This is a genomic window from Aurantimicrobium minutum, from assembly GCF_002355535.1.
GTDB classification, from domain to species: Bacteria; Actinomycetota; Actinomycetes; order Actinomycetales; family Microbacteriaceae; genus Aurantimicrobium; species Aurantimicrobium minutum.
In genome coordinates, this window is the sequence record NZ_AP017457.1 from 1,378,070 (window position 1) to 1,491,202 (window position 113,133).

Here is a 113,133-nt window from a genome sequence, read left to right on the forward strand (position 1 = left end):
GACGGTTAGTGAGCTTCGCCAGTTGGCTGGTGATCTGGTCGAATGCGGGATACACAAATCCGTTGAACTGAATCTCAACAACAGGGCGGTAGCCACGCATGGCCAATCCAATTGCTGTGCCCACGATTCCGGATTCAGCGAGCGGGGTATCGAGGACGCGGTTTGCACCGAATTCCTGCTTGAGTCCTTCGGTGACACGGAAGACACCACCGAGGGTTCCAATGTCTTCACCCATCATGATGACCTTGGGGTCATTGAGCATGGCCTGACGCAGACCCAGGTTAATGGCCTTACCTAATGGAAGGTTTTCAATAGCCACTAGTGACCACCTCCCTGCTCGTCTAAGGATGCTTCATAGGCAGCCAGCCACGCGCTTTGCTCTGCAGTGACCGGGTGTGGGTCAGTGTAGACATGGGTGAACATGCTGGCAGGTTCAGGATTAGGAAGCTCGATGGTGCGGCGGCGAATATCGCTAGCGAAGTCAGCTGCCTCCTGGTGAACTTCATCAAAGAAGGACTGGGGTGCACCAGCGTTGCGCAGGAATGCTTCCAAACGGCTGATGGGGTCGCGGGCGATCCAAGAATCCAGCTCCGCATCGGTGCGGTATTTGGTGGGATCATCACTCGAGGTGTGTGCGCCAATGCGGTAGGTGTGTGCCTCAATCAGGCTTGGACCTTTACCGCTGCGGGCATCATCGAGCTGCTTGGCTGTTACCGCGTAGCTCGCAAAGACGTCATTACCGTCCACCTGAACGCCAGGGATGCCGAAGCCTTCACCGCGCTTGTACAGCGGAACACGTGCTTGAGTGCTGACCGGGACCGAGATAGCCCAGTGGTTGTTTTGCACAAAGAACACCTGAGGAGTTTGATAGCTGGCAGCGAAGACAAAGGCTTCGCTGACGTCACCCTGGCTTGTGGCGCCGTCACCAAAGTACACAATGACTGCCTGGTCGGTGTCGGGGTTTCCGGTGTTGGTGGTGCCATCAAAGTTGATGCCCATGCCGTATCCGGTGGCATGCAGTGCCTGAGAACCAATCACGAGGGTATAAATGTGGAAGTTCTTGTAGGCAGGGTTGGTGGGATCCCAGCCGCCGTGCGTCAATCCGCGAAGAACACGGATGATGTCTAAGACATCAATGCCACGAATCATGCCGATGGCATGCTCGCGGTAAGCAGGGAAAATGTGGTCTTGGTCTTTGGTGGCGTGAGCTGAACCAACCTGTGCACCCTCTTGACCGTGGCTTGGAACCCATAACGCGAGTTGTCCCTGTCGTTGCAGGTTGGTTGCTTCAGTATCGAAACGACGAATGACAACCATGTCGCGGTAGAACTTGCGGTGATCAGCCTCAGTCAGTCGCTGAAAGTAAGGCATGAACTCTTCAGCGCTCTCGCTGGGAGCAAAGTTACCTTCGGGCGTGAGGAACTGCACCATGGGATCTAAAGTCTCATCGGCCATGTACCCAATCTATCCCGTCTCAGGGGTCCTAACTGGTAGGTCTTCTACAATCTCTTGCCAAAACCCTAGGAGCTACTCACTAAATCGGAGAACTGAGAGAATAAGAGCATGAAGTCTTTTTCTCTTTCTGTCGTGATCAACGCGATTGCGCTCTGGCTGACCACTGTCTTGCTGCCCGAGAACCTCTGGATCATTCCCCGTGACCAACAGGCGATTGGTCATATTCTCACCTTGGCTTTTGTTGCCATTGTTTTCGGTTTTGTCAACGGAACTGTGGGTCGAGTACTTCGTTTCCTCGCATTCCCACTGTTTATCTTGACCCTCGGATTTATGGCCTTGGTTGTCAACGGTCTTCTTTTGATGTTTGTTGCTTGGTTGACTCAAGTCTTCGGATTTGGTTACGGCCTCGAGGTCGCTGGCTTCTGGGCTGGCTTCTGGGCTGCCCTAGTCCTCTCGATCATCAGCTGGCTTCTCGGACTTATTCTGCGTCCAGCAGCTAAGGCTTAATTTCTTTCACTGCACACGGTCACCACGAAATGTGGTGACCGTTGCTGTTCCACGCATGTGCTGGGATAGCCGGTGCTGTTGTGTAGATAGTTTGTTGTCGGTGCTTCGGTCCATGACCGCACCTGTCTCGATGTAGCGGGAAAGGTTGTGTGCTGGTAGCACTTGATCCCTGGGTGCACTCGTACCCGAATACAGAGAACGCCTCACAGTGAGATGTGTAGCCACTGCCACCGGCGCAGCAACGCCACTGAGGGATGGAATGACGTCTTCACTATGTTCGACTGACACAACATGAACATCTTCCGGAATCTCAATATGGTGCAGTGGTGCTCCCACCGTCACCACATCACTGACTCGATACTTCCCTGAGGCTGCCAGCTGTGCTGCAATCAATCCGCCCTGAGAGTGGCCTACAAGAATGACATTGTCGCTAGCGGTGATTCCGGCTTCTCGCATTGCTAAAACTGCGGCACGATAACTTCCCGAATCCAGCTGTGCAATCGAGTGCATATTGCTGGTCATGTCCCACGGTTCACTACCTGGTTCAACACCAGCATCAATGGTTCCGCCGAGATACACCACATAGCCGCTGTCATAGCGTTCGATGCGGATTTGTTCGGCGCCGTCCTCGGCTCGAGGTATTCGTGAAATAACGTCCTGATATCCCTGCGGTGCCGATACGGTGAATTGTGACACTTCGCGAACTCGCACTGGAGTCTCTTGCAAGGTCCCTGTCCCAATAAGACCTAACCCGGCAATGACTCCTGTGGCTACAGCATCTTCACCAGAAAAGATTCCATCTCGAGATGGTTTGGGCAACCCAACAACCCCTGCCACGAAATCATCGGTACCCGAGACAAGATGTGCAGTTGCTGTCACGACTAACGAAGCACTCAATACCTGCCCTGAGTCAGGCAATCTCTTCTCGAACTGAGTCAGAAATCCGTCATAGGCACTTACAGGTGCAATGCGTCGTGCTGCAGCCAATCCCAGCACGATAGCCACGCCACCAATAATGGCGGGGCCATAGGCAGCCACCAGAGCCGGCATTGCTCGGCCAAGGTTCCACAACAGCGTGGAACTGATTTCTTCCGTGACGCCGCGAAGATATAACTCCCGTTGGGCATACTGCCTAGAACCCTCAGCAGCTTTAGCTGCGAGATCTTTTACTCGGCGAGCGCACTGAGAAGTTCGATGAAAACAGCCTTGCAATGATGCAGAGGTGTAGGAGGAGGGAAGTACCCGGGAAAGGGCCTGCTCAAGTTCTGCTACCCGAGCGTGCAATCTGGCGGAGAGATCATCGAGGATGACGGTGTCTACTGCAGTGCTGGTGCTCGTTCGCATCATCCTGGATGCTCCAGTGCAGCAAGGATCTCCCACTTCGCCTGACGTAACTCAGAAATGATGTCCTCAACCTGAGCGTCATAGGCGACTCTGGCGCTTCCCCACCACAGTGGATCGGGAACACCGTTGTGGAGGGTATGAATACTGGCGTCAATGGTGGCTACGAGGTCCTGCCAGATCATGCGTGTCTGGGGTGGCAGGGTGAGCGGTATGAAGTCGTCGGGCACGGGAACTACTGTGCTGGAACAATGCTGTGGCACAACTGTCTCATGGTGTTTCTGTGGAAAGGATTGCCGCGCTCTGCCTGTGAAGGGATGTCCTAAATGTTTGGGAGAATAGAGGTATGACGCTTCCTCCTCAGGTTCTTAGCCCGCTCGATGGTCGATACCACGCAGTTGTTTCCCCATTGGGTGAATACCTCTCTGAGGCAGGGCTCAACCGTGCACGTGTAACCGTGGAAGTGGAATGGTTGATTTATCTCACCGACCACAGCATGTTTGGCACGAGCCCCTTGAGCGCAGCAAACATAGCCGCTCTGCGTGCACTTGTGACTGACTTTGGACAAGCAGAGATTGATGAGCTTGCTCGTCTCGAAGCCACAACTCGTCACGATGTTAAAGCAGTTGAATATTTGGTTCGTGCGAAGCTTTCCGAGCTTGGTTTAGATCACATTGCAGAGCTGACCCACTTTGCGTGCACGAGTGAAGACATCAACAACCTCTCTTATGCCCTCATTGTCCGCGACGCCACCAAGAACATTTGGCTTCCTGCGCTGAGCTCCGTCATCGCTCGCTTGCGGGAACTCTCAGTTGACTATCGCGACGAAGCGATGTTGGCGAAGACCCACGGTCAACCTGCAACCCCCACCACCATGGGTAAAGAACTTGCGGTGTTTGTGTACCGTCTTGAGCGTATTCAGAAGCAGATTGAGCACTCTGAATACTTGGGTAAGTTCTCTGGCGCAACCGGAACTTTCTCCGCTCACCTTGCAGCAGACCCTGCAGCAAACTGGCCACAGATCTCTGAAGAGTTCGTCACTGGATTGGGTCTGACCTGGAACCCGCTGACTACTCAGATTGAATCTCACGACTGGCAAGCTGAGCTGTACACCAAGATTTCACACGCAAACCGCGTCGTTCACAACCTGGCCACAGACATCTGGACCTATATCTCGATGGGCTACTTCCGCCAGATTCCTCAAGCAGGTGCGACCGGTTCATCAACCATGCCTCACAAAATCAACCCGATTCGTTTCGAGAACGCCGAAGCAAACCTCGAGCTCTCCTGCGCAATCTTGGATTCCCTCTCTGCCACCTTGGTGACCAGCCGTCTTCAGCGTGACCTCACCGACTCCACCACCCAGCGCAACGTGGGTGTGGGTTTCGGTCACTCCCTGTTGGCTCTGGATAACATCCGTCGTGGACTGAGCGAAATCGATCTTGATCCCCAAGCCCTGGCTTATGACCTCGACACCAACTGGGAAATCTTGGGCGAAGCTATCCAGACTGTGATTCGTGCAGAAGTTGCTGCAGGTCGCTCCACCATCTCTGACCCCTACGCTCTGCTCAAGGAACTCACTCGCGGCAAGCGCATTGGTCGTGACGACCTCATTGCGTTTGTTTCCGAGCTCGAGATTGGTGACGAAGCTAAGGCCCGCCTGCTGGAACTCACTCCTGCCGGATACGTTGGCTTAGCATCACAGCTGGTAGATCGCCTGAACTAATCCCGGCCGTGGGGCCGTGTGAGCTTGCCCCGTGGACCATAGGTCACACTGGCTATTGGTGACTCGAGTGCGCACATCTCCTTGCGTCCGAACCACGAAATTCGATGCCGTGCAACGTATCGATACAGCGCATCACGCCAGGGTCTCGGAATGATTCTTGCCATCGTGGCAAGCACGTGCCAGCGCTTGGGCAACACGTCGGCAAGCGCGAGAACAGCAGTGCTTTCTTGAAGAACGAGACCATCCCTGATCACCACAACCGAATCAAAGTCTGTGATTGCGGCCGCCTGAAGCAGCTCGGCGCCCCAGTCAGATTCGCCCGGAACAATGCTGATGTTCTCAGCTGTGAGTATGTCAGCGGGGATTCGTTTTCCCAACCATTCGATCAGTCCCACACACAGTGCGCAGTCACCATCGATGAGGACAATCATCACTATCCCTCGAGGGGCTGGCCGAGAGACTCGACCCGTCCCATAAACCGTTCAACATCAGGATCAACAATGACATCAGAAGGGCGCAAAGGCCGAGAGAGGTACAAACCCTCAAGAGAGGTGATTCGACTGAGGGCAACATACGTTTGTCCAGGTGCAAAAGCCCGAGAACCCATATCAATCAGTGCGCGGTCATAGGTTTGACCCTGTGCCTTGTGAATTGTGACCGCCCAGGCGAGCCGTAGCGGGAACTGTGTGAATTCTGCAACCACATCACGGCTGAGCTCATCGGTACTTTGCTTGTAGGAGTATTTGTATCTCTCCCAGGTCACGGGATGAACCTCATGTTCAACGCCGGCAACGGAGACAAAAACAGTATCTGTGATTTTGGTGACGGTACCAACCGTGCCATTCACCCAGCGGCCCTCACTGTCATTTTGCAAAAACATCACTTGAGCGCCGAGCTTGAGTTCCAAATCCTCATCGGCGGGGAATGCGTTCGCAGCAAAATCTCCATTGATGTCTGCAGCAGCAACTTTCTTTTTCCCTGGCAGCTTGGCTAACTGTTCTGCGTTGATGGCATTCACGCGGGCATTGGTGGTGGCCAAGATAATGATGTCTTCACCCTCTGGAACAGGTCTGTTTCCTGCGGCATTGAGTGCAGCTCCCAAAGAGGGTGTCACCGTTCCGTGACGGACGGCGTTCAACATTTCTTTGAACGCATCGTCACGCTGACGGTGAATCTCGGTGAGTTCAATAATGCGCAGTGGGGTGTCTTGCCACACAGCCGCATCAAAGAACCAGTTCGAGGCATAGCGGGCTTGAAGGTATTCCTTCTCTTCGGGGGTGCGCGGTGGAACGGGAGAAAGTTGGTAGGGGTCACCAAACATTATGACTTGCACGCCACCGAAGCTTTCCTTCTTGCGGTGACGAGCTTCACGCAGTGCACGATCTATCGCATCCATGATGTCGGCGTTGACCATCGATACTTCATCGATCACAAGGGTGTCGATGGCGTTCAAAATCTTGCGCTGGTCAGGACCGTGGTTCAGATCCAAAGAACCAATCAATCCTGTGGGCAGGCGAAAGAGGGAGTGAATTGTTTGGCCGCCGACATTCAGAGCGGCCACTCCTGTGGGAGCACACACAGCAATAGTTTTCTCTGTTGTGTATGCCAAATGATTAAGCAGAGTGGACTTGCCTGTTCCTGCTCGCCCCGTGATGAACACATGCTCTCGAGTTTCCTCGATGAGCTTAAACACCTCCTGCTGTTGCGGCGACAAGGAGACGGTGTTCACTCCCCAAGTTTACTCGCCGCTGCCGGGGCAGGACGTGGCCCCCAGCCGCGGTTTGTAGGATGAAGAAGTGAAATTGAGCAAACGCCAAGGCGTAATTTTAGGTGGTGCCACTGCCCTCTTGCTCATCCTCACTTTCTTCATTGGTGTAGGAATCAACAACGCTCTCTTTAGTGCTTCGGGTTTTGTGAACCAATACCTGTCCGCTCTTGCTCGACATGATGCTGCCTCGGCGCTTTCCATGCCCGGAGTTGCAGATTCTCTACCTGAAGACGTTGATAAGACCTTGTTGCGCGGCACTGCTTTAGGTCAACTCAGTGATATCTCCATCACCGATGTTCAAGGCAATGACGAGAAGACTACTGTCACCGCGAGCTACACCCTCGGGGGAAAGAAGACGTCGGGGACTTTTGTTCTCACCCGACTAGGAAACACGTTTGGTGTGTTCGAGTCCTGGGCATTTGCAGAACCGCCCCTTGCCAGAGCCAAAGTCTCTGTTTGGCATGATGCTGCCTTTAGTGTGGGGGATTCGGGACAGATTGATCTGCGTTCAACGCCTACAGGCAAGGACGCAACGGTGTGGGGTGGAACAGGAACCTTTGTTCTATTTGCTCCAGGCAACTATGTCTTTGATCACACCTCAACCTGGCTGACGGCGAAAAAGGTTGTGCTTGATGTGGCCAGCCCGGGAGAGACAGCTGAAGTTGTTGTCGACGTACAGGCAAATAAAGCATTCAATAAGCGCGTGCAAAAAGAAGTCAACGACTACCTCGACGAGTGTGTGAAACAGCAAGTGCTGCAGCCCACTGGTTGTCCTTTTGGATACCAAACAGGTAACCGCATCGTTGGGGAACCCAGCTGGGAAGTTGTGGAATACCCCGTGATTGATGTCCAGCCCGGTGAGACAACATGGCAGGTCACGAATGCCGTGGGAAAGATGCGCATCACTGGTGAAGTGCAGTCCCTTTATGACGGATCCATAACCCCGCTTGATCAAACAGTAGATGCGGTCATCAACATCAGCATCACTATTCGAAGCGATGGCAATCTTGCCATCGTGTTGACCTAGCTCTGCTGCGCATCCCGCTGTGCTTGGCGGGCGAGCATCTCATTGTAAGCCTTGAGTTCTGCATCGTCGGTGCGCTCAGCTTGACGGTCTTTCCGCTTAGCTTCTCTAGCATCTGAGCGGAACCACTGGTATCCGATGATGAGCGAGAGGATCATGTTTGGAATTTCACCGACGCTCCACGCAATTGCACCACCGGCTTGCTGGTCTTCTAGCGGTGTTGAGCCCCAGGTTCGACCCATGGCGCCATACCAATCGGCCAGGAGCAAGTTCTCGCTCGACATCACGCCCAAGCCAAAGAAGGCATGCACCGTCATGGCAGCAAGAAGCTGAATCAGGCGGAAGGGGTAGGGGAATCGCGTCTTGACCGGGTCAATACCGATCAGGGACTGCACGAACAGATATCCAGCTAGCAGGAAGTGAACAATCATCCACTCGTGGCCGATGTGGTCGCTGGTTGCCCAACGGAAGATGGGGGTGTAGTAGAACAGCCACAACGAGCCGACAAAATTCACGGTGGCAAACAGCGGGTGGGAGATTACGTTGGCATAACCGGAGTGCACTGCTTTGAGAATCCACTCACGGCCGCCTCGGGAATCGTCCTGACGTTTGTCAATGGCACGCATAGCCAGTGTGACCGGAGCACCTGGAACCAGCAATATGGGAACCATCATTCCCAATGCCATGTGTGCACCCATGTGAGCTGAGAAGAGATACATCTCGTAGGCGTTGATGCCACCACTGGTGATGTAGAACAACAGGAGCAAACCTGAAACCCACAACACTGCGCGATACCAAGGCCATTTGTCGCCTCGTTTGTGCAGGCGGTAGACCCCAACCAGATAGAAGAAGATGCCGAATCCACAGACCAACATCCAGATGAGGTCTATGCGCCATTCGGTGAAGAGTCGTTCAAAAGTGAATTCTGGTGGAAGCGGCTCTCCGGTCAGAATCTCTGCTGGTGTGGGGTTGGGGTTCAACACCTGATCAACTGGTGTGGGAGTACGTGCCAATCCGGCTGCTATTCCGGAGGCAATACCCATGACAACTAACTCGATGGCAATAAACCACCAGAACATTTTTTGAACAGCGGCCCCGGTCATGCGTTTGACTAAGAAGCCGCGCTGCCAGAATCCGAACACTCCCAAGGCAGTCATGGCGGCAACCTTGGCAAGGACGAGCTGCCCATAGGCGGTTCCAAAAAGGTTGTCGAGTGTTCCCACGCGCAGCATCGCATTGGCCACACCAGAGACGGCCACAACGATAAAGGCAATGATGGCCAGCGTGGAGAAGCGTGCAACGATGATCTGGAGTCGTTCGGGCTCAATGATTCCGCGCAACAACACAAGCGTGACCACGCCACCGAGCCAGACCGAGACAAACACGAGGTGGAGACCCATTGACGTAATGGCCATCGCGTGGCCTGAGACACCCGCTGCGTGACCTTGCAGCGCCATGGGAACCAAGGTTCCCACCGCTGCCAGTCCCACAAAGAAGAGAGCGGTCTGGTTTGTCACCGCAATACACAGCACCGCAACAAACGCCGCCACGATAGTGGTGATCAACCATGCTTGGCCTAAGGCAATCTCGGTGAGGAAGAACCCGAGTTGATTACCGAACTTGTCATCGAGTGAGAAGGGCATCGCGCTGACGTTGAGGAAGGTCAGGAATGCTGTAGCAGCTGAAGCAAGTGTCAAAACCAGCGCTGCAGCGGCAGCGATATCGATGCTGCGAAAGTAGGCCCGTTCCCGCGAGGCGAAAGCCCACAGCGCGAGGGCTAGAGAACCAATGAGTGTGGCCGCAGAAAGATTGACGGCAAGCTTGGCAATCGGCAACCCGATTCGAACAACATCACCGGGGTCCCCCAGCGCTTGTGTGCGGGAACCTCCCCCGAAAGACAGGGCAATCAAGAGTGCGATGAATGCAACCAGCAGCGCGAGTGCTGGTGCAGCAATCTTGAACAATCTAGACACAAGTCAAGCCTAGAGATTATTGCTGAAGGTTAAATGCATAGTGGGTGTGGACCCGAAGGCCCACACCCACCTAAGCGAGTAAAACTCGTGACTACTTGACAGCAGCCTTGAGCTTGCTACCAGCCGAGACCTTGACAGACTTGGAAGCTGCGATCTGGATGGTTGCGCCGGTCTGAGGGTTACGACCGGTGCGAGCTGCACGGTTGGTGCGCTCGAAGGAGATGAAGCCAGGGATGGTTACCTTTCCACCCTTAGCAACTTCAGCAGAAACAACTGCGAAGAGAGCGTCGATAACGCCGTTGACGTTTGCCTGTGAAAGGTTGGTGTGAGCGGCAACTGCTGCGACAACCTCAGACTTGTTGAGAGCCATTTGTGTCCTCCTGGACTTTGAGCTACCGAAGTAGCGCTTTGTTTGGAACGGTTGAGCCACAAGGGCCGTCTCGTTTGGTCTGTCTGACCATTCGAAAAAGTATCAGCACTTCCGCGTGTTTACGCGGAATTCGCTCCGGCGTGGCACGAGAACACTTGAAGTGATGGTTGAAGGTTTGAAATGGGCTTAAAACAGTGCTGGCCTCGAACTGTATGAAGTTCGAGGCCAGCAGAGTTAAGGCGTGGATTACCAGCTTGACTTGGTGATACCGGGCAGTTCGCCACGGTGAGCCATTTCGCGGAAACGCACACGAGAGATACCGAACTTGGTGAGAACACCACGGGGACGGCCATCGATAGCGTCACGGCTGCGAACACGGATTGGAGAAGCGTTACGAGGAAGCTTCTGCAGTCCGAGACGAGCTGCTTCGCGGGACTCAGGGGTACCGTTGGGGTCAACCAGAGCCTTCTTGAGTTCGAGACGCTTTGCAGCGTAACGCTCAACTACTACCTTGCGCTGCTCGTTACGAGCAATCTTGCTTTTCTTAGCCATTTAGCGCTCCTCACGGAATTCAACGTGCTGACGCACTACGGGGTCGTACTTCTTGAGTACAAGACGGTCGGGGGTGTTGCGGCGGTTCTTGCGAGTTACGTAGGTGTAACCAGTTCCCGCGGTAGAGCGCAGCTTGATAATGGGACGTACGTCCTGTGCTTTAGCCATTAGATCTTCTCCCCACGAGCGAGAAGGTCCTTGACCACGGACTCAATGCCACGTGCGTCAATAACCTTGATTCCCTTAGCCGACAGAGTCAGCGTTACATTACGACGAAGAGAAGGTACGTAGTACGTCTTCTTCTGAATGTTGGGATCGAAACGACGCTTGGTGCGTCGGTGCGAGTGTGAAATGTTGTGCCCAAAGCCGGGTACGGCTCCGGTCACCTGACAGGTCGCAGCCATGTCTATCCTCCTAATACCGCAAGACGGGATTGTCTTGCCCAAGATTCCTTGTCTGCACACGAACACCCCCCAACTCACGAAGGGAGAGAGAACGTGCACTGCATACGCGAGGAATTCCGCGCAGCCAATGGTCAAGTCTACGTTGAGGCTGGTTGTTAAAGCAAACTCACTGAGGTCAACTTCCGCGACACTAAGCCAAAGTTGGCCATAGTGGCGGCTCTAGGAACACTTCTGACAGAGCCCAAAAACATCCACCACGTGACGTGGCTGAGTAAATCCGTGGTCGGCAGCTACTTTCGCTGCCCACGACTCCACGGCTTCAGCTTCGATCTCTTCGGTGTGACCACACTGTCGGCAAATTAGGTGATGGTGATGTCCATCACTCGAGCATGCGCGATAGAGGTTTTCTCCATCGGGTGACTGGAGGGCATCTGCCTCATCGCTCGAGACGAGATCTGTCAGTGCACGGTAGACCGTAGCCAAACCAATCGGTGAGCCTTCTGCTTTGAGTTCCGAGTGGAGTTTCTGTGCGCTGATGAAATCTCCGCGTTCATTCAATGCGGTTCTGACGGCTTCACGTTGCCAGGTGTTGCGTTTCATGCTGCTGCTCCCACAATTGCAGGGCGACGCATGGTGAATGTTCCCCATGCGATAAAGAAGATGGCGGCAGAAACCAGGGCAATGCTGGCGCCGGCACTGACTCCAGCCCACCGAGAAATAAGAAGACCACTGACTCCAGCACACACTCCGAGTGTGGGCGAGAGCCACAGCATCACCACAATTTTGTCGGTGAAATACCTGGCCGCTGCGGCCGGAGCAGCAATGAGGGCGATAGCCAAGATTGCTCCGGCGGCGGGAATAGCAGCAACGACCGCAACTGTGGTGATCATGAGCAAAGCGGCGTCCATCAGCCACGGCTTTGCTCCCGTTGCTGCATAGCTTTCAGCGTCGAAGAGGTAGAAGAGTATCTGCTTCCCCCAAATCAGCAATGCCACAATCACCGCGAAGAGTGCTGCTGCCGCAACAATTGCGTCGAGCCACGTGGCCGAAAGAATTGATCCGAAAAGGAAGGTATCTATCTGGATAGGGATGCTGGGGTTCAGGGCTTGCAGGAGAACTCCCGCAGCGAAGCCGGCAGTGAGCATCACACCCGAGGCTGCTTGGGTTCCTTGACCACGAATACGACTGAGGAATGTCAAGATCACAGCCAAGCTCACGCAGGCGATTAGTGCACCGAGCTGCAAACTGGCACCCAAAATGGTCGCGATGACAGCGCCGGGGAACGTTGCGTGAGTGAGAGCTTGGGCAAAAAGCACACGCTTGCGCAAGACAACGAGTACTCCGGCGAGGCCCGCGAGCGCGCCAATCAGCACAATAACAATGAGGGCACGTTCAAAATAACTCATGCGTTGACCCCTCTTCGCAGGACGCGAGCAATCAATGCGATGGCATACAACCCAACAAAGCTCAGAGCCACCGTTGCTCCGGCAGGAACATCAACTCCACCAACGACAGAGATATTGAATCCGATGGACAGTCCTAGCCAGGAGGCAAGCAATGCTGAACCGATGGCGACGATGAAGATGCCACCAAGTTTGCTCGAGACCAATCGTGACAGTGCCCCGGGCACAATCAGCACGGCGAGGACGAGAAGGTTCCCCACAGCATTGGACGCCGCAACAATCACTAATGCAATGGCAACATTTAAGACCAGCTCGGTGCTGACCCGGCGATAGCCGGCTGCAGCGCTGCCTTCGGGGTCAAACGCGCGAAACACTTGCCTGCGAAAGGTGAGTAACACGAGCAGCAAGGCAAACGCTGCGACTGCAGCTGTGGTGAGTGCCTCGGTATCGGTGACCGTGAGCAGGTGACCAAACAGCAACTGTTCCAACCCACCTGCACGACCAGGCGATGCGGACACGATAATCACACCGATACTAAACATCGCGGTGAGCACGATGGCGGTGGTGGCATCTGAGGTCACTCGATTGTTGCTCATCAGGGTGAGCACAATCGTTGCGGCAGCTGCTGCGACGAGTGCACCAATGATGACTCCACCCTGACCGGCAAAGACAAAGCCCGCGGCAAGGCCAGGAAACACAGCATGTGTCAGTCCGTCACTGAGGAATTCCAGTCCGCGCAAGTTGATAAAGACACCAATGACACCTGCGGCAATACTCAACACCATAAGCACCAGCAAAGCCCTGCCCATGAAGGGCAAAGTGAATGCAGTGGTGAAGGAGTCGAGCAGGTTCACTGTTAGTGGCCTTCGTGTCCAGGGACGACCACGGTGTGCTCATCAATTTCAACCTGGAAGTCGGCGAAGACTTCTTGCAGGTTGGCCAAGGTGAGAACTTCTTCTTTGGGGCCAAAGGCTACCTGACGACCGTTGACAAACAGTACGGTGTCGCAAACTTCACGAGCGAGATCCAAATCGTGAGTGGTCACGATGATCGCTACACCCGCTGCCTTGAGTTGACGCAGAGTCTGCATCAACGCATCACGGTTGGGCTGATCAAGTCCATTAAAGGGTTCGTCCAACAGCAGCAGTCCTGGCTCTGACGCTAGGGCACGGGCGAGGAATCCACGTTGTTGCTGTCCGCCCGAGAGGGAACCAAAACGCTTGTTGGCCACATTGGTCAACCCCACGCTAGCGATAGCTTTGCGAACCGCTGCCCTGTCCGAACTGGAGGGAAAGCGAAACAATCCCAGCTTGCGATAGCGCCCCATCATGACAACCTGCTTGAGGGTCACCGGGAATTCAGGGTCAATGTGTTCTGTCTGTGGGAGGTATCCGATGCCTTCGGTTTTTCCCAAGCCCATCGTCCCTTCCACAAGTGGAATGAGTCCCAACACTCCTTTGAGCAGGGTTGACTTACCTGAACCATTGGGTCCAATCAGGGCCATGGCTTCACCGGGCTTGACCGTGATTGTGACATCTGTCAGCGCCGGGGTTGTGCCATAGCTGAAGGCACCTCCAGTGATGGTGAGTGCATCATTGGTGACGATAGGAATCGGGCGCGTTCGTGGACTCATGAGGTTAGCTCCGCGGGAACGGGAAGCACAGGGTATCCCCAAGCTTCCATCAGCTTGGTCACATTATGAATAGTGGCTTTGATGTAGGTTTCCCCTTCAGAACCGGCAACACCGAGAGAATCTGAATAGAGCGCATCTTCACCTGAATACACCTTCACGCCAGCTTCTGTGCCAATAGTTTCTGCCAGCTTGGGTGAGATAGAGCTTTCTGAAAAGACTGCCGTTGCCCCGGACTCTTTAATGAGAGCAATGAGAGCATCAAGTTCGGCAGCGCTTGGTTCAGCATTGTCGTCGAAGCTGGGGATGATGGAACCGAGGAAAGTAATCCCATATGCATCAACAAAGTAGGTAAATGCGTCGTGGTTGGTAACCAGCAGTCGTTGTGCCTCGGGAACCTGGGCAAAGTTCGCCACAATCCACTCATCCAAGATGGTCAGTTGTTGGTTATACGCAGTGGCATTTGCTTCAAAGGATGCCTTCATCTGGTCTGTCACCTCTGGCAGGGCAGTCAGTCCTGCTGCGATGTTCGAGACCATCACTTCCGCGTTGGCAGGGGACGTCCACACATGCGGATCGCCCTCTCCGTGGTTGTGCTCATCTTCAGCATGCCCCGCGTGATCTTCTTCAGATTCACCCGCAGCCAGCAGTTCGATTCCGGTTGAGGCGTCGATGATCTCGCCTTGGAAGTTAGCTGCATCTAGGGCGTCTTGCAACCAAGGCTCAAGGTCTGCGCCGTTCATCACAACAGCATCAGCTTGAGAGAGCTGCAACAGCTGTTTAGCCGATGGGTCAAAAGAGTGAGCGCTCTGATTGGGCTGGATTAGTCCGGTGACGGTTCCTTCAGAGCCAACTATGGTGCTGGTGAATTCAGTGACCTGCGTTGTTGTTGCAACAATGCTTAGCCCGTCAGTGTTCTCGGTGGGTGCACTGCAGGCACTCAAACTCAGGGCGCCGAGTGCGAGGGCAATAAGAGCGGCTACTTTTTTCACCTAACCAAGCTATGTCTTATTGAGAATGATTGTCAATATGAATAGTGCGATGTTCGCCGAGGGCGCGTACCCTTATATACATGGCAGTTCCCAAAGTTCTTCTCTACTACGCATTCACCCCCATTTCTGACCCAGATGCAATTCGCCTCTGGCAGCGTGACCTGTGTGAAAGCTTGAACTTGCGTGGGCGCATCCTAATCTCCAAGCACGGCATCAACGGAACCGTGGGCGGAGACCTCGACAACGTCAAGATGTACCTGCGCAAAACAAAGGAATACCCCGGCTTCAAGAAGATGGATGCCAAGTGGAGTGACGGCACGGGGCTTGACGAAAACGGCCTGAGCCTAGACTTCCCTAAGCTCAGCGTGAAGGCACGACCTGAGATTGTTGCCTTCGGAGTGCCCGACGAAATCGAAGTGAACAACCGCGGAATCGTTGGCGGCGGAAAGAAGCTCAAGCCTCACGAGCTCGACGCACTCGTTGCAGAACGTGGTGACGAAGTTCTGTTCTTTGACGGACGCAATGCGTGGGAAGCAGAGATTGGCCGTTTCAAGAACGCGATTGTTCCCGACGTGAAGACCACTCACGACTTTGTGCGTGAACTTGAAAGTGGCAAATACGACCACATCAAGGACAAGCCCATCGTCACCTACTGCACCGGCGGTATTCGCTGCGAAATCCTGACCCCCATCATGAAGGCCCGCGGTTTCAAGGAGATCTACCAAATCGATGGCGGCATCGTTCGCTATGGCGAAGCTCGCGGAAACCAGGGTCTGTGGGAAGGCTCGCTTTATGTCTTTGACAAGCGCATCACCATGGACTTCGCTCCTGACGTCAAACTCCTCGGCACCTGCACGAGCTGTGGAGCCAAGTCCAACCACATGGTCAACTGTGTCGACAAGTCCTGCCGCGAACAAATGGTTGTTTGCGAGGAATGTGCAGCCAAGCCCGTCTACTGTGACGAGCACGCCAACGTTAAGGCTTAGTTTTCAAGGCGTGGTCGACGAGAAGGTCGACCATTGATTCAATATTGATCTCATCAGCGATGGCATCAATACGCAACCCAAAAGAACGAGCATCCTTTGCTGTGCGAGGCCCAGTTGCAGCCGTGAAGGTCTTCTCCGGAATTTCGCCAATCTGAAGCGAGATTTGTTCTGCAACAGAACCCGACGTCACAAGAATGGCACTGAACTTTCCCTGGCGAACATCATTGATGACACCCTCGGACACATCAACACCGACTGAACGGTATGCCACCACAGAGTGAACGTCGTGGCCGATGCGAATCAGGCCTTCTGTCAAAACCGGAACTGCAATCTGAGAACGCAGAGTCAGAACACGAAGTGGAATCACGCCACCTGTTGCCGCAGTCCACTCTTCGAGCAAACCATGAGCGGTGTTCTCCTCACTGGGAGCTAGGTCCGCTTTGTAGCCAGCAGCCGCCAACGCGGTAGCCGTTGTTTCACCAACGCATGCCACCTTGGTGCTGGAAGGGATGACAGCCTGATGAGCTGAGAGAACATCGACTGTTGTTGCACTGGTTAACGTGACCCAGTCGAATTCACCGGCTGCTAATGACTTCAGCGCAGCTTCGAGAGCAGGAGCATCATCGGTTGGAGCAAAATTCACCATGGGTGCAATTACCGCTGATGCACCTTTAGCGCGGAGAGCTGATGCGACAGAGTCGCCCCAGGGTCCACCGCGAGGTACAAGGACGCGATGCCCATAAAGTGGGCGCGTCTCGATCGGAGAGGTAAATGACATCGCCTCTATTGTGCTCCTGTGTTGCTCCAGACGACAAACTGAAGAAACCGCTGACCGGCCATTAATGGCCAATCTGAAATCACATCGTTACTTGCGTGCTGAACGAATGACACCCGCGATGATGGCGCCGGCGAGAGCCACGGCGCCCACGCCAATACCCAGCAGCACAAGTGGCTGTTCTTCTCGCATGACCATGAAGCGTGCCTGGAGACGATCTTTCGCCTTACCCAGCTGCTTAGGAACATTGGCTTTGTCTTCCAACTCATCCAATGTTGTCGAGAGCTTGTCACGTGTGGCAGTGAGATGTTCTTGAAGTTCAGCGTTGTTCAAGGTTGAAACGTAGGAAGGCTCAGCAAAGAACTCTTCTTCAGAAACCTTTTTCAACTGAGGGTTAGACGCCATTGTTGTCATCTCCCTTGATAGCGTGAGCGTCTTTCACGACGCTGTCGAAAGTTTCGGTGGGCAGCGGAGGGCTGCCCTTCTTGAACTGCACGGCGGCAGCTCCCACCAAGATGGCGATGATCACCACAAGGATTCCGGCAACGGTCAGTGCTGCTGCCCAGGGTGGCATGACAAGCGCGAGCGCGAAAATGCCAGCTAACAGCAGAGTGAAGACAAGGAAACTCAGCAAGGTCAGGGCTATAAGAATGAGAACAGCTCCGACGCCCAAGTTCTTGAGCTTGCGTGCCATCTCACGCTTGAACTGTTCAAACTCTGCCTGCAGCAGATCCATCAAGATGCCGGGCAGTTCACGCAGCAGCGTGAACAGAGACTTCTCTGACGTTTCCTTATTTGACGGTTGAGACGCAGACATGGTTACTTCGCAGCAGGCTTAGGTTCAGTTTTTGGTGCAGCCATTTTGGCGGCGGGCTCGGTTGGAGCCTTCTTGGTAGCAGGCTTCTTGGCTGGTGCTTTCTTTGTTGCGGGCTTCTCGCCGGTGACCTGGTGAATGACACGCTTGGCAACGGTGAGCGCTTCTTCAGCGACGTCGCCGACGGCGTCTTGTGCTTGCTTGACCGACCATTGAACGGGCTCTGACTCCCAGATGTTTTGGGCGGCAGACTTAATCTGCTCGTAGCGTCGACGGCCCGCACGGGTGCCAAAGACGTAGCCAATTGCGAGACCTGCAATGAAAAGGAGCTTGCCCTTCATAATTTCTTCCGTTCAATATGTCGAAAATCGCATATGTTGAATCTCTAGCCTATCCCTCGAAGCTGAGAGTCCCAATTGGAGGTTTTTCAGGGTCGCTCAAAAGCACCCTTCTCATGCCCAGTGCGGCATGCTGTGAAGCCGGGATAGCGCTCTCTAAACCAGGAGATTTTGTGGAAATTCCTACCTCAGCGATGCGTTCGGGATCAATGTCCTCGGGAATGGAAACGTCACCGAAGTCAGCAAGAATAACTCCGGCTTTCTTCCACGAAGATGCCAGCTTTTTGGTTGGGTCCGCAACCCGCGTCACCTTTTCGGCAAAGTAGTCCATCTTGGCAATCACCGCATCAAGAATTGCTTGTTGACCACCTGGAACGTCCACGCGTTCAACGATTCTGTGATCGGCGAGCATGAGCTCCACCACTGCGTTGCTCAACGATCCACCACGGGTTAGCGCCTGAGCAAGACCCGGCGCAACTGCATCAACTGTAAGTTCTTGTGCCGGATAGCCATAACGCTGCGTAGTCACAGGGTTCACAAGTTTGGTCAGTGCCGCCTCGCCCAACCGCTGGGAAACAAGCGTGCCGAGATTAGTTTCATTGCCAATGGTGAGCACTGGCTTAATGCGGTCAAGATAGATTCTCCATGCGCCCGACCATCCCACTGCGGCACGAACGGCAGGGGAAAAAGGATTGGCGGGGATGCCACAGATCTCTTCCTCACCCTTGACGGGAATCACAATCTCGTAGTCAACGCCGAGGTCATCGAGAACCGCAGCAACAATTCCACCCCGGTGAGAGAACTCTGCTGGTCCAGAGAAATCTGCATCCTTGGGAATCCACAAATCAACCTTGAGCCCAATGCGGGCACAATCCAGTGCTGCGACGAAAGCAGCAAGGTCGCTGCCAATCGTCAACACATCACATCGTGATGAGGAAGCCTTCGCTGCTGCCATGAGACGAGGGTGAGCTATGCACCCTTGAGGGCAAGAGCGAGATACATGTGCAGGTCCTCAATGAGGATGCGCTCCTGCGACATGGTGTCACGGTGACGAACGGTCACTGACTTGTCCTCAAGAGATTCAAAGTCAACAGTGATGCAGAAAGGCGTACCGATTTCATCCTGGCGACGGTAGCGACGCCCGATGGCACCTGAGTCATCAAAGTCAACATTCCAGGACTGGCGCAGCTCAGAAGCAAGCTCTTTAGCCATGGGAGAAAGCTGTTCATTACGAGACAGCGGAAGCACAGCAGCCTTGATCGGTGCAAGACGAGGATCAAGTTTAAGCACGGTGCGCTTGTCAGTTCCACCCTTTGCGTTTTCCACTTCTTCCTCGACATAGGCATCAACAAGGAAGGCCATCAAGGACCTGGTCAAACCAGCCGCAGGCTCAATAACGTATGGGGTCCAACGCTCGTTCTTGGTCTGATCGAAGTAAGAGAGATCTTTGCCCGAGTGTTCGGTGTGGGTCTTGAGATCAAAATCGGTGCGGTTGGCAATACCTTCTAGCTCACCGAACTCACCGCTTTGGAAACCGAAGCGGTACTCAATGTCCACGGTGCGCTTGGAGTAGTGAGAAAGCTTCTCTTTGGCGTGTTCGTAGAGGCGCAAGTTATCGGGGTTGATCCCCAAGTCGACATACCAGGCGAAGCGGTGGTCAATCCAATACTGGTGCCACTCTTCGTCGGTTCCGGGCTCGACGAAGAATTCCATCTCCATCTGTTCAAACTCACGGGTGCGGAAAATGAAGTTTCCAGGAGTGATCTCGTTACGGAAACTCTTCCCAATCTGGCCAATACCGAAAGGAGGCTTCATACGTGCTGCTTGTAGCACGTTGGCGAAGTTCACAAAGATGCCCTGTGCCGTTTCGGGGCGCAGATAGTGCATACCTGCTTCTTCAGCGACGGGACCTAAGTACGTCTTCAGTAAACCAGAGAAAGGCTTTGGTTCAGTCCATGCACCACGGGTTCCACAGTCCGGGCAGGGAACTTCAGCGAGACCACCCTCAGGCGCGCGGCCCTTGCGCTCCTCGAAAGCTTCAATGAGGTGATCTTCACGATGACGTTTGTGACAGCTGGTGCACTCCACCAAAGGGTCAGAGAACACTTCAACGTGACCAGAGGCTTCCCACACCTTGCGGGGAAGAATGACCGAAGAGTCCAAGCCAACAACATCGTCGCGGCGCTGGACCATGTAGTTCCACCACTGCTTTTTAATGTTCTCTTTCAGAGCAACACCCAAGGGGCCGTAATCCCATGCAGAGCGGGAGCCGCCATAAATTTCACCAGCTTGGAAAACAAAGCCACGGTGTTGGGCGAGAGCAATGACAGCGTCAAGACGAGAGGTGGGGGCCATAAGGAGCAATCTTACTAAGGGCTACCAGATACTGACGCGCTCATCGGCATCAAGCCAGAGCTCATCAGCTGGATGAACATCAAATGCGTCATAGAACGCATCGATGTTGCGGACAATTTGGTTGCAACGGAATTCGTTCGGTGAGTGGGGATCGATGGCAAGCAGACGAATGACTTCTTCATCTCGTCCCTTCTGCTGCCAGGATTGTGCCCAGCTGAGGAAGAAGCGCTGCGCGCCGGTGAGACCATCAATGACCGGAGGCTCCTCACCATTGAGAGAGATGAGGTAAGCCTTCCACGCAATGGCCAGACCACCGAGGTCACCAATGTTTTCACCAATAGTGAGCTCACCATTGACGAAGTGTCCGGGAACCTGCTTGGGCGAAAGTGCGTTGTATTGATCAATGAGGCTCTTGGTGCGCTCTTCAAATGCAGCACGGTCCTCATCCGTCCACCAGTCCGTCAGTAGACCATCACCATCAAAGCGCGAGCCTTGGTCATCAAAACCGTGACCAATCTCGTGGCCAATCACGGCTCCGATAGAGCCATAGTTGGCTGCGTCATCCCAATCTGGGTGGAAGAAGGGTGGCTGCAAGATTGCTGCCGGGAACACAATCTCGTTAAAGCCGGGGTTGTAATAGGCGTTGACGGTTTGAGGAGTCATGAACCACTCGTCGCGGTCAATGGGCTTGCCAATCTTGCCCAGTTCACGTTGGAATTCAAACTCGGCCACTCGTCGCATGTTGCCTACCAGATCGGTGGGGCTCACGACGAGACTGGAGTAGTCACGCCACTTGACGGGGTATCCAACCTTCGGAGTGAACTTATCTAGTTTTTCTAGAGCACGCTTTCTGGTTGCTTCGCTCATCCAATCCAATTCAGTAATGGACTGGCGATAGGCCTCAATGAGATTAGAAACCAGAACATCCATTTCGGCTTTGGCTCGCTCAGGGAAGTGGCGTTCCACATACACCCGCCCGACTGCTTCACCCATGGATCCCTCAACGAGGGACACTCCGCGCTTCCAGCGCTCACGCTGTTCCGGGGTTCCAGTGAGGGTTCGTCCGTAGAAGTCGAAGTTTTCAGACACGAAGGCAGCTGGCAGGAATGGCGCTGCCGAGTGAATGATGTTCCAGCTGAGCCAATCACGCCACGCTTCGAGGTGCTCTTGGGTGAGCAGCGCACCGAGTCCTTCGAGGAAGCTTGGTTCGCGGACAACAACAGTGTCCAACGCTCCGGCAGGCGCATCGAGTGCAGTAAGCCACAAGTCGAGATCGGCAACATGCTCATTCGGGTTAGATCCCACAACCGCATCAAGATCTATCGCTTCGCGCGCACCGGATGCGACAAGTTCCTTAACCTCAGTCCAGGACATGGGGTTATAGGTTGCTACCGAATCACGGGTGCGAACGTTATCCCAGTGTGCGGCGGCGAGCGCAGTCTCTAAATCAAAGACGCGTTGTGCACGAACGGCAGCGTTATCGAGTCCCGCAGTAGTTGGCAGGTGTTCTGCTGTGAGTTCAAACATGCGTTGAATGTGGTTGAGGTATGCCTCGCGTGCAGAAGCAAACTTCTCATCGCGGAAATAGCTTTCATCTGGCAAATTGATTCCGCCTTGTTCCGCGAAAACCAGATAGCGTTCTGGGTTGCCGGGATCGTTGTCGACGAACAGTTCCAGGAATCCGCCAACGCCTTGACGTTCGAGTCGGGCAACAGTGTCTAAGAGCTGAGAAATCGTAGCGACGTTCGAAGCAACAGCAAGCTGTGATTCGATAGGAGCAACCCCTAAAGACTCGATGAGTTCGGTGTCCATGAAGCTGGTGTACAAATCACCCACGGTGCGCTGCTGGGTTCCTTCGGGAGCTTGCTGTCCCTCAATGATGATGTCGCGAACAGCCTTTTCTGCTTCCTCGGCAAGGATGTGAAATGAGCCATAACGTGCTTTGTCTGCAGGGATTGGGGTGCGCTCTTCCCACTTGCCGTTGACGTGACGATAAAGATCGTCTTGTGGGCGAACGTTCTCATCTAATTCGATGATGTCGATTCCCGAAAGGTCGCTGTTTTTGCTCATAGGTCAAGCCTAGAAGTTTGAACAGCGCTCCATCTGCGTGTTCGCTGTTAGGTAGCCTGAAGTTATGACTTTTCCTCATCTGCCCTCGTCCTTGAGCTTGGCAAACAGCACTGCATTAATCACGGGAGCGGGGAGCCCAACCGGTATTGGTTTTGCGTGTGCAGTTGCGTTGGGAGAACTGGGTGCCCGCGTCATTGTGACCGGCACCACCGAACGCATTCATCAGCGAGTGGCTGAGTTGGAAGCTCAAGGTATTGATGCACTCGGAATTGTCTGCACGCTCGAGAGTCAAGACGGGGCAGCTTCGCTGTCACAAGCTCTTGCTGATGTCTCTGCTCAACCAACCATCCTGGTCAATAACGCCGGGATGGTGACTGTGGGGGATGACACTATTACGCAGGGCGATATCGAGATGTCAACAAGTCAGTGGGATGCCACGTTGGCGATGAATCTCACCACGGCATTTCATGCAACCCGGGCGGTTGTTCCCTTCATGCGCTCAGCCAAGTGGGGACGCATCATTAACATCAGCTCCATTTCAGGTTCGTTGATGGCAACACGTGGCGATGTGGCTTATGCCGCAGCTAAAGCGGGAATGGTTGGCTTCACGCGTGCTCTTGCGGTGGATGAAGCTGCTCACGGTATCACCGCTAATGCGGTGGCACCGGGGTGGATTGCTACCGGATCTCAACTGGAATCCGAAGCCGCGGAGGGAAATATTGTTCCCGCGGGGCGCAGTGGTAGTCCAGAAGAGATTGCCTCTGCTGTTGCATGGCTGGCTTCCCCGGGCGCCAGTTACATCACCGGCCAGGTCATTCCCGTTGACGGCGGAAACACTATTGGTGAAGAACGGATACCTCAGGCGTGAGCGCAGCTAATCCCACTCCGCCAACCACCGTGGAGGTTGACTACACACCAGGCCCCGTGATTTCCACTGCTGGACCATGGACGCCATTGCTGTGGGATATGGATGGGACTTTGCTGGATTCAGCGGTGGCCATCGTGCGCAGGCTGACAGAGGTGCTCCTGCATTTTGGCGTGACCCCTCCACCGGCTGAACAGTTGAGATACCTCATTGGTCCCCCAACCGGCACTTCACTGCAACGATTTATTGCCCCGGAACATCTGGATGAGTCTCGTGCCTACTACCGCTCACTTGCAGAGCGAGATGGCCTGAAGGATCAGCATCTCTTTCCATGGATTTTCTCCACGCTCAAAACGCTGCATGAGGCCGGATTCCCCATGGCTGTTGCCACCAGCAAACCCCAGCATGAAGCAGAGCGTCTGTGTCAGGCATATGGCATGGCTGAATATTTCTCGGGCATCTTTGGCGGTAATGAGAAGCGTCACGACAAAGCTGCTGTTATTGCCGAAGCGCTTGAGCAGCTAGGAAAGAAAAACGCCCTCATGATTGGGGATCGTTTCTATGACACTGAGGGTGCCGCGCTCAACGGCATCCCCACTGTTCTGGTGCGTTGGGGCTATGCCCACGAAAAAGAATTCGCTGGAGCTATGGCAACCGTCGCGAACGCGGAGGAACTGCTCAACTTGCTCATGCAGAACAACGAAGTAGCCTAAAACTATGCGTCTTGTTGTAGCCAAATGCTCTGTTGACTATGCCGGTCGACTTAGTGCACACCTTCCTCTGGCAACACGAGTACTCATGCTCAAACAAGATGGATCTCTATTGATTCACTCAGATGGCGGCTCCTACAAACCGCTGAACTGGATGAGTCCACCCTGTTCACTCACCACACACGAGCCTGAAAAAGATCAGGCTGACGTGGGAGTGACCGAAATTTGGCGCGTCACTCATGCCAAGACAGCAGACATGCTCGTTGTCAGCATTTATGAGATTTACAACGATGTTGAACATGAACTCGGTGAAGACCCGGGTCTCATCAAAAACGGTGTTGAGGCCGAACTTCAGGAACTCTTAGCGGCACAAATTGAACTCCTCGGTGAGGGGTACACCCTCGTCCGCCGCGAATACATGACCGCCATCGGGCCCGTAGATATTCTTGCTCGCGACGAGAAGGGCAACAGCGTAGCTGTTGAAATTAAGCGTCGAGGCGAGATTGATGGCGTGGAGCAACTGACTCGATACCTGGAACTCATGAACCGTGACCCCCACCTGGCACCTGTGACGGGTGTGTTTGCTGCCCAGGAGATTAAGCCCCAGGCCAAAACGTTGGCTGAGGACCGCGGCATTCGCACCCTCATCTTGGATTATGACGAGATGCGCGGTGTTGAAGACAAGCACGGCCGCTTGTTCTAGAAGCTCGCAGGATGAAAACCCTGCTAGCTTCGTTCACGTTCGCAGGTTTGCGCCCTAAGCTTGCCAAGTTATGAATTCTGTAGTTTCCCGCACTTGGTCAGCTGTCCTCTTCGATCTGGACGGCACCATCCTCGACTCTGCTCCCGGCATCATCGATGCTCTCACCGATACGTTTGCACACCTGGGACTTCCCGTTCCAAGCCGTGAGGAGTTCATGGCGTACATCGGTCCTCCTTTGCTGTCCTCCTTGCAGGAACGAGCTGGATTGTCAGAAGAAAAGGCGCGGGAAGCGCTCGCGATTTATCGCAACGACTATCGCCGTGATGGCGCATTCGATTCAGCTATCTTCCCTGGAATTGTGGGTTTGCTGGACTCCCTGCGTGATGCGGGCATTCCTCTGGGCATTGCAACCAGCAAGCCACAGAATCAAGCCCAAGCAATCTTGGATCACTTTGAACTCAGCCCGTACTTCACCGTTATTTCTGGTGCTTCTGAAGATGATGCCCGCACCTCTAAAGCTCATGTGGTCGGTCACGCCTTGGCTGAGTTAGCCAAAGCAGGGGCAGACACCTCCCAGGCTGTATTAATTGGTGACCGCATCTATGACGTTGAAGGGGCAGCTGCACACAATGTGCCCACCATCATCGTGGAGTGGGGTTACGGTTCCCCTGCAGAAGCAGTCGGAGCAATAGCCACTGTGTATTCAGCAGATCGCTTGCGAGAGTTGCTTCTGGGTTAAGCCACGTGCTCTGCTGTGTGCTTTTTGGGAAGTGTCGCAACGAGAACGGCCACAAATATCAGCGCAGTTCCAGCAAAGGTGGATAGCCCCAAGGGGTGTCCGTGAGAATTCACAGAGTCAAAGACAATTGCCATAGTCAGCTGGCCGGCAATAGTACCTAGGCTCAGCAGCAGCACACCGATTGATCGAACAACGACAGCATTTGCTGCAATAAAGACGATGCCGATAGGTCCACCGGCATAGAGCAACCATTCACTGGGAAAGCTGGTGGGGAAACCTGTTTGGACGACACGAATGGCAGTGGCGATGAGGAGCACCCCTGTTCCAACGCCAAAGTTTATAAACGTGGAGCTCCACGGAGTTCCCGCCGAGACTGTTAGCCGACCGTTCGCTGCCTGCTGCCAGGCCACAGTTGCCCCAAAAATTAATGGCATGACAAGGAGGAACAGGCCTTCGGCTTGAATGGGTTGACCCATCACTCCCACCACGACTGCAACTAAACCGAGCGCTGCACCTAAGACTCTGTTGAGAGTGAGGGGTCGTTTTCCGGCAGGGCCGATACCCCACACATCCAACAGCAACGAGCCAATGGTGAGTCCCGCTACAAAGGCCACCGTGAAGAGGGCAACACCTGTGAAACCAATCACAATGGACTGTGAAAGAACATATCCAGCACCTGCGCATCCAGCCAGGGTGAACCACCAGGGAATGGTGCGTTGCTTGATGTCGGCAACAATACGTCCGTACCCTTGCCGACCACGCTTGAACACCAGCATGATGAGGCACAGCAGCACAAACCCTGACCCGAAGGAAATGCTGGCGGCAACAAAACCGTTGTCGAGATCAACGGCAAGTTCGCCGTTGAGGCGAGCTTGGGTTGTCATGAAGCACCCGGCAACAAATGCCACAACCAACGCCAACCAGGTCGGCAGTGCCGAAGAGTGCTGGTGACCGGTCATTGTTAATAGACTAACGGCCCCTCCCGTATTCGGGAGAGGCCGTCTGTCTTGGAGGCCGTGAGAGAAATTACTTCACGTTGACAGTGAAGGTAACTACCTCTCCGGTGGTCTTGTTGGTCAGTTCAACCTGGGTTGATCCAGCCTGTGTTCCCTGAAGTCCAGGGTTGAGAACTGCGTCACCGGACTTGCCGCCAGCGGTGAAGGCCACCACTGCAGGGTCCTTGACGACTGCGGTCCAGTCAGCAGGGTCGGTGTCACCGGTGGTGATGTCCACGAATGCACCATTGTTGATGTCAACGGTCTGTCCGTTGAGGGTTGCTACGTCAACGATGGTGGGTGCGACGACCTGGCTGGTTTCGCTCGACTCGTCTGCGCCCGATGAATCTTCATCTGCTGCACTCGAGCATGCTGCGAGGCTGAAGGTTGCTGCTGCTGCAAGAGCTGCGATAGCTCCTACCTTTGCGATTTTGTGGTTCTTGATCATGTTGTTTCTCCTTGGTGTAAAAGTCTTTGTGCTGTGTGAGCGGTTGTGCTCATAAGACAACGTTAGCTCTGTACCTTTGGTTTAAGTTGGGATTCAGCTGTGTGTAGTCTGGGAGTTTTCTGAGTGATAAATGGGTGGCGTTAACGAAGAAAGGGCGCCCCTTTCGGGGCGCCCTCATACTTCAGCAGAACTACTTGAGAAGAACCTGGATGTTCAGCTCGCGTGGGTCTTCACCGGCAAAGGTGAAGGTCACGGTTGACTCACCGCCAGAGAGTGCCAACAAGCCTGCAGAGAACTGAGTGTCGTTCTCATAAGCAGCTGCGGAGTACTCCACAACCTTGGGATCTGAGATAGCAACTTCAACTTCACCGTCGTTGATGCCGCCGTAGTTGATGTTAACAACCTGGCCAACAACCAACTCAAGAGTCTGGCCGTCGATGTCCTGGTAGTTGATCTCGATGGGTGCGACGATGTCGCCACCGATAGCGGTCTCAGTTGGCTCAGGTGCAGGGGTTGCACATGCAGAGAGACCGAAGCTTGCGGTTGCAGCAATAGCAACAACAGCTACAGCCTTACCAAAGGTGAATTTAGCCATGAAAATGACTCCTTAATAACGTGGGGGATGCGCATCAGTGCGCTCAAGATGATTCTTTCAGCTCACGCCCAGAAAATGAACCAATCTTCTCAAGAGAAATTCGTGTCTTAAGTGGCAAAACCCCCGGCATCACACCGGGGGTTTGTTCGTGCGCGAGGGGGGACTTGAACCCCCACGCCCTTGCGGGCACTGGCACCTGAAGCCAGCGCGTCTGCCATTTCGCCACTCGCGCGAACTGGACGAGGTTATCACGGAGCAATGCCCCTGCGCCATTTGAGCCTAGATATCGAGAACGAGCTTGCCGGCTTCTGCGCGGGAAACGCAGGGATACATCACACGCAACCGGTCTTTTTCTTCGTCATCAAGAACAGAATCTAGGTGGATTGGTGTGCCTTCGACGACCCTTACCTCGCAGCTTCCACACACACCCTTACGGCAAGAACCAATCAGAGGAAGTCCGTTTTCTTCAAGCGCATCGAGAATGCTTTCTTCCGCACCCACCACAAAACTCTTCTTGCTCTTGCGGCAGTGAACCTCAATCGGTTCGGCCGGAAGAGAGCTGTGTCGAACAAGAGGGACGAACCGCTCGAGGTGCATTCGTTCTGAAGGAACAAAGCTGGAGACCGAACTCATCAGAGACTCAGGACCACAGCAATACACCTCGGCAGTGCTGGATGCGACAGTGGCGTAAACGTCAAGCGCATCCGCGTTTTCATCCGAGGCATAGACTTCCACGTTTTCGGGATAGCGCTCGAGAAGTTCATCCACAAACGCCATGGTCTGTCTGCTTCGGCCGGCATAAATGAGCTTCCATTTCCTGCGCTCGGGCAATGATTCGATCATTGCCTTGATCGGGGTAATCCCGATTCCACCAGCGATGAACAAGTAGTCATTCGCGGGTTCCAACTCGAAGTGATTGAGCGGACCAGACACCTCTAACGTCATCCCGGGAGAAAGGTTCGCATGAATCCATTCACTGCCGCCTTCAGATTGTGTTGTCTTCAAGACAGCGATTTCAAAGTGGGTTCTCTCTGCTGGATCACCACACAAGGAATACTGACGCTGCAGACCGTTGGGCAGGTGAAGTGTGATGTGAGATCCCGGATACCACGCAGGCAGTTGGCCGCCGCCAAGTGGAAGAAGACGAATAAGTACAACGTCCTGCGTGATGGGAGTCAGGGAGCTCACGACCATCGTGCGGGTTTCAACTTTCTTAATCTCCGGAGCAGGTTCAGTTTTAGCTACAGCGTCGACCGACATGCGATGAGGGCGCGTTCCTGACGTCTTGGTTCCCACAATGATGCGAACCAAAACAGAGATCGTGGCCACGGCAATAAGAACAATCGCGAGGACCTTGTACCACCAGCTCCCAACATCGGTTCCGGTCCAGCCTGCATGTAATGAGACCAAAAGCAATGCAACATAACTGGAGTAGTGCAGACCTTTCCAAAATCCCCGAGGCAATATGTTCATCATGAGCGAGGAACCTTGAACGGCCACGAGGATATAGAACGCGATAATTCCAAGCGCAACGGCAAGAGGCTTAAAGTCCGTGGCGAAGGGCACCAGGGTTTCAGGGATAGAGAACTGAAGCCACCCATCAAGCATGAGAGAAACCATGTGCAGAACAACCATGATGAGGGTCATCCCGCCGAGATAGCGATGCAAATCTTGCAACCAGGCAGGGTTGTCTATGCGGCGCATGACACGGGTGGAGAGCAGGATTCCCCACACCACTGAGAGCGTCATCAGCACCCAGGCAATCAAGGCGCTTGCACGCGTGATGTACCACCAAATATGTGGGTCGTTCATGCGTACATACTCCAATTGGCAGAGGTCCGAATTGTTCTATCCGCGCGAACAATCAATCCCGCTGCTCCCACTGTAGGCAACCAGTCGAGAAAGGTCTTCTCGTCATCCACAAAGCCGCGCTTAGTGAGGACTTCGGCCCGGGCGCCTGTGGCCGCAATCACACTCACTGTTTGAGCTGCGCTAGTTGCACCGCGGTGAGTGGCTGGATCTATGAGGTGGTGTTGGTCATCACTAAAACGCTTCTTGAGTTGACTCGAGGTCGCAATCGCTCCTGCTTGAAGGCGAACAATCGAGACATGGCTATCTTCATCAAAGGGGTCTTCGACACCGAGAATCCAGGCATTTCCATCGGGCGCATCACCTTTGACGACAATGTCTCCACCCAGTTCAACCATGACACCGAATGCGCCCTTTTCCAGTGCAAAGTCTGCAATGGCATCCGCCGCACATCCTTTGCCAATTCCACCTGGATCCAGCGTTGTGCCTAAGGGCAGTGCAACTGTATTGTCAGAAAAAACTATCCCTTCCAGATGCCCTGGAGCTTGTGCACTACTGGGCAAGCTTGAGGTCTTTGTCGGATCCACAACCGAAGCTTGATACCCCGCGGAAATTACATCTAGCAGCAGTGTGGGGTCATAGGCGCCTTGAGTCAGCGTGTGGCCAGCAATCATGGAGGCAATGAGTTGTCTAGTGAGAGGCGCGACCTCCACAGGTTGACCCTCTGCCCAATTCAGACGAGAGATATCGCTCTCCGGTAAGAACCTGCTCCACAATTCCTCACAGGTTTGAGCAAGGTCCCAACATTGGTCCATGATGTCCTCGCCGCCCCCAACAAGGGTGATGTTTCCATGTCCACCCATAATCTTTGCGGGACGCGAAAGAACCCCGGGCAAGGATTTTGTCTGAGCAAAAACCGCGCGCAGGGCACTTTTCGTAATGTCCTCGGAAGTCATGACTCTAGCCAGAGCCACCAGTTGTTCCGTTAACAACGGGAGCCGCAGGCGCAGCAGGGGCAACAGCGACTGGTGCGGCCGGGGCAGGAGCTGCTGGAGCTGGGGCCTCGACGGGTGCAACCGCTACAGGCGCCTGCTGTTGCACAGGTGCGGAATTCTCAGCCGGTGCCGCAGGCGCTGCTGGTGCAGGCACTGCCTCAGGCGCCGCAGTAGGTGCAACGGGTTCAGTCGTTGACGACGAAGGGGAGCTTGTCTCTGTGGCGACCGGAGCTTGCTGAGGCTCCTGGGCGTTAGCGCCTAGCTGGAAGCCAGTCACAATTCCGACGAGTGCAACACCAGAGGCAACACCAACGAGTTTGCGTGCTGACTGAGCGGGGTGAACTCGTTTAGTCATCGTCTTCCTCGTGCTCTTCCTCGTGGTCCTCATCTTCATGATCTTCTTCGTCATCGTCGTTGTAGGTGCTTGCACCAGGAACAGCGGCTGCAGGTGCTACGCGAGAACCCGATCCGCCGGAGGTTCCATTGACGACGGGCGCTGTGGCAGGTTGTGCCGCAGGTGCACCACCGCCTGATGGGGCTTGTCCGTTTCCTGAGGTTGTTGATGAACTCGTACTTGGTGAAGGAGCAGGAGTCGCTGAAGGCTCTGTTGGGGCGGGGCTTGCTGTGGGGTCAGTTGCAACAGGCTCCGTTGTTGACGACGTGGCAGGCAACAGAACTTCCGTTGCAGAGCCGATCTCAGGCGAGTCAAGGCTGGCCAATACATCTGTGTTCGCCGCCATGGCGGTTGTCGCCGTGCCGAGAACTCCGACGATGGAGAGAGTGGTCAAGAGTTGTGACTTCATAGCTTCAACGCTACGAAATGTGCGTTAAAGGGACAGCCAGAGAAAATCCAAGATTCATCCAATTTTCCACAGCATGACTGCTCCAGATAGCAGGGATTTCAGTGGAGAGACAGAATGGAAACATGCGAGTTCTCGTGGTGGAAGACGACCAGTCCGTTGCCGACGGCATTCTGGACGGCCTTTCTGGAACCACTTTCGACACACGACACGTCACCACAGGTGAGAATGCGCTGAAAGAACTTTCTTCGTTTGAGCCTGAGATTGTGTTGCTTGATCTAGGTCTGCCAGATATGGATGGCACCGAGGTCTGCCGCAGAATGAGAGCCATGTCTGGCGTGCCCATCATCGTGGTCAGTGCCCGTGATGAAGAAATTGACCGCGTTGTTGCCCTAGAAATCGGAGCAGACGATTACGTCGTGAAGCCTTTTGGCATGCGGGAATTAGTCGCACGCATAGGTGCTGTCACCCGACGCACCCAACCGGAAGAAACACAACCTGCGCATGAAAACGACAGGGTCTTTGGTTCGTTGCGTATCGATCTGCGAGCGCAGCGAGTCTATTTGGACGGGGAAGAAATTCATCTCACACCCAAAGAATTTGAGCTCGTGGAGTATCTCACCAGTGACCCTGGCGCAGTTTTTAAGCGCTCAGATATTTTGCATGACGTGTGGGATACCAACTGGTATGGCACCAGTAAAACTCTCGATGCGCACATTGCCGCAATCCGAAAGAAGTTCGGTCACGCAGGCTGGATTGAATCAGTACGAGGTGTGGGGTTCAGATTTGAGCAACCCCAATGAAATGGCGCTTCATCACCGCGTTGATGTCGGTGACCCTGCTCGTGCTGTTGGCTCAAGATATCCCGCTGGGTTTCTATCTTCAGCAGGTTGAACATGACCGGATCATTACCTCCCTTGAACGTGATGCGTTCTTGTTAGCTGGCCGAAGTGAACAGGCTCTGGAAACTTTGGCAACGGAAGATGACAGCGAGCTGATTCAAACCGTTAAGAAGTATCGCGATGCCGGTGGCTCTCGCGTGGTGATTGTGAACAAAGAAGGAACCGCTGTCGTCGTCAGCGACGACGACCAAGCAGATCTGGGAACCTCCTATCTCAACAGGCCGGAAATTGCTGAGGCGCTGTCAGGAAAAATCAGCACCGGGCATCGCTTCTCTGCAACTTTGAATCAAGAACTGCTTTATGTGACGGTGCCGATTTTGAGTGGCTCTGAGATCCTTGGCGCTGTGAGGCTGACCTATCCCGATTATGTAGTGACGAACAAAGTCAATGAGCAAATTGGTCTGCTCAGTGCAGTGGCGCTGATTGCCCTTCTCCTTGCTGCGATTGTCGGATATATCGTTTCGGGTACCATCACGAGAAGACTTCGTCGTTTGCAAGAAGCTACAGAAGCATTGGCTTCTGGTGACCTCATGGCCCGCGCTGATGAAACAGCTGGAGCGAAAGAAATTCGCTCCCTCGCAGAGTCCTTCAACGGCATGGCAGAGCGTTTACAACTGCTCATTAACCAACAAAGAACTTTTGCAGCAGATGCCTCACATCAGCTGCGCACGCCATTAACGGCCTTGCGTCTTCGGCTGGAACGGGCCCACGACCTCTTAGAAACAGATCCTGCCGGAGCCGCCGAGCGCCTCGCGGCAGCTGAAGCAGAAGCAGACCGACTGAGCAACCTCATTGAGGGTCTGCTTTTGCTCAGCCGAACAGAAGCTGCCAATGTGCAGCGGGAAAGATTCGACCTTGCGGCAGTGACTCGGGATCGAGTTAATCACTGGAAAGCCCTGGCAGCAGAGTCTGGCGTGAAGCTGCGCTTTGAAGGCCCTCAGCAGTTGGGAGTGACAGCAGTTCCCAGCGCCATCGAACAGATTGCCGACAACTACATCGACAATGCCCTGTCCGTCAGCCCCAAGGGCTCGCGTTTAATTGTGCGAGTTGTCAGCGAAGGTTCCATTGCCCAGCTTCATGTTCTTGACCAAGGTCCGGGTCTGAGCGCTGCAGAATGTACACGAGCGTTTGACCGTTTCTGGCGGGCAAATTCTGACCGTCACGGAAGCGGACTCGGTTTAGCTATCGTTGCTCAACTTGCCAGAGCTTCAGGCGGAACAGCACAATTGACTCCCCGCCCGGAAGGCGGTTTGGATGCGTCGGCAACCTTCGACCTTGCGAAGGACTAAGTAGCCAAGCACCGGCGCGCATTCAGCTTGCTCACAGTGAGGCGAGTACGATTTGGGGAGGAGATTCATCCCCCCAAAGGAGACCTGTGGGCATTCTGGACAACCTTGAGCGCGGCCTCGAACGCGTTGTCAATGGCGCGTTCGCGAAGACGTTTCGCTCTGGCCTGCAGCCTGTAGAAATCACTGCCGCGCTTCGACGAGAGCTGGACACCAAAGCAGCAGTTCTCTCCCGCGACCGCATCATTGCGCCCAATCGTTTTGTTGTGCTCCTCTCCCCCTCAGACTTTGAACAGATGTCCAGCATGGGTGACACCCTCATTGACGAGCTCACCCGACTCGTTGCCAAGCACGCGGCAACGCAGCACTACCAGTTCGCTGGGGGCATCAAGATTGCGCTCAAACAGGACCCCGCTCTTGCTGTTGGTGTTGTTCAGGTCACCTCCGAAAACGTCAGTGGCTCTGTCACCTGGGTTGCCGTTTTGGAAATCGCCGGTAAGCGTTACCCCATCAACAAGTCACGCACGATTATCGGACGTGGAACTGAAGCAGATATCACCGTCGATGACTCAGGCATCTCGCGTAAGCACGTGGAAATCCTGTGGGATGGCACCCGTGCTCAAGCCAACGACTTAGGTTCGACCAACGGCTCCAAGCTCAATGGCCACAAGCTCGTCTCCTCTGCTTTAGAAGCCGACTCCATCATCACAATCGGACAGACATCGATCACTCTCCGCCTCCTGCCACAGGCAGCAGGTGAAGAAACTACTTCACCTGCTCAAGCACCAGCGCCTGGTGGATTCTGGGGTCCGCGTGAGTGAGCTCACACTTCTGATCCTGCGCATAGGTTTTCTGGTTGCGCTCTGGGTCTTCGTCTTCTTTGTTGTGTATGCGGTACGCAGCGATCTCTTTGGTCAACGTGTTCGTAAACTTCCCGCGCCACAACCGGCGAGCACTCCTGGAGCACAATCTTTCCTCACCTCTGCGCAGCCACGTCTGGCTCCTGAAGTTTCTCAAGACATTGCCCCTGCCGATGGAACCCCGCTGCGCCTCGTAATCACCTCAGGTGATCTCGCTGGGCAGGAACTTCCTTTGCAGGGTGACGTCATTACTATTGGTCGATCTCCTGACTCCAGTCTTGTGATTCAGGATGACTACACCTCCACTCACCATGCCCGTCTTGAGGTTCGTGGAGGGTCGTGGTTGCTAAGAGACTTGGACTCAACCAATGGAACAACGCTAGCTGGATCACGGGTGAGCTCGCCTGTTCCAATTCCCCTGAACACCCCCATTACTGTTGGCGCAACAACCTTTGAGGTTCGCCGCTAGGCCTGGCATATGTCTCAGTTCAGCGCAGCAGCCTCCAATGTGGGCAAGGTCAGGGCATCCAATCAGGATTCCGGCTACGCAGGAACCTATCTCAGTGTCGTTGCCGATGGCATGGGTGGTCACGCCGGTGGAGATGTTGCCTCACACCTGGTGATACGACACATGCTGCAGCTGGATAAAGAATATGACGATGTCAAAGCAGCACAGCAGGATTTGATCCAAACTCTGCTGCAAGCAAATGACATGCTTGCCGATGTTGTCTATGAACATCCTGAGCTTGCTGGTCTGGGCACCACGGTTAGTGCGATGCTTCGCGTGGGCAACCAGGTTGTGTTGGCACACATTGGTGACTCACGCATTTATCTTTTGCGCGAAGGAAACCTCAGCCAGGTCACCGTTGATCACACCTTTGTGCAGCGCTTGATTGATAGTGGCCGCATCACCGAAGAAGAAGCACACGACCACCCTCGTCGCTCAGTACTCATGCGTGTACTCGGTGATGTGGACGGGTCTCCAGAAATTGACACCGTGGTGTTGGAAGTCTCTGTTGGAGACCGCTGGATGCTCTGCTCGGATGGGCTTTCCGGTGTTGTGCATACCGACCGGTTACTTCCGTTCTTACAAGAAGCAGAAACGGCAGAAGATGCCGCCGATACACTCGTGCAGGCAAGTCTCTCCGGTGGTGCTCCCGATAACGTCACTGTTGTTGTGGTGGACATCACTTCTGATGGGCCAGAGAAGATTGCTGAACTTGTAGGTTCTGTTGCAGGCCCCATGCCCATCAAACAACCTGAGCCACGCCTCATTCCCTCGGGCACAAACAAGCCCCGGCCTAAGCCTAAGAAACTTCCCATTTCAACCGGCGGGATGACAGTTCCGCCACCACCTTTGACTGCTCAGCTGGATGCCGTGAAGGCAAGGCGCATTCGTCGACGTGCCATGCTCATTGGTTCTCTCATTCTGGTTATCGGCGCTCTCGTTATTGCAGGAATCTTGGGTTATCGGTGGAGCCAAACCCAGTTTTATGTCGGCAGTGACGCCGATTCTGTCGTGATTTATCAAGGCATCTCGCAGAACTTTGCCGGCATCAGTCTGTCTCATGTGTATGTGGACACCGATCTTCCTTTGGACAGTTTGACCGATTACCAAAAGGCACAAATAGAACAGACCATCCCCTTCGCTACCTATGGTGAGGCTCAGGCGTTGGTGGATTCTCTTGCCAGTGAGGCTCAGAAGTAATGAGCGTTACTCCTCCAGCAGATTTTGTGGCCACCGGATCCATCGGGCGGCTTAAACGCGTTCGTGTTTCTCAGCGGATGCGCAATGTTGAGCTTGTCCTCATAATTTTTGCCAGTGCTATCAATGTGGCCGCACTAGTGCTTGTGCAGTTAGGTGTTCTGGGCAAAGTTGATGCCGGACCCTTAGCAATTTGTGCCTTGCTCGCTGTGTTGGTTTTTGCCATACATATCGCCATGCGTTTTGTAGCACCCCAAGCTGATGCATTGATTCTGCCTATTGCCGCTCTTCTCAACGGGTTAGGTATTGCTGAGATTTATCGAATTGACCTTGCGGTAGGTGCCGAGGGTTGGGACGGTTTTGCAACTAAGCAAATTGCTTGGTCAGCACTGGCAATGGGTGCTGCCTTGGGAACAATTATTCTCATTCGACACCAGCGCATCCTTCAGCGTTACACCTACGTGGCAGGACTTGCCGCCGTTATCCTTATCCTCTTGCCCATGGTTCCCGGACTTGGGCTCACCGTCAACGGTGCGCGGGTATGGATTCAGATTGCAGGTCTGACCTTCCAACCGGGGGAAATAGCCAAGATAGCTTTAGCGATCTTCTTCGCCGGCTATTTGGTTCAGCGCAGAGAAAGCCTGTCGATGGTGGGGCGCACCTTCCTGGGTATGCGTTTTCCTCGAGGTCGCGACCTCGGCCCCATCCTGGTGGTCTGGGCGCTGTCGATGAGTGTGATTGTGCTTCAGCGTGACTTAGGAACTGGTTTGCTGTTCTTCGGCTTGTTCCTTGTCATGCTGTACACCGCTACAGGTCGAGGAAGTTGGGTCATCCTAGGTCTGAGCCTCGTGGGCTTGGGTGCCGTTGTAGCCAACCAAACGTTGGATTACGTCAACAGTCGTTTTGCTAACTGGTATGACGCGTTCAACAACGACAACTTCAATGCCGCCGGTGGAAGTTTCCAGCTGGTCCAGGGGCTGTTTGGCCTGGCCCACGGCGGCATTATCGGAACCGGTTTGGGTGAAGGAATGCCGGAAATCACCCCGGTTTCCCAAAGCGACTACATCATTGCCAGCCTGGGAGAAGAACTAGGCTTGGCCGGTATTTTTGCCATTCTGTGTCTCTACCTTTTGCTGGTTGGTCGCGGCCTGCGCATCGGTTTTGCCGGTCACGATGACTTCAGCAAACTGCTCGCAGTGGGACTGTCCTTCACGATTGCCTTGCAATGCTTCATCGTGATCGGTGGTGTGCTGCGTGTAATTCCCCTGACGGGTCTGACCACACCCTTCTTGGCAGCAGGTGGTAGCTCGCTGGTTGCGAACTGGATGATTGCGGCATTGTTGTTGCGCTTATCTGACTCCATCAGAAACGAACCGCGGTTGGTGGTCTGATGAACAGAGAGCTCAAACGCGTCACTCTCGCGGTGATTGGAATGTTTACCGCGCTGTTTATTGCCGCCAGCGTGGTCCAGGTCGTTACCGCTGATCAGCTTTCTGCTGACAGCAGGAACACCCGAACAATGTATGAAAGCTATCGCTATAAGCGTGGACCCATTCTTGTTGCAGGAACTCCTATTGCTGAATCTGTTCCTGTCGATAATAAATACCGCTTCCAACGCACCTACCCAAACCCTTTCGTGTACTCGAATGTGACCGGTTACTTCACCCTGACCCAAGGTTTGACAGGTATTGAAGGCGCGATGAACTCCTACCTCAGTGGAAAGACAGGGTCACAGTTCCTCAACCAGCTCAACGCCATCCTCACAGGACAAGAACCTCAAGGTGCCAGTGTTGAACTGACGCTCGACCCCGTATTGCAGCAAGCCTCCTGGGATGCACTCGGTGATTACCAGGGCGCAATCATTGTCACGGAACCCAGCACCGGAAAAATTCTGGCCATGGTTTCCAAGCCGGGTTACGACCCCAACCTTTTGGCCTCTCACAACACAAACGAAGTCATTGCGGCATACACCGCACTGAATGAAGATCCGCTCGAGCCGCTTGTCGACAAGACCATTGCAGGAGATTTGAACCCACCGGGTTCAGTGTTCAAACTGGTCATGGTCGCTGCTGCGTTGGAGTCCGGTAAATACACCCCGGAGAGCACCTTCCCCAACCCGGCCAGTTTCCAACTGCCTGGAACAGATGTCTTCATCAAGAACTGGAACCGTGGACCCTGCCCCGGCGCCGGCCCTGAAGTAACCCTGGAACAAGCGCTCAAGCAAAGCTGCAATATCCCCTTTGCCGAGCTCGGACTTGAACTTGGTCGCAAGGCCATCTTGGATCAAGCAAAGAAGTTCGGTTTCAACACAAGCTTTGAAATTCCAATGAAGACTGCAGCAAGTGAATTCCCTGTCGTCATGGATGATCCACAAACAGCATTGGCATCCTTTGGGCAATATGACGTCCGAGCAACACCCCTCCAGGTGGCTCTCGTTTCAGCGGGAATCGCTAACGGTGGCATGGTGATGTATCCAAATACGGTCAACCAAGTGCTGGAGCCTAGCCTCAAGCCAATTTCCCAGTTTTCTGCGAAAGAATTCTCACAAGCGATGTCGCCTGAAAATGCGGCAACCCTCAGGGACATGATGGTGGCTTCTGTTCGCTCAGGACTGGCAACTAATGCGAGAATTAGCGGAGTTGATGTTGCGGGTAAAACTGGTACAGCAGAAAACGGTGATGGCGAGCCATTCACCTTCTGGTTTACCGGATTTGCCCCAGCAGACAGCCCGCGATACGCAGTCACTGTTTTAGTTGAAAACGGTGGCGGCCTCGGACAGTCCGGGGATTCCAACGAAATAACAGCAACAATCGCGAGAAAAGTACTAGAGGCGGGGTTAAACAAATGAGGCCAACAGCTGGAATGACCTTTGGTGGTCGTTATGAACTCCAGTCACGCATTGCCATAGGTGGCATGGGTGAGGTCTGGCAGGCAACTGACCTCGTGATCGGTCGACTCGTCGCCATCAAGATTTTGAAGGACGAATACCTGGGTGACCCCGGGTTCCTTGAGCGTTTTCGCGCTGAAGCTCGTCACGCTGCTCTGGTCAACCACGAAGGCATTGCCAATGTCTACGACTATGGCGAGGAAGAAGGCTCTGCCTACCTCGTGATGGAACTTGTTCCCGGCGAACCTCTCTCGACGGTGATTGAGCGTGAGAAGACATTGTCGATCGACAAGGTTCTCGACATCATGGCTCAAACTGCTGCTGCCTTGCAGGCAGCACACAGTGCTGGCCTAGTTCACCGCGATATCAAGCCTGGAAACATGCTGATTACCCCCGAGGGTCGCGTCAAAATCACCGACTTTGGTATTGCTCGTATTGCAGACCAGGTTCCTTTGACTGCTACCGGTCAGGTAATGGGAACTGTTCAATACCTTTCTCCCGAGCAGGCCAGTGGTCACCCCGCTTCCCCCTCCACAGACATTTACTCTCTGGGTATTGTCGCCTACGAGTGCTTGGCAGGTAAGCGCCCCTTCACCGGCGAATCGCAGGTTGCCATCGCCATGGCACAGATTAACGAAGAGCCTCCACCACTTCCAGACACCATTGCTGAACCTGTTCGCAACCTGGTCTATTCCTGCATTGCAAAGAAGCAAGCAGATCGTCCTGCGTCGGCAGCAAACCTAGCTCGCGCTGCACAGGCTCTACGCCGCGGAGACCTTCAGGGTGCTGCAGCGGCTGTTCCTGGTGTTCTCGGAACCTCCACCGCTCCACTCGATGCCACCACTGTGATGCCTCGCACCGCAGCAACTGGTGCAACGACCGTGTTAACCATTCCTGATGCTCCAGAACCTGTTGACCAGGAAGAAAAGAAGAAGCGCAGCCCCTGGTTGTGGCCTCTCATTGCGCTTGGTGGCGTCCTCCTTCTCGTTCTCGTGGGTGGAATCATTGCGTTGACTTCCGGTGGTAACTCTCCAGAACCAACGCCAACGAACTCCACCCAGAGCGCGAAGCCCACAAAGACTCCAACTAAAACTCCCACGGGAACCCCAACGCCAACAACAGCAGCAATTAACAAAGCTGACTATGTTGGCAAGCCTTTGGCTGAAGCAACAGCGGCTCTGGAGAAGCTCAACATGACTGTCAACGCGGTCAAGGGTACTGCGGCACCGAGCGCTGACAAGGTTGGTGTTGTTTATGACGTCAACCCCACCGGACCTCAGGTTCCAAACGGCACCACGATCAACGTGACCTACTACGACGCGTTGCCCACTGCGCCAGCACCAAGCTCTTCGCCACAGCTTGATGCGACCGACTACACCCCCGGTCAGGCCATTAATGTGACCTGGTCTGGATACAGCTCGTGCCCATCTGGCCACGCGTTGAGTGGATACAACATTCTTGTTGATGGTGCTTTCGTTGCTTCCGTCACGACTAACTCGGGTGCAATTACTGCACCGACGTCGACCGGAAGCCACACCGTGAGCTACCAGGCTCTGTGTTCAGGACTGGAACCATCTCCTGCGTCGCCCACGAAGTCTTTCACTGTTACATCAGTGAACTAGATTAGACATGAAGTCTTTTCGGGGGAGTACGTGTCAGAAAATAAGCAGGTAATTGCCGGGCGTTACGAGCTGGGCAAACTTGTTGGCAGCGGTGGTATGGCCGAGGTCTATATCGCCCAGGATGCTGTCTTGGGTAGAAAAGTTGCCATCAAAGTTCTCAACGAGGACTTAGCGAACAACAAGAAGTTTCTCTCACGATTCCAGCAAGAAGCACGTTCCGCTTCTTCGCTAACTCATCCCAACATTGTCAAAGTTCTTGATGCGGGTGAAGAATCCGTCACAGATGCTGACGGAACCGAACATGTTCGTGCCTACATGGTCATGGAATATGTTGAGGGCCTCGAACTTTCCAAGCTGGTTGCTCGCGGACCCCTCAAAGTTCCCGAGGCAGTTCGTGTTGCCGGAGAGATTCTGAGCGCCGTTGAGTTTGCCCACAGCGCTGGAATTGTTCACTGCGATATCAAGCCCGACAACATCATGATTACCCGTCAGGGGAACGTGAAAGTACTTGACTTTGGAATTGCTCGAGCTGCAGCCGCTGCGTTTGACGACCTTGCCCAAACAACTTCTGTGTTGGGAACAGCCGCCTATTTCTCCCCCGAGCAGGCTCAGGGCAAGAAAGTTGACGCACGCACCGACATTTATGCAATTGGCGTGGTGCTCTTTGAAATGCTCACCGGCAAGGTTCCTTTTGAAGGGGACACTGCTGTTGCTTTGGCTCACCAACACATTCACGCGCAGCCGGTTGCCCCCAGCACGTTCAATACAAAGGTGACTCCAGCTCTAGATGCGGTTGTCCTGAAAGCACTTTCTAAAGCACCTAAGGATCGGTACCAGTCCACTCAGGCATTTGGCACAGCACTGCAAGATGCCGCCTCTGGCAAGGTTGTCGTTCCTGAGGCGAAGCCGGAGCCCATTGAAGAGCTTCTTGGCCCGATCTCCGAGCCAGCTCTTGAAAAGACTGACACGTCGAGCAATGAATTGCCTGCCGAGTTTGCATTCCTGTTTGGTGACGACCCACAAACGGCGCCAACACTGGTCCAGCCTGAAGAATTCAGGCCAGAACCCAAGCGCGTAGTGGCTATCGTGGGAATTGTTGCCTTAGTCTTCGGTGCGATTGCAGGTATGGGTCTATGGGTGGCAACCCTCAAACCTGTCAACCTGTTCCCCACCAGCACGGTGACTGTTCCTGAGCTCAAGGGTGAAACCTATGAGGCGGCAGAAAAAGAGTTGAAAGATCTCGGTCTCTACCCCACGAAAGTGGAAGAAAGTAGTGGCCTGGTCAAGACAGGTAAGGTCATCCGCACCGAACCTGGCAAAGAAACAGTGATCGAGCCTGGTGCGTTGGTTCAAGTCTTTGTGTCGACGGGAAAAACCAAAGTTGCTATTCCTGATGTTTCCGGTCTTCCTCTGGAAGAAGCAAAAACAACCATCACCGACGCAGGCTTTAAGGTGGGGCTCGTCACCGAATCAACAAGCCCCACAGTTGCTGCGGGTGCGGTGATTGCAACCAATCCTGTCTTAGGAACAATGCGTTTCCAAGGAGCCAAGGTTGATATTTCTGTTTCCAACGGAAAGATTGACATTCCTGACGTGCGCGGCAAGAGTGTGGCGGAAGCAAGTAACTTGCTTGGCGATCTCAACCTCTTCCCTGTTGTTCAAGCAGATATGGGCTGCACGAAAGCTGCAGAACCTACTGTTCGATCACAATCCGTGCCTCCTGGACTGTCGAACCAGGGTGTTCCAATTACTCTCAGCTACTGCGCTGGCTAATTAGCTAATCAGTGGGCTCTTTGTCAGAGCCAGTTGAGCGGCGCCCTTGAGCCCGCATACTTCCAGCCAGTTGCCGAGCATGGTGTAGCCACCTTCAGTGAGCACAGACTCGGGGTGGAATTGCACACCATAGATTGGTGCAGAAACGTGTTGCAAGCCCATGATCACGCCGCCGGCAGTCTGACTTGTGACGGTCAGTTCCGCTGGGACAGTGTCGTTGACCACAGCAAGTGAGTGATATCTCGTTGCGGTAAAGGGCTGCGGAACATTCTGATAGAACTGCCCCGCGTCATGAGTAATGAGTGACGTTTTTCCGTGCATGAGCTCTTCAGCATTGGTCACTGTCGCTCCGAAAGCTTCACCGATGGCCTGGTGTCCTAAGCACACACCCAGAAGTGGAATGCCCTGTTTGTGTGCACTGTGCACTGCTGCGATGGAAACTCCCGCATCAGAAGGCTTGCCCGGGCCGGGTGAAACAAGAACTCCGTCGTATTTTGCCAACGTCTCGTCAAGTTCTTCGAGAGGAATCTGGTCGTTGCGCACCACGACGGTTTCAGCGCCAAGTTCTCGGAGGTAGCCGTTGAGGGTGTAGACGAAACTGTCGTAGTTATCAATAACGAGAATGGTGGTCATTGCGTTACCGTCACCTCTCGTACAGAAATTGCCGCGTTAACGGCAGGGAAAACAAACATCATCAGAACTGTGATGACCACAATTGCTGCTGCCGCCAGAATAGCAATCTTTACCCACAGGGTTCCCGGCAGGATTCTCCACAGTACTGCGTACATCAGCTCACTCCGCTCTGACTTTTCACCATTTCTGGTGGTGGACCGGCAGATTGTGGTCGCCACGATTCCAGCACGCCATACACAATCATGCGTTCAGCGTCCCCAAGAAGAGGGTTACAGGTTGTGATCGTGATGATGTTTTCTCCGTTGGCAGGATTATTTGACCCCGGCACAGGAAGTAACACATCCACACTGGTGGGCAGCACGTATTCGTAGTTACGCACCGCGTAAGTGTAGAAACCTTCCTGAGTTTCCACATAAATCTTGTCCCCTGGCTGGAGTTGAGGCGCATCAGCAAACGGGCTGCCGTTACCAGTGCGGTGCACAGCTACCGCAAAGTTTCCAGGTTGACCCGGCCACTGCGTATCTGGATAGTGCCCGTAGTAGCCCTTGTCCAAAATGGTGCTGAGGTCGATACCGTTAGCAACAACGCGTGTGGAGTCTGGACCTAAACGTGGAATGTATAAAGTGGCAAACTTGGCCCCTTCGGCCACACCGCCAAAGGCCGGTGCCGGGCCGAAGTCTTCATTAGCCGGTGCAGACGCAGATTTGTCTTTGTCAGTAGACCACTCTTTGCTGAGTTCTTGAGACGCGGCTTGCTGCTGGTTCGCCACAACAGCATTGTTGATCCACAGCTGCCATGCCAAAAACAACAGAACAATCACACCAAATGTGATGAGGAGTTCACCAACAATGCCCATGACACGAGAGAGGTTTGCTGGCTTGAACACTCTTCCAACTTTACCCGGGTCATCGAGGAGTTCCTGTGGGGTTGCTGAATTCGGTAGACTTCTGAACACTATGGCTGCAGAAAAGAAGAAGCGCACAAAGGCTCCCCGCAACCCCGAGACCTCGGCTCACGAATCGCCGAATCCTGTCTGGTTCAAGCCCGTCATGTTTGGCTTCATGCTCATCGGCCTGGTGTGGATCATTGTGTTCTACATCAGTCAGGGAACTCTGCCCATCATGGCACTTGGTTCCTGGAACATCTTGGTCGGTTTTGGTATCGCCTTCATCGGTTTCTTGATGACCACCAGGTGGCGATAACTCTAATTACACGCGTGTAATTCTCCCCATGTGGATAAGCATGTGGATAACTCTGCTTGTTAACCCGCCACAAACATTGGGGCGTGTGAGAGGGCAAGTCCGACAAAAACGGCCACCGTCAGACTAATCAGAGCAAGTTGAAGCTTCTGTTGTGAGGGCTTCCTGGTCTGTACAAAGATCAACCCCAGCAGTGCACCGCCGAGCAAACCACCCAGGTGTGCTTGCCACGAGATGCTCATGCCTGGCAAGAAGCCAATGACCAAGTTAATGCCCACAAGCACTAATAGCTGGGTTGTTTCGCCGCCAAGCTTGCGTTGAATAACCAAGAAAGCTCCGAGCAAACCAAATATGGCACCGGATGCGCCCACCACAAAGGTGTTGTGAGGAGCCCAGAACATCACGCCCAACGATCCGGCTAATCCGGAAGCAAGATAGAGCGTGAGAAAACGACCGCGGCCGAGCAAACGCTCCAACATTTGGCCAAAAATCCACAGCGTATACATGTTCAAGAGGATGTGGAAAATAAAGCCCGTTGAATGCGCAAAAACAGAGGTAATCATGCGCCACGGCTCATACGGAGCGCCAATGGCACTGTATTCGCCGTAGCTATACAGCGGCGCATATGCCAAAAAGCTAGTGGCATCAATTCCTGGCAAAATCTGCAGGACATAGAAGAAGAACGTGATCCCGATCAGGGAGTAGGTGACAACGGGTTTCTGATTAGCCTGACCCCCGAGAGCCTGTCGTCCTACTCGAGGTGCACGAGCTTGGGCCTGGCCTAAACATTCCGGGCAGATAACACCCACCGGTGCCGGAGTTTGGCACTGGTAACACACTGGCCGATCACAACGCTGGCACCGAACAAAGGTTGCCGCGTCTGGATGGCGATAACAGGAAGGGGCTACCTCCTCGGTAGCCCCCCAACCTGCTTCGTTGGTCACGAAAAGTTAGACCTGTTCGACAGTGATCGACTCGATCACAACGTCATCGAGTGGACGGTCACGGCCATCGGTCGAGACATTACCCAACTGGTCAACAATTGCGCGGCTTGCGTCATCTGCAACCTCACCAAAGATGGTGTGCTTGCCCTGCAACCAGGTGGTGGGTGCAGTGGTGATGAAGAACTGAGAACCATTGGTTCCCTTGCCTCCGTAGGTACCTGCATTAGCCATGGCAAGAATGTAAGGCTGAGTGAAGTCGAGTTCAGGGTGAATCTCGTCATCGAACTGGTAGCCAGGGCCACCAGTACCGGTACCCAGAGGGTCACCGCCTTGAATCATGAAGTCTGGAATGATGCGGTGGAAGATGACGCCGTTGTAGAGAGGGTCATTACGCTTTGCACCGGTCTTGGGGTCGATCCACTCGATTTCTCCAGTGGCCAAACCAACAAAGTTCTTCACGGTCTTAGGAGCGTGGTTTCCATAGAGGTTGATCTTGATAGGGCCAAGAGAAGTGTTCATCGTGGCAACTGCGGTGTGTTTTGACATGCCTCAATCTTTCCACACAGACACTGTCAATTCTCTGCGCGTTCGCTGAACGAGGAACCGCTCTGGTGTCTTTCCCAGACAACAGTGGCAAGATGGGAATATGGCACGCAAAAAGATGACAGAAGCAGAAGCACTCAAAGCGCAAGCTGAAGCACTGCTGCACGAACAGCAGCAGGTTCTCGCACACGCAGGAAGTGTCGTTCGACAGGCCAGTCGTGAACTCGGTCGCGTCACAAGTGAAGAAGTAGTGCCCCGCGTTGTTCGTGGCACCCGCACTGCTGCCACGACAACGCGCGACAAGATCGTGGACGACGTACTTCCCTCTATTGCTTCCGCAATCGGAAGCACTCTCTCTGTCATCGATGCTGCTCGCGACAAGCGCGCAAGCGAACTGACTAAGCAGGTTGCAAAACTTGCTGCTGGTAAGGCCGCTGTATCAAAAGCTGCACCTGCTTCCTCCTCTGCGAGCGCTGGAAAGTACATCGCGATTGGTATCGGTGTTGCCGCACTTCTTGGTGTTGGTTACGTTGTCTGGCAGACTTTCCGCGCAGATGACGAACTCTGGGTCTCTGAAGACGAATAGTCCTCATGGCGTTGATTCTGCCCCAATTCCCCGTGGGGTCAGTCTTGATGCCATACATGCCGTTGGCATTACGAGTATTTGAGCCCCGTTACCTCAAACTCATGGGGGACCTGGTTGGTTCCGATAACCCCGCCTTTGGTATTCCTCTGTATCCACAACGTGTTGCGGCAGGCCAACAGCCAGAGCGCCTCACAATTGGCACGGTTGCCAAAGTAGAAGACTTTGGCATGACTGATGAGAACCTGGGCATCACCGCCACAGGAACCAAACGTTTCGTCATCACGAAATGGCTAGAACCAGACCCCTATCCCCGAGCAGAGGTGGAGTATCTTCCCGAACTGGTTTGGGATTACAAGTTTGATTCTCAGCGCATGAGTCTTGAATTAGAGGTTCGTAACCTGCTCACTCGTGCGAGTAAGTATGGCGAGATGCTCTGGGAGGCGGACACTGAAGTCTCTGATGAACCTATCGCTTCCATTTGGCAGCTTTCTGGAATGCTGCCCGTTCCTGGTCCCGAACTTCACACCCTTCTGGAATCAGAGGATGTTGAGACACTCATCGAAAATGCACTCGCGATCTGCGCTGGCGGGAATAGATATCTTGACGCACTCGATGCGGGTCAATCTCCTCAGGATTGATTTACTTCTTTGAGGCTGGGTGATCCATTCTCATATAGACGCCACCCTTTTCTAATTCGTCCAGCATTTGATTCTATCTCTTTTGTCGAATCTCGGGGCGAACTGCTCGAGTAATCCAGGCAAGGTAATCGTTGCGTTGATAGGCAGGGCGGTGGTCGTAGTCGGCGCGAAGTCCGCGGTGTTCCAATGCCTGCTTCACATCTGCAGGCATCTCAACAAGCTTGCGGCGTAGATTGCCTTTCTTATCGCGAACTTCTCGAGAACTCATGTGGTCAGCGTAGTCTGAACACATGAGTGATGTGGTGAAGTACAACGAGGCAGTGGCCGGAGAGAACAAACCAGTCATTGATTTCCTGTTCCAGGAATTCCTTCAAGCTCTGCCCACCGCGACATACAAGGTATGGCATGGTGCTCCAGTGTGGTTTTTAGATGACATTCCTGTCGCGGGATACCAAGACCACAAGCACGGCGTGAAAGTGTTGTTTTGGAGTGGGAAAGATTTCTCAGAACCTGGGCTTCTCGGTATTGGTAAGCACCGAGCTGCTGGCATCACCTACACGGATGTTGCGTCGATCAATGTGGACGATCTCCGGAGATATTTACGCCTGAGTACTGAGATTATTTGGGATTACAGATCCTTGAGGCCCAAGAAGTAAAACAAAACACCCGCCATTTCTGGCGGGTGTTTTTTTGCTGTGGAGCCTAGGAGAATCGAACTCCTGACCTCCTGCTTGCAAAGCAGGCGCTCTACCAATTGAGCTAAGGCCCCGATTGCTTTTACTACTTTACATCAATTTATAAAGTGCAATTGCGTGGGGCTACCAGGACTTGAACCTGGGACCTCTTCATTATCAGTGAAGCGCTCTAACCACCTGAGCTATAGCCCCGCTTAGGCAGATTCGAGACTACCGGAATCTCGGCAAATCTCTAAATCGAGCCTGGGTTTGTTTACTGCTGGTTGGTGAATCCGACGGAAAGACCGCCAGTGATCTTTGCAGCTGCGTTGTAGAGAACTGCGCAGATGGCACCCAAAACAGTAATCACGATGAGGTTAACCAAGCCAACAGCTGCTGCTGCACCGACGGTCTTACCAATGGATGCGACAGAGTTCAGATCAAAACCACTGCCACTACCAAGGACTTCTCCAGCAACACTGTTGGCGGTTTCGAAAATTCCGGTCTGAACAAAGACGAGGTAAATCAGGAAGGTGCCAATAACGACAACGATGAACTGAGCTAGCCCGAGAAGGAAAGACAGCTTGAGCGCTGACATGAAATCAACGTAAACAAGCTTGAGTCGAACCTGCTTGGCCTCAGGGCCTTTGGGTGCTTTTTCTCCCTTTTGGGGGAGTTTGCTCTTGAGCTTGTCTGCCATGGAGCTACTCATTTGGTGCCTCTTCCACTACAGCGTCTCCGCTGGTTACTTCTTCTTCGTTCTGCTCTTCCGCAGAATCAAGATTACGCTCTGAATTGCGTGCCACGGCAAGAATCTTGTCGCCTTCTTCAAATCGGGCAAAGACAACACCCATGGTGTCGCGGCCCTTGGCGGGAACTTCGTTCACTGCGGAACGAACAACCTTGCCCGATTCAAGAACGACAAGAACCTCATCATCTTCACCCACAATGAGTGATCCCACCAAGTCTCCGCGGTCTTCGCTGAGCTTGGCTACCTTGATTCCTAGACCACCACGGTTTTGTGTGCGGTATTGGTCTGCGTCAGTTCGCTTGGCGTAGCCACCTTCGGTCACGACAAAAACGAATCCGGAGTCAGATACCAAAGAGGCAGACAACAGGCTGTCTCCGCCGCGGAACTTCATACCGGTCACACCCGAGGTTGAGCGTCCCATGGGGCGCAGTGCCTCATCGGTTGCTGTGAAGCGAATGCTCATACCCTTGCGCGAGACGAGTAGAACATCGGAGTCTTCTTCAAGTAGGAGTGCCGAGACGAGTTCGTCTCCTTCGCGCAGCTTGATAGCAATGATTCCACCGGTGCGGTTGGTGTCGTATTCGGTCAGCGCCGTCTTCTTGATCAAACCATCGCGCGTTGCCAAGGCTAAATACTTAGCTGCTTGGTAGTCGCGAATGTCCAGAATCTGCGTGACTTGCTCATCTGGTCCCAGTGCAAGCAAGTTAGCGATGTGCTGACCCTTAGCGTCGCGACCTGCTTCTTGAACTTCGTACGCCTTGGCGCGGTAGACGCGTCCGGTGTTGGTGAAGAACAACAACCAGTGGTGGGTTGTGGTCACGAAGAAGTGTTCTACGACGTCATCTGCGCGAAGCTGCGCACCCTTCACGCCTCGACCGCCGCGGTGCTGACTACGGTAGTTGTCGCTGCGTGTGCGCTTGACGTAACCACCACGAGTCACGGTGATGACCATTTCCTCTTCAGGAATAAGGTCTTCTACGTTCATGTCGCCATCGAAACCAGGCATGATTTCTGAACGGCGGTCGTCGCCGTAGCGGGCAACGATGTCGGTGAGTTCTTCAGACACAATTTCACGCTGACGTGCTGGGCTAGCCAGAATTGCGTTGAATTCTTTGATTTGTGCTTCGAGCTCAGTGGCTTCATCGATAATCTTCTGGCGTTCGAGAGCTGCCAGACGACGAAGCTGCATTTCCAAGATTGCGCGAGCTTGCAGCTCATCAATCTTGAGGAAGGACATCAGTCCATCACGCGCATCTTCAACGGTGGGGCTCTTGCGAATCAGTGCAATCACTTCATCGAGAGCATCCAATGCTGCAAGGTATCCCTTGAGGATGTGCATGCGCTCTTCTGCCTTACGCAGACGGAACTGCGTGCGGCGAACAATGACATCAATTTGGTGCTCTACCCAGTTGGAGATGAAACCATCGATAGAGAGGGTGCGAGGAATGCCATCCACGATGGCGAGCATGTTCGCGCCAAAGTTTTCCTGCAACTGTGTCTGCTTGTAGAGGTTGTTGAGAACAACCTTTGCTACCGCATCACGCTTGAGAACAATAACCAGGCGTTGACCGGTACGACCCGAGGTCTCATCACGGATATCTGCGATACCAGTGATCTTGCCGTCTTTGACAAGCTCAGCAATCTTGATGGCAAGGTTGTCGGGGTTGACCTGGTAGGGAAGTTCGGTCACAACTAAGCAGGTGCGGCCCTGCAGTTCTTCCACGTTGACCACGGCACGCATCGTGATGGATCCACGACCAGTGCGGTAAGCATCCTGGATTCCCTTGACGCCCAAAATCTGAGCACCCGTGGGGAAGTCAGGTCCCTTAATGCGAGCAATGAGCGCTTCAAGAAGTTCTTCACGGGTTGCATCGGGGTTAGCAAGAGCCCACAGTGCACCTTCGGCTACTTCACGCAGGTTGTGGGGAGGAATGTTGGTGGCCATACCCACCGCAATACCCACCGAACCGTTGACCAGCAGGTTGGGGAAGCGCGAAGGCAGAATCGAAGGCTCTTGGGTGCGACCGTCGTAGTTGTCCTGGAAGTCGACGGTTTCTTCGTCGATGTCGCGAACCATTTCCAGTGCCAAGGGAGCCATCTTGGTTTCGGTGTAACGAGGTGCAGCTGCAGAGTCGTTACCGGCGGAACCGAAGTTTCCCTGACCAAGAGCCAGTGGGTAGCGCAGCGACCAGGGCTGAACCAGACGAACAAGTGCGTCATAGATAGCCGAGTCACCGTGTGGGTGGAACTGACCCATGACGTCACCAACAACACGAGCACACTTGGAGAAAGCCTTGTCGGGACGGTAGCCACCGTCATACATCGCGTAAATCACACGGCGGTGAACAGGCTTGAGCCCGTCACGAACGTCGGGAAGTGCGCGGCCCACGATCACACTCATGGCGTAATCCAGGTACGAACGCTGCATTTCCAGTTGCAGGTCTACCTGCTGGATGCGGTTTTCTCCGTTTTCGTCAGTGGTGACGAGGTTGTCGTTAGATGTCAAGGAAACGCACATCCTTTGCATTCTTCTGGATGAAGTTTCGACGTGATTCCACGTCTTCACCCATCAGGGTTGAAAAAATTTCGTCGGCAGCTACGGCATCATCCAGTGTGACCTGAAGCAGTGTGCGGGTTTCTGGGTTCATAGTGGTGTCCCACAACTCGCGATAGTCCATTTCACCCAAACCCTTGTAGCGCTGGATTCCGTTGTCCTTGGGGATTTTCTTGCCAGCAGCTAGGCCAGCTTCAAGTTGGCGGTCTCGCTGTTCATCCGAGTACACATATTCGTGATCTGCGTTCGACCACTTCAATCGATACAGCGGCGGTTGTGCAAGGTAGACATATCCGAGCTCAATCAGTGGCTTCATGTAGCGGAAGAGAAGAGTCAGGAGCAAGGTGGTGATGTGCTGACCGTCAACGTCCGCATCCGCCATAAGCACGATCTTGTGGTACCTGGCTTTTTCTGGGTTGAAGTCTTCACCGATACCTGCACCAAAAGCCGTGATCATGGCTTGGACTTCGTTGTTTGCCAATGCCTTGTCGAGACGAGCTTTTTCAACGTTGAGAATCTTGCCTCGCAGAGGAAGGATTGCTTGAGTTTCAGGGTTGCGGCCTTGGACTGCGGAACCACCTGCGGAGTCACCCTCCACCATGAAGATTTCTGAAATCGACGGGTCTTTGCTCGCGCAGTCCTTGAGCTTGCCGGGCATGCCCCCGCCCTCAAGCAAGCCCTTACGCCTGGCAGTTTCACGTGCTTTGCGCGCAGCCATACGTGCTGTTGCAGCTTGCAAAGCCTTGCGAATAATTTCTTTGGCCTGGTTGGGGTTGCGTTCGAACCAGTCACCGAGGAAGTCACCGGTGATGCGCTGAACGAACGCTTTCGCTTCGGTGTTACCGAGCTTGGTCTTTGTTTGACCTTCGAACTGGGGTTCACCGAGCTTGATCGAGACAACGGCAGTCAAGCCTTCGCGGACATCGTCACCTGAAAGGTTTTCATCCTTTTCTTTGAGGATGCCTTTTTCGCGTGCATATTTGTTGACCAGTGTGGTCATTGCTGCACGGAAACCTTCTTCGTGTGTTCCACCCTCGTGTGTGTTGATGGTGTTGGCGTAGGTGTGAACACTCTCGCTGTAAGCAGTGGTCCACTGCATGGCGATTTCACAAGAAATCTTCTTCTCGGCATCTTCGGATTCGAAGTAAATGATCTCGTCGTGAACGATGTCGTTCTTCTTGATGGTGTTCAAGTATTGGACGTAATCCATCAACCCGTTTTCAAACATGTAGGAAACGGTCAGTGGGTTGCCTTCGCCATCTTCTTGATTTTCGTCAATCAGCGTGATGCGCAGGCCCTTGTTGAGGAAGGCCATCTGCTGGAAGCGTGCACGCAGGGTTTCGTAATCAAACTCGACGGTTTCAAAAATGTCGGCGTTTGGCCAGAAGGTGATGGTGGTTCCAGTTTCATCGGTTGGTCCCTGCTTGGCGAGGGGCGCCTCGGGAACACCAATGTTGTAGCTCTGGGTGTAGGAGAAGCCTTGACGCTTGACTTCAACTTCGAGGTGAGATGACAGTGCGTTAACCACGGAGCTACCCACGCCGTGGAGACCACCGGATACGGCGTATCCGCCGCCGCCGAACTTTCCACCGGCGTGCAGAACTGTCAAAACAACTTCTACCGTGGACTTACCTTCAGTGGGGTGGATATCCACCGGAATTCCACGACCATTGTCAATAACGCGGATACTGCCGTCTTTGCGCATGAAGACTTTAATGTCATCGCAGTATCCTGCGAGCGCCTCGTCGACGGAGTTGTCTACGATCTCATAGACCAGGTGGTGCAGACCTCGGGGCCCGGTTGAACCGATGTACATACCGGGACGTTTACGAACTGCTTCTAGTCCTTCTAGAACCTGAATGTTACTGGCGCCATATTCGCCATCTGGTGTTGGCTTTTCAGATTCTTCAGACATTCGTTGCGTAACTCCCTTTTGCACGTTTCGTGACAGCTCTAATTCTATCTTTTTCGAGCTGAGAAAATCGGGAGAAACGGGCTCTGGCGCGTTTTTATTTAGCGCTTGACCAGAAACCTATTCTTAGCCGTAAGTATCGCGAGGACCACGCCCTGGAATTGATTTGGGGCCACGTTTCCAGCTTGGGGCGTTGGGTCCTTGAAAGCGAATAGCGGTAATGCCGGATTCTGGGTGGGAATTCAACAACTTTGTGAGCACTTCAGAACTCATTAATCTGAGCTGTGTAGCCCAGGCTGTTGACTCGCATAAAACAGAGAGTGTGGAGTCTGTAATTCCCAAAACTTTAGTGCGAGCAGCGATGTCCGGGCCAACGATCTCTGGCCAATCTGTCAGCACATCAGATTGGGCTAAAGGCGCCTTCCATCCCAGTTCTTGAGTGAGGTTTGCTAGGACGTCATCGAGTCCTTTGGGGTCTCGCCCGGGAGAAAAGGGCATTTCGCTGGCATGCTCTTGCGCATTTCGACGTCTAGCTTTGGCATCTCGGGAAAGCTGTGACCGGGGAGTTCCGGTTGCTTGGGACTTTAATCGTGCATACAGCGCCATGGATTCTGTCTCTTCGGGCCCCGCCGCGTCAGCGGCGCCAGGCCCGTTCGCTTCAGAGCTCATCATGCGAGATCACCTGTGTGGGCTTGAATTGTTCCCCGTTGCACGTGAAACACCTGTGTCATCAAAGCTTCTGGCACGTCTTCTGCGACGGCGGCAGTGATAAATGTTTGTTCAAAATCGGCAACGGCTTCGGCTAAACGTTGGCGTCGTGCTGAATCAAGTTCGGCAAAAACATCGTCCAAGATCAAGATGGGGTCGCCCAACACTGATTCACTGCGAAGCAGCCGCGCTGCGGCTAGTTTCAAGGAGAGTGCATAAGACCAGGTTTCTCCATGACTGGCATAGCCTTTTGCTGGTAATCCATTGAGGGTGAATTCCACATCATCTCGGTGTGGGCCAACAAGGGTTATTCCACGTTCAATTTCTTGAATGCGGCCGGTTTCCAGACTGTGTGTAAACGCAGCGAAATACTCTTCAGCGCTGTCAGCTCCTGCAATGGAGGGCTTAATTTCCAATGAAACCTCATGCTCTGCACCGGCAATAGCGTGATATGCCGCGGTCAGTGGTGCTGAAAGATCAGCAAGGAGCCGGCGGCGCTCGCTCATGATTTCAGTTCCTAGAGAAACCAGCCGTTCATCCCAAATATCGAGAGTTCCTAAGTTTCCAGCCTCAACATCTTTGACCTTCGCTGTTTTCAGTAAGGTATTGCGCTGTTTGAGTACCCGGTCATAATCAGAAACAACACCTTCCAGTCGCGGTGTTCGCTGGATTATCAGGTCATCCATGAACTTGCGGCGCCCGGAGGGTTCGCCACGAATTAACATCAAATCTTCCGGAGCAAAAATGACCGTAGAGATATATCGCGGAAAATCACGCAATTTGGCATTTGCCCTGTTCACCTGGGCTTTATTTGCGCCATTTCGATTCAATTGCGCTTCAAGAAGGATCGTGCGGCCATCGTGTGCGAGGTTTACTCGCACGATGGCGGCATCTGATCCTTGGCGAATGAGCGCAGAATCGATACTTGTTCGGTGAGAACCCAAGGTTGCCAAAAAATTGATGGCTTCGACAATATTTGTTTTGCCTTGGCCGTTAGATCCGACAAGAACAACAGAACCAACCGAGGGTTCAATATCTGCAGTGGCGTAATTTCTAAAGTCTCGAAGACTGAGTGAGCTTACGTGCATCGCTCAGGATCCTTGGGCCTTAGCGAAGAAGCAGGTTGGGCTGCAATAAGTAGCGGTAAGCGTCTTCGGAAGGAGTGTCTTTAGAAGTTTGGCTTGTAATTAAAACAGGTCCAGGCTTTGCAGGGTTCTCAACAGAGGTAAATCCAATGCGCGTAAATTCTGAATGAACGGCGCCTAATCCATCAAGGAGGAAGTCTGGCTTGAGTGAAACAACTACTTCTGGACCGGAGATAACTGCATCGATAGTTTCAGAAGCCTGAGCTTGTTCTCCACCAATGGCTTCTAGAGTCAGTGAGTTGTTTGCAAAGGTAAATCGCAATGCTGCTTCACGTTCAACAACCAGTTTGACGCGACGCGTTGCTTCAATGAGATCAGCAGTGTTTATTACGGCGTAGTTTTCAACTTTTTCGGGAAACAAACGCTTCACGGGAGGGAAGTTACCCTTAATCAGCAGCGAGGTAACAGTCTTGTTGTCTGCTGTGAAGGCAATCAGTTCACGATCGTCTTTATTGGTGATGGAAATGGAAATATTTCCGCTGTGACCAAAGGTCTTACCGATTTCTTGCATGGTACGAGCAGGGACTAGAGCAGTAAGTTCAGAAACTGTTCCCGTGGATTCCCAAGGAATGTCCCGGATTGCGACACGGTAGCGGTCTGTAGCAACCAAACTCAAGGAATTTCCGGTTATTTCTAGCTGTACACCAGTAATCACTGGAGTGACATCATCACGTGATGCAGCAACAGCAACCTGTGCAACAGCCGAGGAGAATTCTTCCGCCGGAAGAACACCAGTTTCTCCCTCAACCTGAGGAATGGTGGGGTATTCCTCTACAGGCATAGAAAGAAGAGTGAAGTTTGCAGATCCACAGCTCACTTGAATACGCGACTCAACGCTTTCAAAAGTAACTGGGGCATTGGGTAGACGGTTAGCAATTTCTGCTAACAACCGCCCTGACACCAAAACTCGTCCCGGTGTTTCCACTGTTGCAGCAACTTTGGTTTGGGTTGAAACTTCGTAATCAAAAGAAGAGAAAACGAGACCTTCAGAGGTCGCTTCAATGAGTACACCTGAGAGAATCGGCAAAGTTGTACGAGCCGGGAGCATCTTGACGGCAAAAGAAACTGCTTCACTGAGCACATCTCTGTTTACTTGAAACTTCACCGTGCGGCGCCTTTCCTTCAAACCCAACCTGGGTCTTTCATGCTATCGCGGTTTTTGTAGGCGAAATAAGCCTGGGTCTTAAAGGTTATTGAACCTCAATGAATATTTAAATAACTCTTTAATCTTCTTAACGCCTGTGGATACTGTGTATAACTCAACAAATTCCATATATCTCCTAGAAACTACATTCGCGTAAGTTGTGTTTGGCGTGTGGGTACTTCACACAAGGAGCCGGATCCAGAAGATCCAAAGGACTTCCTTATTCACAAGAATAAATTTTTCATACACAGGACCGCCCGGCGATTTCCCCACATATTCACATGGTTATCCACAGGGGGAAAACCCTAGTTGTTTCGTGAATACGAGCTTCGTTGCTTGATACGTGTGGTGAGCTCGGTGACCTGGTTGTAAATAGAACGACGTTCTTTCATTAATTCAGCAATTTTTTTACACGCGTGCATCACTGTTGTGTGGTCGCGGCCACCAAAAAGCTGACCAATCTTTGGCAAAGAAAGGTTTGTCATTTCACGACAGAGATACATAGCAATTTGGCGGGCAGTAGCAATCGCCTGGGCTCGAGAAGTGCCAGTTAGTTCGTCAATGCCGAGGCGGAAGTAATCTGCCGTGTTGTTGATGATGTCAATCGGCGCAATGATGTCATCTTCGTCAAGCGTGATGAGGTCTTTGAGAACGGTTTGTACCAGAGGAAGATCTACAGCCTGCTTGTTGAGGTTGGCAAACGCGGTTACACGAATGAGTGTTCCTTCAAGCTCACGAATATTGCTGGTTACCTTGGTAGCAATAAATTCCATGATGTCGTCTGGAACACTGAGCTTTTCGCGTTCTGCTTTCTTACGAAGAATGGCAATACGGGTTTCTAAGTCAGGTGTTTGAACATCTGTAATCAGGCCCCATTCAAAACGGGTGCGCATGCGGTCTTCGAAACCAGTGAGATGTTTGGGCTGAACATCGCTCGTAATAACAACTTGTTTGTTGTGATCATGCAACGTATTGAAGGTGTGGAAGAACGCTTCTTGCGTTTCTGCTTTACCTTGCAAGAACTGAATGTCATCAATCAACAAAATATCGATATTGCGGTAACGAGACTGAAAAGCCGCACCACGGTTGTTGGCAATGGAGTTGATGAAATCGTTGGTGAACTCTTCGCTACTGACATAACGAACACGAATGGTGGGATACAAACTCTGGGCATAGTGACCAATGGCGTGCAACAAGTGGGTTTTACCCAAACCTGATTCACCATAGATAAACAAGGGGTTATAGGCCTTGGCCGGTGCTTCAGCAACAGCAACGGCTGCCGCATGAGCGAAACGGTTTGAACCACCAATAACAAAACTGTCGAAGTTATATCGAGGGTTGAGCCGTGATTCCAGTTCGCTTTCCGTCGCCATAATGGTTGGCGCAGTGACAGGGTTGCGATCCTCTTTGACTTCCTCGACCTCAACAGCCGGAGCTGGTTCGTCTAACGCAACCAAATCTGGGTTGACAACAACGGCGAATGTAGAAATCTCACTCAATTCACCCAGGCTTCCGATGGCGGAAAGCAACGGCCCACGCAAGCGTTGTTCAACCATGCTGCGGGTGAAATCGTTGGGAACTTCAAGATAGAAAGTCCCGGCCATAATTCCCTTGGGTTCAATCAGGGAAGCAAAACCGTACAGAGGTGGAGTTACACCGGGATCTGATGCAAGAGCTTCGAGGATGGAGTTCCACGTATCGCGCATGCCGTCATCAGCCACGGAAATCCCCTCTCAAAATCAATGCGAGTTATCCACCGAAGTATGAGTGTTTCACGTGGACCCAGAGCCTCACGGGTGAAAAGCTGGGGATAACTCTCTCGACCGTATCGAAAACCTGTGGATTAAGGCAACTCCAGTTTTTCAAAAAGAGTGTGTCGTTGCGAAATGTTTCTCCCCCTGGCATTCATAATCTTGAGTTTGTGTGTCCTCTGGTTTGACGCAGACGCTTCTAACCTTTAGATTTAATCGGTTGATGCCTTTTGTGCATCCCACTGTTTTGCGCCGCGCAGATATGGCGCGCGACATCACCGTCATGGAGATTGACTTATGAGCAAGAGAACGTTCCAACCTAACAACCGTCGTCGTGCGAAGGTCCACGGCTTCCGTTTGCGTATGCGTACCCGTGCCGGCCGCGCCATCTTGGCTGCTCGCCGCCGTAAGGGCCGCTCCGAACTTTCCGCTTAGTATCGGCCGTGCTCGATCGGGCACACCGATTGGCTTTGCCAACGGACTTCCGTCGAATCATTCGTCGCGGAACGAAACAGACCTCGTCTTTGGTGGTTGCGTATGCAGCCCCGTCTGATCGAGGTCTTTCTCGTTTCGGGATGGTCACCTCTAAGGCTGTAGGTAACGCACCTACGAGAAATCGTGTTCGTCGCCAGCTTCGCGCCATTGCCTGGGAAGTCAAAGATAACTACAGCGCAGATTTTGTCATACGCGCGTTACCAGCCGCCGCCCAGTCTTCCTGGGAAGAATTACACACCGATGTACTTCGGGCAATTCGCACATTAGGAGAACAACTTCAGTGAAACAACTGCTTGCGTTTCTTTACTTGCTGCCTCGAAACATCATGATTGTGTTGGCTTTGGCCTACCGAAAACTCATCTCGCCACTGTATGGAGACGTCTGTCGGTACTACCCAACGTGCTCACATTATGGTCTTCAGGCACTTCAACAACGGGGTCTCATTGTGGGTTCTGGCCTAACCCTGCGTAGGCTAGGGAGGTGCAACCCGTGGGCACTCGGTGGCGTCGATGACGTGCCGCCCGCGAAGCACAAGTTTTTTCGTGTCACAGCACACGGTTTTGTTGTGATGAATGAAGGAAGGGCGTAACGCTCCTATGGATATTATCGGCGCGATTCTGTGGCCAATTAAGTGGGCCATTGAACTTATCTTGGTGTCCTTCCACTGGTTATTCACCAGCATCGGAATGGACCCCAATGCAGGTGCTACCTGGGTTCTTGCAATTGCGGGCCTTGTGGTGGTCGTTCGCGCCGCGCTGATTCCCGTGTTCGTTAAGCAAATCAAGAGCCAGCGAAAGATGCTCGAGATTGCTCCTGATCTGAAGAAAATCCAGGACAAATACAAGGGGAAGAAGGATCAATTCTCTCGCGAAGCTATGTCTCGCGAAACCATGGAGCTCTACCGCCGCACGGGAAGCAACCCACTGAGCTCCTGCCTGCCACTTCTCTTGCAGATGCCCATCTTCTTTGGTCTTTTCTCCGTGCTGAACGACGTCGCAGTCAAGAAGGGTGCAGCCGGTGTTGGGCCCATGAACGAAGAGCTTGCCCAGTCCTTCTATAACGCAAGCCTCTTCGGCATCGCTCCCTTACACACGACGTTCATGGAAGCGATGAACGCAACTCCTCCTGAGGTAACTGTCATGGTCATCGCTATGACCATGGTGGTTCTGATGACGGCATCGCAGTTCATTACTCAGTTGCAGATTGTTTCTAAGAACATGTCCGAGGAGACCAAGGCAAGCCCTGCTTTCCGCCAACAGCGCATCTTGCTCTACATCCTCCCCCTCGTCTTTGCCTTCTCTGGCTTCGCGTTCCCCCTCGGTGTGATGTTCTACTGGCTCGTGTCCAACTTCTGGACCATGGGTCAGCAGTTCATTGTGATCCGCAACATGCCAACTCCTGGTAGCCAGGCAGCCAAAGACCGTGAAGAGCGCCTTGCTCGTCGCGGCAAGCTACCCAAGGGAACCCCTGAAGTTATCGAGATCGAAGAACCTAAACCAGCACAGCGCGTACAGCCCGTGAGCAAGAACCGCGCTAAGAAGTCCGGAAAGAAGAAATAACCGTGTCTGAAACCGAAGCAAAAGCAGCACCAAGCCTCAAAGACCTCGAAAACGAGGGCGACGTCGCAGCTGATTACATTGAAGAACTTCTCGACATCGCCGATTTGGATGGAGATCTCGACATCGACGCCCGTAACGGCCGCGCCTATGTCTCTGTAACCGCTTCAGAGCAGGGTAACGTTCGCGTACTTTCCCGCCCCGAAACCGTAGCGGCACTTCAAGAGCTCACTCGTCTTGCCGTTCAAAACAAGACCGGCCAGTTCTCTCGCCTCATCCTGGACGTGGGCGGCTCACGCCAAACTCGCGAACAGGAACTCGCAGCACTTGTTGACGCCGCAGCGGCACGTCTGGAAAACGGCGCTTCAGCAGCCGCACTTCCTCCCATGAGCTCCTACGAACGCAAGCTTGTGCACGATCTTGTGAGCGAACGAGGCCTGGTGTCTCACTCTGACGGCGAGGGCAAAGACCGCCACACCGTCATCACTGCCGGCAAATAGTTTCACGTGAAACATTGACTCCGGAATATGAAGCGGAGCCAGCTCAAGCGGCTCAGATATTTGGCGAACAGATTGATGTAGCGCGTCAATTTACAGCCAACCTTGCGCAATATGGTGAGGAACTGGGCCTTATAGGCCCTCTTGAGCTTCCTCGGCTGTGGACTCGTCACATCCTCAACTGCGCCGTTGTTGCGCCACTTCTCCGCGGACGCGTCGGCGACGTGGGAAGTGGAGCGGGCCTGCCTGGCCTCGTTCTTGCTATTGCTCGCCCAGATGTGGACTTTACTCTCATCGAGCCCATGGAGCGCCGTACTGCTTGGCTGAATGATCAGGTAGCCGAACTGGGTCTCACCAACGTCACTGTTGTTCGTGATCGCGCCGAAGACGTCCGCCGCGACGTGTTGCTTGACCAGGTCACAGCACGGGCTGTCAGCGCGTTGAAGAAACTGATCCCCATGACAGCACCGCTGGTTCGCCCTGGCGGAGAACTTGTGTTGATGAAGGGCGCTGGCGCCCAGGCCGAAATTGAGGCGGCTGCCAAGCAAATCAAAGCATTCAAACTGCATAACGTCGAGGTCCTGACGCTGGGCGAGGGGCTTCTCGATGACGTAACGAGGGTGGTTCGGGCTACAGTTGAGTAGGTCCGCAATCTCCACACCACTGAGGTAAAGGTTTCACGTGAAACATCCTGAAGAAACGAGCACAACGTCCCCCGTTGACGTTGATTCGCCGTTGGCTAAGGAGCTCAGCGACCTGACGGCACGGCGTCGAATTCTGGACCAAACGCCGCCGCCACTGCCCCAGCGTCCTCGCGTTTTTACGGTCTCCAACCAAAAGGGTGGAGTGGGTAAAACCACAACCACGGTCAATATTGCAGCGGCCCTGGCTCGCTTTGGCGCCAAAGTACTCGTTATTGACCTCGATCCCCAGGGAAATGCCTCTACGGCGCTGGGAATTGAACACCATGGTGAGATCCCCAGCATTTATGACGTACTCGTCGAGGGAAAACCACTCGTAGACGTTATTCAAAAGAGCACAGAAGAAGGCGAGCTGTATTGCGCACCCTCCAACCTGGACCTCGCTGGCGCAGAACTGCAGATGTATGGTCGTGACCGCCGCGAATATTTGCTTCGTGACGCACTGGAACAGCTTTTTGCTAGCCCTGGCAACGACTACAACTACGTTTTTATCGACTGCCCACCCTCACTGGGTTTGCTCACCATTAATGCGTTTACCTGCGCACGCGAAGTATTAATCCCCATTCAGTGCGAGTATTACGCTCTCGAGGGGCTGTCCCAGCTGCTCAACACCATTGAGATGATCAACCAGGGCCTCAATCCCTACCTTCAGGTGTCCACAATCTTGCTCACGATGTTCGATAGCAGAACCAGATTGGCTCACGAAGTGGCAGAGGATGTGCGCACCCACTTCCCACAGCAAGTGCTCAACGCAGTCATTCCGCGTGCAGTGCGCGTTTCTGAAGCCCCCAGCTACAGTCAGACCGTCGTGAGCTACGACACGATGTCTGTCGGCTCTATTTCTTATATTGAAGCTGCCCACGAGATTGCTCTGCGCGGCGCACCACCTTCACACCGTTCCCCAGCACAGGAGGCCACACATGGCAACGAATAAGCGCACAGGCTTAGGCCGAGGCATTGGTTCGCTCATTCCTACTGCACCCAATGCTGAGCGTCCGGTAGATGTCTTTTTCCCTGACCAAACGGCAACAGGCTCCATCCCTGTTGCCTCAGAGCAACAGCCAGACTTGGTTGAGGTTCCCGGCGCACGCCTGGCTTACATCTCCCCCAACCTGGTGGTTCCCAACCCACACCAGCCCCGTAAGGTATTCAACCCTGAAGATCTTGCTGAACTGGTGCACAGCATTCGTGAAATAGGCATCTTGCAGCCCATTGTGGTTCGTAGCATTCCCGGGTCTGACAATTACGAACTCATCATGGGTGAGCGACGTTTGCGCGCCTCGAAAGAAGTGGGCCTCGAGCAGATTCCTGTCATCATTCGCGAGACCGCTGATGAAGACATGCTTCGTGACGCACTGCTGGAGAACCTGCACCGGTCACAACTGAACCCGCTGGAAGAAGCTTCTGCTTACCAGCAGCTCATGGCTGACTTTGGAATTACTCAGGAGCAACTCGCTGAGCGCATTGGCCGCTCTCGTCCTCAGATTTCAAACACCATCCGTTTGCTTCGCCTGCCACCGCTTGTTCAAAAGCGTGTGGCAGCCGGTGTTTTGAGTGCAGGCCACGCTCGTGCCATCTTGTCTGTTTCAGACCCCGAGGCCATGCAGCGCCTCGCCGACAAGATTGTCAATGAGGATCTCTCTGTTCGCGCCGCCGAAGCGCTCGCGGGTGAGGCCCCCACGGCCAAGAAGCCTAAGCCCGTAGCGGGAACACGTCGCGGCCACCTCGATGAGATTGCTGAGCGACTCGGAGATCGCCTGGACACACGTGTGAAAATATCCTTGAGCGCAAAAAAAGGCCTGATCAGCATCGAATTTGCAACCATCGGCGACCTCAACAGAATTCTCACCGAGCTCGGCGAGACTCCGTTCGGTAGCAACTAGTTTCCACGTGAAACGTGGGGCCAAGTGCCCTAGTTTTGTGCTGCGCGAGCGAGTGCTTCGTAGAGTGCGCCCACGTCCACACCGGATGCTTCAATCGCGAGTGGAGCACTTGATGTCTCGGTAAGCCCGGGCAGGGAGTTCGCTTCTAGGAACCAGGGAACACCGGAGTCATCCACGATGAGGTCAATGCGCGAAATCTGAGAGAGCCCCAGAGTTTCGTGCACCGTCACGGCAGCTGAGGCAATCGCTGCTGAAACCTGATCTGACAAGCGTGCAGGGACAAAGAACGTGGTCTCCCCGGCGTTGTAGCGGGCCTCAAAGCTATATACGCCCTCCAGTGGGACGATTTCCACTGCAGGGAGGGCTTGTGCCCCAGAAGGGCCATCAGTGACAGTCACGGCGACTTCCGTGCCTGAGGTGTATTTTTCAATCAGGGCAACGTCGTGATACGTAAAGGCATCCACCATCGCGCGCGGCAGGTCTTCTGTCTGAGTAACGATCGAAACGCCCTGCGCTGAACCACCCGAAGCAGGCTTAACAACTACATGATTTCCCAGTTCAGAGCCAATTAATTCCAAAACAGAACCGGCACCAAGTTCACGGAAAGCTTCACGCGCAATAGTCAGCGAAGGGGCCGTGGCCACTCCAGCCCGCGACACCAGAGTTTTGGCAACAGGCTTGGACCAGGCCAAACGAGCTGCCTGCGCGGAGGGACCAACATAGGAATACCCAGCAGCTCTGAGTAGATCAAGAATGGCACCGTCTTCACCGCTTGCTCCGTGCAATGCGGGCCACACCACATCAGGTTTGAGGCTGGCAAGCGTGGCAAACAAAGAAGCATCGGGGTCAATGATGGTCACTTTGTGACCGCGAGCAATCAGCGCATCGGCAACACGTCGACCAGAGCGCAACGACACTTCACGCTCGTGAGAGATTCCACCGGAAAGAACCGCAATGGTGAGAGAAGACATAGGGGCCTCGTTTCCTAGCTGAGATCTGGTGGAGGAGCGATGACATTATCGTCACCGTGAGCAGCAATGAGAGAACCTGTGCCGGCAAAATCGGCGAGCAGGTCAAGTTCACCGCGAATGACCGTGGCAAGACGTCGAATACCGATCCTGATGTTCTCAGGTGTGGGGTAGCAGAAAGACAGGCGAATGTTTTGACGGCCTGTTCCATCGGCAAAGAATGCTGTGCCTGGTGTGTAGGCAACGAGTTCTGAGACTGCACGAGGCAGCATCGCCTTCGAATCAAGGTTTTCTGGCAGTGTGCACCAGATGTAAAACCCACCGTTGGGAACATTCCAGTTCAAATCAGGCAAATACTCATTCAGCGCATCCAACATTGCATCGCGGCGTTCTTTATAGACACCCCGGAATGTTTCAATCTGGCCTTTCCAGTCTGCTTGGCTCAAATATTCACTAATCACCATTTGGCTAAACGAGCTGGGGCACAAAATTGCTGATTCTGCAGCTAAAACAAGCTTTTCTCGGATGGCGTGGGGAGCTAAAGCCCACCCCACGCGAAAACCGGGAGCTAAGGTCTTGGAGAACGATCCCAGATAAATCACTCCGTCCTCGTTCAAGGAACGAATGGCGGGTGGAACATCTTCTTCGAAAGAGAGCAGACCGTAGGGGTTGTCTTCCAGGATGAGAATGCCGTTGTCCTGACAAATCTGCAGAATTTCCGGACGACGCTCTGCAGAGAGGGTTACCCCCGCGGGGTTGTGAAAGTTCGGGATGGTGTACAAAAACTTGATGGTGCGCCCAGATGCCTGAACCTGCGCAATAGCCTCACGCAATTTCTCCGGTATCAGGCCGTGCTCGTCCATAAGGACGTGCACGACATCGGCTTGGTAACTGCGAAAAACACCGATAGCGCCAACATAACTGGGTGCTTCAGCAAGAATCACGTCACCGGGATCAATGAAAAGCTTGGTGACCAAATCCAGAGCCTGCTGGCTACCCGTGGTGACGACCACGTCGTCAACAGAGGCGTTAATTCCTTCGAGGGCCATGATTTCAAGGATTTGCTCACGCAGCGCTGGAACGCCTTGGCCAGAGCCATATTGCATGGCCATCGGGCCGTTCTCGCTCATGACCTTTTCGAGAGCACCGTTGACTAAAGACTCGGGAAGTGCCCGAACATAGGGCATTCCACCGGCGAGGGAGACAACTTCGGGGCGTGAGGCAACCGCGAAAAGCGCGCGCACTTCAGAGGCGCTCAGACCGGAGGTTCGGCTGGCGTAATGATTGAACCAGGGGTCAAGGTTGATTTCTTGACCCGTCTCGTTAGTCTCGGCCACAAAACAATCGTAGTTGGGAAAAACAGGGGCTAAATGCAGGAGGCCGCCGGGATCAACCCCGACGGCCACCTGATGAGAAGCAAATTAGCCGATGAAGTCGGCGAGATCGTGCTCAAGAGCAGGCTTGGGCTTCGCGCCAATGATGGTCTTTGCGACCTCACCGTTGACGAAAACTTTCATCGCGGGAATCGAGGTGATTTGGTAGGCCATCGCGGTCTGTGGGTTCTCATCCACGTTAAGCTTGACGATTTCAAGCTTGTCACCGTGCTCAGCACGAAGCTGGTCGAGGATGGGTCCTACGGCGCGGCAGGGGCCACACCATTCTGCCCAGAAGTCCACGAGAACAGGCTTAGTGCTCTTGAGGACGTCTGCGTCAAAGCTTGCGTCAGTTACTGCGGGTGCTGCAGACATGATTTCTCCTTAGTCGTAAAACGTTGCTTAGTTGTTTGCGGCCTGTGCGAGGGTTTCGACAGGAAGTGATTGGAGGTAGTGCTCGGCGTCTAACGCTGCGACAGTTCCACTGGCGGCAGCAGTAACGGCTTGGCGATATGTGGGGTCAATGACGTCACCTGCGGCAAAAACACCGGTCAGGTTGGTCTTGGAAGTGCGACCCTTGACGGCAATGGTGCCTTCCGGGGTCAGATCAAGCTGACCATGAATGAGCTGGGTACGAGGGTCATTACCAATGGCGATGAAGAGCCCGTCGAGGGGGAGTTCGCTGAGGTCACCAGTGACCGTGTTCTTCAGTGTCACTGAAGTCAGGTTGCTCTCACCGTTGATGGAATCAATCGTCGAGTTCCACAGGAATTCAATCTTGGGGTTCGCGTGTGCACGGTCTTGCATGATCTTGGATGCACGCAGTGTCTCTGAGCGGTGAATAACATAGACCTTGTCAGCAAAACGCGTGAGGAAGTTAGCTTCTTCCATAGCGGAGTCGCCACCGCCAACAATGGCAACGGTCTTCTGGCGGAAGAAGAAGCCATCGCAGGTTGCACACCAGGAAACACCGTGACCGGAGAGGCGGTCTTCGCCCTCCAAGCCAAGCTTGCGGTAAGCAGATCCGGTAGCAAAAATCACAGAAAGCGCTTCAAAAGTCTGACCGCCACCGGTTACTACGCGCTTGATGTCCCCGGAGAGCTCAACACTGACAACATCATCGAGAAGAACTTCAGCACCAAACTTTTCTGCCTGTTCCTGCATCTTCATCATCAGGTCAGGACCCATGATTCCCTCAGGGAACCCGGGGAAGTTCTCAACCTCGGTGGTGTTCATCAGTTCACCGCCGGCTTCGACGGAGCTGGCAATAACGAGGGGCTTAAAGTTCGCGCGTGCAGCATAAATCGCAGCGGTGTATCCGGCAGGGCCGGAACCAATAATGATGACTTGACGCACGAGGCACTCCTAGAAAGCGGCAATTTCAGCCGAAAGTAAGGCAATGAATAGAACCCAGTCTACTGGCGGAATATTCCCGAAACGGGGTTATCGGCTCAGGCGAGACCGTAATTGACCAAACAATTGGTGAACTTCTTTCACCCGCATGATCCACAACAGGAGCACGAAGACTCCGGTCACGACCAGACCAATTCCAACCATGGCCACAATCGCGTTAAGAATGCTTTCTTGGGCGTATCCGGTTGCCGTGAGTGACCCGAACTGGTTACTGACAATCAGCCCAATAAATCCAGCTATGGCAGCGGCAATGTAGCCGCGTACGGCAGTGCTGGCCACGCCACTTCGACGAACCTCAGGAAGTGTTTTGCGCAACACTGCCCAGGTCACGATGGCTTGAATAATGACGGATATGGCGAGCGAGGCACACACTGCCAAGGTAATCACGGTGACGTAAATCTGAGAGCTGAGCAAAATAAGCACCACATAGACCCCGACCTGTAACACCGTGAGCCAAAACATCAAAGGCGCTTTGCCTTGAACCAAGAAAATGCGGAACATGACATAGACCGCACTAAAGGCCGGCAAGCCAAGCACCAGAACCATGATCAGCCAGCCCAGGTTGATCACCGAGAGGAAGTTTTCGCTGAAAATGCGGGACAGAGGAAACGCCACAGCCAATAATCCGGCAGCAGCCCAACAGATGAACAAGCCAATCTGACGCAGCGCAGTGGAAGCATCACGAGCCATGCCCTCACGATTACCACCTGCGTGGTCTTTACTCATCCGGGTGAAGTAGACCGTGCCCATTGAGACAGCAATGATCGAGTGCGGCAGCAGGAAAATCAGCCACGCAGTGGTCATGGTGAACACCGACGCACCTTGGCCTGAAGCAAGTGCGACCACGTTGGTTTGAACAATGATGCTCAGTTGAGTCAGCAGTACAACACCAAAGGTCCAGCCGACCATCTTGCCGGTTTCTCGAAGGCCAACACCGCGCCAGACAAAATCTGGCGCAAAGCTCAGCCCATTCTTCTTCCAGAAGACCGTCAGAATCAGCGCTTGAGCAGCCACGCCCGCCGTCGCACTTCCCGCCAACACCGCAACCATGGCAGGGGTCCAATCCACAACACTGCGCTCGCCAGCGGTATCAACACCGAACAACAGCATGAAAGCGACGATGCCCAGAATTCCAACAACGTTGTTCAGGGCGGGTGCCCAGGTGAATGGCCCAAAAGAGCCACGAGCATTGAGAACCTCACCGAGGATGGTGTAGAGCCCATAGAAGAAAATTTGTGGCAAACACCAGTAGGCGAATGCGGTTGCCAACGCAAGCTGGTCTGCTGACCACTGGGTTGCATAGAGCGTGATGAGAAGCGGCGCAGCGAACATTGCTACCGCGGTGACCCCCAGCAAAACCAGGATGGTCATCGTCATGAGCTTGTTGACGTAGCCGGCACCACCATCAGAGTGGCTGGCAGATTTCACGATGGCCGGAACCAAAGTGGCGGTGAGCACACCGCCGGAAACCAACACATAGATGCTGTTGGGCATCTGGTTCGCTACCGCGAACGCATCGGCTCCAGCACTGGCAACAACGCCCAAAGCTTGGGCCAAAATAATGGCCTTGAAGAATCCCAATGCACGAGAGACAACCGTGCCGGAGCCGAGGAGGACGCTTGCACGACCAACCGAGGCCTGAGGATTAGACATCTTCTGATTGTCCCTGCTTACGGCGGCGAAGTGTGCGAATCACACCGGCAGTAATCAAACCCACGAAAGCAATTCCCACGGCGGTGAGCCCCCAGGTTTCCCAGTCGGCACGCACATTCACAGGAATTCCAACGGGTTGCCCCACGGGAACACCCTCAATCGAGCGCAACGTGACTGTCAAAATGGCGCTGCCATTTCCCACCTGTGCTTGCACAGGGATCCGGGCTTTAGCTTGGGATTCAGGCTGAATGGTGACGGTTTCTTCACCGTTGACCAACAGGCGGCCATTGTTGGGGTCAGCGTTGACGACAACGGTTACCGCCTGAGTCAAGGCGTTGTTGACCGAGATCGGAATATTGGCCTGCCCACCCACCATGTTGATGGTGCTGCTGGTGACCACACTGACAGAGTTGAGCAGTTTCTCCGTCGATTCAGTGTGGGCAGCGACTGCGCTACCCCAGTCGGGGTCTCCTAACCAAGAAACCGAAAGCACGGCAGCCAAATCTCGAGCCGCAGGGCTGGTAATCAAGCTGGGATCTTCAGCAATTGTCGAAAACGACGAAACCTGAGCATTTTGCCCCAAAAGTGTTCGAACTGCGCCAACACGTTCCTCAGACTCGGGGGAGTCCACAAGCGCAAGTTCCTTTGAGGCAGAACCCAATCCAGCAGCGAGAGAACCTGAGGTCACCCAGGGCAAACCAGTAAGAGCATCGAGCATTTGACCGGTTTTACTCAAACCTGTGATGGAGAAGCTGCGAGGAAGCCCGGCGTACAGAGCACTCTCAGCAGCTGGGTCGAGTGCAGCTGCAGCAAGGTAGGAAGCTCCACGTGAAACATCGTCATGTGAAAGCGCAGAACTCAACCCAGCGTTAGTCACCACAGCAGGCATTCCAGAAACAATTCCCGTAGAGGCTGTCTCAGCGAGGTTCTGCGAGGAAAGAATCACCTGGGAGAACCCATTTGCTGAGAAAATTCCCAGATCAGAGCCAGAAACAGTGCCACCAGCTGGCCACGCTAGAGAACTGAACCTGGGAGTGAAAGAAACCGTAGTGACCTCTGGAACGCCAGGAGTGGGTGTGGGAGTGGCGCTCGCCGTGGATGCAGCAGGAGTAGCCACAATATCTGTCGTGATTGGCGCGAGCAGCGTAGTTGCTCCGGCTTGAGCCTGGGCAGAAATATCTGCATTGGCATAAGGCAACAGGAACGATTCGTTCGGCAGCGCCCTGAGCTGATTTAGCCACAACTGAACACTTTCAGGAATCGCGTCACCCAAAGCAGCAATCGAGCTGATGATGCGGGGGTCAACCCCGAGGGCAACGGTGCGACCTTGAGCCAGTTGAAGCTGGCGTGTGAGAACTCCGCTGGGGCCGGTGAGCTCAACGAGCTTCTGTGAGCTGAGCACTCCGGCGGAATCTGCCGGAGGAACAATGGCCACGATCGTGGTCATCGCCGCAGGGGAGGGAGCTGTTCCTGCCGTCCAGACAAATGAAGAACGAGCACTCGCTGTGCTTACGCCGGAAACCTGAAAGTCAGCGGCCAGACCACGTGGTCCCCACAATGAACCAAAGCGACCTGATGCCAGAGGTAGTTCAGCACTAAGCGTCACCGTTTCCCCAGCAGCAATGGCGGGCACGTCAATAGAAGCGAGGAAACGGCCAGTTTGTTGAGTGTCACTAGAGGAGTACCACTGATCTAGATCGGCGAGCGAATTCAGCACACCTGAAGGTGCAGTTAGTATGACCTCTCCCGCGGGAATGTCCTCGGTGCCCTCGTTAGTAACAGTGACACTTGTTACCAAGGTTTCACCCGGTCCCGGACTGAGAGCGGACGGCGTCAGCGCGAGCGAAACATCGTCTGCTGCCTGCGCACCAGGCTGGAACCCCGTCACCATGAGTGCCGCCACAAGAAGAGCCCCGCACCAGCGCACCAGCAGTGCACTCGGTGATGCACGGTTGGCTCGTGAAATCACTGCAGAGGGCATCCTGCCATTGTAGGCGTCGCAACCGTGATAGCGCCCGATGCTCCCCGTAGAATGACGGGAAATGCACAGCGCCGCCTCAGCAATCGAATCAATTACTCGTTTGAGTACTTCGCCCAGCGTTTCACGCCTGGCGAAAGCCTTTGCCGATGCCGGATATGAGCTGGCGCTAGTGGGCGGCCCCGTCCGCGACGCTTTTCTCGGTCACGACGTGCATGACCTCGACTTCACGACGAATGCCCGCCCCGATGACATCTTGCGCATCGTGGAACCCATCTCCGAAGCACAGTGGGATATCGGCCGCGACTTTGGCACCATCGGTGCCCAGATAGCCGGCGAGAAGGTGGAAATCACCACTTATCGAGCAGATCACTATGACGGAAAGACGCGTAAACCAGAGGTTGCTTTTGGTGACAGCCTTGAAGAAGACCTGATTAGGCGAGATTTCCGTGTCAACGCGATGGCCGTCCGTTTACCCCAGCTCATTCTTGTTGACCCCTCCGGCGGGGTGGAGGACCTCCAAGCAAAGATTCTTCGCGCACCAAAATCGGCAGAACTTTCGTTCACCGAAGACCCCCTGCGCATGATGCGCGCAGCACGGTTTGCCTCTCAACTCGGATTCCACCCCGACGAGGAAACTGAGTGGGCAATGACAGAGTTCGCCGGCGCCATTGAGAATATTTCTGCTGAACGTGTAAACGAAGAACTGTGCAAACTCCTGCAAACAGATCACCCTCGTGCAGGCATTGAGCTCCTAGTCAGTACAGGCATTGCAGCGATTGTGCTACCTGAGATTCCCGCACTTCGCCTCGAAGTGGACGAACACCATCACCACAAGGATGTGTATGAGCACAGCCTGACAGTACTCGAACAAGCCATCGACTTGGAGAAGGAACGGAACCCAGGCGAACCCGCTGATGTGACATTGCGGCTTGCAGCTCTCCTGCACGACATCGGCAAGCCAGCCACCAGACAGCTGGAACCCGGTGGCGCTGTGAGCTTCCACCACCATGACCTTGTGGGTGCCAAGCTGGCAACCAAGCGCATGAAGGCCCTGCGTTTTGATAAGGAAACCACCCAGAATGTGGCCAGGCTCATTGAATTGCACCTGCGTTTCTTTGGTTATTCAGATGCTGCCTGGAGCGATTCGGCTGTGCGCAGATATGCCCGCGACGCCGGGGATTTGTTGGACCGTCTGCACATTCTCACCCGAGCAGACGTCACCACACGCAATAAACGCAAGGCAGACCGGCTCGCCTTTGCCTATGACGATTTAGAACAGCGCATCGCTGAACTTTCCGAGGCAGAAGAGCTTGCGGCCATCCGCCCCGACCTCAACGGTGAAGAAATCATGGAAATCCTCGGCATTCCAGCTGGGCGTGAGGTTGGCGAGGCCTATAACTATCTGCTCAATTTGCGACTAGATGAGGGACCCCTTGGTGCCGAGGTCGCTCGCGAACGCCTTCTCCAGTGGTGGGCAAACCGCTAGATAGCGCGGAAGTTGTACCAGCTCAGATTGGCTTAAAGCTTCGGGCCGGTCTAGACTGGGGAAGTTGTCTGTGCGCCGGAAGTATCCGGCCTCCTCAGATGGCACATGCACAACCCTCCTGATACAGACCGTCTGTATCCGTTTTAGTCCGAAGGAGGTGGGTTAGTCATGCATCAGTATGAGTTGATGGTTATCCTCGATCCAGAGATCGACGAGCGCACCGTAGCTCCCAGCCTTGACAAGTTCCTCAACGTCATTCGTAACGATGGTGGAACCATCGAGAACGTTGACATCTGGGGCAAGCGTCGCTTGGCTTACGAAATCAACAAGAAGTCCGAGGGCATCTACGCCGTCGTCAACTTCACCTCAAGCGCCGACGCAACTGTCGAGCTTGACCGCCAGCTGAAGCTTTCTGAAGCTGTTATGCGTACCAAAGTTCTGCGTGCAGAGGAAGCCATCGCGATGGTTGCCGCTGCGGCAAAGCTCGCTGACGAGAAGGCTGCCCGCAAGGCCGCTGCTCCCGCCAAGGCTTCGAAGGACGCGTAAGTAACATGGCCGGCGAAACAGTCATCACCGTGGTGGGGAACCTCACGAGTGACCCCGAACTGCGTTACACGCAGAACGGACTCGCAGTCGCCAACTTCACCATCGCCTCTACTCCGCGCAACTTCGATCGCGCATCAAACGAGTGGAAAGATGGCGAGGCTCTCTTCCTTCGTGCCAGCGTATGGCGCGAGTTTGCCGAGCATGTCGCAGGAAGCCTGACCAAGGGTTCTCGCGTTATTGCAACTGGTCGACTCAAGCAGCGCTCGTACGAGACCAAGGAAGGCGAAAAGCGAACCACAATCGAACTCGAAGTAGATGAGATCGGTCCTTCGCTTCGCTACGCCACGGCAACTGTGAGCCGCGCGGCTTCCGCAGGTCGTCCCGGTGTCCCTGCAGGCAATGACGAACCCTGGGGTTCGCCGACTGCGCCTGCAGCAGACCCTTGGAACACCCCCGGTATCCCCGCAGACGATACGCCGTTCTAAACGACCCCTTGAGCTTCAGCTCACGCTGAGCTCATCAACATAAATTTACGAAAGTTAGGTAATCATGGCTGGAAAAGCTAGCGGCGGAGCCCGCAAGCCACTCCGCGGTGGCAAGGGCGCAAAGGCTCTCGCACCTGCGAAGGCAATCCGCGTTGGTGTGATCGACTACAAGGACGTCGCAACCCTTCGCAAGTTCGTTTCTGAGCGTGGAAAGATCCGCGCTCGCCGTATCACCGGTGTTTCTGTCCAGGAGCAGCGCCTCATCGCCAAGGCAGTTAAGAACGCCCGCGAGATGGCTCTTCTTCCCTACGCAGGCGCTGGCCGCTAAGGAGTCCCCACATGTCTAAGTTAATTCTGACGAATGAAGTCTCCGGTGTTGGTTCTGCTGGTGACGTTGTCGAGGTAAAGAACGGTTACGCACGTAACTACCTCATCCCTCAGGGACTTGCTGTTGCATGGTCTCGTGGTGGCGAGAAGCAGGTTGAGCAGATTCGTGCTGCTCGCACCGCACGCGAACTCGCAACCCTCGAAGAGGCGCAGGCACTCAAGGCAAAGATCGAAGGCAACAAGGTCAAGCTTGCTGTCAAGGTTGGCCGTGACGGTCGTCTCTTTGGTTCGGTCAAGACCGATCACATTGCTGCTGCAGTAGAAAGCGCCGGTGTTGGCGTTATCGACAAGCGCAAGATCGAAATTGCGAACCCCATCAAGTTCACTGGTGAGCACGAAGCAACCGTTCGTCTGCGTGACGACATCGTTGCAACCATCACCATTCAGGTTGTTGCTGCAAAGTAACTGCTGACAAGAACAACTCAGGGCGGGAAGCGTAAAGCTTCCCGCCCTTCTTGTTTGCCTGGGGAGGTCCTTCAGGTCTCATTTTTTGCCTTAACGGGGTACAAAAACGACTGCGTAATTATGCACAGAATAGATAATTTTCCCCAAGCTTAAACACATGCTTGAAGGAAGTTAATGTTCACACCCGTGTATAACTAAAAACGCAGTTCAGAATGAATTTTTTGGGTAAACTTTTTCATTTTCCCACAGCATTATCCCCAGCTTATGAACAGACTCACCGGCGTTTCACAGGTCTCATACACAGAGTTATCCACAGGCATATTTGGTTGCTACTTGCGCTGTTCATACTCTTAGTACACACCCCTTAAAAGGCTTCAATGTCAAGCCAATGTCGGTGGATAGAGATAGAACTGAACTATCCCCTCAAGTAACAACAGGAAGGACCGTGATTATGTCGATTGCGCACCTCGGTTCTCCATCCGACTCTCGCGAAAACTGGCAGGGTGAACGGACTCCTCCGCATGATCTTCTTGCGGAGCAAAGCGCTCTCGGCGGCATGCTGCTCAGCAAAGACGCTGTTGCAGACGTCGTCGAGATACTTCGTGGAAATGACTTCTACATTCCTAAGCATGAAGTCATTTTTGATGCCATTCTCTCCCTGTATTCGCATGGAGAGCCAACTGATGTCATCACAGTTACAGACGAACTGACAAAAACAGGTGAACTTGGTCGCGCAGGTGGTGCGGAGTACCTGCACACACTCACCTCACTCGTTCCCACCGCAGCCAACGCTGGCTACTACGCCAACATCGTTTCGGAACGAGCGCTTCTACGCCGTCTCGTTGAAGCAGGAACTCGAATCGTTCAGATGGGATACGCCGGTGAAGGTGAAGCTGTTGATCTGGTCAACACCGCCCAGGCCGAGATTTACCAGGTCACCGGATCAGTTGAAGCTGAAGACTACGTGCCTCTGACCGAGGCAGTGGACACTGCCATCGAAGAAATTGAAGCCGCCAAGGGCCGCGACGGTCAGATGACCGGTGTTCCCACAGGCTTCGCCGATCTTGACGAACTGACCAACGGTTTCCACCCCGGCCAGCTCATCATCGTTGCAGCACGTCCTGCACTGGGTAAGTCAACACTGGCACTGGACTTCTGCCGTGCAGCATCAATCAAGAACAACCTCCCCGCAATCTTCTTCTCCCTCGAAATGGGTAAGTCGGAAATCGCAATGCGTCTGCTCTCGGCAGAAGCGTCCGTTCCACTGCAAAACATGCGAAAAGGAACCGTTGATAATCGCGACTGGACCACAATTGCCAGCACGCGTGGCCGCATCAATGATGCCCCGTTCTATATCGACGACAGCCCCAACCTCACCCTGGTTGAGATTCGTGCGAAATGCCGCCGTCTCAAGCAGAAGGTTGGCTTGAAGATGGTTGTTATTGACTACCTGCAGCTGATGACCTCAGGCAAGAAGGTAGAAAACCGTCAGCAGGAAGTTTCGGAATTCTCTCGTGCGCTCAAGCTCATGGCTAAAGAGCTCCAAGTTCCTGTGATTGCACTGTCTCAGCTCAACCGTGGACCGGAACAACGTGCCGATAAGAAGCCAGCAATTAGCGACCTGCGTGAATCTGGATCGTTGGAGCAGGACGCCGACATGGTAATTCTTCTGCACCGTGAAAGTGCATACGAAAAAGAAAACCCCCGTGCAGGTGAGGCAGATTTCATCGTTGCCAAGCACCGTAACGGCCCAACCGCGACAATCACGGTTGGATTTCAGGGTCACCTTTCTCGCTTTGCCGATATGCCCAAGGTTTAGCCGAAAAATACTTCCACAATTCGCCCGTAGAATTGACGCGTGGCTATCGCTGAGACTTCTCTGCCCCGCTTGGGCAATGCACTGATTCTGCGCGCCATCCCCACGCTGATTGCCGCCCTGGTGATCACCTTCTCGCGCAACCACGCGCCGGTAGTTGGTCTTGCTGTTTTTGTTGGCTTTGGTTTCCTTCTCGCCGCAGTGATGTTGTTCACAGTCATGAGCGTTCCCCTTGACGGTCTCAACAGAAAGCTCTTTGGGGCGCACGCGATTGTTACTGCCGTGTCTGCAGCCATTGCTGCTGCCAGCCTTAGTGGTGGACTTCCCGCACTCATCTTGGTTATCAGCATCTGGGCCGCACTTACTGCAGCACTCGAACTGTATGCCGGATATCGTGAGCAGAACAAAACAATTGCTAAGGAGTGGCTCACTATCGGCGCCTTCACAGCTGTCTTAGCCATTATTGAAGCAGCAGTTCCACTCAACGATGTCTATGCCGTAGGTCTCTTTGGTGCCTATGCAGCCATGGTTGGGGTGTTCCAAGTTATTGCAGGTATTTCTCTGCGCACCGATTCCCCACTCAAGAACGAGGTTGCCTCATGACCACCCCCACACTCCGTGACCGACTCAAGCCCCTTGAGCTGATTGTTGTGTCTGCAGCACTGGGGCTGTTTACGGGCCTTGTTGTCATGATGGTTTCCCGTGATTGGATCTTGAGCGCGGTGAGCTTTGGTATCGCATTTATTGTCGCGCTGGTGGCAATGGCGATGTTTGTTTTAGCTATCAAGCCCAACAAGCGTGAGCTATTGGACATCGAAGAACTCGATAGTTCTGCTGAGAAATCAGCCCACTAACTGCATTTCAGAACTCTGCATTCAGGGCCGGGTGCCTGCCCAAAACCCAGAGTTTCCCTCAGCTAGACTGAACTTATGCTTCTTTCTGATCGCGATATTCGTGCTGAACTCGAGTCTGGTCGTATTGGTTTAGACCCCTCAGCTGACGACATGATTCAGCCTTCGAGCGTTGATGTTCGAATCGACCGATACTTCCGCTTGTTTGATAACCACAAGTATCCCTACATCGACCCAGCAGAAGATCAGCCGGACCTCACTCGTTTGATCGAAGTTGACCCCAACGAACCGTTCATCCTGCACCCAGGAGAGTTTGTTCTTGGTGCAACCTATGAACAGGTCACGTTGCCCGATGACATCGCAGCGCGCTTAGAGGGCAAGAGTTCTTTAGGTCGCCTTGGCCTGGTCACTCACTCCACTGCCGGTTTTATTGACCCTGGTTTCTCCGGTCACATCACATTGGAACTGTCAAACATGGCAACGCTTCCCATTAAGTTGTGGCCTGGAATGAAGATTGGCCAGCTCTGCTTCTTCAAGCTGACCTCCCCAGCTGAAAAGCCATATGGTTCTGCCGAGTACAAGTCTCGCTACCACGGTCAGCGCGGCCCTACAGCCTCACGCTCCTTCTTGAACTTCCACCGCACCGACGTCAGCGCAACTGACGCAGGAGCAATTGGCGGATAAGTTTCTTTAGTGAAAAGAGGAGCCATGCGCTCCTCTTTTCATTTAAGCCCCGGGCGAGAGAAAACCGGCAGAAGCCAGTCGTGGCAACTGCAGTGTCAGCCAGGGGCTGAAAGCAAAACCTGACTTTTCCACCGACTCGAGCAGAGCTTGAGGGTCTGCCCAGGCGTATTCCTCCACTTCATCTGGATTTGGGTTCGGCTCGCCCTGGGCAAGAGCAACATAAACAGGACAAATTTCATTTTCGACGATGCCAGAAGCATCGACCGCGCGATAGCGAAAATCAGGCAGTGCACTTGTTACCGTGGCGAGACGGAGTCCCAGTTCTTCTTCGGCACGGCGGTGAATAGCCTCGACAAAGTCCTCACCAGGACCTGGGTGGCCGCAGAAAGAGTTAGTCCACACGCCAGGCCAGGTCTTTTTCGCCAGCGCGCGTCGTGTGACAAGAATCTTGCCCTCCGAGTTGAAGACGTGGCAGGAGAAAGCTAGGTGGAGGTGAGTGTCTTCTGTGTGCACGTCTGCCTTATCGGCTGTTCCGATGGCAGTTCCATCCTCCGACAGGAGAACTACAAGTTCACGGGGTTCACCCATGTTTTGCTCCTGTTCGGTCAGTTAGTCTGGAGTAGTGAGCATTCCCAGCCAAGAAGCCGAGATGACGCGCCACCTTGCGCTCGTTGAAGAGGTTCTCGATCGCTTCTTTAGCCTATCCACTCAACGGGCTGCCACACTCGCACCTGCCTATGAGGCGTTGTGGAAGACACTACGTTCCAATGCGTCAGGTGGAAAGCGTTTCCGCCCACAAATGGTCATGACGGCCTACACCGCACTGGGCGGATCTGATCTACGTTCGGCTGCCCACGTGGGCGCTTCTTTCGAATTGCTTCATACCGCGCTCATTGTTCACGATGATGTGGTCGACCGCGACTTTGTTCGCCGTGGAATTCCCAATGTCTCCGGAAGCTACCGTGATGTGGCACAGACCGCTGGTCTGTCGCTGCCCACGGCAGAACACCGAGGAATGTCAGTCGCGGTCATCGCAGGAGACCTTGCTCTGACCGGATCGTTCCGACTTATGGAAAGAGCGAGTTCAAACCCACAGGTTCGTGACGCTCTTGTCGAATTGCTTGACCGGGCCGTTTTTGATTCGGCAGCTGGTGAACTCATTGACGTGGACTTCTCGCTTTATTCCGGAATGCCCAGCATTGAAGAGATTGTTCACATGGAGCGTCTCAAGACCGCGGTGTATTCCTTCGAGGCCCCGTTACAAGGAGGAGCCCTTCTTGCCGGCGCCACTCATGACGTTATTGCTGCTCTCGGAGAGTTTGGCCGCAATATCGGTATTGCCTACCAAGTCGTTGATGACCTGTTGGGAGTCTTCGGTAATGAAGCTTCGACTGGTAAAACAACGCTCGGCGATCTGCGCGAAGGAAAGCGCACGGCACTGATCGCTTTCGCCTCACAAACGGCCGAGTGGAAAAACATTTCCCACCTCGTTGGTGACAGCACCCTCTCTGATGAGGAAGCTGCAACAGTGCGTGAGGTCTTGGAGCGAACCGGAGCAAAACAATTTACGCAGCGCCTAGCTTCGGACTATGCAGACGAAGCCGTCGCTGCACTGCATGGTGCAGGTATTCCTCAGGCACTGATTGACCAGCTCACTCCACTGGTCACCGCGGTTGTGGAGCGCGTGCGATGAGCCACGACAAGCTAGTCCAGGACGCCTCTGTGCCCGTAAGCGAACAACCAACCAGGCAAAGCGCATTGTATGACCGCGTTGCGGAGCAAACCGCGAGCATGATTATTCGGGAATACTCCACCTCCTTTGGTCTTGCGGCCAGGCTGCTGGGCAAAGGGGTTCGCCAAGACGTTGAGAACATCTATGGCTTGGTTCGCCTAGCCGATGAGATTGTCGACGGCGTTGCAGCGTATGCCGGTGTCAGCGAGAAAGACATACGTCGCCTCCTCGACGAGCTCGAAACAGAAACTGAAGCGGCCATACGACGCGGCTACAGCACCAACCTCGTGGTGCACGCTTTTGCCTTGACAGCTCGCAGGACAGGAATTGAACCTGATCTCACCCGACCCTTCTTCACCTCGATGCGGGTCGACATCACGCGGGTCACCCACACCCCCGAAAGTTTCGATGAGTATGTCTATGGCTCTGCAGAAGTTGTGGGCCTGATGTGTTTGAAAGCTTTCCTGCGCGGCCAGGACATCACAGACGAACAAAACGACACTTTTGTCGTGGGGGCACGCAAACTCGGTGCCGCATTCCAGAAAGTGAACTTCCTGCGTGACCTCAGTGCGGACGTGGACGCTCTTGGTCGGAGCTATTTCCCGGGAATCAACATTGCGACCTTCACCGAAGAAGACAAAGTTCGCTTGGTTGCAGACATTGATTCTGATCTTGCTATCTCGGGAGCTATCGTCCCGTTCTTGCCTTCAACAAGTCGCAAGGCTGTTGCGTTGGCTCAAAATCTTTTTGCTGAACTCAACCGCAGGATTGCTCGCACTCCTGCCTCTGAACTCAAGCACACCCGCGTGAGCGTGCCGACACTCGTCAAGGCCCGCCTCGCACTTGCAGCACTGTTAGGAAAAACCTCATGACCAAATCCGTAGTGATCATTGGTGGCGGTATCGCCGGCCTGGCCTCGGCAGCTCTTCTTGCCCGAGACGGGTATCGGGTAACCCTGCTTGAGAAGCACAAAAACGTCGGTGGCCGTGCAGGAAACTGGGAAAAGGACGGCTTCCGCTTTGATACAGGCCCTTCCTGGTATCTCATGCCAGAAGTCTTTGATCACTTCTACAAGCTCATGGGCACCTCGAGTGAGGAACAGCTCACGCTCACCAAACTAAATCCTGGATACCGCGTGCTGTGTGAAGACGACGGCGTCTATCCCGCTCGCCCCATTGACGTTCTCGACAATCGTGAAGACAACCTCGCGCTCTTTGAAGAGATCGAGCCAGGCTCACGTCCTGCGATGGAGCGCTACCTCGACTCCGCCAAAGACACCTACGAGATCGCCAAGAAGCGTTTCCTCTACACCAGCTTTGAGAAGTACAGCCCACTGCTGCGTTCGGATGTTCTGAGCCGCACGCCCAAACTCGCCAAGCTGTTGAACGAGTCCCTGTACAAGTTTGCTGCCCGTCACGTGAGCGACCCCAGACTGCAACAGATTCTCGGATACCCTGCTGTGTTTCTCGGCTCCAGCCCCTACATCACCCCTTCGATGTATCACCTGATGAGCTACCTCGACCTCGAAGACGGTGTGCTCTATGCACAGGGTGGCTTCAATCGTGTCATTGAGAGTATTCGTGACATCGCGCTCGCCGAAGGCGTGAACCTCATCACTGAAGCTAATGTGAGCAAGATTCTCACCACCGTCAACCCTGCCGGGCACAAAACAAAGGCCAAGGCCGTTGGCGTCGAATACACCAAAGGTAAATCAAAGAGCGTCACGACTATCCCAGCCGACATCGTTGTCTCTGCTGCTGACCTCCACTTCACGGAAACTCAGCTTCTTCCTGAAGCGTTGCAAACCTATGGAGAAAGCTACTGGGAGAAGAAAGTTTCAGGCCCCAGTGCTGTGCTCGTCTACTTAGGAGTCAAGGGTGATGTTCCTGAGTTGGAACATCACACCCTTTTCTTCACTAATGACTGGGAGGGGGACTTTGCCAAAATCTTTGACCAGCCCACCTCTGTTCCCGACCCAGCCAACATCTATGTGTGTAAGCCCAGCGCAACAGATAACGGTGTAGCGCCTAAGGGCGACACGAACCTCTTCATCCTTGTTCCCATTCCTGCTGATGTTTCCATTGGTAAGGGTGGCATTGACGGCAAGGGAAGCAAGCAGGTCGAAGCAGTTGCCGACAAGGTTATCGAGCAAATCTCTGTCTGGGCAGGAATTCCAGATCTCGCTGGACGCATCATTGTTCGCAAAACGGTGGGACCAGCAGACTTCGCCAACGACCTCAACTCCTGGATGGGTGGAGCACTTGGCCCCAGCCACATCCTTTCCCAGAGTGCGTTCTTCCGTTCGGGCAATATCTCCAAGAAAGTTCAAGACCTCTACTACACAGGGGGAACAACCATTCCTGGCATCGGGTTGCCTATGTGTTTGATCAGTGCAGAAATTCTGGTCAAGCGCCTGCGCGGAGACACCTCCACCGAACCGCTGCCAGAACCCCTGTTTCCCACGGTCGATAAAACCGCTTAATACCCATGGGTTTTCTCTATCTCGCCGCATTGCTGGTGTCTATCACCGGCATGATTTTGCTGGATAGACGTCACACGTTGTTCTTTTGGCAGGATGCCAGACGCGCAACTGTCGTGCTGGCCACCGGGCTGGTGTTCTTCCTCAGCTGGGACCTCGTCGGGATTGATGCTGGAGTCTTCTTCCGAGGTGAAGGGCCCTGGATGACAGGAATCCTGCTGGCCCCGGAGCTCCCTCTTGAAGAAGTGTTCTTCCTGACCCTGCTGTGTTACATGACCATGAACGTTTTCTCCGCCTTTACCAAGGTGGTGAAAAAGTGACCTACGCTCTGCTCAATACCGTCTTTCTTGGCCTCGCCCTGTGGTTCATGGTTATCGCCTATGTTGTCAGCGCTCGCCGAGGTGTTGAGGTTGGCCGCAAGCTTTATAAGGTTCTGGGGCTCACTCTCGCCATCATGCTCGTGACGACCGCCATCTTCGATAACGTCATTATTGGGGTTGGCCTCGTTGCCTATGACCCCAGCACGTTACTAGGGGTTTATATCGGTATTGCTCCGATTGAAGACTTCGCTTACACAGTCGCCGGGGTCATGATTTTGCCAGCGCTGTGGATTTTGTTGGGAACAGGGAAGAAGAGATGAACACCCTCAAACAACTCTTCGTTTCCTCGCGCCCACTGTCCTGGGTGAACACGGCTTTCCCTTTTGCCGCTGCGTACTTCTTCACCACTGGACGCGTTGACGCCGTATTAATCGTGGGAACAATCTTCTTCCTCATCCCTTACAACCTCGCGATGTATGGCATCAACGATGTCTTCGATTACGAATCAGACTTGCGCAACCCTCGCAAAGGAGGAGTTGAGGGAGCTGTTCTCGATCGCAGTCTTCATAAGGTGACGTTGTGGGCTGTTGTCATCACGAATGTCCCCTTCCTCATCTATCTCGTGTCGATCGGTAACCTCGAAGCAAACATCACGTTGGCCATCAGCATCTTTGCTGTTGTGGCATATTCCATTAAGGGCTTGCGCTTCAAAGAGATTCCCGTCCTGGACTCCGTCACCAGCGCGACCCACTTTGTGAGCCCTGCTGTGTATGGCGTGATTGTGGCTGGCGCCGTCTTCACTCCCTCGCTCTGGCTGATTATGATCGCCTTCTTTTTATGGGGCATGGCCTCACATGCTTTCGGGGCTATTCAAGACATTCAAGCAGACCGCGAAGCACAGCTTTCCTCTATTGCAACCGTCTTTGGCGCAGCCAACACAACACGGTTCGCGCTGGGGTGTTATGCGCTCGCTGGTGTGCTGATTCTTACCGGAGCTTTCTTCTCCGACCCTTCTTGGTATTTCTGGGTCGCTGCCGCAACTGCGGTTCCATATGTCTTAATGGTGTGGCCATTTAGGAATTTGAAGGATGCCGACTGTGAGCAGGCTAACCGAGGTTGGAAGAAGTTTTTGGGTATTAACTTCTTTGCCGGGTTTGTTATCTGCATGCTGTTGATCACTGCTCTGCAGCAGGGGTAATCCTGTTCCCCCGGTAGCGTGGAGTTATGACTACACCCACTCTGTTCACCCCGATCACACTTCGTCATCTCACAATCCGTAACCGGTTATGGGTTCCACCGATGTGCATGTACAGCGCAATGGGTAAAGACGGTGTTCCCACAGACTTCCACCGTGCTCACTACGGCGCACTTTCTCTCGGTGGTGCCGGGCTCATCATCGTTGAAGCTACGGCAGTAAATCCTGAAGGTCGTATTTCTTTCCACGACTTAGGTATCTGGAACGATGACCAGGTCGCAGCATTTACCCCGATTGTGTCTTTCATGAAGGCAAACGGTGTTGTCCCCGGAATTCAGCTGGCACACGCAGGCCGCAAAGCATCCACGTATCCTGGGTGGGGATATCCCGGTGTTGATGGCACAGTACCTGTGGAAGAGGGTGGCTGGATTCCACTTGGCCCTTCAGCTAATGCTTTTGAGGGTTACGCCCAAGCTGAAGCAATGACGTTGGAGCAGATCACGCAGGTTGTTGCTGATTTTGCTTCAGCAGCTCGCCGTGCAGTGGAAGCTGGGTTCCAGGTTCTGGAGATTCACGCCGCACACGGATACCTCATTCACGAATTCCTCTCCCCACTCACGAATGAGCGCACCGATGACTTCGGTGGCCCGCTCAAGAACCGCGCGCGCCTGCTGCTCGATATTGTTCGAGCTGTGCGCACAGAAGTGGGCGAAGAGATCGTGTTGTTTGTTCGATTCTCAGCAACTGACTGGGTTGAAGGCGGCTGGAATGAAGAAGAGACCAGCATCGTCACCGACTGGGTGAAGGACTTAGGAGCTGACACGGTTGATATTTCAACCGGCGGTCTTGTCGCTGGTGCCAAGATTCCTGTTGGCCCGGGATACCAAGTGCCTCTTGCTCACTATGTGAAAGAGCATGCTCACCTTCCCACCAGTGCCGTAGGAATGATTACGACTGCCGAGCAGGCAAACGACATTATTGCCTCAGGTCGCGCTGACGCCGTCATGCTCGGTCGGGAACACTTGCGTGATCCACACTTTGCTCTTCGGGCTGCTGCGCAGCTCGGGGTTGATGTTGACTATGCCCCACAGCAATATGTGCGAGCTCCTTATTCGCGTTAGCGAATGAACTTTGCCCGAAGAGGCAACATGAGCAACAGTCCAGCAAGAAGTACAACCACGATGCCGAGGATGCCGAAGTAGGTGGCACCACCAAGCAGGACGAACAGTGCAAAGAGCGAGGGAGCAAGGAAGCTCACCGCACGACCTGTTGTGGCATACAGGCCAAAGATTTCACCTTCTTGTCCTTCTGGCGCGAGGTGTCCCAGGTAGGCACGAGCTGAAGCTTGCGCGGGCCCCACGAAGAACGTCAGCATCAGACCACCGATCCAGAAGGCGGTTGCCCCGCCGTCGTGGAAGAAGAACAAGGCAATACCGGTAACGACCAAGCCAGCAAGCGCAATCACAATGACACGCTTGGAGCCGATCTTGTCGTCGATCCAACCAGAGAACAGAACACCAATACCTGCTACCAGGTTGCCGCCGATGGCAAAGAGAATCACTTCGGTAAAGCTGAGCCCAAAGACTGTTCCTGCCAGGATGCCGCCAAATGCAAATACGGCGGCAAGGCCGTCGCGAAATACGGCGCTAGCGAGAAGGAAGTAGAAGGTGGGACGAGCGTTCTTATACAGGTCTGCAATTTTGCGGAACAAGATGTTGTAGGACTCGATGATTCCCGCTTTGTGGCCTGGAGTCGTGGCGGTGTTCTCTGGAACATTGAACAAAACCGGGAGCGAAAAAACTAAAGCCCACACTGCAGCCAGTACCGTGACGGCGCGAATGTTCATGCCGGCCTCTGTCGTGATTCCAAACCAATAGGGAGGGTCGCCGAGCACGAAGCCGATGAGGGCTATCAGTAGAACAAAGATTCCACCGAAATATCCCATTCCCCAGCCGAAGCCCGAGACACGACCCATGGTTTTTGGAGTGGACACCTGCAGAAGCATGGCGTTGTAGTTCACATTCGCCATTTCATAGAACACGTTACCCACGGTCAGCAAGACGATGCCCATGACGAAGAACTGCGGGGTGCCTTCAACAAAGAACATGCCAAAAGTTGCCGCAATGACAATACCTGTATTGATTCCCAGCCAGAGCTTACGCTTACCGCCGGCGTCAGTTCGCTGACCCACGATCGGAGCAACAAGGGCTACTGCAACACCGCCTATGGCCAACGCCCATCCCACCCAGCTGGTGAGGTTGGCCTCAGCTGCCTGGAAGTTTTCGAGCGCGGGCCCGGTTGCAACCCCTTCGCCCCCGGCTGCCTCATAAGCCTGAACAATCTCCGGATCAATGAAGTAGCTGGAGACGATGTACCGCGCAAAGACGAAAGTGGTGATCAGCACACTGAAGGCGGAGGTGCCCCAGTCCCATAAAGCCCACGAAATAACTTGTTTGCGGGGAATCTTGACTTCAACAGCACCGGTGCTCGACATGAGTTCAGGGTACCCCTCCCACATCTCCACGGGAAGAACCTGCGGTAAACACCCCGAAAACAAAAACTTGAGTCGAGAAAGCTCAAGATTTGCTGTGAACGCTTGACGATGTGTATTCCCCGTGGCAAACTTGATATATCACGACTCAAGTCTTGAACAAGCTTCGGTGAAAACCGCATAAAAACAAGGAATTTCCAGCTCACACTGGAATGAAGAAGGAGAACACATATATGTCACGTGCAGTAGGCATTGACCTCGGAACCACCAACTCGGTTGTTTCCGTACTTGAAGGTGGAGAACCCACCGTTATCGCCAACGCTGAAGGATTCCGTACTACCCCCTCGGTAGTCGCTTTCACCAAGGATGGCGAAGTACTCGTTGGAGAGCCAGCAAAGCGCCAGGCAGTTACCAACGTGGACCGCACCATTGCTTCCGTCAAGCGTCACATCGGTACCGACTGGACCGTATCTATTGACGACAAGAAGTACACCCCACAAGAAATCTCTGCCCGTATCCTGGGCAAGCTCAAGCGCGACGCAGAGACCTACCTCGGTGACACCGTCACCGACGCAGTTATCACTGTCCCCGCTTACTTCAACGACGCTGAGCGTCAGGCAACCAAGGATGCCGGTGAGATCGCAGGTCTGAACGTTCTGCGTATTATCAACGAGCCCACCGCAGCTGCTTTGGCCTACGGCCTCGACAAGGGTAAAGAAGACGAACTCATCCTCGTATTCGACCTCGGTGGTGGAACGTTCGACGTTTCCCTGCTCGAAGTGGGCAAGGACGACGACTTCTCAACCATCCAGGTTCGTGCAACCTCCGGTGACAACCGCCTCGGTGGTGACGACTGGGACCAGCGCATCGTGGATCACCTGATCAAGAAGTTCAAGGAGACCACTGGTGTTGACGTGTCCAAGGACAAGATTGCACTCCAGCGCTTGAAGGAAGCTGCAGAGCAGGCAAAGAAGGAGCTGAGCTCATCCATGAGCACCAGCATCCAGCTGCCGTACCTCTCTCTGACCGAGAATGGCCCAGCCAACCTCGACGAGACCCTCACCCGTGCTCAGTTCGAAGCAATGACCGAAGACCTTATTGCTCGCACCAAGAAGCCATTCGAGGATGTCATCAAGGAAGCCGGCGTCAAGGTCAGCGACATTGCTCACGTTGTCCTCGTGGGTGGTTCGACCCGTATGCCTGCAGTGGCAGAACTGGTCAAGAGCCTCACTGGCGGCAAGGAAGCAAACAAGACCGTGAACCCTGACGAAGTTGTTGCCGTTGGTGCAGCACTGCAGGCAGGTGTTCTGCGTGGAGAGCGCAAGGATGTTCTGCTTATCGACGTCACCCCCCTCAGCCTCGGTATCGAGACCAAGGGTGGAATCATGACCAAGCTGATCGAGCGCAACACTGCGATCCCCACCAAGCGATCTGAAACCTTCACCACAGCTGATGACAACCAGCCTTCGGTATCCATCCAGGTGTTCCAGGGTGAGCGTGAGTTCACTCGCGACAACAAGTCGCTCGGAAACTTCGAGTTGACCGGTATCGCACCAGCACCTCGTGGAGTTCCTCAGGTTGAGGTCACCTTCGACATCGACGCAAACGGTATCGTGCACGTGTCCGCTAAGGACAAGGGCACCGGTAAGGAGCAGTCGATGACGATTACCGGTGGATCGTCTCTTCCCAAGGAAGACATCGAGCGTATGGTTCGCGAAGCTGAAGAGCACGCAGCTGAAGACAAGGCACGTCGCGAGTCTGCAGAGACACGCAACGGTGCTGAGCAGATGGTCTACTCCATCGAGAAGCTGATCAAGGAGAACGAAGACAAACTCCCTGAAGACGTGAAGAACGAAGTTCAGGGCGATGTCGACGCACTCAAGACAGCGCTCGCCGGAGACGACGATGCCGCAGTAAAGACTGCATACGACAAGCTCGTCGAAAGCCAGGGCAAGCTCGGTGAAGCAATCTACGCTGCAGGTCAGGCAGAAGCTTCTGCGGAAAGTGCACCTGAAGGCGAAGCTGCTTCTGACGAAGATGTTGTCGACGCTGAAGTTGTCGAAGACGACGAGGCTGACGGATCGTCTGAGAAAGACGCTAAGTAAGAATGTCTGACCAGAATTCGAACCCAGTAGAGGAGCCCCTGAACGGGGGCTCCTCCGCAGGGGACACCAGTGAGGTTGGCGAGAACGCCGGCTTTGCTGAAGACCCTGGATATGACGGACCTACTGAAGACGCTTCCTTTGAAGACGCTGATGTAGAAACCTCGCTGACAGATGCCGACCTTTCTTTCCTCGAGCAGGCAGAAAGTGATCTGGCAGCAGAGCGTTTGGCTGACCTTCAGCGCGTAACCGCTGAATACGCCAACTACCGCAAGCGCACCGAAGCAAACAGAGAAATTGAGCGCGAGCGCATCATCGGAGACACTGTGAAGATCCTTCTTCCTGTCCTCGATGACATCGACCGTGCAGAAAAGCACGGCGACCTGGCGGAGGGCTCTGCCCTCGCCGCCATCGCCGGCAAACTACGCGGTGCAACCGAGCGCCTCGGTCTTGTTGCCTATGGTGCAGCTGGTGACCTTTTTGATCCGAACCTGCACGAAGCGATTCTGCAGCAGCCTTCACCAGATGTCACAGCAGAAACTGTGTTGGATGTTGTGGAGACCGGGTACATGATCGGCACCACACAGGTTCGCGCAGCAAAGGTTGTTGTTGCAGTTCCTGCAAACTAGTATCCGAAACGACGTAAAGAAAGGAGGCGCATATGGCCAGTCAAGATTGGTTCGATAAAGACTTTTACAAAGTCCTCGGCGTCTCCAAAGACGCTTCGGAAGCTGAACTGAAGAAGGTCTATCGCAAGCTTGCTCGCGAATATCACCCTGACTCCAATCAGGGAAACGCCAAGGCAGAAGCCAAGTTCAAGGAAATCTCTGAAGCCTACTCTGTGCTCTCCGATAAGGAGCAGCGTGCGGAGTATGACCAGATTCGCGCCATGGGTTCCGGTGCACGCTTTAGTGCAGGCGGACCACAAGGCGGATTCGAGGATGCCTTCAGCGGTTTTGGCCGTGGCGGCCAGCAGTACACCTTCCAACAGGGAGGTGGCTTTGAAGATATCTTCGGCGGAATGTTTGGCGGCGGAGGTGGCCGATTCGGCCAGTCCTCCGGCGGTTTCCGTGGATTTGGTGGCCCGCAGAAGGGGCAAGACATTGTCTCCTCTGTCACTATCGATTTCTTCGAAGCATTCCACGGCGACACCATGAGCTTGCAGACCAGTGAGGGCCGAACCGTCAAGGTGAAAATCCCTGCCGGTGTTGCTGATGGACAGAAGATCCGTCTTCGCGGCAAGGGATATCCCAGCCCTGACGGTGGCGAAGCAGGAGACATTGTTCTCACCGTCAAGGTGAAGAAGCATCCTGTCTTCGAGCGTGACGGACTCAACATCAAAGTGAATGTTCCTGTCACCTTCACGGAGGCAGCGCTGGGGGCAACCATCGAGGTTCCCACCCCTGAGGGTGAGACCGTCAAGCTTAAAGTTGCTCCGGGCACCCCGAGTGGACGTTCACTGCGCGTTAAGGGTCGCGGCATTAAGACAGCCAAGGGAACAGGCGACCTCCTCGCTGTTGTTCAAATTGCTGTCCCGAGCCACCTCGATGACACTGCAAAAGAAGCCCTCGAAAAGTTCGCATCTGTTGCGCCAAGTGAGAACCCTCGCGCAGACTTGCTTGCAGAAGCAAAGCGATAAGCAACACCTCTCAAGAGATAAGGAAAAGAATGGACGAGAACCAGCCCATCTTTACTATCTCGATGGCTGCAGAGCTTGCGGGAATGCACCCGCAGACCCTGCGGCAGTATGACCGCATCGGCCTGGTTCAACCAGGCCGAACAGCGGGTCAATCCAGACGCTATTCCATGCGTAACGTTGCTCAGCTTCGCGAAGTCGCCAGACTTAGCGCGGAAGGTCTCTCCCTAGAGGGCATCCGTCGCGTTCTGGATTTAGAGAATCAAAATGACGCACTGCGTGCGCGAGTTCGAGAACTCGAAGCCGCCCTTGCGGACGCTCTGCTCAACCAGCCAGGCCGTCGCGTCTTCGCTGCAGGACCTGCAGGTGACGTGGAAAGCCTGCGGGCTGGAACTCGCGCTCGCCGCCGCACAGATGTTGTGGTTTGGCGTCCCTTCGGGCGTAACTAGTCCTTCACAGTTCACATTTTCCAGAATTACTCACTGCCAGAGCGGTATCGCCTATCGCTCAATTGCCAGATGCGATTCTTATCAAAACCAGTAACAATAGGGATGTGATCTATTTGGATAACCCACAGGTATGGACTCTCATCGGAGTTTTCAGTGCAGCGATTTTTGCCCTTATTGGTGTTGTTTTTGCAAGTTTCAGGATGATTGGGACAGGGCTTCGCGCAGAAATGGCGAGCATGCGAAATGAACTTGGGGCTCGCATGGACGCCAGGTTTGATCACTTAGACCGTGATGTCCAGTTGCTCATGACTAAAGAATTTGGTGATCGCTGAAGTTAGTCTTGTTCCATGACTGACGCAGGAATCCAAACATTGCTCGATGATTACTTTGAGCTCATGCACTCGCAAGACATGTCCCTCTTTGACAAGGTCTTTCACAAAGACAGCAACCTCTACTCGTCTGAGAACGATGAGATCGTGATTCGTCCTCGCGATTTTTATCGCGAACAAATGGAAGCGCGTACCTCTCCACAAGATTTGGGCAATGTCCGTCGTGACAAGGTCCTCCTCGTCGACCAGATTTCACCAGAGGTTGCACTCGCAAAAGTCCAGCTCGAGATGTTCGGCGGAGTAATGCAGGACTATCTCAGCTTGCTTCGTGTTGATGGTTCCTGGTTTGTTATCTCCAAGTTGTACAAGCAGGTTGGCAAGTCCGAATAGTCTCAAAGGGTGAGTTCATTTCCTTTCGAATCCCTCAGGCGTTGGCCTGATCTGGAGTCCCCCGAACTCGTTGCCGTTGATGCAGCCGACCGTCTCCTGTTAACTGAACTTCAGCGCGCTGTTGAGATTGATCCAACCCTGCTTGCAAGCCCGCTATCCATCATCGGAGACACTCACGGAGCATTGACATTAGGCGCCCTAGCTGAGGCTGGGTTTACTGAGGTTCTTGTTCACCAAGATGCTCGTTCAGGTGAACTAGCGTTGGTGAATAACGCGCAGGAACTTTCGGATTTCTTTCCGCCTTCATCAACCTTTCAAAATCTTCAACTATCTCGTGAGCTGGTTGTTTCCTCGAGGATTGTTGTGTTGCGTTTACCGCGCTCGCTGGAGCAATTAGAGCAATGGGCGGCACTAATTGCGGCCCACTCCGCTGACGATGTTCTCGTGTTGGCCGGCGGCCGCATCAAACACATGACCCTGAGCATGAATGAGACCTTGGGGAAGTTTTTCACTCAGGTTGAAGCAAGTCTTGCAGAGCAAAAGTCACGTGTCATTCGCGCACGTGGACCAAAGAAACAAGCAGCACTCGATGCCCTCACCTCATGGCCCAAGAGTGAATACCACGCGGATGTTGATCTGATGGTGTGTGCTCAAGGTGGTGCTTTTGCAGGAATCTCTATCGACATAGGCACCTACGACCTGCTTGCGGTGTTAGACAGAGTTTCGGGTCAGCAGGGTATGCGCATTATTGACTTTGGTTGTGGAACGGGTGTTCTCGCTGCCCAGATATCAAAGCTTCGACCAACAGCGACAGTGATCGCCAGCGATCAGTCCGCCGCCGCTGTCGAATCAGCGAAAGCAACTATGGAGGCAAACAACCTCAGTGATCGCGTCACTGTGGTACGTGACGACGGACTGTCTTCACAAGAAGACAGATCAGCCGACCTCATTCTGTTCAACCCTCCTTTTCATTCAGGCGCTGCCGTTCATGCGGGCACGAGCTTGAGGCTTTTTGCCGAGGCAGGAAGAGTTCTCAAACCGGGTGGGGAATTGTGGGTGGTGGCTAATCGTCACCTGAGTTACAAGCCCGCATTGCGCAAACTTGTAGGAGAAACTCGTGAGGTTCGCAGGACTCCAAAGTTCACGGTGACTAAATCAGTCAAACTGTAAATCAGCGCCCAACCGCCCGGTTGACTTAGTTTGTACCATGTGTTGTACTTGGTAAAGGTTGGGGGAATCGGCCTGTAACCCTTTTGTTTACTGGGCTGTACCCCTTTTGGGGGATAAAGATGATTGACAAAATTCGCGAACTTCAGGGATTTGACTCTTTTGCGCTGAGAGACCAAAACAAGAAGCAGAAACTTAAGAGCTTCTTTTCAACAATCGTCTCTCTTGCGCTTGTCAGCGCGACACTTGTTTTTTCCCCGTCCCTTGCGTCTGCTGCGAATAACGCCTCAATATCAGGCGCATTTGAGGGTGTACCCGCAAATACGTCAGTGACTGTTGATTACTACCTTTCAAATAATTTTCAACAACCAGTTACCGGAACTGTCACTTCTACTTCTGGAACCTTCACGATTCCTGGATTGAATGCGGCTACCTATGGAAGTCTCACTGCGACCGCAGTTGTTGGAAACCTCAATTACAAAAGTGCAACAGTCTCCCTAAACCAAGGCCTCGCAGATGGTGAAACACTGTCGGGTATAGATCTGGTTTTAGAGCCCCTTTACGTAGTGACAGGAACTCTAACGAATGTTCCACAAAATGCAACTTCTGCATCCGTGCAATTTTCTAGCAATGAAAGCGGCTACCCGCAAGTCAGCTCGGCGACAGTTAATCTTGGGACTGGCCCAAACTTAGGCACAGCTACATTTAGCTTCAACGGCGGTTTACCTGTAGGAACCTATTTCTTGGAAGCTTCGGCGTTTGTACCGGGGGAACAACAGTGGCAAACAGTAAAAATCGCAGGCGGTCTTGCTGAAGTCACTACCTCTTCTAACACCCCACCGGTGAATATTCCACTTGATCCAAAAGGAAGTGTTTCGGGCACAATTTCAGGAATTCCATCAGGAATTAACAATGTAAACATTAGTGTTTACAGTCAAAACGCCCTCACAACATCGGCTTATTCAAACGTCACTATTCCTAGCGGACAGTCAAGCGCCAACTTCTTAATTCCTGTATTGGCAGAGGGTGACTACCAATATTATGTCTCCGGTGGGAACAACGAAATACGCGCTGAGGGCCAATTCTCCTTGAGTACAAATCAAAATCTAAGTGGCCTAAATATCCAAGTCACCTCTATTTCAAACAATCTTTCTATTACAGGTCGAATTTTAGATTCCACAGGACAAGCTAACGAGGGTGTTGATATCAACGCTTACGGTAATGGTCAAGCAACGTCTGGAAGCGGCGGATTATTTGAAATTAATGGCCTAACTTCTCCAACGATTTCTGGCTTCAACTTCTCAAAGAACTCAGTTGCCAGCTATAACTCAAGAAGCTTTTCCACGTCTTTAACGGGGTCAATGTGGATATACCCACAAATAGATGTTGCATCTAATCAATTTCAAGAAGTTGTTTTTTCCAGCGGTACTGGAATTCTTCAGGGAAGAGTTACAGAGGTTGTCAACGGAGTTCTTACAGGTATTTCCGGAGTCAAAGTTACCGGCAGTGCTTATTTACAAAGAGGATCAATTGAAGCTTGGGTAAACACTGATGCCCAGGGGTATTATGCTCTTTCGGGTCTTCCCTTAAACGCAGGATCTATAAGGGTCAAACTAACCAAACCAGGGTATGTGTCTGTTTCTGGAAGCTACTCACTGCGTGAAAACAATTCACCCAGAACCAAGCCCTTCAGTCTTGAAAGAACTGCTGCAAGTTCAGGCGCCATCTCTGGAACTGTTTATGATTCATTCACGAATGCCCCATTACGTGGAGCCAATGTATACATCTATGGCCCCGATTTCAACGCCAACGTAACCACAGATGCAGCCGGAAAGTACAAGTTCAAAAATGTTCCTAATGGCGAGTATTCACTTGGTGTTTCGAAGTGGGCGCAACGGGTGCAGTATCGATACTCAAATCAGCGAGTTACTGTTTCAGGCGCTTCTGTAACTGTTCCCCAGGTCAATTTGGATCGGTTCAGCACAGGTTCAGGCCGCGTGGAAGGTGTGGTAATTGACCAAACCACTGGCAGGACTGTTGGTGGAGCAAACGTAAGTTTGTACTCACCGGGCGGAATGGGTAAATCCACCAAAGCTAACGCACGAGGAGAATGGGCCATTTCAGGTCTTGCTGACGGCAGTTACTCGGTAAATATTAGCCCTCAATCTAGTTCAACGTACGAATGGCGTGAATTCGACCAGCTTGTTATTGATCAAGGTGCAACAGTTCAGCGAACTGACTACCTTCGCTCAATTGTGCAGGGAACTTCTTCATTGACCGGTGTTATCAGAAATTCACTAACTTATGAGCCCATCGTGGGGGCAAAAGTTACTGTTTCTCGAAACCAGGGCGGCTTTGAAGATAAAGATGCAGTAACAGACTCTTCAGGTCGTTATCGAATCTCCAATCTCCCATCGGGCGCGTACATGATTCGAGCCGAGGCAACCGGATTTGAGATTGCAGCACAAACCAACGTTTCAAACTTCGGAGCAGGAATGGGTTATGGCGGACCCGCAAGTCTTGGTTCAGTCGACCTTGATGAGGGCGAAGCTGGCTATTTCAATGGAAGAATGACCCCGGCTCCAGAAGGTCAAGCCACTATCTCGGGCATTGTAAAAACCTCCACTGATCAAGTTGTTGAGGGGGCTTATATCTATGCGATTAGTCCCACAACGGGAGCTTATTTAGGGTCTGCCCAGAGCGATGAAAACGGATTCTACGAACTGCAACAAATCCCTTCGGGTCAGGTTCAAATTAACGTTTCTTCGCCATCAATGTATGGAAATGGATCACAAAAGTTCGCCGAAACAAGATCGAACACAAACGTGTCCAGTGGTCAACAACTTACGCTTGACGTTATAGTGCAAGCCGCGGGATTGATAACAGGAACTGTTTTGACAACAAACGACACCGTTCCTGAGTGCGCTTCAGTTATTGCAATTGAGCGAAAATCAGATGGATCATTAGGCAACGCGGTTGGCTGGGCATCTGTCGACCCAAACACTGGCGCATACAAGATGGACTATCTTGCCGCTGGTAACTACTTCGTTTCTGTGAAGCAAGAATGCTGGCAAGATGCACCTAAGTTTGTCTTTGGAGACAAATTTTGGAGCTCAACTTCAACTAATGGAAGCGATTCCCCGAGCAGTTATGTAACTGTGGCTGCAGGAGCAACGCGTAATTCGACGGATGTAGTTGTTTCAGAGGGAAGCATTCTCAAGGGGCAAGTTAAAATTCAGACAGCAACTGGTGTAACTGGCCTTCCAACTGGAAAAAATCTTCAAATCAATGTTTACAGACAATCTGGTGGCACATACAAACTCCTTCCACAATTTTATGGGTGGGTTTCAGCACGAGAAGCTGGAAAATACGAACTCAGCGGTTTAGCGCCAGGAAATTACAAACTTGAGTTCGTTGATACGTGGCAAGGAAACAGAGGTCTGCAAACAGCTTTTAGTGGAGGAGCTTCAACGCTTACTACTGCTTCAGTAATCACGCTCTCAGCAGGACAAAAATCACTCAATAATGATGTGATTATGAGCGTTAGACAGCCTATTGCAGATCCGGAAGCTGTTTCTACGAGCAGTCTTACGACTGCTATGCAAGATCAAGTTTCAGCGCCTGACTTGGTAAGCGCAAATCAAGTAATCACTGTTGACGTTGGTCAGGACATGGCCGGCGAATGGGTTTCAGTTTGGGCGCATTCAACTCCAACGTCACTTGGTGACTGGGTTCAAGTTGGGGTTGATGGAACTGTCAGAGCGACCGTTTCAGAAGCACTCCCTGTTGGTCAGCACAGAATTGTTGTACAAGACATTGACAATAAGGTTGTGGGTTGGACAGGAACAACTGTTGCTGCCTCTGTTCAAGGCTCTCCATCTACTGGTGGCCTTGCTCGCAAATCAGTATCCTCGGTGAGCAACATCGGAACAGCAGCTCCAGGGTTGGAATCACCTGTTTTGGTTTCGCCAAAGCGGCCCACAAACACTAAGAGTTCTGTCGGACAAGAAGCTGAGTCTTCTGAACTGCTTCAATCTGACCAACCTAATCTGTGGATATTCGGCGGGCTTGCCGCACTGCTAGCTGCAGGCTTAGCCGGCGGAGTCTGGCTCATTCGTTCAAGAAAGAGCTAACCTAACTCAACCGATAAACCAGGCCCGGCTATTGCCAGGCCTGGTTTGATTTTCAGCTTTCTTTCAGCTTCAGGCCTAGAGAAAATAGGGCCAGGAGAGTAAACTTGAGTCATCATCACTCAACTTTGTTTGGTGGTGAAATCCACACAAGGAGAAAGAAAACATGCAACAAGAGCCGCAAGAAAACAAGAGCGCGCTCGAACAATTCGGCGTTAACCTCACTGAAATTGCAAAGAGCGGCAAGCTCGACCCCGTCATCGGCCGTGATGCCGAAATCCGTCGAGTCAGCCAAGTGCTTACTCGTCGTACCAAGAACAACCCCGTCCTGATCGGTGAACCAGGCGTTGGAAAAACTGCTGTCGTCGAAGGACTCGCTCAGCGTATTGTCGCTGGTGACGTCGCCGATAGCTTAAAAGATAAGCAGCTTGTCTCACTTGATATCTCAGCCCTGATTGCAGGTGCAAAGTATCGAGGTGAATTCGAAGAACGCCTCAAGGCGGTCCTCAAAGAAATCAATGACTCAGATGGCCAGATCATCACCTTCATCGACGAACTCCACACTCTGATGGGTGCTGGCGGAGGCGAAGGCTCCGTGGCAGCAGCCAACATGCTCAAACCCATGCTTGCTCGTGGTGAATTGCGCCTGATCGGTGCCACCACACTGGATGAGTACCGTGAGTTCATTGAAAAAGATGCCGCTCTGGAACGTCGTTTCCAGCAGGTGTTTGTGGGAGAACCCAGTGTTGAAGACACCGTGGCAATCCTTCGTGGGCTCAAAGAGCGTTACGAAGCACACCACAAGGTAGCTATCGCAGACAACGCACTCGTTGCTGCCGCAGCACTATCCAACCGGTACATCACCAGCCGGCAGCTTCCTGACAAGGCCATTGACCTTATCGATGAAGCGGCAAGCCGCCTGCGTATGGAAATTGACTCGGCTCCTGTCGAGATCGATGAGCTGCGCCGCAGTGTTGACCGACTCAAGCTCGAAGAGCTTGCTCTGAAGAAAGAGAAGGACGACGCCTCCAAGGAACGTCTTGCAAAATTGCGTGAAGACATGTCTGAACGTAACGCTCGTCTCGAAGACCTTGAACGTCGCTGGGAACAAGAGCGCAGCGCACTCAACCGCGTCGGTGATCTCAAGACCAAACTTGATGCCGCTCGTATTCAGGCAGAACGTGCACAACGTGAAGGCCAGCTCGAACAAGCCAGCCGTTTGCTCTATGCAGAGATTCCTCAGCTGGAACGTGAGTTAGCTGAAGCCGAATCAGCAGAACAAACAGACACCGAACGCATGGTCAATGACCAGGTCACCAGCGAAGACATCGCGTCGGTGATTGCCGCATGGACCGGGATTCCTGTTGATCGTCTGACCAAGGGTGAGACAGAGAAACTGCTCAACCTAGAAAACGAAATTGGCAAGCGCCTCATTGGACAGAAGAAAGCAGTGCAAGCTGTTTCCGAATCTGTTCGTCGTTCGCGCGCTGGAATTTCTGACCCCGATCGCCCAACCGGATCCTTCCTGTTCCTGGGCCCCACTGGTGTTGGAAAGACAGAGCTCGCTAAGGCGCTCGCCGAGTATCTCTTCGACGACGAAAAGGCCATGATTCGTATCGACATGAGTGAATACGGAGAGAAGCACTCCGTCTCGCGTCTGGTTGGTGCTCCTCCCGGATACATCGGGTATGAAGCAGGTGGACAACTCACTGAGGCAGTGCGCCGTCGCCCCTACTCGGTTGTATTGCTCGACGAAGTAGAGAAAGCACACCCTGAAGTCTTCGACGTCTTGCTCCAGGTTCTTGACGACGGACGCCTGACTGACGGCCAGGGTCGCACCGTGGACTTCCGAAACGTCATCCTGATTCTCACCTCGAACCTCGGTTCACAGTTCTTGATTGATCCCGACCTGAGCTGGGACGAGAAGGAACGTGCTGTCAACGAGACCGTGCGCCAGGCATTCAAGCCTGAGTTCGTCAACCGCTTGGATGACATTGTGGTGTTCTCGGCTCTGAGCCAAGAAGATCTCGGACAAATTGTTGAGTTGTATATCGATCGTCTCCAGAAGCGCTTGGCTGAGCGTCGACTAGAACTAGCCGTCACCCCTGCTGCTCGAACCTGGTTGGCAGAGCGTGGTTATGACCCCATTTATGGAGCTCGCCCACTGCGACGTCTCATGCAACACGAGATTGATGACCGCCTGGCAACAGCAATCCTTGCCGGGTCAGTTCGTGATGGTGACCTAGTTCGAGTTGATCTTGACGGTGATCACCTCACCGTGAGTTCAGACAAGATTCACCCTGTCTTCGACGCAGGGGATGAAGACCCCTTTATCGAAGCTGAGCTCATGGCTGATGAATAAACTTTTCCCTATTTGGGAATAAGCGCACGGGTATCCGGTTATCACTATCGGATGCCCGTGCTACCGCATGGAAAAACCACTTTTACACACAACACAAGGATAAAAATGTCTCGCACCGCGCACACCAGCGTTCCCATTAACCCCGTACTTGCAGCCCGTTGGAGTCCTCGTTCTTACGACACCACCGCAGTGTTGTCCCCAGCTGATCTCACCCCCGCATTCGAAGCAGCTCGCTGGTCACCTTCAGCAAACAACAGCCAGCCCTGGCGCTTTATTGTTGGATTCCGTGGCGATGACACGTTCAACAAGATTGTTCCCACCCTTGCAGGCTGGAACACCGCATGGATGCCGAACGCCTCCGCCATTGTGGTTGCTATTGCTCAGACCGCAGGCGCTGATGGAACCCCCAACCCCTACGCAATCTATGACCTGGGTCAGTCTGTTGCCCACTTCTCTATTCAGGCACAAACCGACGGACTCTATGTTCACCAGGTTGCTGGAACAGATGTGAAGGCACTTAAGGAAATCTTTAACCTTCCTGCAGGCTTTGAAGCCTTTGTGGCAATTGCTGTGGGCAAGCTTGCTCCAGCAGACTTGCTTCCAGAACCTCTTGCTGAGCGCGAAAAGGCACCACGTGTTCGTCACGAGCTTGCCGAGATTGTTCGCTACGACGCATTCGAAGACTAAATCCTTAACGAAGAAAGCCCCCGAGAAATCGGGGGCTTTCTTTAATGCTAGATCGAGTTGTTTGCGAGGCCGGCAATAGCGGTATTGATCTGGGTGGCAAGCGCCTTGGCATCTGTACAACCAATGGCAAGCTTGTCCCACTTCTCGCCGTGCAGCTCAATCACAACCACTTGTTCACCACGTCGCCAGTTCGCAAAGATACGGTTCCCGTTCTTGCGGAAGCGTCCTTCGGCAATGAAGCCGGGCATTCCGGTTCCGCCGGTGCGAAAGCCAAGACCGTGACGAATGAACGTGGGGTCATCAGTTGCGTGGACCACTGAGTTCAATGGAATTGAAATGTTGGAAGAGAGGGAACCTACTCGCTCCCAAAACGACATCTGAACGGTGAGCTCGGATGTGGTGAGAGTAATGGTGGGCATTACTTGCCTTCGAGGACTTTCTTTACCGCCGAGGCAAAGTAGTCAATGTCATCTTCGGTGGTGTCCCACGCACACATCCAACGAACTTCACCGGTTGCAGGGTTCCAGTCGTAGAAACGGAACTCCTTGCGCAGCTCGTCAGCTACTCCCGGAGGCAAAATAACAAAAACACCATTTGCCTGGGTTTGCTGAGTGAAAGTGATGCCCGGGGTTCCTTCCAGAGCTGAGCGCAAACGCTGAGCCATCTGGTTAGCGTGGTTGGCAAGGTGGTGCCAAAGGTCACCCTCCAGTAATGCAATGAGTTGTGCTGAGGTGAAGCGCATCTTGGATGCCAGCTGCATGTTCATCTTGCGGGAATAGATCAGGCCATCCACTGCGTCAGTGTTGAGCACAACGATTGCTTCTGCACCCATGAGACCATTCTTGGTTCCACCAAAACTGAGAATGTCAACGCCAGCATCACGCGTAAACGCACGGAAGGGAACCCCTAAGGAAGCTGCAGCGTTAGAAATGCGCGCACCATCCATGTGCAGTTTCATTCCCAAGGAGTGGGTGTGTTCAGCAATCGCTTTAACTTCCTCGGGGGTGTAAACCGTTCCGAGTTCAGTCGACTGGGTAATGGTCACAGCCAGCGGCTGGGCACGGTGCTCATCACCGCGACCGTGAGCCTGCTGGTCAATGAGCTCAGGGGTGAGCTTGCCATCAGGTGTTTCCACCGTGAGCAACTTGATTCCACCCACAGCTTCAGGGGCATTGGATTCGTCATTGTTCACGTGTGCAGTTTGAGCACAGATAACGCCACCCCAGCGAGGCAGCAGTGACTGCAGACACATCACGTTTGCACCGGTTCCGTTGAATACCGGGAATACCTCAATACCCATACCAAAGTGGGTCGTCATGACCTGGTGAAGGTGTTCGGTGTAGACATCCTCGCCGTAGGCGATCTGATGTCCACCGTTCACCGCCGAGAGAGCTTCGAGAACTCGGGGGTGAACGCCGGCATAGTTATCTGAGGCAAAGCCGCGCCAAGCGGCATCGTGTACTCGCTGCATACTCTTGAGCCTACGCCGTGGGAGGGTCCGCGCCTAAGCGCGGATTCCCTTGGTGGACTCAATTACAGGCGCGATCTTGCGGTGAAGTGCCTCATAGAACATGGACAGTGGGAACTCGTCGTCCAGAAGCTGGTCGGTGAGTTCGCCAGGTTCTCCGGCAACAGGAAGAGCATCCGCACCCTTAGCCCAGGTGGATGCTGGGTGTGGGGTGAGAGTGCTGGCAACCAGTTCATAAGCAGCAAGCCAGTGAGCAATCTTGGGACGGTCAATAGAGCGCCAGTAGAGCTCATCGATTGCGTCACCGAGTTCAACAACGACATCAGGCAGTGCTGCCCAGTCGATGGAGAGCTTGTTGTTGGTCCAGTGCAAGACTCCGTGCTGGTGCATCCATGCAAACATGAGCTGGCCTGCAACGGCGTCGTAGTTACGCTTGCGGGTTCCGGTCATCGCGAAACGGAAGATGCGGTCGAAGACCACAGCGTATTGAACCAGACGTGCGTGGTGACGGGTTTCTGGGTCAGCAGAACCACCGCGTTCGATCCTCACGCACTCGCGGAATGCGGTGAGGTCACAGCGCAGTTCTTCGAGACCGTAGAGGAAGAAGGGCATGCGCTGCTTGATCATGAAGGGGTCGAAGGGGAGGTCACCGCTCATGTGGGTACGGTCGTGAATCAAGTCCCACATGATGAAGGTCTCTTCAGAGAGCTTCTGGTTGGTCAGCAACTCGGCTGCGTCAGCAGGAAGTTCTAGCCCGGTGATCTCAGCAGCGGCTTCGGTCACAACGGCGAAGCGTGCTGCTTCGCGGTCCTGGAAGATTGCTCCCCAGGTGAACGCGGGAACTTCACGCATAGCTACCGTCTCTGGGAAGAGAACAGCAGAGTTGGTGTCATATCCAGGGGTGAAGTCGATAAAGCGCAGGGGAACAAATAACTTGTTGCCGTATTCGCCAGCTTCGAGCTCAGCGATGAAGTCTGGCCACATTACTTCGACAAGGACTGCCTCGACGAAACGGTTGGTGCTTCCGTTCTGGGTGTACATCGGGAAGACAACGAGGTGGCGAACACCATTGACGCGGTGAGAAGCAGGTGCGAACTCGAGGATGGATGCAAGGAAGTCTGGTTCAGCGAAGCCTCCGTCAACCCAGCGACCAAAGTCAGCAACGACAGCCTCGAGGTAAGAAGCGTCGTGAGGGAAGGCAGGAGCCAATTCTTGGATGGACTCCACGATCACAGCAACAAGCTCGCGAGCGGCGCCATGGTTGGCAGAATCAGGAATAGAACCGTCCTTAACCTGCAACGCCTGGATAGCGGTGGCTGCTTCTTTGAGCGCAACCCATGCAGGGGTGGTTTCGGTGATGTCTGCTGCGGCTGTGATGTCGAGTAGTTGTGTCATACATCTACGGTAACGGAGAATGTGCGCACGTTTCAGCGAAATATTGCGTGAAAACAGCAAGTTTTGCGCAGTTCACGCACATAATCCGCACTACTACGCAACAAATTTGTGTGAGTAGAGTTAAACCATGACCTTCAACGTTGCAGGAAGCAGAATTCTCATCACCGGAGCCGCCATGGGAATGGGGCGTCTCTATGCCGAACGAGCAGTAGCCGAGGGCGCGGAGACAGTCATCCTCTGGGATATTAACAAAGAAGCATTAGCTGAAACGACAAAGGCGTTGCGCGTGCACGCGGATAACCGCCAAGAGATTGTGCCGATGCTCGTCGATATTGGTGAGCGCACCGCAATAGAAAAAGCGTCAGCAAATGTCATTGCCAATCACGGTGGTGTTGACGTGATCATCAACAATGCGGGTGTTGTTCGAGGCACCTACTTCTGGGAACACGAAAACGAACGTGACACCGAGTTCATTATGAAGATCAATGCCCTAGCGCCGATGTTTATCACTCATGAATTCTTGACAGGAATGATGGAAGGAAAGCGTCCCTCCAGAATTGTGAACATTGCCTCAGCTGCCGGCACGCTTTCTAATCCGAAGATGAGCGTTTATGCATCAAGCAAGTGGGCATTGATTGGCTGGAGTGACTCCGTTCGACTCGAGCTCAAACAACAACACATTGACAACGTCAAAGTGACCACAGTCTGCCCGAGCTATATTGCCACCGGCATGTTTGAAGGAGTCAAGGGCCCGTTGATGACACCGATCATGCAGCCGGACTATGTGGTGAACAAAGTCTGGAAAGCCATGCTGGCGGGTAAGCCCATGTTGATGCTGCCGTGGACAGTTCACCTCTCCAAGGTCCTTAAGGGAATTCTTCCGCAGCGCTGGTTTGATGCCATCGCAGACAACATCTTTGGTGTTTACAACACCATGGATAAATTCACTGGAAGAAAGTAAACAGAGGGAAAACTAACCTGTTTGCTCAGAATTCTCTGAGCCTTCGCTGGGTATCCTTGAACTAAGGAAACCTGGGAGTAACGCATGGCTGGCTGGCGCATCTGGCGCAAGGACACATCCATTGATGAACCCTCCCCAGAAATTCTTGAGAGCATCAACTCTTCTGCTGACGATGGATTTGCCATGGCTCGATTGGGCGCCATCATGGCAATCAAAAACAAGATTCTTGTTCAAGCCATCACCCAGCCGGATGCCTTTGACGCGAGCATTTATCTTGCCCCAGCACGTGATGTGATTATGACCTTAGCGGTGGAGTCTCTCGAAACTGCATCCATCGTTTCTGCGGATCTCAAACGTGCACGCAAACTTCGCGGTGAAGCAATGTCGCGCGATGATTACCGTCGTGGGGACGTGAACAACCTCACCATTCGATTGGGTTCACTTGAGCACGTTGCACAACGACTAAAAGACAAGCTTCAGGATGAACAGTGGCTTCGTGAACTCATCACTGAAGCGCATGGTCTTGCCTGGGCTGAACTGTCCCGAGAGATGGAGCGCAATCTCGACCGCAAAGAAGTGATCGAGTTTGGTGATGAGAACTACGAGCAGGAGCGATCTGATCGACTCCGCCAGTTCATCAACCTTGATTTAGCAAAGCTGATTGAAGAGCAAACCCCGGAGTATTAGTGGGTTACTTTAGCGACACAGTAATGAAGGTGATTGCTAACCCAAGCATGAACGCTCCGTAGGTTCCACCTAAGCCAATGAGTGCATAGGTAACGGCATCTTGTTTCTTTATGAGCTGTCGCACAGTGAAGACAATTCCGGTAATTGTGACCAAGGTTGGACCGGCAACGGCGATGTAGTAGCCCAGAGTGAACACTGTCATATTGCAGGTGTCTGGACTGCAGCTATCACTGACCATGGCCAGCATCAGTGCAGGAACAAAAAGGACCAGGTCGCTGAGTACGGCAACCACCAGCAAGACAATGCTGGTAATAATTGAGCCTTTAGTTGAAGTCATGGTTCTTCTTTTTCTCGGCAAAGTTCATTACTGCACTTTACCCCGAAGGAAACTTCAACGAATTAGTTGGGTGTCTTCCTTATGGCAAGACCAGCAATAATCACCGAAGCACCAGCCATCAAAATAAGTAATGATCCCCAAGCAAGGGATAGTGAAGATCCTGTTTGGGCAAGGCTAGGTTCCACAGCAACCCATTGAGCATAGAGAGTGATGTTTCCAGTGCCGCTGGGAGAATATGTATTGCCAAGTGCAGTTCCCCCTGTGGGGTTGATGAACCATCCAGTAAAGGTGTAGCCCGGCCTGGTAGGAGGAGCTGCCAGGTTGATTGTTGAACCTATTGTGTAGCTACCATTGCTCACACTGGATCCACCTTGAGAGTCATATGTAACGGTGTACGGGGTGAGCTGCCATTGAGCGAATAAATCAAGGTCTAGATCAAATGAATAAACCTCCTGATTTGTATAGGCAGTACCCTGACCGTTAGCTTGTGTGTTCCAACCAGTGAATGTGTAACCAGGTTTCGTAAATGAATTTGCGGTCAGCGCTGTAGAAGTATTTGCAACCTGGTCAGACATGCTCCCGGAGCCTGTGTTGTTGTTGAAAGTGACAGTGTGATTTGAGTAGAGCGTTTGGGAAAGTACTAAACGTGGGTTGACGGTCTGGGGAGTGGTGGCAACCGCAAGGTTGTCAAACTCGAAGCCACCACCCGACAAGACAACTCTGTCGAAGGTGAGGTTTCCTCCAGCAAAAAGGTGAAGGTAAACGAAAGGCTCATTTGAGGTAATTGTGGAAGCGCTTGAGGGTGTCGTCGAAGAGTATCCGCGAGGGTTTCCGAAGTACCAACCTTTGTTGTAGGTCGTACCGTCTATAGCTGTGAAGTTGTTTGATCCAGGCCATGGTGACGGTGAGGTACCAAACTGGCTCATGATTGTTTGAGTTGTCAGAGTAATGAGTAGTTCGTTTCCGCTGTAGAACTGCACGGTATTGCCGTTAGATCCAGCAGACCACCACAGCCCAAAATACTTTGAGGCGCTGGCAAGCGTCAGAGTCATTGCGCCGCCACTGACTGTTGTGGCGTAGTTTGACCCAGATCCACCTACCGCAGGGGTACTACCTGCAGGGGTTGATGCCCCTCCATATTGGCCTACAGGGTCAACTCGGCAAGCACCGCTCATCGTTCCCACGGCAAGTGTCCCAGGGCAACTGGCCCCGGTCGTTGCTGTATCGAAGGTTTCTTGCACTCCACCCGTCGCGGTTGTGTAAGACCCTTGTACGAATGGAGCGTCGTAGTACACGCTCAAAGTGTCATTATTTACTGCTTGAGCTGGGGTGGCAGTCAACGCAACAAAACTGATAACAACTGCTAGTCCAGCAAGGAATTTGTAAAGACGTTACAAGGCTTAGAACCAAACTGAAAAGTGGGGAAAAGTCCCTTAAATAATAGGGGTTATTCCCCTATTTGTACTATTCGTTTGGTTTTCGGATTTTGATTACCAAATCATGGGACGGTCGTCTTCGTCGCCCTCGCGCACTAAGTCAACCACGACGGGGACGTGGTCGCTAGGACCATCACCTTTTCTTTCATCCCGAGCAATGTGAGCACTGTCGACCATGTCAGCAAACGCTGGTGAGCCCAATATGAAATCGATCCGCATGCCTTCGTTGCGGGGGAAGCGTAGCTGCTTGTAATCCCAGTAGGTGTAGCCCTCTGGGATGAGTGGACGAACTACGTCTTTCAAGCCAACCGCTTCAAAGGCGAAGAAGGCTTCACGTTCAGGAGGTGAGACGTGAGTGCTTCCAGCAAACTCTGCGATGTCCCACACGTCGTGGTCATAGGGAACGACATTCCAGTCACCCAGCAATGCCAGAGGCATATCTGGTGATTCAGCCAACCAGCCGGCAGTGTCCCGAGCTAGACCACGCAGCCACTCAAGTTTGTAGGAGTAGTGGGGGTGGTCAAGCTCACGACCATTAGGAACATACAAACTCCACACGCGCACCCCATCAACGGTGGCGGCAATCGCACGCGCTTCCAGCGGAGCGTTGCCGTCAGCGTCCGGTTCCCCAAACCCAGGTTGCGAAGGGAATGTAATTTGGACATCTTCCAGTGGCAGACGTGAAGCGATGGCGACGCCATTCCACTGGTTCAAGCCATGCAGGACAACCTCATACCCAGCTGCTGTGAATGCGTCATAAGGGAATTGGTTGTCTCGGCATTTGATCTCTTGCATGCACAGGACGTCGATATCCTCGCGAACCAGAAAGTCCGTTACTCGTTCAACACGAGCACGAATAGAGTTCACGTTCCAGGTGGCAATGCGCATCTCTCTAAGGTATATCGAAGCAAGTAAGCCGCAATAATTACAGATATTCTGTGATGACGCCCGCTGAGAGATTGGTTCTCTTCCACGACAGGATGTTCATGACAATACAGACCTCTTTCAGAACAATTTCTCAAGGAATACTGACTGCTGTTGCCGCACTAATTCTTACTTTGCTGTTGCCGCTCTCCGCATCTGCTGCAGTGGGGGACACGGTGAATATCGCTGTGGGGACGACGCCTCGAGCGATTGCAATTAGCCCAGATGGCACGAAAGTCTACGTAGCAAATTCAGCGTCAAATACTGTCAGCGTCATCAACGCAACAACCAACACTGTCTCAGCCACAATAAATGTTGGGCAATCTCCCCGTGCCGTAGAGGTGTCTCCTGACGGCTCAAAACTGTATGTCGCCAACCTCTCTAGCGACTCGATGAACGTGATTAATACGTCAACCAACCAGGTGACAAATACCGTCAGCCTTGGCCTGTCTCCTCTTGCAATCGCGGTTTCTGGCGACGGCTCCAAAGTATTCGTCGCTAACTGGGCTGCGGACACGGTCAGTGTGGTTGATGCTACTTCCCTCAACGTCTCGGCCACTATCAACGTCGGTGATGGCCCACAGGCCCTCGGCCTCTCGTCTCAATCGGGTCTGTTGTATGTGGCCAACGGCCGCGATGACACGATGACGTTGATTAACACGGCAACAAACACAGTTACTCAAACAATCAATACAGGGTTGAGTAATCCAAACACCTTGCTCGTCTCCGCTGACGGAACACTGCTCTATGTTCTCAACAACGGCACTAATGCTATTCAGGTCAGAAGCACAGCGAACAACGCAGTCACCGCAACCTTTGCCGTTGCTAGTCAGCCCTCCAGCATGGTTTTTTCGCCCTTGGGCAATTATGCATTTGTAACCTCATTTGCCACATCAGTGGTCCAAAAAGTAGATCTCTCAAATGGAACAGTTTTGGCAACCTACACGGTGGGAACAGCTCCAATCGATCTTGTAATCACCCCTTCAGGCTTTAACACCTTTGTTGCGAACTACACTTCCAACAATGTCACGAACCTGACTGTTGCCGAGGCGGCAGCTCCAGTTGATCCAGCGCTTGCTCGAACAGGAGTGCAACCTTCACAAGCAATTTTGGTAGGTGTGATGGGTGTGCTTTCGCTCGCGTTTGGAGCAATTGAAATCACAGCAGCTCGACGCACCAAGTAACTGACATAGCTCCACGGCAGATACTTTTTGTTTGCTGGGGCCTTTGAAAAAACCTTGCGTCAGCGAAAAAGGATTTTTGAGCACTGAGCCCGCCCTGCTATGCTTGCTCAGTTGGTTTCCAACACTGCGCCCGTAGCTCAACGGATAGAGCATCTGACTACGGATCAGAAGGTTGGGGGTTCGAATCCCTCCGGGCGCACCAATAAAGACCTTTACATTCAAGGTTTTCGTTCAAGGCCTAGCTCCTATTTCCAAGGAGCACTTTCATGGTCAGCCAAAAAGTAAGCCAATCTGGCAACTTTCAAAAAAATCTAAGTCAAAAGTCGCCGTGTCGTACGAATACCACCAATGGTTGCGATGAAATTTTAAACACTAGATCAGACCGGCAAGATTTATACGGTGTGCCTGCTCAGCCGCTTGAACTTGAAAAGGTGAATAGCAACGGACTGAGCGTGAGCCGCTTTTTGGACGAGTCGGTTCTGATAACTGAATATACGACGCAGCCCAACTCAGTGACTGATGAAAGTGCCGCAGAGATAAAGCTGACTTCCAGAAATCGTGGTGGATCCACTGCGCCGACACCTAGCTCACGTGAGGGGGTGTCCGGCATGCCTCAAATCGGCAACGGATCCATCTTTGAAAGTAAAACAGCACGCGGTAAAACCGTTTGGAAAGTTGAAATATCAATAGGAACGGACTTTAGAGGAAAACGTAAACGAGTTCGTAGGACTGCTCACAGCTACACCGAAGCGATCAAACTACAACGCTCGATGCTATTGCAACTTGAACAAGGAACGCTTGGGCAAAGAAAAACTGAATCATTTAGACAGTATTCGAATTGGTGGCTTGAAAATGTGAAGCCGCTGAGGGTTAGAACTTCAACCCTCACTGATTATCAGGATCGCTTGATAAGAAATGTGTACCCAGCCTTTGGTGATCGAAGGCTCAGCGATATAACTCCAGTAGATATTGAAGAGTGGCTTGTATTTCTTGCTCGGCAAGGAAAATCAACAGCAACCATTAACGGAGCTAAACAAGTATTGGGAGCCGTTCTCGAACATGCCTTTAGACAAGGAAAGTTATCTAGAAATCCCGCAGCGATTGTCACCAGACTCCCTAAACGACATGACGAACCAACTCGGGTGAAATCTCCTTGGACAAAAAAAGAAGTGCAATATGTTCTCGAGGCGTCACACAACACAAATCAAGACCTATTTGTGCATCTCGCATTAATTTTCGGACTGCGAAGAGGAGAAATTTTAGGTCTCAAATGGGAAGATTTTGATTTTCCAAATGGAATCCTCCACATAAGAAGAAGCCTCAAAGAAGAGCGATCAATAAACAGCGACGGTAGTGGTTCGGTAAAGCTGGCATACTGTTTGCCCAAAACCAAGTCAAGCGCTCGAAAGTTATACCTAACTCCCTTGGTTCTCGCTTCCATTCAGAGACATCGGGAATTTGTAATGAAACTGAAGAATAGCGCTGGAAATTCTTGGCAAGAACATGATTGTGTCTTTCCAAGCTCTATCGGCACTCCAGTAAGCCCAAGCAACATGGTGAAGGCATTCAAAGCCTTTCTTCTTTCGAACCAAATCCGAGCTATTCGAGCGCATGATATGCGCCATACAGCCGCAGTGTTAGGCCTCGAAGCAGGGGTGAGAATTGAAGCCGTCTCCCAAGGCTTAGGACATTCGCGCATCGACGTTACAAAGTCCGTCTATGCCCCTCATGTCCAGCCTCTAATGGCCGAGTTCACGATCGGAGTAAGTGAATATATTGCCCCAGAAGATGAAATGGTTCGAGTCCGGGAGGTTTGTGCCTCATGAAAAACACCAATTTCACGATGGTGCCAAATGCATTCATTAGGTCACCACATTTAGATCCGTATGAAAAAACAATTTGGATTTATCTCAAATCTAGACAAGGAGTAAACGCCACATCCTGGCCGTCACATCAAACCATTTCTAAAGAAACATCGATTGGGAAATCAACTGTAAAGAGAAAAATCAATAACTTGATAGAGAAGGGATTGCTCCAATCCACACAACGATTCGTTGGGCATGAACAGACCACGAATACATATACGGTCCTCTTTATGCCTGATGAATTTCTGGATAGTTCACCCAGGTTCATAGCGAGCCCACCTGAGTTCACATCGAGCTACAAAGAAGATACAAGTCAAGAAGATACATTCAATAACACCCCGTTTACAACGGGGGAGAAATCTTGGACTAATTTGCAGCCTGAACGAAAGATCACCGAAAAGCAGAGAGAGTACTTACGCGACTTGATAGCTGAGTCAGAAGATTGCTCAACAAATGAAGCGGATGAATACATTGATGAGTTGATGCCTTTGTCCCAGGTCGAAGCTAATGAGTTAATTAGTGAGTATTGGGTTGAATTACGCAAAAACAATGTCTACGGATAGGAGGGGGGCACCCCCTCCCCCCACAGGCAAGTCGAGGCGTCACGGTTAGCCGACACACACATTGGCAAAACCCGACAGGGGGGTCACGCAAGTTTGAGCAATTTAAGAATTAATATTGCTTCTCGATTTCTTCAATAATTTGGTCCAAGAAGAAATCTATTTGTTGTATCAAAATAAAGTCACTTGGTTCATCTGGTGAGAAAGTTTCTGTCTCACCACCTTTAGGCATCTCCTCTTTATCCAAATATGGCGGAAGCATCAAGTCATTTCTTAGCCAAAAAAGAACTCTTCTTTCTAGTTCATGGACAACACTTCCGTTGTGGTGGACGACTTGTTTCTTAAGCTGAAAACCCTGTTTTTCCCAAAGCCTGAGCCTTCCTTTGGAAGCAGAAATATTCGTAATGCCTATCTTTCTAGCCGCCCTTCCGAAGTCATTATTTCTCTCTACAAAATAGAACAATCCCGGTTGCCCATCGTTAAATCCTGTCTCTGCGCATGCTGGGCAGCTACTTCCTGATTTGATTTGGGTAGGAGTCGTTTTCCAGGTCAAGTTACAGTTCAGGCATCTGGCAAGATATTTTGAACGTGCTTTTATGGGCTGTTCTAACCATTCAATTTCTGCTAGTTTTGCTCGCTTATCCCACTCGCCGTCAGGAACAATTACTCCCGAGCAGACCGGACATCCTGAGCCTCTAGCAATCGTGGAGGGGATGACTTTCCACACATAGTTACAGGTCAAACATCTTGCAGACTTTTTCTCTGAATTATTAGTTGGGGCTTCAATCCATTCCAGACCAGCCTTTGAGGCCCTGTCGTTCCATATTTCAGGAGAAAGAAGTCTTTTACCTCTCCGAATTACTTCTTTGCACACAGGGCAGCCAGCCCCTTGGGAAACTGAACCTGGATTTGCCTCCCAAACAAATCCACATTCGATGCATTGTGCTTTTGTTTTTGTGTGTCTACCCTTGACATCTTCTAGCCAACGAAGATTTTCTGCTGCCGCCCTTTCATCCCAAATCGCTTGTGGCACCTGAAGGTTCCCAGAGCACGAGGGGCATCCAGAACCTTTATTTATGTTTGAGGGAGTCGGAAACCAGGTGTATGAACATTTGAGGCATGTAGCTTCTGTCTTTGTAGATGCCTTATCAGGAACACCCTTTGACCAACGTATTCCCGCGGCTTTTGCTCTTTCATTCCACTCTTCTGGAGATATTTTCTTTCCTGGAAAGGATCTGTTTTTATTGGCACATAGGGGGCAACGGGATCCTTGCTTTAGGTTCCCAGGGTTCGCCTCCCATTCGTGTCTACAAATTAAGCAACGCGCAAGTGTCTTTGAATGGCTATTTCTGGGGATGTCGATCCACTCAATATTTGCTGTAATTGCAAGTTGCTTCCAGGCAGCTATTTGTTTTTCATCCTGTGTGCGTTTACTGGGGCATCTTGGATGCCCAGTCTTTGAAATTTTTCTCGGGTCAGCCTTCCATGTAGATCCGCACAAAAGGCAGCGTGCAAATTTGGATTTATCAGATAAAGTTTCTGGAGTTTGGTCTACCCACTCGGCCTGAACAAGATCAATTCTTCTTTGCCATTCGTCTACATGAACTCGGCTATTTAACCGCGCACATGGATTGCAGGATTTTCTTCCTTTTGCAATGTTGGCTGGGAATACTTCCCACTCATTCCCGCAGTCTAGGCACCTAACTCGAGTTAGAACATCGTTCCTATGTGGGGGATTATCAACCCACTGTAAATTGAGGGCTGCAGCGCGATCTTCCCAGACCTTGCCAGAAATTTTCGGCATCGACTAATTACCATCTACTTCAGCGCAAACCTCTAGCCAGTAAAGGTTATATGGGAGCCACAAACGAAGATTGGAAAATGAATCTGTTTTATTCATCTCTTTATAATCAGATCTTCTAATTGATTAGCACTGACAACCATTATTCCACCCAACCTAATTCTTCAGATTACTCCTATGAAAAGGTTGAACTAAATGGTTCAACCAATAACCTACGCAACCGAACAAATCGGTATTCATCCAGGAATCACATAGCAGTCTCTGATTTAATTGTTACGAACTGGGGGTACCTTGATTGACAAAAAAACTTGCACGCGCTGCAGTGTTGAGAAGCCATTAAGCGAATTCAACAAAAATTCACGTTCGCGAGACGGGCTAACTCCCCATTGCAAAGTTTGCCGCAAGCAACATCGAGAAGAAACAAAAGAACAAATCTCGATGAAAAATCGTCAACGATATCTTGCAAAAGGTGAGGAAATCAGAGAACGCTCACGTAGATGGCGCGATGAACACCCTGAAGAAGTAATTAACTATCGGAAGCAATATCGAGCAGAAAATAAAGAACTACTTGCTTCAAAAGATCGAAAATATCGCGAAGAAAATGCTCAAAAAATAAATCAAGTTCGCAAAAAATACAGAGAAGAACATAGACAAGAGCTAGTAGAGAAAGTCCGATTGTGGGCTCAAAATAACGTAGAAAGAGCGAATACCAACAAACGTGTCTGGGTTCAAAATAATCCAGAAAAGGCATCTGCGGCAGGAAAACAATGGCGCGATCTTAATCCTCTCAAGCGCCGAGAAATGAAAAACCGCAGAAGAGCAAGATTAAGATCAAACGGAGTTTACGAAATCAGTCAACAATTTCTAGAGGATCTCTACTCATCTTCATGTGTAGCGTGCGGGAAATCAGAAGACATAACTGCAGACCACATAATTCCAATAGCCCGAGGAGGGCTGCATTCTGAGGAGAATTTGCAGCCCCTATGTGGAGCATGTAACAGCAGTAAGCGCGATAAAACAATGGATGAGTGGCAGGGAAGAACGAGATAACAAAATGAATTTTCCAAAAACAAATGCTTTGGTTGACTAGCTTTAGCTAAAGAAAGCGAATTATGACTCCAGCTGAATACTTGAGAGCACTTGAAAGCATCAGGCGACTTGGGCGCGAGCTAGGCTATACGCGCACGGCGTCTGATCCCGCAGGTGAAGTGATGGAGCTTGTCACCGCGCATGCATTTGATGGAGAGCTTGCACCGCCAAGTACAAAATCAATTGATGTAGTTGCGGCCAATGGCGACCGAATACAAGTGAAGACCGCTATGCGGCGCAATTACAACAACGTAAGGTTTTCGAAGGCTTACTACTACGGGGCAGATCGTCTTGAGCTTGATTCCTTTGTATTTATCATCCTTACAAATGAGGGCGATGTTGCTGAGGCTCGACAACTCTCACAAGACGAATACCTTATGCACGCCCGTAAAAACGGTGATTACACATGGATTGACTACAACGGAATTCGAGACGTTGGATTAGATATAACTTCACTAATTCGGGAAGTCGCAAATAGTTATTTGCTTAGCAGATAGCTCCTAGATGGAATAGCAACGGTTGGTTTACATTAATCAGTAGAAGTGTTACTTACCCCAGTTGCTTACAGGCATTCTTAAAGTTGAGGCTAGCTTGTTGAACGGTTCCGATAGTGCTTGCTTCAACAACATCTATCGCCATGAAGTCCGCCAGTAGTCCATATGCATCCGCCAGCGCGTATCCGTAGCTTTGAACCTGATTTGCACTTGACGCCGCGGATCGGATGTCCATAGAGACAGATGCAACTATTGGCGAAGCACTTACTCGTGACATTCCAGAGATTTGACTTCCAACTGAGTTTTCAATCTGAGCAATCTTCGTACATGCATCTTTGTCTGGGGCTAATTGTGCCTTTGCAGCTTCAGCCGCAGCCTGAGCCTGTTTTCTCTTAGCTTCAGCCTGTTGCTGTGCATCTGCTTCTGCTTGAGCGGACTGGCTTGCTGCTACCCTTGCACTTTCTTGTTGGGAAGCGTTTGAAGAAGCTGCTACAAAAATAATCAAAAGAAGAATCGCGGCCCCGATAGCTACCCAGACATAAGGATTAGTTTTACCGGTCTGATGATCGTCAACTTGGGGCGCTTCAGGGTGGGCTAATACTTCTGGAACTTCTTGAGTCGCTTGATTGTCGGGGAAACGTTCACCGCAGCTTGGGCAGAAATTCCCTTTGACCCGTTTTTCCCCGCAATTACTGCAGTACATATATCCCCCGCTTAGACGCTATGTGATCGGCGATTTTATTTGGCTCAATAAAACGTATTCAGCCTACAATTTCTCCCGAAACATGTCAGCCAAAATGTCAGCCATGAATACATGCCAATGTGGCATTTTTCTAGCAAAATAAGTCATTTGTTTCTAAAAAAATCGATATTTCTTTAGTGCTAGGCCAGCTGAATAGAACTACGGATTAGAACTTTCGGGTT

The 113,133-nt window shown here is 53.0% G+C and carries 121 protein-coding genes and 4 tRNA genes (1 of these 125 running past the window's edge); 63 read left to right on the forward strand and 62 right to left on the reverse strand.

Annotation, left to right across the window (positions count from 1 at the left end; translation table 11 throughout):
• Positions 1 to 262 carry the beginning of an alpha-ketoacid dehydrogenase subunit beta gene (locus AUMI_RS06790; RefSeq protein WP_231951886.1) on the reverse strand. The gene continues 662 nt to the left of window position 1, outside the view, so 262 of the gene's 924 nt are visible here — the first part of the coding sequence; it begins with the start codon at positions 260 to 262; the stop codon falls past the left edge of the window.
• Between the two features lie 56 nt (positions 263 to 318).
• Positions 319 to 1,455 (reverse strand): thiamine pyrophosphate-dependent dehydrogenase E1 component subunit alpha, encoded by a 1,137-nt coding sequence (locus tag AUMI_RS06795; RefSeq protein WP_096382775.1) that lies wholly within the window; start codon positions 1,453 to 1,455, stop codon positions 319 to 321.
• 108 nt (positions 1,456 to 1,563) lie between these two features.
• Between AUMI_RS06795 and AUMI_RS06800 the strand changes: the two genes are divergently transcribed.
• Complete coding sequence (locus AUMI_RS06800) at positions 1,564 to 1,962, forward strand: phage holin family protein (RefSeq protein ID WP_096382778.1); 399 nt, start codon at positions 1,564 to 1,566, stop codon at positions 1,960 to 1,962.
• 6 nt (positions 1,963 to 1,968) lie between these two features.
• Here AUMI_RS06800 and AUMI_RS06805 read toward each other — a convergent pair whose 3' ends face one another.
• A complete protein-coding gene (locus AUMI_RS06805; RefSeq protein ID WP_096382780.1) occupies positions 1,969 to 3,309 on the reverse strand; it encodes an alpha/beta fold hydrolase in 1,341 nt (446 codons plus the stop codon).
• Positions 3,306 to 3,533, reverse strand: coding sequence for a hypothetical protein (locus tag AUMI_RS06810; protein WP_148664064.1), 228 nt, complete (start codon positions 3,531 to 3,533; stop codon positions 3,306 to 3,308). The genes AUMI_RS06805 and AUMI_RS06810 overlap by 4 nt, the downstream gene beginning before the upstream one ends.
• Positions 3,534 to 3,649: 116 nt before the next feature.
• Here AUMI_RS06810 and purB point away from each other — a divergent pair, with 116 nt between their 5' ends.
• Positions 3,650 to 5,029 carry an adenylosuccinate lyase gene (gene purB, locus AUMI_RS06815; protein WP_096382785.1) on the forward strand — a complete coding sequence of 460 codons (1,380 nt, stop codon included), beginning with the start codon at positions 3,650 to 3,652 and terminating at the stop codon, positions 5,027 to 5,029.
• On the opposite strand, the gene AUMI_RS06820 is transcribed toward purB, so the two are convergent.
• Both AUMI_RS06820 and AUMI_RS06825 read right to left on the reverse strand, forming a co-directional pair.
• Positions 5,026 to 5,460, reverse strand: coding sequence for a thiol-disulfide oxidoreductase DCC family protein (locus AUMI_RS06820; RefSeq protein ID WP_096382787.1), 435 nt, complete (start codon positions 5,458 to 5,460; stop codon positions 5,026 to 5,028). The genes purB and AUMI_RS06820 overlap by 4 nt on opposite strands.
• A gap of 2 nt (positions 5,461 to 5,462) precedes the next feature.
• Positions 5,463 to 6,758, reverse strand: coding sequence for an ATP-dependent DNA helicase (locus AUMI_RS06825; RefSeq protein ID WP_096382790.1), 1,296 nt, complete (start codon positions 6,756 to 6,758; stop codon positions 5,463 to 5,465).
• A 73-nt stretch (positions 6,759 to 6,831) separates the two neighbouring features.
• On the opposite strand from AUMI_RS06825, the gene AUMI_RS06830 reads away from it, so the two are divergent.
• Positions 6,832 to 7,824 carry a hypothetical protein gene (locus AUMI_RS06830; RefSeq protein WP_148664065.1) on the forward strand — a complete coding sequence of 331 codons (993 nt, stop codon included), beginning with the start codon at positions 6,832 to 6,834 and terminating at the stop codon, positions 7,822 to 7,824.
• Here the strand turns inward: AUMI_RS06830 and AUMI_RS06835 are convergent.
• The 10 genes from AUMI_RS06835 to AUMI_RS06880 all read right to left on the reverse strand — a co-directional run bounded on the left by AUMI_RS06835 (position 7,821) and on the right by AUMI_RS06880 (position 15,145).
• Positions 7,821 to 9,794: a bifunctional copper resistance protein CopD/cytochrome c oxidase assembly protein gene (locus AUMI_RS06835; RefSeq protein WP_172418282.1), complete on the reverse strand. Its 1,974-nt coding sequence runs from the start codon at positions 9,792 to 9,794 to the stop codon at positions 7,821 to 7,823. The two genes, AUMI_RS06830 and AUMI_RS06835, sit on opposite strands and share 4 nt — an antisense overlap.
• Positions 9,795 to 9,885: 91 nt before the next feature.
• Positions 9,886 to 10,164: an HU family DNA-binding protein gene (locus AUMI_RS06840; protein ID WP_096382795.1), complete on the reverse strand. Its 279-nt coding sequence runs from the start codon at positions 10,162 to 10,164 to the stop codon at positions 9,886 to 9,888.
• Between the two features lie 246 nt (positions 10,165 to 10,410).
• Positions 10,411 to 10,716 (reverse strand): 30S ribosomal protein S14, encoded by a 306-nt coding sequence (rpsN, locus tag AUMI_RS06845; RefSeq protein ID WP_096382798.1) that lies wholly within the window; start codon positions 10,714 to 10,716, stop codon positions 10,411 to 10,413.
• On the reverse strand, positions 10,717 to 10,884 hold the full coding sequence (gene rpmG, locus AUMI_RS06850; RefSeq protein ID WP_096382799.1) for a 50S ribosomal protein L33: 168 nt from the start codon (positions 10,882 to 10,884) through the stop codon (positions 10,717 to 10,719).
• Positions 10,884 to 11,120: a 50S ribosomal protein L28 gene (gene rpmB / locus AUMI_RS06855; protein WP_096382802.1), complete on the reverse strand. Its 237-nt coding sequence runs from the start codon at positions 11,118 to 11,120 to the stop codon at positions 10,884 to 10,886. The genes rpmG and rpmB overlap by 1 nt, the downstream gene beginning before the upstream one ends.
• A gap of 219 nt (positions 11,121 to 11,339) precedes the next feature.
• Positions 11,340 to 11,720 (reverse strand): Fur family transcriptional regulator, encoded by a 381-nt coding sequence (locus tag AUMI_RS06860; RefSeq protein WP_096382803.1) that lies wholly within the window; start codon positions 11,718 to 11,720, stop codon positions 11,340 to 11,342.
• A complete protein-coding gene (locus tag AUMI_RS06865; protein ID WP_096382806.1) occupies positions 11,717 to 12,526 on the reverse strand; it encodes a metal ABC transporter permease in 810 nt (269 codons plus the stop codon). The genes AUMI_RS06860 and AUMI_RS06865 overlap by 4 nt, the downstream gene beginning before the upstream one ends.
• Positions 12,523 to 13,377 (reverse strand): metal ABC transporter permease, encoded by an 855-nt coding sequence (locus tag AUMI_RS06870; RefSeq protein WP_096382808.1) that lies wholly within the window; start codon positions 13,375 to 13,377, stop codon positions 12,523 to 12,525. Before AUMI_RS06870 ends, AUMI_RS06865 begins: the two co-directional genes overlap by 4 nt.
• Positions 13,378 to 13,379: 2 nt before the next feature.
• Positions 13,380 to 14,156, reverse strand: a complete 777-nt coding sequence (locus AUMI_RS06875) for a metal ABC transporter ATP-binding protein (protein ID WP_096382811.1) — start codon at positions 14,154 to 14,156, stop codon at positions 13,380 to 13,382.
• Positions 14,153 to 15,145, reverse strand: coding sequence for a metal ABC transporter substrate-binding protein (locus AUMI_RS06880; RefSeq protein ID WP_096382812.1), 993 nt, complete (start codon positions 15,143 to 15,145; stop codon positions 14,153 to 14,155). The genes AUMI_RS06875 and AUMI_RS06880 overlap by 4 nt, the downstream gene beginning before the upstream one ends.
• 80 nt (positions 15,146 to 15,225) lie before the next feature.
• Here AUMI_RS06880 and trhO point away from each other — a divergent pair, with 80 nt between their 5' ends.
• Entirely contained in the window at positions 15,226 to 16,131 is a 906-nt protein-coding gene (trhO, locus tag AUMI_RS06885; protein ID WP_096382815.1) for an oxygen-dependent tRNA uridine(34) hydroxylase TrhO, read from the forward strand.
• Here the strand turns inward: trhO and AUMI_RS06890 are convergent.
• The 7 genes from AUMI_RS06890 to AUMI_RS06920 form a co-directional block, all read right to left on the reverse strand.
• The gene (locus tag AUMI_RS06890) at positions 16,121 to 16,909 is read right to left on the reverse strand and encodes a uroporphyrinogen-III synthase (RefSeq protein ID WP_096382818.1); all 789 of its coding nucleotides are present in this window, start codon (positions 16,907 to 16,909) and stop codon (positions 16,121 to 16,123) included. The genes trhO and AUMI_RS06890 overlap by 11 nt on opposite strands.
• A gap of 87 nt (positions 16,910 to 16,996) precedes the next feature.
• Positions 16,997 to 17,311, reverse strand: coding sequence for a DUF3618 domain-containing protein (locus tag AUMI_RS06895; RefSeq protein ID WP_172418283.1), 315 nt, complete (start codon positions 17,309 to 17,311; stop codon positions 16,997 to 16,999).
• A complete protein-coding gene (locus AUMI_RS06900; RefSeq protein WP_096382823.1) occupies positions 17,301 to 17,723 on the reverse strand; it encodes a phage holin family protein in 423 nt (140 codons plus the stop codon). Before AUMI_RS06900 ends, AUMI_RS06895 begins: the two co-directional genes overlap by 11 nt.
• A gap of 2 nt (positions 17,724 to 17,725) precedes the next feature.
• Positions 17,726 to 18,061 carry a hypothetical protein gene (locus AUMI_RS06905; protein WP_096382825.1) on the reverse strand — a complete coding sequence of 112 codons (336 nt, stop codon included), beginning with the start codon at positions 18,059 to 18,061 and terminating at the stop codon, positions 17,726 to 17,728.
• A gap of 49 nt (positions 18,062 to 18,110) precedes the next feature.
• On the reverse strand, positions 18,111 to 19,013 hold the full coding sequence (locus AUMI_RS06910; protein ID WP_096382828.1) for a hypothetical protein: 903 nt from the start codon (positions 19,011 to 19,013) through the stop codon (positions 18,111 to 18,113).
• A gap of 14 nt (positions 19,014 to 19,027) precedes the next feature.
• Complete coding sequence (locus AUMI_RS06915; protein WP_096382830.1) at positions 19,028 to 20,413, reverse strand: glycine--tRNA ligase; 1,386 nt, start codon at positions 20,411 to 20,413, stop codon at positions 19,028 to 19,030.
• Positions 20,414 to 20,434: 21 nt separating this feature from the next.
• Entirely contained in the window at positions 20,435 to 22,483 is a 2,049-nt protein-coding gene (locus AUMI_RS06920; protein WP_096382833.1) for a M13 family metallopeptidase, read from the reverse strand.
• A 64-nt stretch (positions 22,484 to 22,547) separates the two neighbouring features.
• Here AUMI_RS06920 and AUMI_RS06925 point away from each other — a divergent pair, with 64 nt between their 5' ends.
• The 4 genes from AUMI_RS06925 (at position 22,548) to AUMI_RS06940 (ending at position 25,500) form a co-directional block, all read left to right on the forward strand.
• Entirely contained in the window at positions 22,548 to 23,351 is an 804-nt protein-coding gene (locus tag AUMI_RS06925) for an SDR family oxidoreductase (RefSeq protein ID WP_096382835.1), read from the forward strand.
• A complete protein-coding gene (locus AUMI_RS06930; RefSeq protein ID WP_096382837.1) occupies positions 23,348 to 24,061 on the forward strand; it encodes an HAD family hydrolase in 714 nt (237 codons plus the stop codon). The genes AUMI_RS06925 and AUMI_RS06930 overlap by 4 nt, the downstream gene beginning before the upstream one ends.
• 4 nt (positions 24,062 to 24,065) lie before the next feature.
• Positions 24,066 to 24,761 carry an endonuclease NucS gene (gene nucS, locus AUMI_RS06935; protein ID WP_096382840.1) on the forward strand — a complete coding sequence of 232 codons (696 nt, stop codon included), beginning with the start codon at positions 24,066 to 24,068 and terminating at the stop codon, positions 24,759 to 24,761.
• 70 nt (positions 24,762 to 24,831) lie between these two features.
• Complete coding sequence (locus tag AUMI_RS06940; RefSeq protein ID WP_096382843.1) at positions 24,832 to 25,500, forward strand: HAD hydrolase-like protein; 669 nt, start codon at positions 24,832 to 24,834, stop codon at positions 25,498 to 25,500.
• Here AUMI_RS06940 and AUMI_RS06945 read toward each other — a convergent pair.
• The 8 genes from AUMI_RS06945 to AUMI_RS06980 all read right to left on the reverse strand — a co-directional run bounded on the left by AUMI_RS06945 (position 25,497) and on the right by AUMI_RS06980 (position 31,145).
• A complete protein-coding gene (locus AUMI_RS06945) occupies positions 25,497 to 26,459 on the reverse strand; it encodes a DMT family transporter (protein ID WP_096382845.1) in 963 nt (320 codons plus the stop codon). The two genes, AUMI_RS06940 and AUMI_RS06945, sit on opposite strands and share 4 nt — an antisense overlap.
• A gap of 67 nt (positions 26,460 to 26,526) precedes the next feature.
• Positions 26,527 to 26,943: a hypothetical protein gene (locus AUMI_RS06950; RefSeq protein ID WP_096382847.1), complete on the reverse strand. Its 417-nt coding sequence runs from the start codon at positions 26,941 to 26,943 to the stop codon at positions 26,527 to 26,529.
• A 190-nt stretch (positions 26,944 to 27,133) separates the two neighbouring features.
• Positions 27,134 to 27,538 (reverse strand): hypothetical protein, encoded by a 405-nt coding sequence (locus tag AUMI_RS06955; protein WP_096382849.1) that lies wholly within the window; start codon positions 27,536 to 27,538, stop codon positions 27,134 to 27,136.
• Between the two features lie 149 nt (positions 27,539 to 27,687).
• Positions 27,688 to 27,770: transfer RNA gene (locus AUMI_RS06960), tRNA-Leu, on the reverse strand.
• Between the two features lie 47 nt (positions 27,771 to 27,817).
• Positions 27,818 to 29,350, reverse strand: a complete 1,533-nt coding sequence (locus AUMI_RS06965) for a 2Fe-2S iron-sulfur cluster-binding protein (RefSeq protein WP_096382851.1) — start codon at positions 29,348 to 29,350, stop codon at positions 27,818 to 27,820.
• A complete protein-coding gene (locus AUMI_RS06970) occupies positions 29,347 to 30,303 on the reverse strand; it encodes an FAD:protein FMN transferase (RefSeq protein ID WP_096382853.1) in 957 nt (318 codons plus the stop codon). The genes AUMI_RS06965 and AUMI_RS06970 overlap by 4 nt, the downstream gene beginning before the upstream one ends.
• 4 nt (positions 30,304 to 30,307) lie before the next feature.
• Complete coding sequence (locus AUMI_RS08195; protein WP_172418284.1) at positions 30,308 to 30,697, reverse strand: hypothetical protein; 390 nt, start codon at positions 30,695 to 30,697, stop codon at positions 30,308 to 30,310.
• The gene (locus AUMI_RS06980; RefSeq protein ID WP_096382855.1) at positions 30,690 to 31,145 is read right to left on the reverse strand and encodes a hypothetical protein; all 456 of its coding nucleotides are present in this window, start codon (positions 31,143 to 31,145) and stop codon (positions 30,690 to 30,692) included. The genes AUMI_RS08195 and AUMI_RS06980 overlap by 8 nt, the downstream gene beginning before the upstream one ends.
• Positions 31,146 to 31,267: 122 nt before the next feature.
• On the opposite strand from AUMI_RS06980, the gene AUMI_RS06985 reads away from it, so the two are divergent.
• From AUMI_RS06985 to pknB, 9 genes are all read left to right on the forward strand, one after another.
• Entirely contained in the window at positions 31,268 to 31,945 is a 678-nt protein-coding gene (locus AUMI_RS06985) for a response regulator transcription factor (RefSeq protein ID WP_096382858.1), read from the forward strand.
• Positions 31,942 to 33,333 (forward strand): sensor histidine kinase, encoded by a 1,392-nt coding sequence (locus AUMI_RS06990; protein WP_096382860.1) that lies wholly within the window; start codon positions 31,942 to 31,944, stop codon positions 33,331 to 33,333. Before AUMI_RS06985 ends, AUMI_RS06990 begins: the two co-directional genes overlap by 4 nt.
• A gap of 86 nt (positions 33,334 to 33,419) precedes the next feature.
• On the forward strand, positions 33,420 to 34,151 hold the full coding sequence (locus AUMI_RS06995) for an FHA domain-containing protein (RefSeq protein ID WP_096382862.1): 732 nt from the start codon (positions 33,420 to 33,422) through the stop codon (positions 34,149 to 34,151).
• The gene (locus tag AUMI_RS07000) at positions 34,144 to 34,659 is read left to right on the forward strand and encodes an FHA domain-containing protein FhaB/FipA (RefSeq protein WP_096382865.1); all 516 of its coding nucleotides are present in this window, start codon (positions 34,144 to 34,146) and stop codon (positions 34,657 to 34,659) included. The genes AUMI_RS06995 and AUMI_RS07000 overlap by 8 nt, the downstream gene beginning before the upstream one ends.
• Before the next feature lie 9 nt (positions 34,660 to 34,668).
• Positions 34,669 to 35,898, forward strand: a complete 1,230-nt coding sequence (locus tag AUMI_RS07005) for a PP2C family protein-serine/threonine phosphatase (protein ID WP_096382866.1) — start codon at positions 34,669 to 34,671, stop codon at positions 35,896 to 35,898.
• A complete protein-coding gene (locus AUMI_RS07010; protein ID WP_096382869.1) occupies positions 35,898 to 37,286 on the forward strand; it encodes an FtsW/RodA/SpoVE family cell cycle protein in 1,389 nt (462 codons plus the stop codon). The genes AUMI_RS07005 and AUMI_RS07010 overlap by 1 nt, the downstream gene beginning before the upstream one ends.
• Positions 37,286 to 38,743, forward strand: coding sequence for a peptidoglycan D,D-transpeptidase FtsI family protein (locus AUMI_RS07015; protein ID WP_096382870.1), 1,458 nt, complete (start codon positions 37,286 to 37,288; stop codon positions 38,741 to 38,743). Before AUMI_RS07010 ends, AUMI_RS07015 begins: the two co-directional genes overlap by 1 nt.
• Complete coding sequence (locus tag AUMI_RS07020) at positions 38,740 to 40,404, forward strand: protein kinase domain-containing protein (protein ID WP_096382873.1); 1,665 nt, start codon at positions 38,740 to 38,742, stop codon at positions 40,402 to 40,404. The genes AUMI_RS07015 and AUMI_RS07020 overlap by 4 nt, the downstream gene beginning before the upstream one ends.
• Before the next feature lie 30 nt (positions 40,405 to 40,434).
• Positions 40,435 to 42,177, forward strand: coding sequence for a Stk1 family PASTA domain-containing Ser/Thr kinase (gene pknB / locus AUMI_RS07025; RefSeq protein WP_096382875.1), 1,743 nt, complete (start codon positions 40,435 to 40,437; stop codon positions 42,175 to 42,177).
• Here pknB and AUMI_RS07030 read toward each other — a convergent pair whose 3' ends face one another.
• Genes AUMI_RS07030 through AUMI_RS07035 form a run of 3 tightly spaced genes read right to left on the reverse strand, consistent with a single transcriptional unit; the run spans position 42,178 to position 43,696 of the window.
• The gene (locus AUMI_RS07030) at positions 42,178 to 42,810 is read right to left on the reverse strand and encodes an anthranilate synthase component II (RefSeq protein WP_096382878.1); all 633 of its coding nucleotides are present in this window, start codon (positions 42,808 to 42,810) and stop codon (positions 42,178 to 42,180) included.
• Entirely contained in the window at positions 42,807 to 42,965 is a 159-nt protein-coding gene (locus AUMI_RS08200; RefSeq protein WP_172418285.1) for a hypothetical protein, read from the reverse strand. The genes AUMI_RS07030 and AUMI_RS08200 overlap by 4 nt, the downstream gene beginning before the upstream one ends.
• Positions 42,965 to 43,696, reverse strand: coding sequence for a class E sortase (locus tag AUMI_RS07035; RefSeq protein WP_096382879.1), 732 nt, complete (start codon positions 43,694 to 43,696; stop codon positions 42,965 to 42,967). Before AUMI_RS07035 ends, AUMI_RS08200 begins: the two co-directional genes overlap by 1 nt.
• Before the next feature lie 70 nt (positions 43,697 to 43,766).
• Between AUMI_RS07035 and AUMI_RS07040 the strand changes: the two genes are divergently transcribed.
• Complete coding sequence (locus tag AUMI_RS07040) at positions 43,767 to 44,012, forward strand: cell division protein CrgA (protein ID WP_096382882.1); 246 nt, start codon at positions 43,767 to 43,769, stop codon at positions 44,010 to 44,012.
• A 59-nt stretch (positions 44,013 to 44,071) separates the two neighbouring features.
• Here the strand turns inward: AUMI_RS07040 and AUMI_RS07045 are convergent, their stop codons facing one another.
• Entirely contained in the window at positions 44,072 to 44,818 is a 747-nt protein-coding gene (locus AUMI_RS07045; RefSeq protein WP_231951733.1) for a rhomboid family intramembrane serine protease, read from the reverse strand.
• Positions 44,819 to 44,959: 141 nt separating this feature from the next.
• Positions 44,960 to 45,499, reverse strand: a complete 540-nt coding sequence (locus tag AUMI_RS07050) for a peptidylprolyl isomerase (RefSeq protein ID WP_096382886.1) — start codon at positions 45,497 to 45,499, stop codon at positions 44,960 to 44,962.
• A 100-nt stretch (positions 45,500 to 45,599) separates the two neighbouring features.
• Here AUMI_RS07050 and AUMI_RS07055 point away from each other — a divergent pair, with 100 nt between their 5' ends.
• The gene (locus tag AUMI_RS07055) at positions 45,600 to 46,082 is read left to right on the forward strand and encodes a hypothetical protein (protein WP_096382889.1); all 483 of its coding nucleotides are present in this window, start codon (positions 45,600 to 45,602) and stop codon (positions 46,080 to 46,082) included.
• Between the two features lie 5 nt (positions 46,083 to 46,087).
• Complete coding sequence (locus AUMI_RS07060) at positions 46,088 to 46,720, forward strand: LON peptidase substrate-binding domain-containing protein (protein WP_096382890.1); 633 nt, start codon at positions 46,088 to 46,090, stop codon at positions 46,718 to 46,720.
• 73 nt (positions 46,721 to 46,793) lie between these two features.
• Here AUMI_RS07060 and AUMI_RS07065 read toward each other — a convergent pair whose 3' ends face one another.
• Complete coding sequence (locus AUMI_RS07065) at positions 46,794 to 46,988, reverse strand: YdeI/OmpD-associated family protein (RefSeq protein WP_172418286.1); 195 nt, start codon at positions 46,986 to 46,988, stop codon at positions 46,794 to 46,796.
• Between the two features lie 22 nt (positions 46,989 to 47,010).
• Between AUMI_RS07065 and AUMI_RS07070 the strand changes: the two genes are divergently transcribed.
• Positions 47,011 to 47,376, forward strand: a complete 366-nt coding sequence (locus AUMI_RS07070) for a DUF1801 domain-containing protein (protein ID WP_096382893.1) — start codon at positions 47,011 to 47,013, stop codon at positions 47,374 to 47,376.
• Positions 47,377 to 47,416: 40 nt separating this feature from the next.
• On the opposite strand, the gene AUMI_RS07075 is transcribed toward AUMI_RS07070, so the two are convergent.
• The 9 genes from AUMI_RS07075 to dnaA form a co-directional block, all read right to left on the reverse strand.
• Positions 47,417 to 47,489 (reverse strand) — tRNA-Ala (locus AUMI_RS07075).
• A gap of 44 nt (positions 47,490 to 47,533) precedes the next feature.
• Positions 47,534 to 47,607 (reverse strand) — tRNA-Ile (locus AUMI_RS07080).
• Between the two features lie 61 nt (positions 47,608 to 47,668).
• A complete protein-coding gene (locus tag AUMI_RS07085) occupies positions 47,669 to 48,106 on the reverse strand; it encodes a DUF3566 domain-containing protein (protein WP_096382895.1) in 438 nt (145 codons plus the stop codon).
• Positions 48,099 to 50,651 carry a DNA gyrase subunit A gene (gene gyrA, locus AUMI_RS07090; protein WP_231951735.1) on the reverse strand — a complete coding sequence of 851 codons (2,553 nt, stop codon included), beginning with the start codon at positions 50,649 to 50,651 and terminating at the stop codon, positions 48,099 to 48,101. Before gyrA ends, AUMI_RS07085 begins: the two co-directional genes overlap by 8 nt.
• Complete coding sequence (gyrB, locus tag AUMI_RS07095; protein ID WP_096382899.1) at positions 50,641 to 52,614, reverse strand: DNA topoisomerase (ATP-hydrolyzing) subunit B; 1,974 nt, start codon at positions 52,612 to 52,614, stop codon at positions 50,641 to 50,643. Before gyrB ends, gyrA begins: the two co-directional genes overlap by 11 nt.
• A gap of 123 nt (positions 52,615 to 52,737) precedes the next feature.
• Entirely contained in the window at positions 52,738 to 53,283 is a 546-nt protein-coding gene (locus AUMI_RS07100; protein ID WP_231951737.1) for a DciA family protein, read from the reverse strand.
• Entirely contained in the window at positions 53,280 to 54,407 is a 1,128-nt protein-coding gene (recF, locus tag AUMI_RS07105; protein WP_096382902.1) for a DNA replication/repair protein RecF, read from the reverse strand. The genes AUMI_RS07100 and recF overlap by 4 nt, the downstream gene beginning before the upstream one ends.
• Before the next feature lie 19 nt (positions 54,408 to 54,426).
• Positions 54,427 to 55,569: a DNA polymerase III subunit beta gene (dnaN, locus tag AUMI_RS07110; RefSeq protein WP_096382904.1), complete on the reverse strand. Its 1,143-nt coding sequence runs from the start codon at positions 55,567 to 55,569 to the stop codon at positions 54,427 to 54,429.
• Positions 55,570 to 55,913: 344 nt separating this feature from the next.
• Positions 55,914 to 57,335, reverse strand: a complete 1,422-nt coding sequence (gene dnaA / locus AUMI_RS07115; RefSeq protein WP_425338945.1) for a chromosomal replication initiator protein DnaA — start codon at positions 57,333 to 57,335, stop codon at positions 55,914 to 55,916.
• Between the two features lie 321 nt (positions 57,336 to 57,656).
• Between dnaA and rpmH the strand changes: the two genes are divergently transcribed.
• From rpmH to AUMI_RS07155, 8 genes are read left to right on the forward strand one after another with little or no spacing between them, the layout of a single operon-like run.
• Complete coding sequence (gene rpmH, locus AUMI_RS07120) at positions 57,657 to 57,794, forward strand: 50S ribosomal protein L34 (protein WP_096382907.1); 138 nt, start codon at positions 57,657 to 57,659, stop codon at positions 57,792 to 57,794.
• A gap of 8 nt (positions 57,795 to 57,802) precedes the next feature.
• Positions 57,803 to 58,138, forward strand: coding sequence for a ribonuclease P protein component (rnpA, locus tag AUMI_RS07125; RefSeq protein ID WP_096382910.1), 336 nt, complete (start codon positions 57,803 to 57,805; stop codon positions 58,136 to 58,138).
• 41 nt (positions 58,139 to 58,179) lie between these two features.
• Entirely contained in the window at positions 58,180 to 58,443 is a 264-nt protein-coding gene (gene yidD / locus AUMI_RS07130) for a membrane protein insertion efficiency factor YidD (protein ID WP_205214683.1), read from the forward strand.
• 7 nt (positions 58,444 to 58,450) lie between these two features.
• Entirely contained in the window at positions 58,451 to 59,413 is a 963-nt protein-coding gene (gene yidC / locus AUMI_RS07135; protein ID WP_096382915.1) for a membrane protein insertase YidC, read from the forward strand.
• Positions 59,414 to 59,415: 2 nt separating this feature from the next.
• Positions 59,416 to 59,910 (forward strand): Jag family protein, encoded by a 495-nt coding sequence (locus AUMI_RS07140; RefSeq protein ID WP_096382916.1) that lies wholly within the window; start codon positions 59,416 to 59,418, stop codon positions 59,908 to 59,910.
• 14 nt (positions 59,911 to 59,924) lie between these two features.
• Positions 59,925 to 60,551, forward strand: coding sequence for a 16S rRNA (guanine(527)-N(7))-methyltransferase RsmG (gene rsmG, locus AUMI_RS07145; RefSeq protein ID WP_096382919.1), 627 nt, complete (start codon positions 59,925 to 59,927; stop codon positions 60,549 to 60,551).
• Between the two features lie 37 nt (positions 60,552 to 60,588).
• The gene (locus AUMI_RS07150) at positions 60,589 to 61,542 is read left to right on the forward strand and encodes a ParA family protein (RefSeq protein ID WP_096382921.1); all 954 of its coding nucleotides are present in this window, start codon (positions 60,589 to 60,591) and stop codon (positions 61,540 to 61,542) included.
• Positions 61,529 to 62,491: a ParB/RepB/Spo0J family partition protein gene (locus tag AUMI_RS07155; RefSeq protein WP_096382924.1), complete on the forward strand. Its 963-nt coding sequence runs from the start codon at positions 61,529 to 61,531 to the stop codon at positions 62,489 to 62,491. Before AUMI_RS07150 ends, AUMI_RS07155 begins: the two co-directional genes overlap by 14 nt.
• Positions 62,492 to 62,520: 29 nt before the next feature.
• On the opposite strand, the gene AUMI_RS07160 is transcribed toward AUMI_RS07155, so the two are convergent.
• From AUMI_RS07160 to AUMI_RS07185, 6 genes are all read right to left on the reverse strand, one after another.
• On the reverse strand, positions 62,521 to 63,462 hold the full coding sequence (locus tag AUMI_RS07160; RefSeq protein ID WP_096382926.1) for a D-alanine--D-alanine ligase family protein: 942 nt from the start codon (positions 63,460 to 63,462) through the stop codon (positions 62,521 to 62,523).
• Positions 63,463 to 63,476: 14 nt separating this feature from the next.
• Entirely contained in the window at positions 63,477 to 64,796 is a 1,320-nt protein-coding gene (locus AUMI_RS07165) for an aminotransferase-like domain-containing protein (RefSeq protein ID WP_096383541.1), read from the reverse strand.
• Between the two features lie 84 nt (positions 64,797 to 64,880).
• Positions 64,881 to 65,207: a thioredoxin gene (gene trxA / locus AUMI_RS07170; RefSeq protein WP_096382929.1), complete on the reverse strand. Its 327-nt coding sequence runs from the start codon at positions 65,205 to 65,207 to the stop codon at positions 64,881 to 64,883.
• 27 nt (positions 65,208 to 65,234) lie between these two features.
• Entirely contained in the window at positions 65,235 to 66,188 is a 954-nt protein-coding gene (gene trxB / locus AUMI_RS07175; RefSeq protein WP_096382931.1) for a thioredoxin-disulfide reductase, read from the reverse strand.
• Between the two features lie 87 nt (positions 66,189 to 66,275).
• Entirely contained in the window at positions 66,276 to 67,898 is a 1,623-nt protein-coding gene (gene murJ / locus AUMI_RS07180) for a murein biosynthesis integral membrane protein MurJ (protein WP_096382934.1), read from the reverse strand.
• Positions 67,891 to 69,879: a DUF6049 family protein gene (locus tag AUMI_RS07185; protein WP_148664067.1), complete on the reverse strand. Its 1,989-nt coding sequence runs from the start codon at positions 69,877 to 69,879 to the stop codon at positions 67,891 to 67,893. The genes murJ and AUMI_RS07185 overlap by 8 nt, the downstream gene beginning before the upstream one ends.
• A 61-nt stretch (positions 69,880 to 69,940) precedes the next feature.
• Between AUMI_RS07185 and AUMI_RS07190 the strand changes: the two genes are divergently transcribed.
• The 9 genes from AUMI_RS07190 to dcd all read left to right on the forward strand — a co-directional run bounded on the left by AUMI_RS07190 (position 69,941) and on the right by dcd (position 76,539).
• Complete coding sequence (locus AUMI_RS07190; RefSeq protein WP_096382940.1) at positions 69,941 to 71,365, forward strand: CCA tRNA nucleotidyltransferase; 1,425 nt, start codon at positions 69,941 to 69,943, stop codon at positions 71,363 to 71,365.
• A gap of 168 nt (positions 71,366 to 71,533) precedes the next feature.
• Positions 71,534 to 71,911, forward strand: coding sequence for a 30S ribosomal protein S6 (rpsF, locus tag AUMI_RS07195; protein ID WP_096382942.1), 378 nt, complete (start codon positions 71,534 to 71,536; stop codon positions 71,909 to 71,911).
• Positions 71,912 to 71,916: 5 nt separating this feature from the next.
• The gene (locus tag AUMI_RS07200) at positions 71,917 to 72,396 is read left to right on the forward strand and encodes a single-stranded DNA-binding protein (protein ID WP_096382945.1); all 480 of its coding nucleotides are present in this window, start codon (positions 71,917 to 71,919) and stop codon (positions 72,394 to 72,396) included.
• A gap of 64 nt (positions 72,397 to 72,460) precedes the next feature.
• Entirely contained in the window at positions 72,461 to 72,724 is a 264-nt protein-coding gene (gene rpsR / locus AUMI_RS07205; protein WP_096382948.1) for a 30S ribosomal protein S18, read from the forward strand.
• 11 nt (positions 72,725 to 72,735) lie between these two features.
• Positions 72,736 to 73,188 (forward strand): 50S ribosomal protein L9, encoded by a 453-nt coding sequence (gene rplI / locus AUMI_RS07210; RefSeq protein ID WP_096382950.1) that lies wholly within the window; start codon positions 72,736 to 72,738, stop codon positions 73,186 to 73,188.
• Between the two features lie 451 nt (positions 73,189 to 73,639).
• Entirely contained in the window at positions 73,640 to 75,007 is a 1,368-nt protein-coding gene (gene dnaB, locus AUMI_RS07215) for a replicative DNA helicase (protein ID WP_096382952.1), read from the forward strand.
• Positions 75,008 to 75,046: 39 nt separating this feature from the next.
• Positions 75,047 to 75,607 (forward strand): hypothetical protein, encoded by a 561-nt coding sequence (locus AUMI_RS07220; protein WP_096382955.1) that lies wholly within the window; start codon positions 75,047 to 75,049, stop codon positions 75,605 to 75,607.
• Entirely contained in the window at positions 75,604 to 75,858 is a 255-nt protein-coding gene (locus AUMI_RS07225; protein WP_096382958.1) for a hypothetical protein, read from the forward strand. Before AUMI_RS07220 ends, AUMI_RS07225 begins: the two co-directional genes overlap by 4 nt.
• 75 nt (positions 75,859 to 75,933) lie before the next feature.
• On the forward strand, positions 75,934 to 76,539 hold the full coding sequence (dcd, locus tag AUMI_RS07230; RefSeq protein ID WP_096382961.1) for a dCTP deaminase: 606 nt from the start codon (positions 75,934 to 75,936) through the stop codon (positions 76,537 to 76,539).
• A 42-nt stretch (positions 76,540 to 76,581) separates the two neighbouring features.
• Here dcd and idi read toward each other — a convergent pair whose 3' ends face one another.
• Positions 76,582 to 77,127, reverse strand: a complete 546-nt coding sequence (idi, locus tag AUMI_RS07235) for an isopentenyl-diphosphate Delta-isomerase (protein WP_096382964.1) — start codon at positions 77,125 to 77,127, stop codon at positions 76,582 to 76,584.
• Between the two features lie 34 nt (positions 77,128 to 77,161).
• On the opposite strand from idi, the gene AUMI_RS07240 reads away from it, so the two are divergent.
• The 7 genes from AUMI_RS07240 to AUMI_RS07270 are packed head-to-tail and all read left to right on the forward strand — an operon-like array spanning position 77,162 to position 83,386.
• Positions 77,162 to 78,232 carry a polyprenyl synthetase family protein gene (locus AUMI_RS07240; RefSeq protein ID WP_231951739.1) on the forward strand — a complete coding sequence of 357 codons (1,071 nt, stop codon included), beginning with the start codon at positions 77,162 to 77,164 and terminating at the stop codon, positions 78,230 to 78,232.
• Entirely contained in the window at positions 78,229 to 79,143 is a 915-nt protein-coding gene (locus AUMI_RS07245; RefSeq protein WP_096382966.1) for a phytoene/squalene synthase family protein, read from the forward strand. Before AUMI_RS07240 ends, AUMI_RS07245 begins: the two co-directional genes overlap by 4 nt.
• Complete coding sequence (gene crtI, locus AUMI_RS07250; protein WP_096382969.1) at positions 79,140 to 80,753, forward strand: phytoene desaturase family protein; 1,614 nt, start codon at positions 79,140 to 79,142, stop codon at positions 80,751 to 80,753. Before AUMI_RS07245 ends, crtI begins: the two co-directional genes overlap by 4 nt.
• 5 nt (positions 80,754 to 80,758) lie before the next feature.
• Positions 80,759 to 81,070: a lycopene cyclase domain-containing protein gene (locus AUMI_RS07255; RefSeq protein ID WP_096382971.1), complete on the forward strand. Its 312-nt coding sequence runs from the start codon at positions 80,759 to 80,761 to the stop codon at positions 81,068 to 81,070.
• On the forward strand, positions 81,067 to 81,390 hold the full coding sequence (locus tag AUMI_RS07260) for a lycopene cyclase domain-containing protein (RefSeq protein WP_096382973.1): 324 nt from the start codon (positions 81,067 to 81,069) through the stop codon (positions 81,388 to 81,390). Before AUMI_RS07255 ends, AUMI_RS07260 begins: the two co-directional genes overlap by 4 nt.
• A complete protein-coding gene (locus tag AUMI_RS07265) occupies positions 81,387 to 82,268 on the forward strand; it encodes a prenyltransferase (protein WP_096382976.1) in 882 nt (293 codons plus the stop codon). Before AUMI_RS07260 ends, AUMI_RS07265 begins: the two co-directional genes overlap by 4 nt.
• 26 nt (positions 82,269 to 82,294) lie before the next feature.
• A complete protein-coding gene (locus tag AUMI_RS07270; RefSeq protein ID WP_096382979.1) occupies positions 82,295 to 83,386 on the forward strand; it encodes an NADH:flavin oxidoreductase/NADH oxidase in 1,092 nt (363 codons plus the stop codon).
• On the opposite strand, the gene AUMI_RS07275 is transcribed toward AUMI_RS07270, so the two are convergent.
• Positions 83,383 to 84,759, reverse strand: a complete 1,377-nt coding sequence (locus AUMI_RS07275; protein ID WP_231951741.1) for an MFS transporter — start codon at positions 84,757 to 84,759, stop codon at positions 83,383 to 83,385. The two genes, AUMI_RS07270 and AUMI_RS07275, sit on opposite strands and share 4 nt — an antisense overlap.
• A gap of 230 nt (positions 84,760 to 84,989) precedes the next feature.
• Between AUMI_RS07275 and dnaK the strand changes: the two genes are divergently transcribed.
• The 10 genes from dnaK (at position 84,990) to AUMI_RS07325 (ending at position 98,008) form a co-directional block, all read left to right on the forward strand.
• Positions 84,990 to 86,861 carry a molecular chaperone DnaK gene (dnaK, locus tag AUMI_RS07280; RefSeq protein ID WP_096382981.1) on the forward strand — a complete coding sequence of 624 codons (1,872 nt, stop codon included), beginning with the start codon at positions 84,990 to 84,992 and terminating at the stop codon, positions 86,859 to 86,861.
• 2 nt (positions 86,862 to 86,863) lie between these two features.
• Positions 86,864 to 87,487, forward strand: coding sequence for a nucleotide exchange factor GrpE (locus AUMI_RS07285; RefSeq protein WP_096382984.1), 624 nt, complete (start codon positions 86,864 to 86,866; stop codon positions 87,485 to 87,487).
• A gap of 32 nt (positions 87,488 to 87,519) precedes the next feature.
• A complete protein-coding gene (locus tag AUMI_RS07290; protein WP_096382986.1) occupies positions 87,520 to 88,497 on the forward strand; it encodes a DnaJ C-terminal domain-containing protein in 978 nt (325 codons plus the stop codon).
• 29 nt (positions 88,498 to 88,526) lie between these two features.
• Complete coding sequence (locus AUMI_RS07295) at positions 88,527 to 88,943, forward strand: heat shock protein transcriptional repressor HspR (protein WP_096382989.1); 417 nt, start codon at positions 88,527 to 88,529, stop codon at positions 88,941 to 88,943.
• A gap of 104 nt (positions 88,944 to 89,047) precedes the next feature.
• Positions 89,048 to 89,275: a hypothetical protein gene (locus tag AUMI_RS07300; RefSeq protein ID WP_096382992.1), complete on the forward strand. Its 228-nt coding sequence runs from the start codon at positions 89,048 to 89,050 to the stop codon at positions 89,273 to 89,275.
• Positions 89,276 to 89,290: 15 nt separating this feature from the next.
• Positions 89,291 to 89,662 carry a nuclear transport factor 2 family protein gene (locus AUMI_RS07305; protein ID WP_096382994.1) on the forward strand — a complete coding sequence of 124 codons (372 nt, stop codon included), beginning with the start codon at positions 89,291 to 89,293 and terminating at the stop codon, positions 89,660 to 89,662.
• A 9-nt stretch (positions 89,663 to 89,671) separates the two neighbouring features.
• Positions 89,672 to 90,832, forward strand: a complete 1,161-nt coding sequence (locus AUMI_RS07310) for a class I SAM-dependent methyltransferase (RefSeq protein WP_096382997.1) — start codon at positions 89,672 to 89,674, stop codon at positions 90,830 to 90,832.
• A gap of 119 nt (positions 90,833 to 90,951) precedes the next feature.
• Complete coding sequence (locus AUMI_RS07315) at positions 90,952 to 94,962, forward strand: carboxypeptidase regulatory-like domain-containing protein (protein ID WP_096383000.1); 4,011 nt, start codon at positions 90,952 to 90,954, stop codon at positions 94,960 to 94,962.
• A 163-nt stretch (positions 94,963 to 95,125) separates the two neighbouring features.
• Complete coding sequence (locus tag AUMI_RS07320; RefSeq protein ID WP_096383002.1) at positions 95,126 to 97,321, forward strand: ATP-dependent Clp protease ATP-binding subunit; 2,196 nt, start codon at positions 95,126 to 95,128, stop codon at positions 97,319 to 97,321.
• Positions 97,322 to 97,426: 105 nt separating this feature from the next.
• Positions 97,427 to 98,008 carry a nitroreductase family protein gene (locus AUMI_RS07325; RefSeq protein ID WP_096383004.1) on the forward strand — a complete coding sequence of 194 codons (582 nt, stop codon included), beginning with the start codon at positions 97,427 to 97,429 and terminating at the stop codon, positions 98,006 to 98,008.
• Positions 98,009 to 98,055: 47 nt separating this feature from the next.
• Here the strand turns inward: AUMI_RS07325 and AUMI_RS07330 are convergent, their stop codons facing one another.
• From AUMI_RS07330 to AUMI_RS07340, 3 genes are read right to left on the reverse strand one after another with little or no spacing between them, the layout of a single operon-like run.
• Positions 98,056 to 98,427, reverse strand: coding sequence for a hypothetical protein (locus AUMI_RS07330; protein WP_096383006.1), 372 nt, complete (start codon positions 98,425 to 98,427; stop codon positions 98,056 to 98,058).
• Positions 98,427 to 99,479: a threonine aldolase family protein gene (locus AUMI_RS07335; RefSeq protein ID WP_096383009.1), complete on the reverse strand. Its 1,053-nt coding sequence runs from the start codon at positions 99,477 to 99,479 to the stop codon at positions 98,427 to 98,429. Before AUMI_RS07335 ends, AUMI_RS07330 begins: the two co-directional genes overlap by 1 nt.
• Positions 99,480 to 99,512: 33 nt before the next feature.
• The gene (locus tag AUMI_RS07340) at positions 99,513 to 100,871 is read right to left on the reverse strand and encodes a DUF6421 family protein (RefSeq protein ID WP_096383011.1); all 1,359 of its coding nucleotides are present in this window, start codon (positions 100,869 to 100,871) and stop codon (positions 99,513 to 99,515) included.
• Between the two features lie 127 nt (positions 100,872 to 100,998).
• On the opposite strand from AUMI_RS07340, the gene AUMI_RS07345 reads away from it, so the two are divergent.
• A complete protein-coding gene (locus AUMI_RS07345) occupies positions 100,999 to 101,832 on the forward strand; it encodes an SDR family NAD(P)-dependent oxidoreductase (protein WP_096383014.1) in 834 nt (277 codons plus the stop codon).
• An 84-nt stretch (positions 101,833 to 101,916) separates the two neighbouring features.
• Entirely contained in the window at positions 101,917 to 102,519 is a 603-nt protein-coding gene (locus AUMI_RS07350) for a hypothetical protein (RefSeq protein WP_096383017.1), read from the forward strand.
• Between the two features lie 4 nt (positions 102,520 to 102,523).
• Here AUMI_RS07350 and AUMI_RS07355 read toward each other — a convergent pair whose 3' ends face one another.
• The 3 genes from AUMI_RS07355 to AUMI_RS07365 form a co-directional block, all read right to left on the reverse strand.
• Positions 102,524 to 102,856 (reverse strand): hypothetical protein, encoded by a 333-nt coding sequence (locus AUMI_RS07355; RefSeq protein ID WP_096383019.1) that lies wholly within the window; start codon positions 102,854 to 102,856, stop codon positions 102,524 to 102,526.
• A gap of 62 nt (positions 102,857 to 102,918) precedes the next feature.
• Positions 102,919 to 104,196 (reverse strand): InlB B-repeat-containing protein, encoded by a 1,278-nt coding sequence (locus AUMI_RS07360; RefSeq protein WP_148664068.1) that lies wholly within the window; start codon positions 104,194 to 104,196, stop codon positions 102,919 to 102,921.
• A 150-nt stretch (positions 104,197 to 104,346) separates the two neighbouring features.
• Positions 104,347 to 105,180: an exodeoxyribonuclease III gene (locus AUMI_RS07365; protein ID WP_096383024.1), complete on the reverse strand. Its 834-nt coding sequence runs from the start codon at positions 105,178 to 105,180 to the stop codon at positions 104,347 to 104,349.
• A gap of 98 nt (positions 105,181 to 105,278) precedes the next feature.
• Here AUMI_RS07365 and AUMI_RS07370 point away from each other — a divergent pair, with 98 nt between their 5' ends.
• From AUMI_RS07370 to AUMI_RS07385, 4 genes are all read left to right on the forward strand, one after another.
• A complete protein-coding gene (locus AUMI_RS07370) occupies positions 105,279 to 106,400 on the forward strand; it encodes a YncE family protein (RefSeq protein WP_172418287.1) in 1,122 nt (373 codons plus the stop codon).
• 126 nt (positions 106,401 to 106,526) lie between these two features.
• Positions 106,527 to 106,602 (forward strand) — tRNA-Arg (locus AUMI_RS07375).
• A gap of 64 nt (positions 106,603 to 106,666) precedes the next feature.
• The gene (locus AUMI_RS07380) at positions 106,667 to 108,226 is read left to right on the forward strand and encodes a tyrosine-type recombinase/integrase (protein ID WP_096383029.1); all 1,560 of its coding nucleotides are present in this window, start codon (positions 106,667 to 106,669) and stop codon (positions 108,224 to 108,226) included.
• Positions 108,223 to 108,828 carry a helix-turn-helix domain-containing protein gene (locus tag AUMI_RS07385; RefSeq protein WP_096383031.1) on the forward strand — a complete coding sequence of 202 codons (606 nt, stop codon included), beginning with the start codon at positions 108,223 to 108,225 and terminating at the stop codon, positions 108,826 to 108,828. Before AUMI_RS07380 ends, AUMI_RS07385 begins: the two co-directional genes overlap by 4 nt.
• Positions 108,829 to 108,937: 109 nt before the next feature.
• Here the strand turns inward: AUMI_RS07385 and AUMI_RS08120 are convergent, their stop codons facing one another.
• Positions 108,938 to 110,629, reverse strand: a complete 1,692-nt coding sequence (locus AUMI_RS08120; RefSeq protein WP_148664070.1) for a zinc-ribbon domain-containing protein — start codon at positions 110,627 to 110,629, stop codon at positions 108,938 to 108,940.
• Between the two features lie 288 nt (positions 110,630 to 110,917).
• Between AUMI_RS08120 and AUMI_RS07395 the strand changes: the two genes are divergently transcribed.
• A complete protein-coding gene (locus tag AUMI_RS07395; protein WP_197702062.1) occupies positions 110,918 to 111,676 on the forward strand; it encodes an HNH endonuclease in 759 nt (252 codons plus the stop codon).
• 62 nt (positions 111,677 to 111,738) lie between these two features.
• Positions 111,739 to 112,212, forward strand: a complete 474-nt coding sequence (locus AUMI_RS07400; protein WP_096383038.1) for a DUF6998 domain-containing protein — start codon at positions 111,739 to 111,741, stop codon at positions 112,210 to 112,212.
• 52 nt (positions 112,213 to 112,264) lie between these two features.
• On the opposite strand, the gene AUMI_RS07405 is transcribed toward AUMI_RS07400, so the two are convergent.
• The gene (locus AUMI_RS07405) at positions 112,265 to 112,912 is read right to left on the reverse strand and encodes a hypothetical protein (RefSeq protein WP_096383041.1); all 648 of its coding nucleotides are present in this window, start codon (positions 112,910 to 112,912) and stop codon (positions 112,265 to 112,267) included.
• Between the last annotated feature and the right edge of the window lie 221 nt (positions 112,913 to 113,133).

Coding starts and splice junctions, on each gene's coding strand:
- AUMI_RS06795 (WP_096382775.1), bottom strand. CDS start 1,455: ATGGCCGATGAGACTTTAGATCCCATGGTGCAGTTCCTCACGCCCGAA.
- AUMI_RS06800 (WP_096382778.1), top strand. CDS start 1,564: ATGAAGTCTTTTTCTCTTTCTGTCGTGATCAACGCGATTGCGCTCTGG.
- AUMI_RS06805 (WP_096382780.1), bottom strand. CDS start 3,309: ATGATGCGAACGAGCACCAGCACTGCAGTAGACACCGTCATCCTCGAT.
- purB (WP_096382785.1), top strand. CDS start 3,650: ATGACGCTTCCTCCTCAGGTTCTTAGCCCGCTCGATGGTCGATACCAC.
- AUMI_RS06820 (WP_096382787.1), bottom strand. CDS start 5,460: ATGATTGTCCTCATCGATGGTGACTGCGCACTGTGTGTGGGACTGATC.
- AUMI_RS06840 (WP_096382795.1), bottom strand. CDS start 10,164: ATGGCTCTCAACAAGTCTGAGGTTGTCGCAGCAGTTGCCGCTCACACC.
- rpsN (WP_096382798.1), bottom strand. CDS start 10,716: ATGGCTAAGAAAAGCAAGATTGCTCGTAACGAGCAGCGCAAGGTAGTA.
- rpmG (WP_096382799.1), bottom strand. CDS start 10,884: ATGGCTAAAGCACAGGACGTACGTCCCATTATCAAGCTGCGCTCTACC.
- rpmB (WP_096382802.1), bottom strand. CDS start 11,120: ATGGCTGCGACCTGTCAGGTGACCGGAGCCGTACCCGGCTTTGGGCAC.
- AUMI_RS06860 (WP_096382803.1), bottom strand. CDS start 11,720: ATGAAACGCAACACCTGGCAACGTGAAGCCGTCAGAACCGCATTGAAT.
- AUMI_RS06865 (WP_096382806.1), bottom strand. CDS start 12,526: ATGAGTTATTTTGAACGTGCCCTCATTGTTATTGTGCTGATTGGCGCG.
- AUMI_RS06875 (WP_096382811.1), bottom strand. CDS start 14,156: ATGAGTCCACGAACGCGCCCGATTCCTATCGTCACCAATGATGCACTC.
- trhO (WP_096382815.1), top strand. CDS start 15,226: ATGGCAGTTCCCAAAGTTCTTCTCTACTACGCATTCACCCCCATTTCT.
- AUMI_RS06890 (WP_096382818.1), bottom strand. CDS start 16,909: ATGTCATTTACCTCTCCGATCGAGACGCGCCCACTTTATGGGCATCGC.
- AUMI_RS06895 (WP_172418283.1), bottom strand. CDS start 17,311: ATGGCGTCTAACCCTCAGTTGAAAAAGGTTTCTGAAGAAGAGTTCTTT.
- AUMI_RS06900 (WP_096382823.1), bottom strand. CDS start 17,723: ATGTCTGCGTCTCAACCGTCAAATAAGGAAACGTCAGAGAAGTCTCTG.
- AUMI_RS06905 (WP_096382825.1), bottom strand. CDS start 18,061: ATGAAGGGCAAGCTCCTTTTCATTGCAGGTCTCGCAATTGGCTACGTC.
- AUMI_RS06910 (WP_096382828.1), bottom strand. CDS start 19,013: ATGGCAGCAGCGAAGGCTTCCTCATCACGATGTGATGTGTTGACGATT.
- AUMI_RS06915 (WP_096382830.1), bottom strand. CDS start 20,413: ATGGCCCCCACCTCTCGTCTTGACGCTGTCATTGCTCTCGCCCAACAC.
- AUMI_RS06920 (WP_096382833.1), bottom strand. CDS start 22,483: ATGAGCAAAAACAGCGACCTTTCGGGAATCGACATCATCGAATTAGAT.
- AUMI_RS06925 (WP_096382835.1), top strand. CDS start 22,548: ATGACTTTTCCTCATCTGCCCTCGTCCTTGAGCTTGGCAAACAGCACT.
- nucS (WP_096382840.1), top strand. CDS start 24,066: ATGCGTCTTGTTGTAGCCAAATGCTCTGTTGACTATGCCGGTCGACTT.
- AUMI_RS06940 (WP_096382843.1), top strand. CDS start 24,832: ATGAATTCTGTAGTTTCCCGCACTTGGTCAGCTGTCCTCTTCGATCTG.
- AUMI_RS06945 (WP_096382845.1), bottom strand. CDS start 26,459: ATGACCGGTCACCAGCACTCTTCGGCACTGCCGACCTGGTTGGCGTTG.
- AUMI_RS06950 (WP_096382847.1), bottom strand. CDS start 26,943: ATGATCAAGAACCACAAAATCGCAAAGGTAGGAGCTATCGCAGCTCTT.
- AUMI_RS06955 (WP_096382849.1), bottom strand. CDS start 27,538: ATGGCTAAATTCACCTTTGGTAAGGCTGTAGCTGTTGTTGCTATTGCT.
- AUMI_RS06965 (WP_096382851.1), bottom strand. CDS start 29,350: ATGAACGACCCACATATTTGGTGGTACATCACGCGTGCAAGCGCCTTG.
- AUMI_RS06970 (WP_096382853.1), bottom strand. CDS start 30,303: ATGACTTCCGAGGACATTACGAAAAGTGCCCTGCGCGCGGTTTTTGCT.
- AUMI_RS08195 (WP_172418284.1), bottom strand. CDS start 30,697: ATGACTAAACGAGTTCACCCCGCTCAGTCAGCACGCAAACTCGTTGGT.
- AUMI_RS06980 (WP_096382855.1), bottom strand. CDS start 31,145: ATGAAGTCACAACTCTTGACCACTCTCTCCATCGTCGGAGTTCTCGGC.
- AUMI_RS06985 (WP_096382858.1), top strand. CDS start 31,268: ATGCGAGTTCTCGTGGTGGAAGACGACCAGTCCGTTGCCGACGGCATT.
- AUMI_RS06990 (WP_096382860.1), top strand. CDS start 31,942: ATGAAATGGCGCTTCATCACCGCGTTGATGTCGGTGACCCTGCTCGTG.
- AUMI_RS07005 (WP_096382866.1), top strand. CDS start 34,669: ATGTCTCAGTTCAGCGCAGCAGCCTCCAATGTGGGCAAGGTCAGGGCA.
- AUMI_RS07010 (WP_096382869.1), top strand. CDS start 35,898: ATGAGCGTTACTCCTCCAGCAGATTTTGTGGCCACCGGATCCATCGGG.
- AUMI_RS07015 (WP_096382870.1), top strand. CDS start 37,286: ATGAACAGAGAGCTCAAACGCGTCACTCTCGCGGTGATTGGAATGTTT.
- AUMI_RS07020 (WP_096382873.1), top strand. CDS start 38,740: ATGAGGCCAACAGCTGGAATGACCTTTGGTGGTCGTTATGAACTCCAG.
- AUMI_RS07030 (WP_096382878.1), bottom strand. CDS start 42,810: ATGACCACCATTCTCGTTATTGATAACTACGACAGTTTCGTCTACACC.
- AUMI_RS08200 (WP_172418285.1), bottom strand. CDS start 42,965: ATGTACGCAGTACTGTGGAGAATCCTGCCGGGAACCCTGTGGGTAAAG.
- AUMI_RS07040 (WP_096382882.1), top strand. CDS start 43,767: ATGGCTGCAGAAAAGAAGAAGCGCACAAAGGCTCCCCGCAACCCCGAG.
- AUMI_RS07050 (WP_096382886.1), bottom strand. CDS start 45,499: ATGTCAAAACACACCGCAGTTGCCACGATGAACACTTCTCTTGGCCCT.
- AUMI_RS07055 (WP_096382889.1), top strand. CDS start 45,600: ATGGCACGCAAAAAGATGACAGAAGCAGAAGCACTCAAAGCGCAAGCT.
- AUMI_RS07060 (WP_096382890.1), top strand. CDS start 46,088: ATGGCGTTGATTCTGCCCCAATTCCCCGTGGGGTCAGTCTTGATGCCA.
- AUMI_RS07065 (WP_172418286.1), bottom strand. CDS start 46,988: ATGAGTTCTCGAGAAGTTCGCGATAAGAAAGGCAATCTACGCCGCAAG.
- AUMI_RS07070 (WP_096382893.1), top strand. CDS start 47,011: ATGAGTGATGTGGTGAAGTACAACGAGGCAGTGGCCGGAGAGAACAAA.
- AUMI_RS07085 (WP_096382895.1), bottom strand. CDS start 48,106: ATGAGTAGCTCCATGGCAGACAAGCTCAAGAGCAAACTCCCCCAAAAG.
- gyrB (WP_096382899.1), bottom strand. CDS start 52,614: ATGTCTGAAGAATCTGAAAAGCCAACACCAGATGGCGAATATGGCGCC.
- AUMI_RS07100 (WP_231951737.1), bottom strand. CDS start 53,283: ATGATGAGCTCTGAAGCGAACGGGCCTGGCGCCGCTGACGCGGCGGGG.
- recF (WP_096382902.1), bottom strand. CDS start 54,407: ATGCACGTAAGCTCACTCAGTCTTCGAGACTTTAGAAATTACGCCACT.
- rpmH (WP_096382907.1), top strand. CDS start 57,657: ATGAGCAAGAGAACGTTCCAACCTAACAACCGTCGTCGTGCGAAGGTC.
- yidD (WP_205214683.1), top strand. CDS start 58,180: ATGATTGTGTTGGCTTTGGCCTACCGAAAACTCATCTCGCCACTGTAT.
- yidC (WP_096382915.1), top strand. CDS start 58,451: ATGGATATTATCGGCGCGATTCTGTGGCCAATTAAGTGGGCCATTGAA.
- AUMI_RS07155 (WP_096382924.1), top strand. CDS start 61,529: ATGGCAACGAATAAGCGCACAGGCTTAGGCCGAGGCATTGGTTCGCTC.
- AUMI_RS07160 (WP_096382926.1), bottom strand. CDS start 63,462: ATGTCTTCTCTCACCATTGCGGTTCTTTCCGGTGGAATCTCTCACGAG.
- trxA (WP_096382929.1), bottom strand. CDS start 65,207: ATGTCTGCAGCACCCGCAGTAACTGACGCAAGCTTTGACGCAGACGTC.
- murJ (WP_096382934.1), bottom strand. CDS start 67,898: ATGTCTAATCCTCAGGCCTCGGTTGGTCGTGCAAGCGTCCTCCTCGGC.
- AUMI_RS07185 (WP_148664067.1), bottom strand. CDS start 69,879: ATGCCCTCTGCAGTGATTTCACGAGCCAACCGTGCATCACCGAGTGCA.
- AUMI_RS07190 (WP_096382940.1), top strand. CDS start 69,941: ATGCACAGCGCCGCCTCAGCAATCGAATCAATTACTCGTTTGAGTACT.
- rpsF (WP_096382942.1), top strand. CDS start 71,534: ATGCATCAGTATGAGTTGATGGTTATCCTCGATCCAGAGATCGACGAG.
- AUMI_RS07200 (WP_096382945.1), top strand. CDS start 71,917: ATGGCCGGCGAAACAGTCATCACCGTGGTGGGGAACCTCACGAGTGAC.
- rpsR (WP_096382948.1), top strand. CDS start 72,461: ATGGCTGGAAAAGCTAGCGGCGGAGCCCGCAAGCCACTCCGCGGTGGC.
- rplI (WP_096382950.1), top strand. CDS start 72,736: ATGTCTAAGTTAATTCTGACGAATGAAGTCTCCGGTGTTGGTTCTGCT.
- dnaB (WP_096382952.1), top strand. CDS start 73,640: ATGTCGATTGCGCACCTCGGTTCTCCATCCGACTCTCGCGAAAACTGG.
- AUMI_RS07225 (WP_096382958.1), top strand. CDS start 75,604: ATGACCACCCCCACACTCCGTGACCGACTCAAGCCCCTTGAGCTGATT.
- dcd (WP_096382961.1), top strand. CDS start 75,934: ATGCTTCTTTCTGATCGCGATATTCGTGCTGAACTCGAGTCTGGTCGT.
- idi (WP_096382964.1), bottom strand. CDS start 77,127: ATGGGTGAACCCCGTGAACTTGTAGTTCTCCTGTCGGAGGATGGAACT.
- AUMI_RS07245 (WP_096382966.1), top strand. CDS start 78,229: ATGAGCCACGACAAGCTAGTCCAGGACGCCTCTGTGCCCGTAAGCGAA.
- crtI (WP_096382969.1), top strand. CDS start 79,140: ATGACCAAATCCGTAGTGATCATTGGTGGCGGTATCGCCGGCCTGGCC.
- AUMI_RS07255 (WP_096382971.1), top strand. CDS start 80,759: ATGGGTTTTCTCTATCTCGCCGCATTGCTGGTGTCTATCACCGGCATG.
- AUMI_RS07265 (WP_096382976.1), top strand. CDS start 81,387: ATGAACACCCTCAAACAACTCTTCGTTTCCTCGCGCCCACTGTCCTGG.
- AUMI_RS07270 (WP_096382979.1), top strand. CDS start 82,295: ATGACTACACCCACTCTGTTCACCCCGATCACACTTCGTCATCTCACA.
- AUMI_RS07275 (WP_231951741.1), bottom strand. CDS start 84,759: ATGTCGAGCACCGGTGCTGTTGAAGTCAAGATTCCCCGCAAACAAGTT.
- dnaK (WP_096382981.1), top strand. CDS start 84,990: ATGTCACGTGCAGTAGGCATTGACCTCGGAACCACCAACTCGGTTGTT.
- AUMI_RS07285 (WP_096382984.1), top strand. CDS start 86,864: ATGTCTGACCAGAATTCGAACCCAGTAGAGGAGCCCCTGAACGGGGGC.
- AUMI_RS07290 (WP_096382986.1), top strand. CDS start 87,520: ATGGCCAGTCAAGATTGGTTCGATAAAGACTTTTACAAAGTCCTCGGC.
- AUMI_RS07295 (WP_096382989.1), top strand. CDS start 88,527: ATGGACGAGAACCAGCCCATCTTTACTATCTCGATGGCTGCAGAGCTT.
- AUMI_RS07305 (WP_096382994.1), top strand. CDS start 89,291: ATGACTGACGCAGGAATCCAAACATTGCTCGATGATTACTTTGAGCTC.
- AUMI_RS07315 (WP_096383000.1), top strand. CDS start 90,952: ATGATTGACAAAATTCGCGAACTTCAGGGATTTGACTCTTTTGCGCTG.
- AUMI_RS07320 (WP_096383002.1), top strand. CDS start 95,126: ATGCAACAAGAGCCGCAAGAAAACAAGAGCGCGCTCGAACAATTCGGC.
- AUMI_RS07325 (WP_096383004.1), top strand. CDS start 97,427: ATGTCTCGCACCGCGCACACCAGCGTTCCCATTAACCCCGTACTTGCA.
- AUMI_RS07330 (WP_096383006.1), bottom strand. CDS start 98,427: ATGCCCACCATTACTCTCACCACATCCGAGCTCACCGTTCAGATGTCG.
- AUMI_RS07335 (WP_096383009.1), bottom strand. CDS start 99,479: ATGCAGCGAGTACACGATGCCGCTTGGCGCGGCTTTGCCTCAGATAAC.
- AUMI_RS07340 (WP_096383011.1), bottom strand. CDS start 100,871: ATGACACAACTACTCGACATCACAGCCGCAGCAGACATCACCGAAACC.
- AUMI_RS07345 (WP_096383014.1), top strand. CDS start 100,999: ATGACCTTCAACGTTGCAGGAAGCAGAATTCTCATCACCGGAGCCGCC.
- AUMI_RS07350 (WP_096383017.1), top strand. CDS start 101,917: ATGGCTGGCTGGCGCATCTGGCGCAAGGACACATCCATTGATGAACCC.
- AUMI_RS07355 (WP_096383019.1), bottom strand. CDS start 102,856: ATGACTTCAACTAAAGGCTCAATTATTACCAGCATTGTCTTGCTGGTG.
- AUMI_RS07365 (WP_096383024.1), bottom strand. CDS start 105,180: ATGCGCATTGCCACCTGGAACGTGAACTCTATTCGTGCTCGTGTTGAA.
- AUMI_RS07370 (WP_172418287.1), top strand. CDS start 105,279: ATGACAATACAGACCTCTTTCAGAACAATTTCTCAAGGAATACTGACT.
- AUMI_RS07380 (WP_096383029.1), top strand. CDS start 106,667: ATGGTCAGCCAAAAAGTAAGCCAATCTGGCAACTTTCAAAAAAATCTA.
- AUMI_RS07385 (WP_096383031.1), top strand. CDS start 108,223: ATGAAAAACACCAATTTCACGATGGTGCCAAATGCATTCATTAGGTCA.
- AUMI_RS08120 (WP_148664070.1), bottom strand. CDS start 110,629: ATGCCGAAAATTTCTGGCAAGGTCTGGGAAGATCGCGCTGCAGCCCTC.
- AUMI_RS07400 (WP_096383038.1), top strand. CDS start 111,739: ATGACTCCAGCTGAATACTTGAGAGCACTTGAAAGCATCAGGCGACTT.
- AUMI_RS07405 (WP_096383041.1), bottom strand. CDS start 112,912: ATGTACTGCAGTAATTGCGGGGAAAAACGGGTCAAAGGGAATTTCTGC.